We start from the raw sequence: 92,220 nt of genomic DNA on the forward strand, positions 1-92,220 counted from the left end.
TGGGCGAGGCACGCCGTGCCTGCCGCCGCCAGGGTGCGCGCCCGCAGCGCGTGGTCTTCGAACGTGCCCCGTCCCACCCGTCGGAGACGCGCCGCATGGCCGACAACCGGCGCAGCGAATGATGCGCCGGCCTGCATGCCCGTGCCGGACAGGCATCCTCCGGCATGGACTGATTGCCGCCCTGCAGGGCGGCCCTCCACCAACACGAAGGAAGTCCATCATGAACCTGATCTCCACCGCGGCCCACCGCTTCACCGTCCGTCGGCGCCGCTTCGTCCTGCTCATCGCGGCCCTCGCGCCCGGCCTGGCCCAGGCCGACGCCGTCATCGATTGGAACACCACCGCCTGGCAGACCGCGACGGCGGCAGGCGCGCCGCCGATCCAGACGCGCGTCAATGCGATCACCCACCTGGCGATCCATGACGCGCTGAACTCGATCGAGTTGCGTTATGAACCCTATGCGGGCGCACATCCCGCCGCGCGCGGAGCCTCGCCGGCGGCGGCGGTGGCCACCGCCGCCTACATGACGCTGTCGATCACGGTGCCTTCGCAGGCGACCGCACTGGAGACGACATACGACACCTACCTGGCCGGACTCACGTGCCCGTCCGCATTTCCCGATTGCGTGAGCGACGGCATCGCCGTCGGTTCGGCCGCCGCCGCCGCGATCCTCGCGCTACGCGCGAACGATGGCGCGGCAACGCCGCATGCGCCGTACTCGGCACCGCTGCTGCCGGGCGTGTACCAGCCCACGGCGCCCAATTTCGCGCCGCCGCAGTTCGGCAACTGGGGCAAGGTGAAACCGTTCGCGCTGAACCACGTCACCCAGTTCCGCGCGGGCCCGTCACCCCTGCTGAACCTGCGCAGCGGCACCTACCGGCGCGAGTACCAGGAGGTGATGGCGGTCGGCAGCGCCGCGGTGCGCGGCGCGCCGCAGAACGTGGATTCATACGAAAGCCGCGCTGCGCGCTACTGGGCCGGTGGCGGCGCCAACGCCAATGCCATCGCCCAGCAGGTCGTCGCCGGCCGCGGCCTGGACCTGTGGCAGCACGCGCGCCTGTTCGCGCTGATGAACATGGCCCAGGCCGATGCATCCTTCGGTGTGTTCAACGGCAAGTACCACTACAACTTCTGGCGCCCGATCACCGCGATCCATGCGGCCGGCAACACGCAGTGGATGTCGTACCTCGCATCGCCGCCCTATCCGGACTATGCCAGCGGCCTGTCGGCGCTCACCGCGAGCGCGATGGAGGTGCTGCGACGCCTGCTGGGCACGGATGCCTTGCCGTACACGTACACGGCCGCCGGCATCGAACGCCATTTCGACACGCTGTCGCAGGCCGAACACGAGGCGGCGATGTCGCGCGTGTATGCCGGCATCCACTTCCGCACGGCATGCATGGACGGCCTGAAGCAGGGCAACAAGATCGGCAACTACGTGACCCGCCACTACCTGAGGCCACGCCGGCGCTGACGCGGGGATACCCGTCCGGGGCGTCGCCGTCAGGTGGCGTCCCGGCCCGCCGGGGGCAGCCGGAAGAATGCGCGCGCGGTCGCCGTCGTCGCCACAGCCGTGACCTCGATGTCCTCGCCGCGGTCGCGTGCCAGCTCGGCGACAATATGGGCCAGGTACATCGGCTCGTTGCGGCGGTGCGAGGGTTGCGGCTTTACCGTGCGCGGCAGCAGGTAGGGTGCGTCGGTCTCGATCATCAGCCGGTTCGCCGGGATGTTCTTCACCAGTTCGCGCAGGTGCAGGCCGCGGCGTTCGTCGCACAGCCAGCCGGTGATGCCGATATGCCAGTCCTGGTCCAGGCAGTCGAACAGTTCCTTCTTCGTGCCGGTGAAGCAGTGCACCACGGCCGGGCCGAGCCTGCCGTCGAAGTTCTTCATCATCGCCACGAAGTCGTCGTGCGCGTCGCGCTGGTGCAGGAACAGCGGCTTGCCGGTGTCCACGGCGATCTGCAACTGGCGCTCGAATGCCTTGCGCTGGGCCGGGCGCGGCGAGAAATCGCGGAAATAGTCCAGCCCGCATTCGCCCACGGCGACGACCTCGGCGTGCGCCAGCAGCGCGCGCATCTCGGCATCGCATTCGTCGGTGTACTCGGTGGCGTGGTGCGGATGCACGCCGGCGGTGGCGAACAGTTCCCCGGGATGCGCCTGTGCCAGCCGCAATGCCATCGGCGAATGCTCGCGGCTCGCGCCCGTGACGACCTGCTGGACTACCCCGGCTTCGCGCGCGCGCTGCAGCACCGCGTTGCGGTCGTGGTCGAAGCTGTCGTGGGTCAGGTTGGCGCCGATGTCGATGAGATCCATGACGGCCATTTTAGTCGTTGGATCAGGCTGTTGTAGAAGCGACGTGAGTCGCGACCGGAAGAAAAGAGGGTCCGGACGGCCGAGCTCACAAGAACAGGGTCGTTTGGTAGCGTCGTGGCTGACCCCGTTGTGAGTGTGCAGAACCGTGCGGTCGCGACTCACGTCGCTCTTACAGTGGGACCGCATGCGTTTATCCTTTGCGCCGCATGCCGTCGCCCACGTTCCCGATCACGCCGCTGCTGCCGGACATCGTCCGCAGCCTGTCCGACCACCCGCGCCTTGTGCTGGAGGCGCCACCCGGCGCCGGCAAGACCACGCAGGTGCCGTTGGCGTTGCTGGACCAGCCCTGGCTGCAAGGGAAGAAGATCCTGATGCTGGAGCCGCGCCGCGTGGCCGCGCGCGCGGCAGCCGGCTTCATGGCGAAGCAGCGGGGTGAGGCCGTCGGCGACACGGTCGGTTACCGCATCCGGTTCGAGAACAAGGTCGGACTGAAGACCCGCGTTGAAGTCGTCACCGAGGGCATCCTGACCCGGATGATCCAGGATGACCCGATGCTGGAGGAAGTCGGCGCGATCCTCTTCGACGAGTTCCACGAACGCCACCTCGCCGGCGACCTGGGCCTGGCGCTGGCACTGGACGTGCAGGCGCAGCTGCGCGAGGACCTGCGCATCGTGGTCATGTCCGCCACGCTCGATGGCGAGAAGCTCGCGCGGTTCCTCGACGCGCCGCGTCTGAGCAGCGAGGGTCGCGGTCATCCCGTCCAGGTCGCCCACTTCGCTGCCCGCCGGGACGAGACGATCGAGGTACAGGCGCGCCGGGCGATTGAACGGGCCGTGCAGGCGCATCCCGGCGACGTGCTGGTATTCCTGCCGGGCCAGCGCGAGATCGCGCGCGTGGCGGCGATGCTGGCGGGCGTCCTGCCGCAGGACGTCGTCGTCCTCGCCCTGCATGGCGAACTGCCGGTGGAGAAACAATCCGAAGCCCTGCAATCCGATCCGCAGGGCCGCCGTCGCGTGGTGCTGGCCACCAATGTGGCCGAATCATCGGTGACGCTGCCGGGCGTGCGCGTGGTGGTCGACAGCGGACTGGCGCGCGAGCCGTCCTATGATCCGAACAGTGGCTTCTCGCGCCTGGAAGTGACCAGCATTTCGCAGGCGTCCGCGGATCAGCGCGCCGGTCGTGCCGGCCGCGTGGCCGAAGGCTGGGCCTACCGGCTGTGGCCGCCGTCGCAGCGGCTCGATCCGCAGCGCCGTCCGGAGATCGCGTTGGTCGAACTGGGCTCGTTGGCATTGGAACTGGCCGCCTGGGGCAGTGACGACCTGCGCTTCGTCGATGCACCGCCGCCGGGCGCGCTGAACGCCGCGCGGGATCTGTTGGCTCGTCTTGGCGCGCTGAGCGCGTCGCAGGCCATCACCCCGCTGGGCAAGCGCATGCTGGCACTGGGCACCCATCCGCGCTTGGCCGCGATGCTGCTGTCGGCGACGGGAGCCGAGGATCGCGCGCTGGCCGCCGATCTGGCCGCGCTCGTCGAGGCGCGCGATCCCTTGCGCATGGGGGGCGATGCCCTGGCCGCACGCTGGCGGGCGCTGGCGGCGTTCCGCATGGGGCGTGCACCGCACGAAGCGCATCGCACCGGACTGGCTGCCATCGATGCCGCCGCGAAGCAGTGGCGCCGCCGCATCCGCGAAGACGCACCGCCGCCCTCGTCCCTCGAAGCGCACCGTCTCGGCGATGTGCTCATGCATGCCTTTCCCGACCGCATCGGTACCCAGCATCCGCAGGATCCGCGTCGCTACCAACTGGCGAACGGGCGCACGGCGCGCCTGTTCGACGACAGCGCGCTGTTCGGCGAACCCTGGATCGTCGCCAGCGAACTGCGTTACGAAGCACGCGACGCCTTGATCCAGCGCGGCGCGCCCGTGGACGAGAAACGCCTGCGCACCGAGTTCGCCGACCGCTTCGTCACCGAGGACACCGTGCGCTGGGATGCGTCGCGTCGCGCGCTGGTGGCGCAACGCGAATCGCGCTTCGACCAGATCGTCTTTGATGCACGCCCGGCTGGACGCGTCGATCCCGCGCTCGCGGCGGCGGCATTGACGGACGCCGTGCGCGAACTGGGATTGGACGCGCTGCCCTGGCCCGAGTCGCTGCGGCAATGGCGCGAGCGTGTGCGCTGTCTGCGCGAGTGGATGCCGGAGCTGGGTCTTCCCGATGTCGGCGACGACGCGCTGATGGCCACGCTCGACGACTGGCTCAAGCCCGCATTCGCCGGCAAGACGCGGCTCGACGCGCTGGAAGAGGACGCGCTGGCAAATGCGCTGAAGTCAGGCATGGACTGGTCGCTGCGGCAGCGCATCGATCAACTGGCGCCCGTACGCATCATCGTGCCGTCGGGCATGGAGCGCCGTATCGAGTACGCGCACGGTCACCCGCCGGTACTGGCGGTGAAGCTGCAGGAACTGTTCGGCCTCGCCGACACCCCGCGCGTGGCGGATGGTCGCGTGCCGGTGCTGCTGCACCTGTTGTCGCCAGGCGGCAAACCGCTGCAGGTCACCTCGGACCTGCGCAACTTCTGGAACTCCACTTACGCCGAGGTGAAGAAGGAAATGAAAGGGCGGTATCCGAAACATCCATGGCCGGATGATCCGTGGAGTGCGCAGGCGACCCATCGCGCCAAGCCTCGCGGCACCTGATCCGTTCAGCCGGGGGCCAGCCCGGCGGCGTAGTGCTAACGCGCCTTGAACATCCCTCCATGGACACTGATCCCGTTACCCACCTTCAGGGAAGGCATCATGAGCAAATTGACCACCATCACCGACCGCGCACTCGAACTGGCAAGCCAGGCGGGCACCAGCCTCAGGCACGCCGTGCCCAGTGCAGACAGGCTGCTGCAGACGGGAGCCGCGCTGGGCGTCGCCAGGACCGGCGGCAAGCTCGCGGTGAATTTCGTGCGGCGCAATCCTGCCGTCGCGGTGGCCACCGGCATTGGCGTGGGCCTGCTGGCGCTGGTCGCCTACCGCAAGCGCAAGCGCGACCAGGCCAATGCGCCGATCGAGGGCAAGTCGCGCCGCGTCGAAGCGCGCAAGGTCAACGGGGCTGGCAAGACCTCCACGGCGCGCAAGACCGGCACGCCGCGCAAACCCCGGAGCACGGCGTCGCATTCGGCGGAGAGCTGACTGACCCAGCGCGTTCCTGTGTCCGGTCCCGCATCGCTCCCACGGGGCGATGCGGTTCTTCCACGTCCTACACCTCGCGCCACTGGCCGGGCGCCAATCGGTCCAGCCGCACGTCTCCCATCGCCACGCGGACCAACCGCAACGTCGGCACGCCCGCCGCCGCCGTCATGCGGCGAACCTGGCGATTGCGACCTTCGGTGATGGTCACTGCCAGCCATGTGTCCGGTACCGATTTGCGGTAGCGCACGGGCGGATCCCGTGGCCACAAGGCTGGCGCGGGTTCGAGGCGCTCGATCCGCGCGGGCCGCGTGGGGCCATCGTTCAACACCACGCCGTGGCGTAGCGCCTCGAGTTGCCCATCAGTGGGCACCCCTTCCACCTGGACCCAATACGTCTTCGGCTGCTTGTGGCGCGGATCGGTCAGCCGGTTCGCCAGCGTGCCGTCGTCGGTGAGCAGCAGCAGGCCTTCACTGTCGTAGTCCAGTCGCCCTGCGGCATACACGTCGGGCGGCAGGCCGAATTCCGCCAGCGTCCGCCGCGGCGGATCGCTGCGATCGGTGAACTGGCAGAGCACGTTGAACGGTTTGTTGAACGCAATCAGCATGGAAGACCAGGGAACTGCGGCGTCACGCCCATGCGGGACGTGGCGCCGCCAGCGGCGAGATCAGGATTGCGGTTTCACGAACCGCAGCGTCATGCGGTCGCTCTCGCCGATCGCCTGGTACTTCGCGCGGTCCGCTTCCGGATGGTTGTTGGACGGCGGCAGGGTCCACACGCCATTCGGATGGTCCTTGGTGTCCTTCGGGTTCGCGTTCACTTCGCTCTTCGCATCCAGGCGGAAGCCCGCCGCCGCCGCCAGCGCGATGACCTGAGCCTCGCTGACATAGCCGGAGTCGTCGTCCGCCGCCACGTCCTGGTTCGCGCGGTGTTCCACCACGCCCAGCACGCCGCCGGGCTTGAGCACGTCGAAGAAGCCCTTGAACATGCCCTCCGCCTGCTGCGCGCTGCGCCAGTTGTGCACGTTGCGGAAGGTCAGCACGACATCGGCGGAGCCTGCGGTGCCGAATACCGGCGCGGCGGGGTTGTATTTCACCATCGTGGCCTTGTCGAACTGCGCGGGCCCGTCGGTGAACTTCTTCTGCAGGCCGTCCACGCTGCGCTGGTAGTAATTGCGGCTCTTCTCGGCGACCGAGGCAGGATCGACCACGGCGGCGACATACTGGCCTCCCGCCTTCAGGTAGGGGCCGAGGATTTCCGCGTACCAGCCGCCGCCGGGCGTGATCTCGACCACGGTCTGCGTCGGCGTCACGCCGAAGAACGACAGGGTTTCCTTCGGGTGGCGATGGACGTCGCGCGCTGCATTCTTCGGGTCGCGCCATTCGCCTTTCAGCGCGGCGTCCAGCGCAACCGTATCGGCAGCGGACAGCGACTGCGTCGCATCGGCAGGCTTGGCCGGCGATGCAGCGAACAAGGGTTGCGAGGCAGCCAGCGCCGCCACGAGCGCCAGGGACAGCGGAATGCGAGTCGTCATGCGTGAGCCCTCCAGAAAGGTGCGCGGAGACTAGCACGCGGCATGTTCAGCCGGCATGGCGGCCACCGCAGGCCGTGCACGCTTCATCGCATCCGGACGTGCAGCGGCGAGTAGACTGGCGGGCGTCGGCGGCCATGGAGACAGGATGTGGAAACAGAGAATGCGATCCATACCACCCGCGTCGTGCTGGCCGCACGCCCACAAGGTGAACCGACCCTCGAAGACTTCCGCCTGGAACAAGCGGCGATGCCTGCCCCCGCGGAAGGCGAAGTGCTGCTGCGCAACCGCTATCTGTCGCTTGACCCGTACATGCGCGGGCGCATGAACGCAGGCCGGTCGTATGCGAAACCGATCGAGATCGGTGAGGTCATGGATGGCGGCACGGTGTCGGAAGTGATCGTCTCGCGCCACCCCGACCTGCAGCCCGGCGACATGGTGCTGGCGCACGGCGGTTGGCAGACGCATGCCGTGGCCGATGGCGGGACGCTCAAGCGCAAGCTGGATGCGCGCGTCGCACCGCTGACCACCGCGCTGGGCGTGTATGGCATGCCCGGGTTCACCGCCTATGTCGGCCTGCACGAGATCGGCCAGCCGAAGCCAGGCGAAACCGTGGTGGTCGCCGCGGCCAGCGGACCGGTCGGTGCGACCGTGGGCCAGATCGCGAAGCTGCAGGGCGCCCGTACCGTCGGCATCGCCGGCGGCGAACGCAAGTGCGCCTACCTGCGCGACGAACTCGGTTTCGATGTCGCGCTGGACCATCGCGCGCCGGATTTCGCGGCGCGACTGCGCGCGGCATGTCCGGACGGCATCGACGTCTATTTCGAGAATGTCGGTGGTGCGGTGTTCGACGCCGTGTTGCCGCTGCTCAACGACTTCGCCCGCATCCCGGTCTGCGGGCTGGTGGCGCACTACAACGACAAGACGTTGCCGGGCGGCCCCGATCGCATGGCGTTGCTGATGAGCCAGATCCTGACCCGCCACCTGACCGTGCGCGGTTTTATCCAGTACGATTTCATCGCGCTCTATCCGCAGTTCCTGCGCGAGATGGGCAGCTGGCTGGCCGAAGGAAAGATCCGCTGGCGCGAGGATATCGTGGAGGGCCTGGAAAACGCGCCGCGCGCGCTGATCGGCCTGCTGCGCGGGGAGAACTTCGGCAAGGTGGTGGTGAAGCTTTAGCGGGGTGACGGCAAAAACCTACCCGTCTCAGGGCACCGGCAGGCTGACGTTCATCAGCGTCGGATCGTCGGGATCCAGCTTCACCTGGAAGCCGAGGCTCTCGCACATCGCCAGCATGGTGCGGTTCTCGCGCAGCACCTGGCCTTCGATGAGCTTCAGGCCCTGCCACTGCGCGTACTCGATCATGATCTGCATCAGCTTCCAGCCGATGCCATGGCCCTTGAGGTCGGAGCGCACGAGGATGCCGTATTCGCCCTTCTCGTAGTTCGCGTCGGCGTGCAGGCGCACCGCGCCGAGCATCTCGTGCGTGTCCGGATGCACCGCGACCAGCGCGATCGAGCGCGCGTAGTCCAGCTGGGTGAGCCGCGCGATGAACTCATGGCTGAAGTGGCGCACCGACTGGAAGAAACGCAGGCGCAGGTCCTCGTCGGTGACGTGGGTGAAGAATGCGCGGAACATCGCATCGTCTTCGGGCCGCACGGGACGCACCAGCGCCGGCTGGCCATCCGCGAGCAGGATCGTGCGTTCCCACTCCGTGGGATACGGGAAGATCGCGAAGCGCGGATGACCACGGCCCTTGTGCAGCACCCGACCGCGCGCGACCGCGATGCGCGCGTCCACCGCCACCACGCCATCGCGGTCGGCCAGCAGCGGGTTGATGTCCAGTTGCTGGATCTCCGGGATGTCGGCGGCGAGTTGCGCCAGCTTGACCAGCACCAGCGCGACCGCGCGTTCGTCGGCCGCCGGCACGTCGCGGTAGGCCTTCAGCACGCGCGACACGCGGGTGCGCGCGATCAGTTCGTGGGCCAGGCGCAGGTCCAGCGGCGGCAGGGCGACGGCCTGGTCGTTGATCACTTCGACCGCGGTGCCGCCGCGACCGAAGGCGATCACCGGCCCGAACACCGGATCGTCGGCGATGCCGGCGATGAGCTCGCGCGCCTTGGGCCGCAGGACCGTCGGCTGCACCAGCACGCCTTCGATGCGGGCGTCCGGCCGCCGTTCGCGCGCGCGCTGCAGGATGTTGGCGGCCGCTTCGCGCACCGCGTTGGCATGGGGCAGGTTGAGGCGGACGCCATCGACATCGGACTTGTGTGGAATGTCGGGAGAAAGGATCTTCACCGCGACCGTGGTGCCCTCGGCCAGCAACGGCGCGGCGATGCGCGCGGCGTCCTCGGCATCGGCGGCCCGCCACACGGGGGCCATCGGGATGCCATAGGCGGCGAGCAGCCGCGTCGTCGCCAGCGGATCCAGCCAGGTCTGTCCGGCATCGAGTGCAGCATCGACCAGGGCCCGCGCGGTGGCGACGTCCGGACTGAAATCTTCCGGCAGGCTGGGCGGCGTCTCCATCAGCGCGGCCTGCACCTCGCGGTGGCGGACCAGGTGCATGAAGCCGGCGACGGCGTCGGATTCGTTCGGATAGCGCGGCACCTGCGCGGCGTCGAGCACGGCTTCGGCCTGCGGATCGTTGCCCAGCCACACAGTGAAGACCGGCTTGCGCGGCCCCTGCGCCGGGCGTTGCGAAAGCACGCGGGTGACCGCGTCGGCCGCCTCCGAGGACGAGGACAGCACCGTCGGCACGTTGACCGCCAGCAATGCGTCGTTGGCCGGATCGGCGAGCAGGGCTTCGATGGTGGCGGCGTAACGGTCTGCATCGATGTCGGTCAGCAGGTCGACCGGATTGGTGCGCGACCAGCCCACGGGCAGGATGCGATCCAGTGCATCGCGCGTGGCATCGGACAGCGTGGCCAGCGTGCCGCCCTGTTCGTACAGGTGATCGACGGACAGTGCACCGACGCCACCTCCGTTGGTCAGGATGGCGAGCCGCCGGCCCTGGAACGGGCGCACCTGGCCCAGCGTGCGCGCGGCGGCGAACAGTTCGTGCAGGGAGCGCACGCGCAGCAGTCCGGCACGACGGAATGCGGCGCCGTAGACCGCGTTGGGGCGTGCCAGGTTCTGCGTGTGCGTGCTGCCGGCCGGCGTGACCTGCGCGCGCCCGCTGTGGCCGGATTTCACCACCACCACCGGTTTGGTGCGTGCGGCGGCGCGTGCGGCCGACATGAACTTGCGTGCGTCGCGGATGGCTTCCACGTACAGCAGGATGGCGCGCGTGCGGTGGTCGGTGGCGAAGTAATCCAGCAGGTCGGCGAAGTCCACGTCCAGCGCATCGCCCAACGACACCACGGCGGAAAAGCCGACCGGCTGGCTCATGCTCCATTCCACCAGGCCGCCGGAGATGGCACCCGACTGCGAAATCAGCGCGAGGTCACCCGCCTTCGGGAAGCGGCTGGCCAGGCTGGCGTTGAGGCGCGCATGCGGGGCGATCACGCCAAGGCAATTCGGACCCAGGACGCGCAGGCCTTTCTCGCGCGTGAGGGCTTCGAGTTGCGCGGCGGGCGAACCCGGGCCGCTGCCCATCGCCGCGGTCAGCACCACCACCGCGCCGGCACCCTTCTCGGCCGCCTCGGCTGCGAGCTGCGGCACGGTCGCCGCCGGCGTGGCGATCACCACCAGGTCCGGTGTCCACGGCAGGTCGCGCAGATGCCGCACGGTCGCAATGCCGTCCATCGGCGTCGGGTGTTTGTTCACCAGCCCGATCTGGCCCTCGAAGCCACCGGCGCGCAGGTTCTCGATCACCGCACGACCGACCGAACGTGGTCGCGACTGGCTGCCGACCACCGCCACGGCGCGTGGCCTGAAGATCGAATCGAGGCGGTAGGTACTCATGGCGGGAAGCCGTTCTCCACGTGGCGACTAGGGTAGCGCGATGCCCGTTGCGGGGGCATGCGTGCCATCACGCGAGCCTCAACGCATCCGGATACGGCGCAGTATCCGGGTAATCACCGGCACCGAGATGCGACTGGACGTCGCGCCACCATGCCGGGCGGAACAGATCGGCATGCGCCGCCTTCAGTGCCTTCGCCAGCGCATCGGGCAGGCCGAGGAACTGCGGAAACCGCTCGGGGAACACGTCGCCCGCGTCCACGTGGAACCACGGGGCATCCGCCATCTGTTCCTCGTACGTGGTCGGCTGCGGCCAGTCGCGGAACCGGCAGTCCGTGACCAGGCGCAGTTCGTCGTAGTCGTAGAACACCACGCGGCCATGGCGCGACACACCGAAGTTCTTCAGCAACATGTCGCCGGGGAAGATGTTGTTGCGGGCCATGTCCTTGATCGCCTGGCCATAGTCGAGTGCGGCGGCGCGCGCGGCATCGGCTTTCTGCTCGCGCAGGTACAGGTTCAGCGGCCGCAGCCGTCGCTGCACGTAGCACAGGTGGATCACCAGGTCCTCGCCATCCTCGCTGAGGCTCTGGCCGCAGCTTTCGCGCAGCTCGCGCAGCAGCTCCGGTGAAAAGCGCGCGCGCGGAAAGCGCAGGAACCGGAATGCCTGTGTATCCAGCAGACGGCCGACGCGGTCCAGGTGGAAGACCAGGTCGTACTTGTCCTCCACGTCCTGCCGGCTCATCGCCTTGGGATAGGCGAAGCGGTCGCGGATCACCTTGAACACCAGCGGGTAGCTTGGCAGCGTGAACACCGCCATCACCATCCCCGGCGTGCCCTCGGCATGCACCAGCCGCTCGTCGGGATGCGCGGCGAAGTGATGGAAGAAGGTGCGGTAGCGCTCGGTCTTGCCCTGCTTGGCGCGACCCAGCACGGTGTAGATCTCGTCGATCGGCTTGCCCGGCAACAGCGAACGCAGGAACACCACCGCATCGCCCACGGTGGTCAGGTCGGCATGGAAGTAGCTGCGCGAGGTGCCGAACAGGTGTGCCACATCGCCGCGATGGGTCAGCACCGCTTCGGCCTTCAGCTGTCCGCCGTCGTTGATCAGGGCGATGACGCAGGGCGAGAACCGGTGTTCGCCGAAGACGCGGCCGACCAGGTAGGCGCGCCGTTCGCGGTAGAACACGGTGTCGAGCAGCTCGATGCCGCGCACCGGATTCGCGCCCCAGTGCGCAAGATCGTCCTGCAGGCGCACGGCAATGGCGGCGGCACAGCGGGTGCGATGCGCGTAAGGCACCTCGAACCCGTAGTCCGCCAGCACCCGCGCGAACGTGTCCGTGGGACGCTGCTCGGACACGGCATAACTGTGGCGCGCGACGGGATGGGTGATGGCGTCGGTCGGCTCCACGTCCAGCGCCACGAACTCGAGTGCGGGATCCACGCCGCGGGTGCGGAAGAAGCGCCGGCTCAGCGTGTTGTAGAACGTCTTGTAGAGCTCCCGGTCGATCTGTCCGGTGATGAGCTGCTCGAACGCGGTGCGTGCCGCGATCCACGATGCGCGGTCGTGCGCCTGCCCCAGCAGCAAGGACTGCAGCCGCAGCGCACATTCGGCGATGCACTGGTCGTACAGTTCGATGCGCTCCACCGCATCGGTGCGCGCACCGGACCAGTCCGCCGTCTCGAAACGGACCTTCGCCCGCCGCGTGATCTCCGCGAAGCGTGCATGGTAATCCGCGAATGCATCGTGGATCAGGCGGGCGATGGCGTCGGCATGGACCATGACGCGATGTTAGCCGCCGCGCACTGGAGTCATCGCTCCACCGCGACGCCGGCCTGTTCCAGCAACCATCCGCGCACCGTGCGGAAGCCGGGATGCGCCAGGCTGCGCTCGGGATAGACCAGGTAGTGGGCGAAATCGGCCTGCAGGCGCTTCTTCGTCAGCGTCACCAGCCGGCCTGCCTTCACCAGCGGCTCGGCCAGCGTCCAGCGCGCGAGCGCGACGCCGACGCCCTGCGCGGCGGCCTGGTGCAGGGTTTCGGTGTCGTCGAACTGCGCCACGTAGCGCGCGGGCGGCTGCCCGCCGAAGTGTTCGAACCAGTCCTTCCAGCGATTGGCGGGATCACCGAGCAGCGGCAGCTTCGCCATCTGGTCCGGCGCCGGCTTGCCGTGCCGTTTCACCAGCGCCGGGCTGGCCACCGGCGTGATCCATTCGTGGAACAGGAACTCTGCGTGCACGTTCGGCCATCGACCACCGCCCAGGCGCAATGAAAGGTCCACCGGTTCGCGCTCGAAATCGACCACGTGCGTGCTCGACTGCAGGTTGAGGCCCAACTCGGGATGTTCCGCCAGGAACTCCGGCAGGCGTGGCACCAGCCACGCCGTGGCCATCGACGGAATCAGGCTGAGCGTGACCATGTGGTCGTTGCGCAACGTCGCGCGACGCAGTGCGTGCTCGATGGTGTCGAGCGGACCGGAGATGGCGTCGAACAGCCGCTGCCCGTCCGGGGTGAGCTCCACGCCGCGCGGGCCTCGCGCGAGCAGCTTGTGGCCCAGCCGTTGTTCCAGCAGCCGCATGCGATGGCTCAACGCACTGACGGTGAGGTGCATGGCTTCCGCCGCACGCGTCAGGTTGCGCAGGCGGGCAGCGGTGACGAACGCATCCACCTGGTCCAGCGGTAGCCGACTCATCTTGAATCCACCTCAAGTCTGGGTTGCGGAGCTTTCGCTTTTTCAAGGCCGATGATGCCTCTACCTTGGTAGTCCTTCAAGCCGGACGCCGGCGCAACGGAGCAAAGCCATGCAATCCGAAACCAGGCAGCAATGGTGGCAGCAGCTGGGAGGCATGAGTCAGGGCATGCTGTTCCTGCAGGGTCATGTCGTCCATTCCATCGCGCCTCCGCAGGCACAGGAAGACCACCGCCACCACGTGCATGATGCGGCGGGCAAGGTCCGGCACCTGCTTGCGCTGGAACGACTCAGCGCGCGTCGGCTGCGCACGATGACCTCGCTGTCGTTGTTCCGCTGACCAGCGTCAAGGAAAGATCGCCCTGTAGGAGCGACGTGAGTCGCGACCGGAATCCTTCCGTTCTCGCAAACGGTCCGGCGGCCAAGCCGCGCAGTCGCGACTTAGGCCGCTCCTACAACGGGTGGCGGAATGCGCTCTGACTCACGCCTTCACGTACACCCAGGCGTCGCGGCCGGACGCCAGGCGCACTTGCACGCGCCGGTAATCGGCGACCTCGTAGCGGTCGGCGGCCGCGAGTTCTTCGGCACTGATGCGGAAGACGGTGCCGGCGACTGCGTCAGACGGATCGTCGCTGGGGCTGACGATGGGATGGAAGCGTTCGCCGCTGGCGGCCAGCACGTCGGGGTCGGTGATCTCCACCAGCGTCTGCGTGTAGCCGGTCATCGCATCGGATTCGCCCTCGAGCCGGCGGCCGAACGACGACCGCTGCACGCTCTCCAGCTGCAGCGTGCCGTACGAGAACAGCAGGATGTCACGGGTGTCTTCCATCGTGTCGCAACCGGTCTGTAGGAAGGGCTGACCAGCCCTTCGGCTGTTGAAAACCAGCTCCGACGGCCGATCCAACGTTGTTCCTGTCGGGGCTGACGCCCTCCTACAGTGGAGATCGCAGACTGGAAACACAACGCCCGGCAAAAGCCGGGCGTTGGAGGCAGCGGTGACGCCGTGGACTCAGGCCGACAGCGTCGCCAGTGCGTCGTTGAGGGTCTTGCTGGGGCGCATCGCGGCCGCGGTCTTCGCCAGGTTCGGGTGGTAGTAGCCACCGATATCCAGCGCCTTGCCCTGCGCACCGTTCAGTTCGGCAAGGATGGTCGCTTCGTTGTCGGCCAGCAGCGTTGCCAGAGGGGCGAACTTCGCCTTCAGCTCCGCATTCTCGTCCTGGGCGGCCAAGGCCTGCGCCCAGTACAGGGCCAGGTAGAAGTGGCTGCCGCGATTGTCGAGTTCGCCCACCTTGCGTGCCGGCGAGCGGTTCTCGTCGAGGATGCGGCCGTTGGCCACGTCCAGCGCGTTGGCCAGCACCTTGGCCGGCGTGTTGAGGTAGCGCTGGCCCAGGTGTTCCAGCGATGCTGCCAGCGCGAGGAATTCGCCCAGCGAATCCCAGCGCAGGTAATCCTCTTCCAGGAACTGCTGCACGTGCTTCGGCGCGGAGCCGCCAGCGCCGGTCTCGAACAGGCCGCCGCCGGCCATCAGCGGCACGATCGACAGCATCTTCGCGCTGGTGCCCAGCTCCATGATCGGGAACAGGTCGGTCAGGTAGTCGCGCAGCACGTTGCCGGTCACCGAGATGGTGTCCTCGCCGTTGCGGGTACGCTCCAGCGACACCTTCATGGCCTCAACCGGCGGCAGGATGCGGATGTCCAGCGTGTCGATGGTGTAGTCCTTCAGGTACTGCTCCACCTTGGCGATCACCTGCGCGTCGTGCGCGCGGGCCTTGTCCAGCCAGAAGATCGCCGGCGTCTTGCTCAGGCGCGCGCGGCCGACGGCCAGCTTCACCCAGTCCTGGATCGGCGCGTCCTTGGTCTGGCACATGCGCCAGATGTCGCCGGCTTCCACTTTCTGCTCGAACACGACCTTGCCGGCGTCGGCAGTGACGCGCACGGTGCCGTCGGTCGGGATCTGGAAGGTCTTGTCGTGGCTGCCGTATTCCTCGGCCTTCTGCGCCATCAGGCCGACGTTGGGCACGCTGCCCATCGTGGCCGGGTCGAACGCGCCGTTGGCTCGGCAGTCGTCGATCACGGCCTGGTAGATGCCGGCGTAGCAGCGGTCGGGGATGACGGCCTTGGTGTCCTGCAGTTTGCCCTCGGCATTCCACATCTTGCCGGAGTCGCGGATCATCGCCGGCATCGAGGCATCGACGATCACGTCGCTCGGCACGTGCAGGTTGGTGATGCCCTTGTCGGAGTTGACCATCGCCACGGCGGCGCTGTCGGCATAGACGGCCTGCAGGTCGGCCTTGATGGCCCCCTGCTGCTCCGCCGGCAGTGCACCCAGGCGGCCGTACAGGTCGCCGATGCCGTTGTTGGCATCGAAACCGATCTGCTCCAGCACGGTGGCATGCTTGGCCAGCGCGGCCTGGTAGAACTCGTTGACGGCCACGCCGAACATGATGGGGTCGGAGACCTTCATCATCGTGGCCTTCAGGTGCAGCGAGAACAGCACGCCCTTCGCCTTGGCATCCGCGATCTCGGCGGCGATGAACGCAGCCAGCGCCTTGCGGCTCATCGAGGCGGCATCGACGATCTCGCCTGCCTTCACCTTCACCTTGTCCTTCAGCACGGTGACCGTGCCGTCGTTGGCGACCAGTTCGATCTTCAGCGCGCCATCCGCAGCCAGCGTGGCGGACTGTTCGCTGCCGAAGAAGTCACCGGATGCCATGTGGGCGACGTGCGACTTCGAGTCGGCGCTCCACGCGCCCATGCGGTGCGGATGCTTGCGGGCGAAATTCTTCACCGACAGCGGCGCACGGCGGTCGGAATTGCCTTCGCGCAGCACCGGGTTGACGGCACTGCCCTTGACCTTGTCGTAGCGTGCCTTGGCGTCCTTTTCCTTGTCGTCCTTCGGCTCGTCCGGGTAGTCCGGCAGCGGGTAGCCCTGTGCCTGCAGTTCCTTGATCGCGGCCTTCAGCTGCGGCACCGAGGCGCTGATGTTGGGCAGCTTGATGATGTTGGCTTCCGGCTGCGTCGCCAGCTGACCGAGCTCGGCCAGGTCGTCGCTGATCTTCTGCGCGTCGCCCAGGTACTCGGGGAACTGCGACAGCAAGCGGCCGGCCAGCGAGATGTCACGGGTTTCCACGGCGATGCCGGCGGGTTTGGTGAATGCCTCGACGATCGGCAGCAGCGACTGGGTGGCGAGGAACGGGGCTTCGTCGGTGAGGGTGTAGATGATGCGGGGCGTATCCGACATGGGGATCAGGACTCTCGACAAGGGGCGATGGGGAAATCAGCACGCCATTGTCGCGCGCCGCCGCACGCAGGGCAAAACGAGGGGGTATGGATGGTGTGCCCGGCTGTCCCGGGACAGCGGCGGGTGTCCGGAAGGTTGCGACTGGAACCGCCCGTGGTAGGCGCCAGACAAAAAAAGCGGGCGTGGATTCCTCCACGCCCGAGCTTGCCCCACACATGTGGGAGAGAGACTTGCCTTGCGGATTACTTGACTTCGATTTCCTGGGTCATGCCGACCGGCTGGCCATTCAAGGTCACGTCGACCTTGTACTTGCCGGCGGGCCAAGCGTTGGCGTTGGTGAACTCGATGTTGGTCGTATCCACGCCGCCCGCCACCACAGTTGCCGTCTGCTGACCGGCCACCTGACCGTCCTGGAACGTCAACTTTGCGTCGATCGCGGCATTGGCTGGCGTTGCGGCATCGGTCTTCACCGAGACGATAATCTTGTCCTTGACGCCAAACATGCCGACGGCAGCCACGGACTTGTCAGCTGCGGCGGTACTGCCCACCGTGACACTGGTGGCGCTGACCGGTGCCGGGGCGGGCTCAACGGGTGCAGGTGCGGGTGCTGGCTCCACGACGGCTGGCGGCGCGACGACGGGTTCTTCCTTCTTCTTGCAGCCGACCAGGGCGACGGTACCGACCAGCGCGGCGGCCAGTGCGTAGGACATACGATTCTGCTTCATGGGTTCGATCCTTGTGGATGAAGTGGAGTGGCGATCAGGCGTCGGCGGGCTTCGGCGGCAGCTTGATGACCTGCCCGGGGAAGATGCGGTCGGGATCGTCGATGGTGTCGCGGTTGGCTTCGAAGATCTGCTTCCACGCGTTGGCGCTACCGAGATGCTCTTTAGCGATCTTGGAGAGGGTGTCGCCCTTCTCGATGGTGTAGGTCTGCTCTCCGACGATTTCGGCAGTGCTGTCTACGCGAGCCGTTACACCGGAGAAATCAGCTTTCTCAACTTGGGGAGCCGTGCTGTCTACGCTGGCGGTGACGCCAGAGAAGTCGGCCTTCTTTTCTGTGCTCATTGCAACCACCCTTCCTGGCGGGCTGTGGGATGAGCAAGACTTGCACGCGCCCTGTTAAGAATCCATAGCGCGAGTGTGAAAACAGCTCTATTGTTACGTGAGTAACTTTACTGTCGTACGTCGCGCTTCATGAGCGGTGCAGCCACGTCGGGCGTCGCCCGCCATGGATTTATGTCCAAACCGCCGCGCCGCGTGTATCGCGCTTCGACGGACAGCGACGAAGGACGGCAGTGCGCCTGCACGTCGTGGAAGATGCGTTCGACGCACTGCTCGTGGAATTCGGCGTGGTCGCGGAAGCTGACCAGGTAGCGCAGCAGCTCGACACGGTCGATGCGCGGGCCACGGTAGCGGATGACCACGGTCGCCCAATCCGGCTGCCCGGTGACCGGACAGTTCGACTTCAGCAATCCGGACGACAGCACTTCCTCGACCTGTTCTTCCGGATCGGCGGCCAGGAACTCGGCACGCGGCGGGCCGTAATGGTCGATCTCCACGTCCAGCTCATCGATCGATTCACCCTCGGGTGCTTCCGCCATCGGTGGAAGGCCGAGCACCACGCCCACATCCGCGCCGGCCCGCGCCGACAGGTCCGTGGCGATGCGTTCCAGCACGGCGGCATCGCTGTTGAAGCGCGTGCTGTTGAGGGAGTTGAGGTACAGCTTGAGCGACTTCGACTCGATCAGGCATGGCGAGGTGCACGGGACGGTTAGGGTGGCCGTCGCGACACGGGGCTTGCCCCGGGCGTCCAGCCAACTCAGTTCGTACGCATGCCAGCGGTCATGGCCGACGAAGGGCAACGCTTCGGCGGCGATGCCGATCTCGTCGCGCGCGGCCTGGCGCGGGATCGGGAACAGCAGGGTGGGGTCGTAATGCGCGGGATACGCGACCTCGCGACCCAGCGAGGAATCCTGGGGGGTGCTCATGCGGCCATTCTACGGACGGCGCCTAAAGACCGGGTGTATAAGGGCGGCGTCTCCAGGGAGGACGCGACGATGAAGTGGTTGCCGACGCTATGCCTGTGCACGCTGTTGTCCGCCTGCGCCAGCGGGACGGCCATCGGCACCGACCCGCCCACGGATGCGCTGCCCGACGACGGCCTGGTCCGCCCGCAAGGCGACGCGCCGGTGACGATGCGCGTGGGCCAGGTGCTGGAGATCGCCCTGACGGCCAATGCCAGTACGGGTTACCAGTGGGAATTCGCTTCCGATGGTTCCCCTGTGCTGGCGAAGACCACGGGGCCGGCCACGCCACCGCCGATGGATACCCAACCGCCGATGCCGGGTGCGCCATCCATCGCGCGCTGGTGGTTCCGCGCGGAGAAGCCGGGCGAGGCCACGGTGAGGATGGTCTATCGGCGGTCGTGGGAAACAGTGCCGCCGGTGGAAGTGGTCGAGTACCAGGTGGTCGTTCGCTGACGCTTCGATTGCCGCATGCCGGCGGCAACGTAGGTCACGTGCGTCATGAATGACCGGCTTGGCTTCGATGTCTTCGCAAGGCAAAGTGATCGCTCCCCCGAAGGCCAGGGAGGCCGTCATGACCTCGCAAGCATCCGTTCTCTGGCTGGCGTTGATGGTCGCGGCCCCCGTGGCAGCGCAGACACCACCGGCCACTCCACCGGTCACCCCGCCGGTCGCCGCCGACCCGGCATTCACCGCCTGCATGGCCAGCCTGCGCGGCGTTGCCGAGAAGCAGGGCATCACCACGACCACCTTCGACACCCATGCGCAACAGCTGGCTGCCGACTTGAGCGTGCTGGATCTGCTGGATGCGCAGCCGGAGTTCACCACGCCGCTGTGGGACTACCTGGCGGCATTGGTCGATGAGCAGCGCGTGGCGGATGGAACAACGATGCTGGCGACGCACCGCGAACTGCTGGAGCGCGTGGCGACTGCCTACGGGGTCGATGCCGCCACCGTCGTCGCCGTGTGGGGCGTGGAGAGCGACTACGGCCGCGTGTTCGGCAAGCGGCCGCTGCTGGTATCGCTGTCCACGCTGTCGTGCTTCGGGCGGCGCCAGGCATTCTTCCGCGGCGAATTCCTGACCACGTTGAAGCTGTTGCAAGCTGGCGACGTGCGCGCCGATGGATTGACCGGCTCGTGGGCGGGCGCGTTCGGGCATACGCAGTTCATGCCCAGCACCTACGAACGCATTGCCGTGGATTTCGATGCCGACGGCCGCCGCAATCTCATCGACAGCATTCCCGACGCCTTGGCCTCGACAGCGAACTACCTGGTGAAGTCCGGCTGGCGCACGGGCGAACCATGGGGTTACGAAGTGAAGCTGCCCGCCGGCTTCGATCTTGCCCAGGCCGGACGCACGAACCGCAGGCCACTGACCGAGTGGGTGACGCAAGGCATCGCCCGCATCGATGGCCAGCCGTTGCCGGCGGATGATCGCGCCGCGGCCGTGCTGGTGCCGACGGGCATCGGCGGCCCCGCCTTCCTCGTGTTCAAGAACTACGATGCGATCTATTCCTACAACGCGGCGGAGAGCTACGCGCTGGCGATCGCGCTGCTGGCCGACCGCCTGCGTGGCAGCGGGGGGCTGGTCGCCGCGTGGCCGACGGATGATCCCGGCCTCGGACGTCCGGAGCGACGCGCACTGCAGACCTTGTTGCTGGCGCGTGGCCACGCGATCGGAACGGCCGATGGCATGATCGGTACGCAGACCCGACGCGCCATCGTCCTGGAGCAGCAACGTCTCGGTCTGCAGCCTGCAGACGGTCGTGCCGGCGCGAAGATACTCGCCGCCCTGCGCGCGGAAGGGCCGCCCGCAACGCTGCCGGAGTCCGTCATCCCGTGAGTGCACTGCCCGAAGGCGTTACCCGCGAGGTCTGGCAGGGCCTGGATGTGTTGCGGGTGGACACGCCATTCTCCATCGCGCGCCTGAGCCTGCACGGTGGACAGGTCGTGTCGTTCGAGCCGGACGGATTTGACGACCTGCTGTGGGTGTCGCCGATCACCGCGATGCCGCCGAAGGCGATCCGCGGCGGGGTGCCGGTGTGCTGGCCGTACTTCGGTCGGCAGGGGCAGCCGGATGATGCACCCCAGCACGGCCATGCACGCATCTCGCGCTGGCCGCTGACCGACGTGCGGCGCGAAGGCGATGGCAGTGTGGTACTCAAGCTCGCCTTGCCGGTGCGCGATGGCGTGCCGCTGGAACTCCAGATGTCGGTGCATGTCGGCCGTGAGCTGCGGCAGAGCATCGATACCCTGCATCGTGGCGACGCACCGTATCGATTGACGCAGGCGCTGCACACCTATTTCCGCGTGGCGGACGCCACCCGGGTCCAGGTCACCGGTCTCGATGGCCTGCGCTACGCGGACAAGTACGACGGCGACACGCACGTGCAATCCGGCGCCTGGTCGCTGCACGACCCGCGCGATCCCGGCCGCAGCGACCGCATCTACGCCGGCACCGGCCACCGCTTCGATCTCCTCGACCCGGTGGCAAGCAGGCGCATTCGCCTGGACACGTTCGGCAGCCGGTCGCTGGTGGTGTGGAATCCGGGTGAAGCCAGCGCACGCGACATCGCCGATCTGCCCGACGATGGTTGGCGGAACTTTGTCTGCCTGGAACCCGCGAATGCCGGCGAGGACGCCATCGAACTGGAGCCCGGGCAGCGCCACCGGCTGAGCCACGTGATCTCGGCAGGCTCGTTGTAGGAGCGACGTGAGTCGCGACCGCGGACCGTCTGCGGCAACTTCTTCTGACGGCAGGCACGATTCCTGCGGCCCGTCGATCTTCGTTCGCGCAAGGCTCGCGGTCGCGACTCACGTCGCTCCTGCAGGTGCGGCCATGGAGCGTGGCATGGCCTACACTTGCGCACCCTTCCGCCCGTCTCGGTCCCGTGAACGCCGAATCGCACGCACAACCCGGCCGCCGCGCCGCGCTGATCTTCATCTTCATCACCGTGCTGATCGACGTGCTGTCGTTCGGCGTGATCATTCCCGTGCTGCCCGGCCTGGTCCGGCAGTTCACCGGCGGCGACTTCGCACAGGCGGCGTGGTGGGTGGGCGTGTTCGGCATGCTGTTCGCGGCCATCCAGTTCGTCTGCACGCCGATCCAGGGAACGCTCTCCGACCGCTTCGGCCGTCGACCGGTGATCCTGCTTTCGTGCCTGGGGCTGGGCATCGATTTCATCCTGATGGCGCTCGCGCAGTCGCTGCCGTGGTTGCTGGTGGCGCGCATCTTCTCGGGCGTGTTCTCGGCCAGTTTCACTACGGCCAATGCCTACATCGCCGACATCACGCCGCCGGAAGGGCGCGCGAAGGCCTTCGGCATGATCGGCGCCGCGTTCGGTGTCGGTTTCATCATCGGCCCGATCATCGGTGGCGAGCTGGGTGCCATCGACCTGCGCCTGCCGTTCTGGTTCGCGGCAGGACTGGCGCTGCTGAATTTCCTGTACGGCTTCTTCGTGCTGCCGGAATCCTTGCCGAAGGAGAAGCGCACCGCGACATTCGACTGGGCGCACGCCAACCCGGTGGGATCGATGGTGCTGCTGAAGCGCTACCCGCAGGTGTTCGGATTGGCTGCCGTAGTGCTGATCGCCAACCTGGCGCACTACGTCTATCCGAGCGTGTTCGTGCTGTTCGCGGAATACCAATACCGCTGGAGCGAGCGCCAGGTCAGCTGGGTGCTGGCCGCGGTGGGCGTGTTCAGCGTGATCGTGCAGGCCGGCCTGGTGGGGCGCGTGGTGCCGAAGTTCGGTGAGCGCCGTACGTTGCTGTTCGGCCTGGCCTGTGGCGTGGTCGGCTTCTTCATCTACGGGGTCGCGGACGTCGGTTGGATGTTCCTGGTCGGATTGCCGATCAGTGCGCTGTGGGGCCTCGCGGGTCCGGCCACGCAGGCGCTGATTACGCAACAGGTGGGTGCCGACGTGCAGGGTCGCATCCAGGGGGCGTTGATGAGCCTGGTGAGCCTGGCCGGCATCGTCGGCCCGATGATGTTCGCCGGCACGTTCGCGTTGTTCATCGGCAAGCAGGTGCCCGCGCACCTGCCCGGCGCGCCGTGGCTGCTGGCGGCGCTGCTGCTGGCCGTTGGCTGGCTGGTGGGCTGGCGCTTCGCGCGGCCCTCGCGAACGCCCGCAGCCGCCCCGTGACGAAAAAGGAAAGCCGCCCTGGGGCGGCTTTCCTGTAGGGGACGACGCAGACCGGGGGGTCAGTCGTTTTCGACGTGGATGATCTCGCCGGTGTTGGCGGCCAGATGGATCTCCACATCGTTGCCGTCGGCGCGTTCGGCCTCGGCCTTCCACACGCCGTCATCGAAATCCACATCGTCGATCTTGGAGTAGCCGGCGGCTGTCAGCTTCGCCTTCACGTCGTTCTCGCTGAGGTTGGATACCAGTTTCTCGGCGACCACGTCGCCACTGGCGGGGTTCACGCGTACATCCACGCGGTCACCGTTGGCGCTGGTGGCGTCGGTCTCCCACTGGCCGTCTTCGAAATCGAGATCGTCGATGTTGGTGTAGCCCTTCTCGGTCAGCAGCGCGCGCACCTGCGGCTCCTTCAACGCATCCTTGCCGGCGGTGGGGGCCGGCGCCTGCGCAAAGGCGGCACCGGAAAGGGCGGCGAGCGTGGCCAGGGTCAACAGGCGGTGGCGGGTGGTCTGCATGGGATTCTCCTGCAAGGGTGTAGCGGCGATGCTGCCCACGTCCGCATCACCCAGAGGTGAATTCCACGGCTTCAAACTGAACGCTCCACGCCGCTTTCACCTGCATGAGTGGCGTGCGAACGCAGCCGGACCGCTATGCGCGCCGCCACACCAGCAACGTGACCACGCCCGCGACCAGCCCCCAGAAGGCGGATCCGATGCCGGCCAGCGACAGTCCGGAGGCGGTCACCAGGAAGGTGACCAGTGCGGGTTCGCGATCGGACTCCTCGCGCAGCGCGGCGGCAAGACTGTTGCCGATGGTGCCCAGCAGCGCGATGCCGGCGATGGCCAGGATCAGTTCCTTCGGGAACGCGGCGAACAGCGCCGCCACCGTGGCACCGAACAGGCCGACGATGACGTAGAACACGCCCGCCGCGATGGCGGCCACGTAGCGTCGCGACGCATCCTCATGTGCTTCGCGGCCCATGCAGATCGCGGCGGTGATCGCCGCCAGGTTCAACGCGAACGCGCCGAACGGTGCCAGCAGCAGGTTGGCGACGCCGGTCCAGCCGACGACGGGCGAGATCGGGATCGGATACCCCGACGCGCGGATCACCGCCACGCCCGGCACGTTCTGGGAGGCCATCGTCACGATGAACAACGGGAGCGCGATGCCGACAACCGCAGCCAGGGAGAAGGTGGGTGCGAGGAAGATCGGCTTCGCCAGTTCCAGCGTAAGCCCGTTCACGCGCAGCAATCCGAGCCCGGCGGCGAAGGCGATGCCGACCAGCAGGGTCAGGATCACCGCATAGCGCGGCAGCATGCGACGCGCGAGCAGGTAGACGACGAACATCGTCAGCACCATGCCCAGCTGCGTCTTCATCGCGCCGAACGCCTCCAGGCCGAAGCGCAGCAGAACGCCGGCCAGCATGCCGGATGCGAGCGACACCGGGATGCGGCTGATCATCCGTTCGAAGAAGCCGGAGAAGCCCGCCAGGCAGATCAACAACGCCGACAGCATGAAGGCGCCCACGGCATCGGACAGCGGCAGCCCCGCGGCGCTGCTGATCAGCATGGCGGCCCCCGGCGTGGACCATGCGGTCACCACCGGCATGCGGTAGCGCAACGACAGGCCGATGCAGGTCAGGCCCATGCCCAGGCCGAGCGCCCACATCCAGGAGCTGATCTGCGCCGGCGACGCGCCCAGCGATTGGGCCGCCTGGAACACGATGACGGCAGAGCTGGCGAAGCCGACCAGCACGGTGACGAAACCGGCGGCGATGGCGGAGAGGGAGAGGTCTTTGAGCAGGTGGCGTGGAGAGGCCGTCATACGCGATTGCTATCCCTGTAGGAGCGACGTGAGTCGCGGCCATGAAAATGAAACTACCACCATTCTGCCGGTGCGCTCGATAGCGGGAGCCGTGCGACGCCACGGCATGCAGTCGCGACTTACGTCGCTCCTGCAAGAGCCAGGCGCTTGTTCACCGCCTCACACCATCGTCGCGCCACGGCCAGCGACGTGGTGCAGACCGCCTCGTCGGTGACGGTGGTGACGGCGCGCTCCAGCAGCTGGATGTCGGCCTCGTGCTGGCGCGCGACGTGCGGATTCTCGAAGAAGATCACGCGCTGGCAGCGGTGTTCCAGCACGCGGTCGGCGATCTGCGCGTCGCCGCCGAGCGGGCCGCTCTGGAAGCGCTCCACCCACGGCGTGTCCGTCGGCCAGCCGCGGCTCCATGCCAGCTCGTTGAGCTGCTGGCCGGTGGTGCCGGTGGCCATGCGGTGGGCGAAACGCGACAGCACGTCGAAATGGTCGTCGGCGAACGCGACCATCTGCGGTTTCATCGCATCGTGCGCGATCAGGGCCAACGTTTGCGTTTCCAGTGCATGGAAACGGTCCGCCCCGCGGTCCGGTGCAAAACCGGCGTGGATGCGTTCCATCTCGACCCAGTCGCGTGCCGAGGCCACGGTGGAGAGGAACGGTTTGCCGTGGATGACGCACTGCCGCTTCAGCGCGGTGGCCTCGGGGAAGATCGAGGACGGATCGACCGGATCGATGAAATAGATCGCACCATCCAGACTGCGTTCCGCACCTTCCAATCCGACGACTTCCGCCACCAGCTTCATCAGTCCGCCATCGCGGCCGTACGGATAGCGCTTGAGGCCGTCGTAGCCCCGCAGCATGCCGGCGGCGGCGATCGCATCATGCGTGCGACCCACCGCATGCAGAGCCAGCCGCAGTTCGCGGATGCCGGCTTCGCTGGCGCGCAGCCAGCGGAACAGCGCGGCATCTTCGGTGTGGTGATGCAGGCGGTTGGCAGCCAGGCCCAGGCGCATGGTCGGATCGTGTGGGAGGTGAGCCGCGAGTCTAGCGTAGGGCGGGCTCAAGCCCGCCATCGCAATCACCCTGCACGGCAAGGTTTACCAAGTGGCGAGGTGGGCCCGCGCCACCCGCGCGCTATGCCAGCAACAACGTCGCGATGCTTGCTGCGGCATCGCGGCCCTCGGCCACGGCCGTGACCACCAGGTCCGCGCCACGCACCGCATCACCGCCAGCGAACAGCTTCGGATTCGTCGTCTGGAAGGGAAGGCGCTCGCCGCCGCCGACCACGATGCGCCCGTTCGGCGTGCCTTCCACACCCTGTTCGGCCAGCCATGCCGGCACGCTGGGCGAGAAGCCGAACGCGATGATCACCACGTCGGCCTCCAGCACCGATTCGCTGCCTTCGATCGGCACGGCGCTCTGGCGCCCGCGTTCGTCCGGCTCGCCCAGTTTGGTCTCCACCACCTGCACGCCGGCCACCTTGCCGTCGTCGCCGGCCATGACGCCCAGCGGCTGGCGGTTGAACAGGAAGCGCACGCCTTCCTCGCGCGCATTCGCCACTTCGCGCGCGGAGCCGGGCATGTTCGCTTCATCGCGGCGATAGGCGCAGGTGACCTTGGCTGCGCCCAGGCGGATGGCACTGCGCACGCAGTCCATGCCGGTGTCGCCGCCACCCAGCACTACCACGCGCTTGCCGTGCAGGTCGGGCAACGCCAGCTTGTCTTCCCAGCCCGCGATCGGGCGACCCCACGGATCGCTGCCACCGACGATGCGGCCGTTCTGCACCAGGAAGGGCAGGGCAGGCAGCACGCCTTCCAGGTCCTGTCCCGGCAACCCGCCATCGGTGTAGCGATAGGCGCCGGTGCCGAGGAAGACGGCGTCGTACTCAACCAGCAATTGTTCCAGCGTCACGTCGCGGCCCACGTCAACGCCCAGCCGGAATTCGACGCCCATGCCCTCCAGCACTTCGCGGCGCTGCGCGATGACGCTCTTGTCCAGTTTGAAGCTGGGGATGCCGAACTGCAGCAGACCGCCGATCTGTTCGTAGCGGTCGTACACCACGGCTTGGATGCCGGCGCGTGCGAGACGGTCGGCGCACCCCAGCCCCGCAGGCCCGGCGCCGATCACGGCCACGCGCCTGCCGGTCGGCTTCACGTCGCTCAGGTCCGGGCGCCAGCCATTCGCCAGTGCGGTATCGACGATGTACTTCTCCGCCGCACCGATGGTGACCGCGCCGAATTCCTCCAGCGTGCAGCTGCCTTCGCAAAGACGGTCCTGTGGACACACGCGGCCACAGACTTCAGGCAGGGGATTGGTGGAATGGCACAGCTCGGCCGCTTCCTCGATGCGGTTCTCCTGCAGCAGCTGCAGCCATTGCGGGATGGCGTTGTGCACCGGGCACTTCCAGCTGCAATACGGATTGCCGCAGTCCAGGCAACGGCCCGCCTGGTACTGGGCTTCCTCCTTGCCGAACTTGCCGTACAGCTCGCCCCAGTCGCCGCCCGTGCGCAGTTCCAGCGGAATCCGCTGCGGCATCGTGCGCGGCAGGTCGAGGAACTGGAATACCTGCTTCTTGCTCATGGGGTGCGGCTCTTCATCAATAGGTTTCTGCCGTCATCCCAGCGAACGCTGGGATCCAGCTTGCCTCGCGCGGCCATCTTCGGAGGCAAGATCAAAATGGATTCCGGCGTTCGCCGGAATGACGGTCCGGGGCGCATCACGCAGCCCTCCGCAAGGTCTCGTTCAACGAGTCGATGCTCGCCGCCTTCGGCTTCACCAGCCAGAACTTGCCCACGTAGTCGCGGAACTCGTCGAGGATCTGCTGCGCCCAGATGCTGCCGGTCAGTTCGCGGTGGCGGCTGATCAGCGTGTGCAGGTGCTGGCGATGACTTTCGAAGCCTTCCGGACTGATGCGGTGGATGTCGATCAGCTCATGGTTGTAGCGGTCGACGAAATCGCGGTCCAGGTCCAGCACGTAGGCCAGGCCCCCGGTGAAGCCCGCGCCGAAGTTCAGGCCCACCTTGCCCAGCACCAGCACGATGCCGTCGGTCATGTACTCGCAGCAGTGGTCGCCGGCGCCTTCGATCACCGCCAGCGCGCCGGAGTTGCGTACGCCGAAGCGCTCGCCTGCGCGTCCGGCCGCGAACAGTTCGCCGCCCGTGGCGCCATACAGGCAGGTGTTGCCGATGATCGGCGTGTTGCGTGCCTCGAAGCGCGCGCCACGCGGCGGACGCACGACCAGCCGCCCGCCCGCCATGCCCTTGCCGACGTAGTCGTTGGCTTCGCCTTCCAGTTCCATCAGCAGGCCACCGGCGTTGAAGGCGCCGAAACTCTGCCCCGCGGTGCCGCGGAAGCGCAGGTTCAACGGCGCGTCGGCCATGCCGTGATTGCCGTGCACGCGGGCGATGGTGCCGGATAGCCGGGTGCCGATGCTGCGGTCGGTGTTGTGGATCAGGAAGCGGTGGTCGCCCCCGGTCTTCTTCCGGATCGGTTCGGCCAGCAGGCCATCCAGCTGCGTGGCCAGGCTGTCGGGCGATTCGTACAGGCGCTGCGCCGCACAGCTGTTGCTGTCGAACTGCGCATGCTTGAGCAGGCGTGACAGGTCGATGTTGACACCCTGGCGCGGCGACACGTCGATCTGCTGCAGCAGGTCGGTGCGGCCGACGATTTCGTCCAGCGAGCGCGCGCCCAGGTACGACAGCCACTGCCGCACTTCTTCGGACAGCAGGCGGAAGAAGTTCTCCACGCGCTCGGGCAGGCCGGTGAAGTACTGCGAGCGCAGGCGCTCGTCCTGCGTGGCCACGCCGGTGGCGCAGTTGTTGAGGTGGCAGATGCGCAGGTACTTGCAGCCCAGCACGATCATCGGGCCGGTGCCGAAGCCGAAGCTGTCGGCACCCAGCAGCGCGGCCTTGACCACGTCCAGACCGGTCTTCAGGCCACCATCGGTCTGCAGCACGGTGCGGTCGCGCAGCTGGTTGACCACCAGCGCGTGGTGCGCCTCGGCCACGCCGAGCTCCCACGGCACGCCGGCGTAGCGGATGGAACTGACCGGACTGGCGCCCGTACCGCCGTCATGGCCGGAAATCGTGATGAGGTCCGCGCCGGCCTTCACCACGCCGGCGGCAATCGTACCCACGCCTGCGTGCGACACCAGCTTCACCGACACCAGCGCGGTCGGGTTGACCTGCTTGAGGTCGAAGATCAGCTGGGCGAGATCTTCGATGGAATAGATGTCGTGGTGCGGGGGCGGCGAGATCAGGCCGATGCCCGGCTTCGCGTAGCGCAACCGCGCGATCAGTTCGTTGACCTTGTGGCCGGGCAGCTGGCCGCCTTCGCCGGGTTTGGCGCCCTGCGCCACCTTGATCTGCAGGACTTCGGCGTTGACCAGGTACTCCGGCGTCACGCCGAAGCGGCCGGAAGCGACCTGCTTGATCTTGCTGCGCTTCTCGGTGCCGTAGCGCACCGGGTCTTCGCCGCCTTCACCCGAGTTGCTGCGTCCGCCCAGGCGGTTCATCGCGATGGCGAGCGCCTCGTGCGCCTCCGGCGACAGCGCGCCCAGCGAGATTGCCGCGGTGTCGAAACGGCGCAGCAGGTCGGTGGCATCGGCGACCTCGTCGAGGGGCGTCGGCGTGTCGGCCTTCTTCAACTGCAGCAGGTCGCGCAGCGCGGACGGCGGGCGCGAGTTCACCACGTCGGCGTAGGCCTGCCAGTCGCGGGCGTCGCCGGTGCGCGCCGCGCGCTGCAGCGTCATCACCACGTCGGGGTTGTACATGTGGTACTCGCCACCGTGCACGTACTTCAGCAGGCCCCCGATTTCCGGCGATTCGCGGTCGTTCCAGGCGCGTGCTTCCAGTTGGCGGGCCTCGATGTCGAGCCGCTCGAAGCCGACGCCGCCGATGCGCGCGGGCGTTTCGGCGAAGCACAGGTCCACGACGTCGGCATCCAGCCCGACGATCTCGAACAGCTGCGCGCCGCGATAGCTGCTGATGGTGCAGATGCCCATCTTCGAGATGATCTTCGACAGGCCCTTGTAGATGCCCTTGCGGTAGCTGCGGCCGATCTGCGCCTGCTCGCCGCCTTTCTTGATCTGCAGGATGCCGCGCCGGCCCAGGTCGAACAGGGTCTGGTAGGCGAGGTAGGGATACACGGCGGTGGCGCCGACGCCGATCAGGCAGGCGATGTGGTGCGGATCGCGCGCGGTGCCGGTCTCGACGATCAGGTTGACGTCGCAGCGCAGGCCTTCGCGGCACAGGTGGTGGTGCACCGCGCCCGTGGCCAGCAGCGCGTGCACCATCGGCCGGCCCTGCTGCGGACGGCGATCGCTCAGCACCACCATCACCATGCCTTCGCGCGCGGCCTGCGCCACTTCCGTGCTGATGCGTTCGATGGCGGCCTTGACGCCTTCCGCCGGGTCGTACGACAGGTCGATGTAGCGATGCTTCTGGTCGTACGGCGCCATCTTCACGATCTGGCGCAGCTTGCGCTGCGACAGTACCGGCGAATTGAGGATGATGTGGTGCACCGTCTCCGGGCCGGCATGGAAGATGTTGGTCTCCTTGCCGAGCTGGGTGGTCAGCGACATCACGCAGTCTTCGCGCAGCGGATCGATCGGCGGGTTGGTCACCTGCGCGAACGCCTGGCGGAAATAGTCGTACAGCGGTCGCGTCTGCCGGCTCAGCACCGCCATCGGGGTGTCGTCGCCCATCGAGCCGGTGGCTTCCTGCTCGGTCTCCGCGAGCGGGCGCAGTACCTGTTCCACTTCTTCGTCGGTGAGCTGGAACAGCTTGTGGTAGCCGCGCAGCGTCTTTTCGTCGAACGGTGCGTCGGTCAGCGACGGATCGATCAGCTCGGTCTGCAGGTAGGTGACGCCCTGGTGCAGCCACTGCTTGTACGGGGCGCGGCCGCGATTGATGCGGTCCACCGCTTCGCTGTCCAGCAGGTCGCCGCGTTTGAGGTCGATGGCCATCATCTCGCCCGGGCCGAGCTTGCCCTTGCGGGTCACGCGTTCGGCGGGCACTTCCCACACGCCCGCTTCGCTGGCGACGATGAAGTGGCGGTCGCTGGTCAGCATCCAGCGCGCGGGGCGCAGGCCGTTGCGGTCGAGCGTGCAGGCCGCGTAGCGCGCGTCCATCGAGACGATGCCGGCCGGGCCGTCCCACGGCTCGGTATTGAGGCCGTAGAACTCGTAGAACGCAGCGAGGTCGGCGTCCTTGAATTCCAGCGACTGGGTGGCCGGCGGCACCAGGATGCGCAGCGCCTGGATCAACTCCATGCCACCGGCGACCAGCAGTTCCAGCATGTTGTCCAGGCTCTGTGAATCGGAGCCGTGCATCGAGATGACGGGGTCGAACTCGCCGATGTCGAAGCGCGGCGTCTTCCACACCTTGCTGCGCGCCTGCGCCCAGCGGCGATTGCCCTCGATGGTGTTGATCTCGCCGTTGTGCGCCAGCAGGCGGAACGGATGCGCCAGCGGCCAGCGCGGCAGCGTGTTGGTGGAGAAGCGCTGGTGGAAGACCACCGCGCTGCTGGCCAGTTCGGTACGCTGCAGGTCCGGATAGAACACCGCCAGCTTGTCCGGCAGCACCATGCCCTTGTAGCCGATGGCGTGCGGCGACAGCGTCACCACGTAGAAATCCGGCACGCTCTTGCGCAGCTGCTGTTCGCTGCGGCGACGGGCGAGGAACAGGGCCAGCGAGAAGGCGTCGTCGTTCTGGTCGGCGCCCGCTTCGACATACAGCTGTTCGATGCGGGGCAGGGTGTCCTTGGCCAGTTGTCCGCAGACGGCATCGTTGGTCGGCGGCACGCGCCAGCCTTTCACGGCGACGCCGGTACGGAACAGCTCGGCTTCCAGGGTGGCGCGGCACTGTGCGGCCTGCGCCTCGTCGTGGGGCAGGAACACCAGGCCCGCAGCGAAGCGCGCGCCCAGGGCGATGCTGGCTTCGGCGGCGAGCGCACGGAGGAACGCGTCCGGTTTGCGGATCAGCAGGCCGCAGCCGTCGCCGGTCAGCCCGTCGGCGGCGACGCCGCCACGATGGGTCATGCGCGACAGCGCGGCGATGGCGGTATCGACCAGGGCCCGCGAGGGCTGGTCGTCGAGTTGCGCGATCATGCCGAAGCCGCAGGCATCGCGCTCGTCGTTGGGGTCGTACAGACCGGGGTCAAAGCCGCCTTGGCGATTGCGAGGGGCCATGTGTTGCCTCAAACCGGAGTGACGGCGACACCGTGCCCTGCCCGCGCAGCGGCACTTCGAAATGTCACCGGAAACCCGACTAAAACACAGTTGTTGCGATGCCGCAACAACACCTATTGCACGCCACTCGTTGGTTGCAAAGGCAACTTTTCCGGGCGTCGCGCCGCGCCTCGCGGACAAGAAAAAACCGCCTGCGCGAAGCAGGCGGTCCGGGGGCACTGCAGTATGGCCGGGCGTGGGTCAGCCGCAGTTGACCGAGGTCGCGACGCCCTTGTCGTCGAGGATGATGTTGAGGCGGTCGGGATTGAAGTCCATCGTCGCCGCGTCACCCGGTTTCAGGCTGCGCACGGCGCTGGACTTGCTGTCGGTGCGCGCCTGTTCGATGTCCTTTTCGGCCGGCGTCTTGCCGATGATCCATTGCGCCTGGGTGTCGTCGCAGCTGCCGGCGAGTTCGGCCGGTGCAGGCGTGGCGGCGGGAGGCGTGGCGGCTTCGCTGGCCGCGGCCTGCGACTGTTCCGCGGCCGCCGTCTGTTCATCGGTATCGGGTGCGGAACAGGCCGCCAGCGAGAGGGTCAGCAGCAGGGCGGGGATGGCGGCTCGGATCATGCGGAACTCCGGACAATGGGACTGAAGGAAGGATTACGCACCTGACATTCGATACTCGTTAACCGGCCGCCGGGCGACGCCGTTCCAGCCACCACAGCAGGCCCGCTGTCGCCAGCCAACCCAGGAACCACGGCCAGGCCGGACCGCGCGGACCCTGCGCCGCAGGCGCACGCGTCGGGTGGCGCGCGCGTGGCACCGCAGCGAGGTGTTCGGTACGCGTGCGCAGGTCCATGGCGTGCAGGTGCGGCGCGTCGTCCGCGGCGCGGACGTGGAAGGGCGTGCTGTCTTCGCCCACGTTCAACTGGTGCCATCCGGCAAGGCGTGGCCAGAAGCCGGCGCAGCGCGCATCGCCGGTGGCCGGGTCGCGCTGCAGTCGGGTGACGGTGCCGTCCGGGGCGGTGATGCGCGCACCATCGGCGAGGTGGCAGAACGCGGCGCGCTGCGGGGCGCGGATCTGTGAAGGGATCTGAGGTGCTGTGCGCGTGCCGGCGCGGGCGAGCGTGCCGAATGCCTGCGACCACAGGGAGGCGTGCAGGTCGGGATGTCCCGCCAGCACCAGCGCGTACGTGTCGACCGGCATCCACAGCCCGATGCGACCCCGTCCTTCGCTGCGCCACCATGCGATTGCCGCGTCGTTGGCATCACGCACCAACGGAATCGCGTCCGTCGACACCACGCGCACATCGCGTCGTGTCAGCACGGGCAGGCCACCGGTGATCGCCTCGCTGTCGACAGGCGTGTCCGCGGTGCCCACGCCGCGTCGGGCGCGCCAGGCGTCGTCATCCGGCGCGGCCCGCGGCAGGTGGAACTCGGCTTCATCGTCGCCCGTCAGGGACACGCCCAGCGTCCGTTGCGTCGCCGGTGGCACCGTTCCGTCGATGCGCAGCAACACGCCCAGGCCATCGCGTACCGCAGCGGCCAACGCCGCGCGGTGGCCGTCGCCCAGTGCCGCTGCGCTGCGCGCATCCAGCACGACCAGGTCGAAGCGGCGCAGCGTATCGGCCGTCATCGGCAATGGCGCATCACCCAGTTGAAGGCCGCCGCCCAGGCTGACCTGCAGGTGCAGGTCGATCCCCGCATCGGTGGCCCAGCGACGCAGGTACTTCCATTCGGCATTGGGCGCCCCGGCGAGTGCCCACACGCGAGGGGGCGCCGCCGCCTGCGTCCACACCGGCAAGCCCACGGCATCGATCACCGCGTGGCGCGCATCTAGCATCTCCACCCGGAACAACGCGGGGCCGGGCAGCCGCGCCAGTCCCGTCAGATGGAAGTTGCCGCGCGCATCGACGGCGGTCGCGTCGATACGCTGGCCTGCGGGGTCGCGCAGCACCACGGTCGCCGGTGACGCGCCGTTCACCCGCCCGCTGACGGCGAAGGGCGCGCCTGGCGTGGCGATGGCGACGGGCGACAGCGCCAGGATGCCGCGTGGTAACGGTGCGGGCGAAAAGGTGATCGTCCGGCCACCGACCGCATCGCGATCACGCGCTTCCAGTCCGGCACCGACGATGTGCAGCGTCTGCGCATCCGGATGCCGGCGAAGGGCCGTGCCAAGGTCTGGCGCACGCTCCGCATCGGCCATCGCCGGCGCTTCCGGGAGCGCGATGCGCGGCTGGCCCTGCCATGGGGCGGGCAGGGCGACGCGGTCGGCCTGCGCCGTCATCACCACCAGCATGCCGGGGGTTGCGGTCTGGCGGGGTGGCAGGAGCGTGAAGAAGAGCAGCGCCGCGAAGACCGGTTGCAACGCGCACAGCATCGCAAAGCGCAGCGACGTGCCATGCCGGTCGGCGGCAGCGCGCCGCCAGTGCGTCAGGCGCACCCACGCGATCACGACAGCGAGCGCCAGCAGCGTGGCCAGCAGCAGCGGCAGCGAGGTGTCCAGGCTCATCGCACCGGCTCCGGTTGCAGGGCGTCGAGATAGCGGCGGCCCGCGTCATCCAGCGCATCACGCCGCGGCACCTGCGCGGGCGGTTGCGCCGACGCCGACCACAGCAGCGCACGCAGCCGGGCCCGGCACGCGGCACAGCCCGGCTCGCCCCGCACCTCGTCGATGGCGGCGAACAGATCGAGCGCGTCGGGCATGCGTGCCTCGTTCGCACGCAACCAGGCCTGCAGTGCATCCAGGTCGGCCGCATCGGCGGGAACGCCATCGTGGGCGAGCGACCGCCATGCGCGTGCCGGCGCCGACTCCGCGCCCTCGGGCGCGCGTTCGAGGCTTCCCAGCGGGCGCGGCGCGAGGCCCGTGCGATCACCGCCCATGCGGCGCGTCTCGTCGATCGGCGGCAGTTCCGGCCCCACGCGCGCCAGGTAGATGCGCGTGGCCTGCTGCACCTGCTTGATGTACTCGAGTGCCTTGTAGGCAAAGGGCAACGCCCTGTCGGGCTGGCCCTGGCGCAGGTGCAGTTCCGACTGCCACATCTGGTCCAGCGCCTTCTTCAGCGTCGCGCGGGTTTCCGGATCCAGCAGAGTCGCCGCTTCGGCGTGGTCGTGCGTGTGGCCATAGGCCTCCAGCACGTCGGCTTCGCGGCCGAACGAAGCCCCGGTCGCGCTGGTGGCCTGCTCATGGCCGTGTCCGTCGTCCGTCCCGCCCGCTTCGCTGGCGTGATCGTGCCCGTCGTCGTCCGTGTGGGTTTCGCCGTCATTCGTGGGTGGCGGTTGCGGCTCGCCCTCGGCCTCTTCGCCGAGGAACTGGCCATAGCGCAGGCGCAGGATGCGCTGGTCCACCCCGATCGCGTCTGAGCGGGTGACGAATTTCTCCGACGGCATCGTGCGCTTCTGCTTCTGCAACGCCTCGGCGTCGATGATGATCTGGCGCTGGCTGCGGAAGTAGGCGGGCATCACCTTCTTCACCATGCCCTCCAGGCCCGTGCTTTCGGCGCCCAGGTCGGCCGGCCAGCGCAGGATCAAACCGGGACTCTGCGCGGCCTGCGGCGACGGTGTGCGGTTGTCGTGCACGGTCAGTTGCGCGATCAGGTCGTCACCCACCGCCATGCCGAGTGCTTTCAGGTCCAGAGAGGCGCCGAAGCGCCGTGCGTTCGCCGGGCCCGTGCCACGCACCGTCATCACCTGCTCCTTGAAGGCGATGTTCTCGCCGCTGCCTTGGGCCAGCGTCAGCTTGAGCGTGGCGGCAGGCGCGACGCCGTAGTCGTCGCGCGCCTCGAAGGCCAGCGCCCAGCGTGTCTGTCCCACGCTGACGAGACTCAGGCCGCGATCCGGGGCCAGCACCCGCACCTCCGGCGCGCGATCGGGGATGGCATCCAGCCGGCGCAGCTTCGATGGCGGCTGCGCCTCGGTGCCGGCGGCGACCACGCGGTACAGCGTGGACTTGGCCAGCACGTGCGTCGCGCGCCAGGTGTCGCCGTCGCGGTCCAGCGCGATGCGCTGGCCATCGTGGAAGACAAGATGCGCCTGCGTCGGTTGCGGGTCGAAGCGCAGCGTCCACGTGAGCCGCGAGCCTGCGGGCGCCTTCGCGTCCAGCGTGGCCTCGTCGCGGGGCGATTGGCCGGTGTACTGCGGCGGCGCCACGTGCAACCGCTGCGCGACCAGGCGCGGGACACCGGGGATCACCGGCGTGACATCGTCCGCGGGTGCGAGCGCGCCGGCGCCCGGCGTGCGCGCGGGCCAGAGCGCCGCCGCGACGATCACGATCGCCGCGACGCACCACATCGCGACGATGCGGGCCCATGGCCACGGTGCGCGCAGGTCCGGCGCCGGCTGCATGCGCAAGCGTTCGCGCACGCGGGCCTGCTGCAACTGCTGCAACGGCGTCAGCGGTGCCTGCGGTGCAAGCAGCAGGTCGCTGCTGTCGTCGAGGTCCCTGCGCCGCGCATCCAGCTGGCGCACCAGCCAGGCGTTGTCGAAGGCGCGCGTCCGGCGCCATGCGAGCAGCGCCAGCACTGCGATTCCCGCCACGGTGACCGCGATCGCCAGCGCGGGCGATGCGACGCGCCACAGCACGCCGCCCAGCGCAACGGGCATGGCCGCGCCCAGCAGCAGCTGGCCCGCGCTCACGTGGCGGCGGACCTGGGCGAGGCGGTCGAAGGCCGACAGCGTCATGGCGCCGCGCTCCGCGTGCGTCGCGTCGCCATCCAGCGCTCCACCAGCACGAGCAGCGCGACCAGCAGCGCCAGCCAGGGCTGCAGGTCGCGCGGCGCGACGGGGTAGGCCGCACCGCCGCCGTCGGGCGCGTAGTCACCGGCGGGCACGCGCGTCGGCGGCACGACGGGCGCATCGAACAACGCGCGCAAGCGGCGCGGGAAATCCCCTTCGACGAGAGCCGGCATCGCGTCGGGCCGCAGTGACCGGGTGAAGCGCAGCACGCGACCCTGGCCGTGCACCGCCGCTTCGACCAGCGGTGCGCCATCGGCATCGCGCCAGGCCACTGACGTCATCGCGACGCCATCCAGCGTGCTCTCCCGGGCCAGCAACGCAGTGCCGCCGGCCGAGATCCATTGCACGACCGGCGCCGGCACCGGCCCGGGCGCCAGCCAGACCAGCGGATGTGACGGCGCGGGCAACGGCGCGCCGGTCGTGCCGATCTGCATGGCCGCTGTTCCCGTTGCGTTGGTCGGTTGCCATGCGCGCGCGGCGGCACGCAGGTAGCGCAGCCCGCGGTCGTCGTCGGCTTCGTGGCGAACGACCAGCGCAAGCGGTGCCGCGGCGGCGGCGGGTGTCGCCTGCATCGCGCCCTCGACGATCTTCCAGGTCACCGTGCGCGACAACGCGGGTCGCTCGGCATCCGCCCCCTGCAGCGTCGCTGGAACGAGGACCGTCAACGCGACGCCGGGCGCCAGTTCCGCGTCCAGCTGCCGCAGCAGGCTGCCGACGGCGGGCGTGCCGGACGGCGCCGGTTCTTCCAGCGCCGGGAAGCCCGGCGCCAGCCAGTGCAGCCGCGTGCGGGGTTCCTTCGCCTGCGCTTGCGCCACGGCGGCCTCCACGCCCGGCACGACGACGATCCACGGGCGCGTATCGTCCAGGCCCGACAGCACGGGCCGCGCCAGCCAGAGTGCGAGCAGCGCAAGCAGCAACAGGCGCAGCAACAGCAACGGCCATTCGTCGAAGCGGATGCGGTGGCGCGGCTTCGGTTTCTGCCGCAACCAGCGCAGTGCGGCGAAGTCGGTCGGCTTCTGCTCGTGCCTGCGCGCCAGGTGCAGCAGCAGGGGAAGCGCCAACGCGGCGAGTGCGGCAAAGCCGGCCGGCAGCAGGAACGCCAGGCTCATGCGTACTCCGCGGCATCGCGTGCGCCGAACAGCCGTCGCAGCGGCAGGTCCAGCGGCTGGTCCATCACGTAACGGGCATGGCGGATACCGCTGGCGTCCAGCCGCGCATCCAGTGCGCGTTGTGCGTCGGCGAAGCGTTGCAGGTAGTCGCCGCGCAGAGCCACCGCATCGCCCAGCAGCTCCTCGCCGGATTCCGGATCGCGGAAGCGATGGCCGCCATTGAACGGGAAGTCGCGTTCCTCGGTCGTCAGCAGCTGGATCGCCAGCACCTCGCGCCTTGCGGACGCCAGGCGTTCGGCCAGCGCCAGCATCGCATCGTCGAACCAGTCGCTGAGTGCCAGCACCAGGTCGCCCGCGCCGATGCGCTCGAACACCGGCGCCAACGTGTCGACGGCGGGAAACATGCCGCTGGCATGCAATCCATGCAGCGCGAGGAGCAGCTGGTCGCGCTGGCGCGCCCCGTTGCCCGGCGCCACCAGGCGCACGCCGCCGCCATGCAGCACCAGGAGACCGAAGCGGTCGCCCTGGCGCAGCGCCAGTTCGGCGATGCAGGCGACCAGTGCACGCGCGGCATCGAAGCGTGTACCGCGCGTGCCGTCGCCCTGTGCCATCGAGGCGGTGGCGTCGAGCATGATCCATACCGTCAGCGGACTCTCCCGCTCCGCCTCGCGCACGAAGAAGCGGTCCGAGCGCGCATACAGTTTCCAGTCGATCTGGCGCAGCTCGTCGCCGGGTTCGTATGCGCGGTATTGGGCGAACTCCAGGCCCGCGCCGCGGCTGCGGCTGTGGTGCAGCCCGATGCCTTGCGTGCCGATGGCGCGACGTGCGGTCAGCCGCAGGTCCTTCAACCGGCTGCGGACGTCGGCGGGGATCAGGTCGTGCGCCACGATGCCGTCGGGATCAGGCGGCAAGCGGCACGCCGCGCAGCAGCGCGGCGATCACGTCGTCGGCGCCCACCTGCTCGGCTTCGGCGGCGAACGACAGCAGCAGGCGGTGGCGCATCACCGGCTTGGCCAAGGTGGCGATATCCTCGCGCGTCGCCGCCAGGCGGCCGTGCAGCAGCGCGCGGGCCTTGGCCGCCAGCACCAGCGACTGGCCGGCGCGCGGACCGGCGCCCCAGCGCACGTACTTGCGTACCTCGTCGGGCACGCCGTCGCCGGGGCGGCTGGCGCGCACGAGCCTGGTGATCCAGCGCAGCAGGTCCTCGCTGACATGCACGTCGCGCACGTGCTGCTGCAGGGCCAGCACCTCGGTGCCGTCCATCACCCGTGGCACGTCGCCACCGGCGCGACCGGTCGTCTGCGCCAGGATGTCGTGCTCCTCCTGTTCGGTCGGATACTCGACCCGGATGTGCAGCAGGAAACGGTCCAGCTGCGCTTCCGGCAGCGGATACGTGCCGGCCTGTTCCAGCGGATTCTGCGTGGCCAGCACGAAGAACGGCGAAGGCAGTGCGTGCGTGGTGCCGGCATAGCTGACGGTACGTTCCTGCATCGCCTCCAGCAGTGCGGCCTGCGTCTTCGGCGGCGTGCGGTTCAACTCGTCGGCCAGCAGCAGGTTGGTGAAGATGGGGCCGGGCTGGAAACGGAAATGGCGGTGGCCGGTGCCGTGGTCCTCTTCCAGCAGCTCGGTGCCGAGGATGTCGCTGGGCATCAGGTCGGGCGTGAACTGCACGCGGCGGAACTGCAGGTGCAGCGCCTGGCCCAGCGAACGCACCAGCAGCGTCTTGCCCAGTCCCGGCACGCCTTCCAGCAGGCAGTGGCCACCGGCCAGCAGGCCGATCAGCAACTGCTCCACCACGTCCTGCTGGCCGACGATGGCCTGGCCGATGGCGGCACGGAGTTCGCCCAGTTTGGCGAGCTGTTGCTGGAGGTCGGATTCGGTGATGGGGGGCATTGGCGTGTTCGTCGGAAGGAGGGATGTAGGAGGGGCTTCAGCCCCGATGCTCTTCTGCGGGTTCACGGTCGGGGCTGGAAGCCCCTCCTACAGAGGTGGTTTGGTGATCATGTCGTCAACGCATAGATCACGAGATTGACGCCGAACTTCGTGTTGTCCTCGGCCAGGAAGCGCTTGTTGCGCCAGTCGTAGTCCCACTCGCAGCCGTAGTCCTTGTTGCTGTAGAGCACGCCGAGGCGACCGTTGATCTCGATGCCCTGCAGGTACTCGTGCACCAGGTCGTCGCCCCAGCCATTGAGCTCGAAGCCCGTGGCCGGCGGCCCGTCGAACTTGAAGAAGCTGCGATAGATCGCATGCGTGTTCGGCAGCTTCTTCATCGCCTTCGCGCCGAAGATCGATGCCATCTGCGCTTCGAACGACTTGGCGAACAGGCCGTCGATATCGTGGTTGCAGTCATCCACGAACACGAAGCCGCCGTTGCGCACGTAACGCTCGAAGTTGCGCCGCTCGGCCGGGTTGAACTCCACCAGCTTGTGACCGGCCAGGTAGCAGAACGGCGCGGCCAGCATGCGTGGGTCGGACAGGGCCAGCACGTGTTCCTTCGGGTCCACGCGCAGGGTGGTGTAGTCGATCAGCGAGGTGATGAGGTTGGACGGCATGCGCGCGTCCACGTCCCAGTCGCCGGAGTCGTACTTCAGGCGGGTGAACCAGAAGTCATAACGCCCGGTCGCGTGTGCGCTGCGGGCCGGTGCGGCCAGCAGCGCGCCGGCCAGCCCGCCGGCCATGAGTCGCAGGAACCCGGCGCGTGTCATCGTCACGGGAAACCACCCCTTCCCCCGCGTGCGGGGGAAGGTTGGGATGGGGGCGAGGGCAAGAGCACGAGGGGTTTCATCGAAGGATGCGGAGCACAAAGGAGAGAGCTTTGGTGCGCTCCGTAGTGCGGAACGCGTGCGATTTCGTCGGGCCCCCACCCCAGCCCTCCCCCGCGGGCGGGGGAGGGAGCAGATCGCGCTCGCGTTTACACCGCGTCCGACAGCGACGTGAACGTGAAGTCGCGCAGCTTCATCGGCGGGATCATCATCACGAAGCTGGACTCGTCGCCAGCCACGCGCACCGGCTTGCCGAGCTCTTCGATGTTGTTGAGCATGATCACCGGCGATTCGTTGAAGCGGAAGTTCTTCACCGGGTGCTTGATCTGCCCGTTCTCGATGTAGAACGTGCCGTCGCGGGTCAGGCCGGTCAGCAGCACGGTCTGCGGGTCGACCATGCGGATGTACCACGTGCGCGTGACCAGGATGCCCTTCTGCGTACCGGCGACCAGCTCGGCGGTGGACTTGGTGCCGCCAGCCACCAGCAGGTTGCCCGGCGAACCGATCGCACGCTTGCCCTGTTTCTGGGCCCAGAAGCGCGAGTACTCCAGGTTGACCACCTTGCCATTTTCGACGATGGCCATCTTCTCGCGCGGCAGGCCTTCGCTGTCCCACGGCATCACTTCCGCACCGGGGTGCCACGGGTCGGCGCTGATGTTCACGCGCGGGTCGTAGACCTGCTCGCCCAGCTTGTTGCCGCCGCCCTTCTTGGACAGGAAGCTGCGGCCTTCGTCGGCCTGGCGCGCATCGAAGAAGTTCATCATGAAGGAGATCAGGCCGGCCGCCGCCGCGGGCTCCAGGATGACCGTGTACTTGCCCGGTTCCAGCGCCTTCGCTTCGGCCGATTCACTGGCCTTGCGCATCGCAGTGCGGATGTCGCTGTCGGCCTTGAAGGTGTTCGCATCCTTCAGGTTGCGGCCCACCCAGCCGGAACCCCGGCCGTCTTCGGTGCGTACCGTGCAGGTGTAGTTGAACGCGGTGGCCTTCTGGTAGCCGAAGTTGCCCTTGCTGTTGGCGAAGGCGACGAAGCTCTGGCCGTCTTCCAGGAAGCCGGCGGCGATCAGCTTCTCCGCCTTGCACGGACCGATCGAGTCGGCGGCTACCTGCGCGCGGAACTCCGGCGTGATGGCGGCGGTGGATTCGCTGAACGTGGGGCTGGGCTTGTAGGTCTGCTTCTCGACGGCCGGCATGAATTCCGGGTTCTCCGGCGCCAGGCGGGCGAGGTCTTCCGCCCGACGGACCACGCGCTCCAGCGAGGCGTCGTCGAACTCGTTGATCGTCGCCACGCCGGTGCGCTTGCCGAACGCCACCTGCACGGCCAGGTCGGTATTGCTGACGATGCCGCTGGTGGACACATTGTTGAGGGCGAAGCGGATGTTGCCTTCGATCGAGCCGGTGAGGGACGCGGTGCACTCATCGGCCTTGGACAGCGCGATGACCTTGTCCAGGATGGCCTTGGCCTGCGCTTCGGTGAGGATGCTCATGTTCTGGTGATCTCCTTAAAGCGCCGGTCAGCCGAGCGAGCGGGCGGTGTTGATGACGTTGATGCCGTTGAAACGCGCGGTGGACGAACCGTGCGAGACGGCGGACACCTGGCCGGGCTGGCCCTTGCCGTCGAAGAACGAACCGCCCAGGCGGTAGTCGCTTTCGTCGCAGACGGCGGCGCAGGCGTTCCAGAACTCCGGCGTGCGGATCTGGTAGGCCACGTCTTCGATCTGCTGGGTGATCTTGCCGTTCTTGATCTCGTAGAACAGCTGGCCGCCGAACTGCGCGTTGTAGCGCTGCTGGTCGATGGAGAACGAACCGTCGCCGATGATGTAGATGCCGTTCTCGACATCCTTGACCATGTCGGCGACCGAGAGCTTCTGCTTGCCTGCCGCCAGCGACACGTTGGCCATGCGCTGGAACTGCACGCTGCTCCACGAGTCGGCGTAGCAGCAGCCGTCGGATTCGGTCTTGCCCAGGATGTGCGCCTGGTCGCGGATGGTCTGGTAGTCCACCAGCTTGCCGGCGCTGACCAGGTCCCAGCGCTTGGTCTTGACGCCTTCGTCGTCGTAGCCGACCGCGCCCAGGCTGCCGGGCTGGGTCTTGTCGGCGAACAGGTTGACCAGCTCGCTGCCGTACTGGAAGCGCTGCTCGCGCTTGTCCAGGGTGGCGAAGCTGGTGCCGGCGTAGTTGGCCTCGTAGCCCAGCACGCGATCCAGTTCCAGCGGATGGCCGACCGATTCGTGGATGGTCAGCCAGGTGTGCGACGGGTCCAGCACCAGGTCGTACTTGCCCGGTTTCACCGAAGGCGCGGTCAGCTTGGCGCGCGCCTGCTTGGCCGAGGCGATGGCGTCTTCCTTCATGTCGTAGGAGAGGCCGTAGTTGATCACCCCGTTGGGCGTGGTGAACTTCTGCGACGCGTCGCCGTCCAGGTACTCGTAGCCCAGGCCCATCGGCGAGGACAGGCCGTCGCGGGTACGGAACTTGCCGCTGGCCTTGTCGATGGCGGTCACGGTCATCGGCACCCAGATGCGGTGCACGTCCTGGTCGATGTACGAGCCGTCGGTGCTGGCGAAATACTTCTGCTCGTTGACCAGGAACATCATCGAGTTGACGAAGTCCGCGCCTGCGTTGATCGCGGCGGCGTTCACGCCCAGCAGCAGGTCGACCTTGTCCTTGATCGGCACCTCCATCGCGTTCTTCTTGATCGGCGTCTTCCACGCCACTTCACCGAAGCCCGGCGCCTTCGCCAGTTGCACCGGCGCGGTCTGGGTCTTGCTGTTGGCCTTGGCGATGGCGGCCGCCTGGCGCGCGGCGCTGGCCACGCCTTCGGCGGTGAGCGTGTTGGTGGCGGCGAAGCCCCAGGCGCCGTTGGCGATCACGCGGATGCCGGCACCGGTGGACTCGGTGTTCACCACGTTCTGCACCTTGTCCTCGCGGGTGATCACGAACTGGCGCAGGTAGCGGCCGATGCGGACGTCGCAGTAGGTCGCGCCGGCCTGCTTGGCCGCCGCCAGTGCGGCATCGGCAAGGCGCTTCTTGAAGGCGACGTCCAGGGTGGACTGCAGTTGCTCGGCGGCGATCGCCTTGCCGAAGAAGGACGGCACCATCAGGCCGCCTACGCTGAGGCCGGTCAGGGCCAGAAAGTCACGACGTTGCAAGGCTGTTCTCCACCGGTTGGGCCTGCATGGGCAGGCGGGGACTGCGACGGACGCGTTGTGGCCCGCGCCATCCCCGCGCAGGTCGTCCCCGATTCTTGCCTTGCGTGCCGACAGCGTCAAATGACTTTCGGCATAGATGCGACCTTCGTCGGACTCGACGGCGCAGGAAGATGCGAAGCAGCGCGCCCCAGGGTGGGGGGCACCTGCCGTCATCCCAGCGCACGCTGGGATCCACCTTGATCTTCACGTCGTGCCCGGCAGAGCCTCAAAAGCCAATGGATCCCAGCGTGCGCTGGGATGACGGTAGCCCACTACCCGAGTGACCGCGCCGTATTGATGATGTTGATGCCGCTGAAGTGCGTGGTCGCCGATCCATGCGACACCGCCGACACCTGGCTGGGCTGGCCCTTGCCGTCGAAGAACGAACCGCCGAGGCGGAAGTCGCGTGCATCGCAGATCGCCGTGCAGGCATTCCAGAACTCCGGCGTGCGGATCTGGTAGGCGGCGTCCTCGATCTGCCGCGTCACCTCGCCGTTCTTTATCTCGAAGTACAGCTGTCCGCCGAACTGCGCGTTGTAACGCTGCTGGTCGATGGAGTAGGAGCCACGACCGTGGATATAGAGGCCGTTCTCCACATCCTTGACCATGTCGGCGACGGTCAGCGGCACCTTGCCTGGTGCCAGCGACACATTGGCCATGCGCTGGAACTGCACGCTGCTCCACGAATCGGCGTAGCTGCAGCCGTGCGAGGCGTCCTCGCCGAGGATGTGCACTTCGTCGCGGGTCGCCTGGTAGTTCACCAGCACGCCGTCCTTGACCAGGTCCCAGCGGCGGGTCTTCACGCCTTCGTCGTCGTAGCCGACCGCGCCGAGGCTGCGCGGCTCGGTCTTGTCGGCGGTGAAGTTGACGATCGGGCTGCCCCACTGGAACTTCTGTTCGCGCTTGTCCAGCGTGGCGAAGCTGGTGCCGGCGTAGTTGGCCTCATAGCCGAGCACGCGGTCCAGCTCCAGCGGGTGGCCGACGTTCTCGTGGATGGTCAGGAACAGGTTGGACGGATCCAGCACAAGGTCGTACTTGCCCGGCTTCACCGACGGCGCAGTCAGCTTGGCACGCGCCTGCTTCGCCGCCGCTACGATGTCCTCGCGCAGGTCGTACGACGCGCCGTAGGCCACCACGCCGCCGGGCAACGCGATCTTGTCGGCGGGATTGGCGTCCAGGTATTCGTAGCCCATGCCCATCGGCGCGGACAGCCCGTCGCGCGTCTTGAACCGACCGGTCGCCTTGTCCACCACCGTCACCGTGAACGGTACCCAGATGCGGTGCACGTCCTGGTCGATCCAGGAGCCATCGGTGCTGGCGAAGTACTTCTGTTCGTTGATCACGAACATGCGCGACGCCGCGAAGCTGGCCCCGGCGGCGAGTGCGGTGGCGTTGGCACCCAGCAGCAGGTCCACCTTCTCCTTCACCGGCACCGCCATCGCGTTCTTCACGATCGGGGTGCGCCACGCTACCTCGCCCACGCCCTTCAAGGGCGCCAGCTGCACCGGCTTGCCCTGGATGCGGGCGTTCGCATGCGCGATGGCCACCGCCTGCCGTGCCGCCGTCGCGACGCCGTCGGGTGTCTGGTCGTGCGTCGCGGCGAAACCCCATGCACCCTGCGCAATCACGCGCACGCCGATGCCGGAGGATTCGGTGTTCACCACATTCTGCACCTTGTCCTCGCGGGTGATCAGCGACTGTCGCAGGTAGCGGCCGATACGGACATCGCAATAGCTCGCGCCCGCTGCCGTGGCGGCCGCCAGCGCGATATCGGCCAGGCGCTTCTTCTTCGCCGCGTCACCGGGTTCCAGCAACGCCTCCGCGGCGATCACGCGCGTGCCGGGCAGGGCCAGTCCGGCGAAGGTCAGTCCGCCCAGGGCGAGGAAGTCGCGTCGTTGCATGTCGGGGTCCGGAAGCGAAAGCCCCCGGACTGTCGTCGGCATGCAGCGCAGCGTCAAGTGACGCCGGTCATGCCGTGCACACGTGGTGCACAATGCGCCTCATCCCGCACAGGAATCGCCCCGCATGAAATCCCGCCCGGTCGCCCGGTCAGAGAACGACGAAGAGCAGCCGCGGCTGGCGGTGCTGATCGATGCCGACAATGCCCAGCCTTCGGTCATCGAAGGGTTGCTCGCGGAAGTGGCCAAGTACGGAGTGGCCAGCGTGAAGCGCATCTACGGCGACTTCACCAGCACGCGCATGACCCAGTGGAAGCAGGCGCTGCTGAAGCATTCGATCAACCCGGTGCAGCAGTTCGCCTACACCAGCGGCAAGAACGCCACCGACAGTTCGCTGATCATCGACGCGATGGACCTGATGTACACGCGGCGCTTCGATGGCGTGTGCCTGGTCTCCAGCGACAGCGACTTCACCCGCCTGGCGCAACGGCTGCGCGAAGAAGGCCTGACCGTGTACGGCTTCGGCGAACGCAAGACGCCGGACGCGTTCGTGCAGGCCTGCGACAAGTTCATCTATGTCGAGGTGCTGCGCAGTGAAGTGTCCGCACCACCGCCGCCACCGGCCAAGCCCGCGAAGAAGGCCGTCAGGCCGGCCGCGAAGAAGCCCGTCGCCCAGGCCGAGCCGACCGCCGCACCCGCAGTGGAGCAGGGCCGGCATGAGTCGTTGCCGCTGCGGCTGATCCGCCAGGCCATCGAAGAGGCCAGCGACGACCAGGGCTGGGCCTTCCTCGGCAGTGTCGGCAGCTACCTCAGCAAGGTACGCCCGGATTTCGACACCCGCCTTTACGGCCACAAGAAGCTCAGCGATCTGATGAAAGCGCATCCGCGCCATTTCACGGTCGAGGAGCGCGCGGGCGAAGGCGGCGCGAAGCGCTTCTACGTGCGCGCAGCGGGCGGATGATGGCGGAAAAGCCCTTCGCACCTTCCTGCGAACGCAACCAGGGGCCGATCCTCGAGGTACTCCTGCGTCACTTTGCAGGCACCCGCCGTGTGCTGGAAATCGGCAGCGGCACCGGCCAGCATGCGGTCCACTTCGCCGCGGCGATGCCGTGGCTGTCGTGGCAGGCCAGCGATCGCGCCGACAACCTGCCGGGCATCGCGCTGTGGCGCGACGATGCTGGCCTGCCCAATACGCCGCCTGCGATTGAGCTGGATGTCGACGGCCCTTGGCCCGACGCGACGTTCGATGCCGTCTTCACCGCCAACAGCCTGCACATCATGGGCTGGGTACAGGTGCAGGCGTTCTTCGCCGGCATCGCCGCCGTGCTGGAGGACGGTGGGCTGCTGGTCGTCTACGGCCCGTTCAACTACGGCGGCGAGTTCACCAGCGACAGCAACCGCGCGTTCGAGCAGTGGCTGAAGGACCGCAATCCCGCCTCCGGCATCCGCGACTTCGAGGCCGTCGATGCGCTGGCGCGCGGCATCGGACTGCTGCGGGTGGAGGACAACGCCATGCCGGCGAACAACCGCTGCCTGGTGTGGCGACGGAGCGCGTGACCGACCAGTAGAGAAAACCCCGCCGGAGCGGGGTTTTCATCGTCAGGCCGCGCCATTTGGTAGCAGACGCCCCATGTCAATCAGGGGCTCTGCTTCTAGAGTTGTCCTATGACATGGAAAACTCCTTCTGCGCTTAAGTGGCTGATAGTTAAGCATTCCCGTTTGCAGGGGGCACTCGCCACGCTTGAGCGAGAGGCACAGGAACTCCAAGAGAAGCTGGATGCTCAACGGGTAAAGATCGCCGGCGTGAAGAGTAAGCTGGCAGCGGTTGAGCAGACGCTGGAACTCCACGAGATCAAAGTGGACGTCAACGACATTGCTCCCGTCGTTCCTCATGCCAATGCGGCGGCGTACAAGTACGGAGAGATGACGCGAAGAATCTACGGAGCGCTAAGGACCGGCGACGACTGGATGCAGACCGCTCGCGTAATTGAGTTGGCTACCGGAGTCACCCTGGAGAACACTGAGGCGGATTCCTACATCCAGATACGCAGGATGTTCAGGAGCCGACTCCGAGGCCTGTATGCCAATGGCAAGGTAGAGCGGAAACTTCAATGCGGTAGTAGGGACGGCTCACAGAATCAGAGCCTCTGGCGGCTGCCGCGGACATAGCTCACTGAAGCTGCGGCGACCGGCCGATGAAGTAGTCCAGGCCCAGTTCGCCTTTCCGGTGCCGGCCTTGCCAGTATCCCGTCCACCAAACTGAGCGCGAGGCTCGCATCATTCCCTGAATAAGGTGGTGCATACGTTCCTTCTGGCTTGCCCGCCTGAAGTTCTCCCTCCAGACAAACTCGCACGCAAAGTCCTGGAGGTACTTCGGGCGGAACCCATGCGAGACGCCGTACTCGTTGCGCCGCATGCGGCTGTTCCATGTCTCCGCCATGTTGTTGTTGACGCCCTCACTCGTGGAGTACTCCTTAGAGTGCTGGACGGTATGGTGTTCAGCGATCGTACTCATGCGGTTGTACGCCGGGCTCTCATCCGTCATCACAATCGAGTTTCTTCCGACGAATCGAGTGGCCATTGCCATCACGCTCGCGTCATCTTCGTACGGGCAAACGAACGCCATCACTCGCTTAGAGCCTTGGCCGATCTCACCTGCCTGGCAGAGGGAGATCACTACGCGCTTGTTAGCCCGCTTGAGCCAATTGCGATGTGTCGTTCCTGCGGAGATCCAAGGCTTATCCGGGTCGCTGGGCGCCTTCTTGCCGTACCTGACCTTCAATGCGTCTTTCGGCATCTTCGACCGACGATTCGGCCTACGAGGTTTGCCGCACAGGTAGATGCCGTCCATGTGGATGATGCCGCTGAGCGGCGTGAGATCCATGCCATTGGCTAGCATCTCCCGAATCTTGCCAAAGTTCGCTTGAACGGTCTTGGGCGTACAGCCCGTCGCCCGAGATGCTTCCAACAAGGACTTCCCCTTGGCCGAGGCCTCGAAGTTCAGCAGCATGTCCAAGATCTGCCGGTAGGAGAGCTTGCTCGCATGGAAAGCGGTGCCACTGGTGACGCTGAATTCATGCGTGCAGTCGGAGCACCGCCATCGGCGCCGGGCCTTGCGCCGGCCGTGCTGGCGGAACACGCCGCACGCAGGACATGCTTGCTTGGTCTCGTTGCCCCAACGAAGCGAGGCGAGCAAAGCCTCTGCTTGATCGTCAGTGAGATTTCGACACTCGCGCACGTAGTTGCGAGAGGCTTTGGAATGAAGCTGGTGTTGCGCCATGCATCTGCCCGGAAAAGCTGTTTCCAGGCCTCGCCGCACGCGCGGACGAGGCCACTGGACCGGTTTCCCGATCCACCGGGCGCACGACCCCGAACCCCTTCAAATAAGGGGTTGCAGGTGTCGGACGTTGATGCATAATGGCGAGGCAGGCGTTCGAATCTGCATCCCACAAAGGCCTAGGTCACCCCTGCAAGGGTCCTAGGCCTTTGTGCATCTTGGTACCCGGATTTCTCTGGGGATCCGTTAGCTCAAAGTGGCGCTCTCCGTCGTTGATTGAGATGGCTCGGGTTAGCCGTCAGACGTCATCCGCTGCGAGATCCTGATCCCGTCCGTTGCCCCCAGATCCATTGCGCGATATCCGTGGCTGCAGCGAATCGGCCACGTCTGCCGGTCACCTCAAAGGTCCGGATGGGAAGGCGCCCGCGCTGTGAGGCTTTCCGGAACGCATCCTGGGAGGGGTAGCCCAACGCCTTGGTCAGCGCCTGGCCGCCGACAGTAGCCCCGAGCGCTGTGATCATTCGGCACTCGAAGTCTTCGTATGTACTCGGTGTCTGAACTTGAACGGCATTCATTGGGTTGTTCTGCGCCATGAAGGGACCTTCGCGGACTAGAAGGGACATGCGGATCGTATGAATGCGCGCGCGCACTGATCAAAGTGGATCGGTATTCCAGAATCGATACACCCGGACTAGGCGTGACAAAACCGGACACCCCCGCCACCATGTGGCATGCCAATTGAGTTTCGCGTCCCACCTGAAGATGGTTGGGTTTCCCACATCAAAGAAGTTAAGCAGGCCCGCGGTACGGCTTGCTATGGCGCGTTGGCCGCGCATTTCGGGACGGAGTCCCCCAAGACCTTGGAGTGGCGTGCCGATCGGCGAGAGCTCTACGGCCAGGGCGACGATGATGCTGATCCCTCAGCGTCAAACAAGTATCGGCGCTGGCGACAAGGCAAAGCGCTTCCCAGCTCGGACTCCATTGAGTTCATCCGCGGCCGCACTGGTGGGTCCGTAAGGCTGGAGTACTGGAAGGACCTACCCCTCTGGGAGCTACTCGCTCCCGTCGCGCCGCCTATCTCGCGCCTGCATCGCCTCCTGGAGCAGATGCCGCTGAGTATCCGACTGCAGCTGTTCGACGACGGAGAGCCCAATCTGCGGGGACGGTTCGAGCATGTGTGGCCCGAGGGCGACAGGATTCGCGCAATTCGGAATCAAGCTTCTGTGGAAGCACTGATCGCTTTGCTATGCCTTGCCCGCAAGGGAGAGGAGATGGAGGACGATGCCCGGCACTACCTGCCTTCCGCATGCGCATACGACCTGCTGCCTCGCGTGCTCTACGGCAATCCTGCACTGCGCTATAGATGGGAGGGTCTGTTCGCCTGCATTGAGCGGCTGTTCTGGAACCGAATCTACTACTCAGGCCGATTTTCCGTGTTCCCAATCGAGGCCGTTCGCGTGGGGCTGCAGGCCCTGGATGCTGATCCCCGTGCCGTTCTGCCTGTCGTGTCGGGGCCCACAGATCGGCAGCTCCAGCAGGCCAGGATTCGCGACGCCTTACTCGAGCAGGCATGAGCGGACGTGCCCACTGCCTCCGGTAAAGGAGCGGGAGACCCCGGGCAGGACTGGATGGCCAGCAATCCAAGAATAGTCATACATATCAATGCTGCTGGCTTTTAACGCACAAGGCGTTAATTTAACGCCCTGACCAAAAATGCACGTTAAAACCGCCGGCTAGCGCCATTCGCACGCGTCACACAACTGAAGTAGAGAGGCTAAGGCGCTGCCGCGCGTGGATGAGCTCGGTGGCGTACCACTTCAAAGGCCGCTGGGGGTCTATGAACTTCACGTCGGGGAATGCCTCCTCGAAGTCCCTGATCTGCTCGTGAGGGCATAAACCGACGAAAACATCCTCGGCGGCGAAGGTGACTCCTCCCCGATAGAACGGCTGACGCCATTCACGCTCCCAGCGAAAGTCCACCGTTCCTATCGGCGCGGCCGCAGCTGCGGGGCTGCGAAGCTTCTGTCCGAAGACGCAGAAGAGAGGCAGTAGCTTCTCGGCCACGTCCGGGTTCGTATGCGCTAACTGATAGAGCACCTGCGCCAGTGCATCCTTGTCAGCTCGCTCGTTATTCAAGTAGAAGACGGGCGAGACCTCCTGTGCGAGCAGATTCTGCTTGAGAAGTACCAGGCCATACGACTCGAGGTTCACCGTTCGATAGCTGATGTCGAACAGGCAATGCACCTCACTCAGTGGCGTCTCGGTGAAACAAGTTGCACCAAAGTACCGCGGCCTCTCGCTTGCTGGGATATCGATACCCCCGAACCGAAGATCGCTGACCAGGGCGGCGCCGGGCGCTATTCGCTTGTCGTCGATGATCTTGCGCAGTATCTCTGCCGCCGTCATCTCTTCAGTCCGCCGGGTCAGGTGGACCAGGAAAGGGGATATGTCCCCTCTGAACTTCAGGATGTCATCGATTGATCGCATACCCCCTCCCTGAGTCTGCCAGCGCCTAAATGCTTACGATAAGAGGCCCGCTCTTGAAGCAGCAAGGGCATTCTGGCTTGAGCCATGGGCCAGCGAGAGGTAACGTGAATACCAGTGGCCACCTAGCAAACCACCATGCCCCCTCAGCCCAGCCAAAGCCCGCTAAACGAACTGCAGTGCTCACCGGTTGAAGTCGCGTCCACATTGGGCTTGTCGCTAGTGGAACTGGCGGAATTGCTGCGCGTGCACCGCAACACGCTCCGGCTCCATCCTGAGTCTGCCAGTGTGCAGCAAGGGATGGCGGAAGTTCTGCCGATCGTAGCCCGGCTTAAAGAGCTATTCGACGATCCATTGAAGGCAGGATTTCATTTCAAGAACACGCCGGTTCGCGTGCTGGGTGGAAAGACAATGCTAGGCGCCCTACGGACAGGGGAACATCAGAAAGTGGCCAGGTATCTTCAACTCATGGGCGCCGGACAGAATGGGTAGACCTCCTGCAGGCGAGCTTGACCAGAAGGGCGCACGAAGCCGCCTTGCCAACTGGGATGAGGACAGCATCGTCGAGTCTGCTTCCGGCCCGATGTGCTATGTGGGCTATATCTCCCCCAGTCTTCCGCCTGATCTCGCATATTTCGCTCCCTGCGTGGCAGCTAAAGAGGGTGCAGCTGACTCCCATCAGTTCATCCGCTTGAAGTCTGGCGCACTGATCTACTCGTTCTTCCTTTCAGAGGAGGAGCCATATCGCACAATCAAAGGGGCATCTCTTCGCCTTCCACGTGGTTCGGAAGACTATTTTGGTGTAGTGGATCACTCGCGCCAGTCCGAGATTGAGGATCTCACGCGCGTCATGTTTGGTGGCACCAGGGAAGAGATCGAGCAGCTGGCGATTGCCTACGCGCGTGCCGTGGGCCGTGACATCGGAAGCGCACCCCGTCTGACCTTCTCAAGGTCGCGATCAAACGCCTGCGACCTGACTGGCGTACTGATTCCCAGGCAGTTCCCCTACCTGGCATTTGCGCCATCGGATATGGATTGGGGGCACGTCTCGCTCTATGGGTTCTTCAGGCTGTTAGTACTGCAAGCCAGCAGTGGACGTAGTCCGTTACGTTCTTTCATCTTGGATCAAGGGGTGGATGAGTCAGTACTCAACGGCGTTGTGGGGCGGACCGAACATCTGATCAACGAGCGCATCCTGCACTACATGCGCCCTTACTAGCCCCAGTCGTGGAATTGGGTTGCAGTGAGCCCTGAATTAATCATGTCCAAGTCAAAGACTGATTTGGCGACGCTAGCGGCCGCCAGCCGCCTGCCTCGTGACGCCTTCCGCAAAGCCAGTCCTAGGAGTAGACGAGACAGCTGCGAAGGCTTGGCGCAAAGAGAAGCGGCCACTCTTGCATTGGTTTACACCAAAGCGAGAGCGGCCCTATCCCGATTTCCAGTCTAACGAGTCCGGACTCATCGATCAGACGCCAAGCTGCACGAAGTCTTTGACCGGCACTAAGGCCACGTCTAGCGCAATACATGGCGCATCGTGGAGTTGTTCATGGCGCGCACCTGCTTCTGGGCGATGCTCGCCCCATGGAAGTCATTACGTCCAGACCATTGCGCGTACTTAGGGTGACGCCTATGGAATTGATACGAGACCCAGCTACGCCGCGGTAGTTGATCCAGTGCCGACCTCGTCGCGCGCTCACTTTACTACCGACCGAGCGTTGGATAGAGCGCCTTTACTGCCAAGACGTCTCCATTGCTTATGCCGCTACCCCCAATCGGGACACCACTGTTCGATGTGATAGTAGGTTCGCCGGTAGTGGTAAACGCTAATGAAGGGTAATGCATCACGGACATCAGATCATAGGGTCCGAGAAGCTTTGAGCTCGAGTGCACGGGTTGATCGAACTCTGGCGAGTTAGCGGGATCAAAATTTCCTCGATGTATCGTGATGTAGCTGTCCCTATCAGAGCGACTGTGCTCATGCCAAAGGCCTATAACGTGGCCGAGCTCATGTATTGCCGTGCCCAGCGTAGCTCCGGGATGCAACGAAACTGACTGGTCTCCTCCAATACGACCAACATTTGATGCGCTGTGATCACCAAGCTCGAACACAACGTAGTCATCCTCCCCACGAAACGGCACGATCTTCAGTGGCGTTCTTTGCATCCAGTGAGCAGCCGCAGCCGCAACAAGTTCCTTGATGCTCGCATCACAGATGTAGGGAATGACCCCGGCCGGCCACGTGTACTTGCGGTCGCCGACGCCGTGGCCGAATGTCCTACTTGAGAAGTACAAAGCGCGATCCTTGAGCGAGGCGGGGGAGACAATAATGTCTCCCTCAAAGTGAAGCTCATCTCCATGCTGGCGGCAGTCGAGCTGTCTGACAAAGGAGCCAGCGGATGCCAATGAGAGGCGAGCCACGATCGTCGTGACGGGCGCCAGGCTGCGAGAGAACAGCTGCTCATCAAGCCGAAGATCGCCGATGGGATCGTTACACATGACCTACTCCGTCGGACAGTTGTAACCACCTGCGTCTATCACTGCCTTGCAGTTTCTAAGCTTATTCAGAGTCAGTTGCATCTGAAGCTCGTCAGCCTCTGCCTTCATGCTCTTCAGATCGGCCGACTCACGCGATGCTCTGAGGGCGGCTGCAGACTCGACGACGCCCAGCGCCCCGCCGGTTATACCCTCCATTTGCGCGTTGGAAGTCCAGCCGAATGTCGAACGCCTGCCAAACTCGTCCAGGCTCAAGCTCAAGTTTCTGGCCTGACCAAACCCCACGGTCAGGGGCAGGTACGTAACCTCGCCCCACTGCGCCATCGCCATTGGGGCCTTCGCTAGTGGTGTGAGGTCACTCTTCAGACTGGAATCCAATGATATTACAGTCAGCTTCGCTGCTACAGGCTCTCTGAACACAAGAGTAGTCGGACACTTCGCATCGGCAATGTCGCAAGAGATCTTCGCTGCCGTCCGGACCTCAGGCACGGAATTGTCAAAGATCTGATCGAATTGGATAGCGCTGCACGCAGCATTGCCGGGGACATCGTCGCCCCTTAGGCACCAGCCTATCGAGAACCAGTCTGCTGTCATCGTATCTGAACCAGGAACGGTGAACCACTTCTTCAGATCCTGGCGAGACCAGCGAATTCGCTCACCACCAACATTCTTCGGCCTATCGGATGCGGTGTCTGTCCGTGCGGGCGTCCCCGCAGGTGGAACATAGACCGTTCGGTAAAGTTCAATCTGCCTTGTAAGAGTCAGACTAAGAAGCTCGGTGCGGATGAGCGCGGCCTCGGCTGCAAATGCGTCAATCTTCTTCTGAGTTGCTGCGGGGTCCTTGGCGCCAACCATAGACTTTCTAAGATCACTTATGTCGGACGTCAGGGAGCCATACCTCACAAGTGCTTCCTTCGTGGTGTCATTGCAGGCTTGAGCCGTCGGCTTTGACCCTGCGGCCCCCACTATGGGGGCCACAATCTTTAGTACGTTACCTACTATCGCCGCAGTACGATCCTCGGTGCTGCTGTTGATCGATTTGATGGATCCAACCGGATGCAGCTCAATCTTTAGATCCTGCTTCTTGGTGTATGAGCGAAGATCCTCGCCATTCACTCTGAATCGGTGTTCCGCAAAGGGCGTAGGTGTAACCATGGGTATGATCGACACCTCAGCTTTCGCTTCCACCGGATTGCAACTGGTTAAGACCAAGTTCAACGCTATCTGCGCGTTCGTTACTGGTAATTGGTAATCGATGTAGCTCGCTGTGTTCTTTGGTTGCTCAGGTCTTGCCGTAGCGCAACCGCATAGGGCGAGAATTCCCGCACACAGGAGTTTGGTCTTGAGTGCTGTGCGAACCATGGCAATGCTCCTTTGTCACGAAATGTTGCGCGGTCAAAGTGAACTTGAGGGCTTTGTAGATGTCGCAACGGCAAGGAGCATGAGCACCGGACAAGCGAATGCAGAGAAGAAGAATCTCTCGGCTCGACGGTTAGTCACGCTGACTGTTAGTAAGTGTATTTACTGATCTCAGCGGAGGCGTAGCCGACTCAAGATCGGCAGACATTTGCACAACCTCAGGCGCCTCCGGGGCAATGAAACTATGGCGTACTACTCAATGACCACGTAGAAGGGCTCGCTAAAGCCGACTAAGCGCGAGTCTGCTTCACGCACAATGAAGGCTTCCACCATGTGTACGCCGCGAAACTCAAGCCACTCTTTGCGCATGTGCGGACTGTCGGAATCGTTGAACTCTCCACGCAAGGCACCTTTGAGTTTGGCGACAGTGCCGGTGTTGGTTACGCGCCAGTGAGTTCGATAGCCCGCCGGAGGCGTGAGCCCGCCTAGCTTCGAGAAGAAGTGAATTGATTGATTGGGCTCCAAGCTCATGCCGCTCTTGACCCCCATCAGACGCCCTTCAACCTTGCCAATCTTTGCCCCTACTGTGACCTTGGCGGCAATGAGATCAGACACCCAAGTCGGTGTCCGCCGCCAGTTCGGTCGAAGAATGTCCAAAGCCAGCGCGCCAAGCCCGCGCACGCGCACTGTATCTACTTCATCACGAGTTACTGCATCGAGTGCAGGCAAGCGCGCCTCTGTTGCAACAAGCGCCTTACGCACTGGAGTGGTGCCGAACTCATCACCGAAGACCTTGCGCCACTTCTTCAAGCTCTCTTCGGCATCGGTCTCAGCATAGGCTTGATCGATCCAGCCGCGGTAAAGGTTGATCTTACTCCGAAAATTTCCATACGAGACCGCTGTCCAAGAACTGGCTTGATTCTCGCTCGGAAGAACGGGATTGCTCACAACGGGGACGAAGGGGCGAGCTTGCAGCCAGTCATCCAGTCGACCGACGATGGTGCACAGTGCGGTCGGGAGATCAGGGAAGCTGCCAGAATCCTTATCGCCATCGTTAATCTGTAGTCCAAGCAGCGTTGTCAGAAGAAACGATGGACACGAGAAGTTGGTCTTGATGTCACGAAGGTACTTGAGGAGCCGGGTTGCTTTGCGAACGTGGTTTCCGCCAGCGGCGGCATTCCGGCCAGTGAGCCAGTCTGTGTACTTTTCCGGCTCCGTACGCTGAAAGACATTACTATTGCGGTCACAGACCTCGCGATCATCCTCTCTCACACGCCCGCAAACGCAGGGCGCGATGTCCATCTTTCGCTCGCCGGCGTACTCGATGGTCACACAGTGCGAGAAGACGCGGATCTTGTCCTTGTAGATCGGGTTCTCGCGAAACACACGAGCCAGGTCATTCACGTACTGGGAAGCCTGCCAATCGGCCTCTGGCTCTACGAATACGATGACATCGGCATCGAAAGGGTTACCTTCTACTGGGCGAATAATGGTCTTGTGTGCCCAGGATCCATGCCTGAAGAAGGAGAGTATCGTAGGTGAATAGTCGGAGCCGCGAATGACTTTCTTGATCGCTTCGAAGGAGTTGTCTAGAAGGTCGATTCTCGTGTCGTTGAGATTGACGGTATCGGCCATGAAATCATTGAAAGCAGCGATCTGCTTCATTTCAATTCCTTATGGCTTTATTCACGCGCGTGACAAAGGCATCCGCACCCGCCTTCATCTTCACCTCGAGCTTAGGTCGCTTGATCTTGTAGATCAGATCGCTCACCAGCGGACTACTTGCACGGTGGGAGAAGATGGCGTCTTGAAGTTCCCGTGCCCTCGCATCGGCCTTGCCAGTACGCTTGGCCTCCACGAAGGTGTCTAAAGACTTATCGATCTCACCTAGTAGGCGATCCACAAGCTTTATCGTGTCAGCTTGGCGCTGATTTTCGCGTGCGACCCAAGTGAAGAAGGGTCCGAATGGAATCAAGAGGCCAAGCAGAACTTCGATCAGTGTAGTGTGGAGAAAGAACATTAAAAGCACCAGGAAATAGGCCCCCGCTATGGACCAAAGCACCGCGCGGTAGGTGCTGCGCACCTTGGAGTCGTACCACAAGTTGGTGCGCTGGCAAACTAGTCGTGCCACATGTAATGGCATGGCGCAGGCTTGGGCTGGATACCAGTCCACCAGCTTTGTCCGAGACTCCGCGTCGAGCGGCGGATGCGCGTACTCCTCGATGTCTTGAGGTGAAATCTGCGTCCCGGCAGTGAATGCGTTCCACTTCATGCCCAACACGTAGCAGTCGAACTGTTCCTGCAAGCGCGCAGCGATCTTGATCATCTTCTTACGCCATACATCGAAGGCAAGAGCGTCAATGGCGCCGACTGTGAGGGCGAGAAGACTTACCCATGGCTTGAGAGGGGCGAAGTACAACGACACAAGCAAGGAGGCGGTGGGCAATGCAAAGGTAAAGCCGAAATACCAGGCTTGAACATGCTTGATGCGAGCGAAGACCCGATTGCGGGCCCACAGGATTTTGAGCATTTCCGGCGTGTTCTGCCGGGCGCTGATCTCGTTCTTTGGCTCATCCGTGATGGCGTTTATGTCCCTCGTCCCGGTCTCCCAAGGTCCTTGGTCGTATGGCTTGTCTTGGCTGTTTCCGATCAGATTTTGCGCAGCGCACAAATCCGACGGGAACTCGGCCCCCTGCGCATATATTCGTGACTGACCTGGCACCTTTCAATGCCCGACCGTGCGATGCCGTCAGCACTGAGACTCGCCGTTACGGTCTGCAGCCTACCGTGCACCGTGGCAGGGTAACGCTTACCCACGAATGGGGGACGGGCGTGCTAGCCAGGGTACTTCCTCCCTCCCAGCTCTCTTTCTCCATGAGAAAGAAGCCCGGAGATGAGCGCGGATAGGTGCCCCGCCGCTAGGGCATCAGTAGTGCTCACCCTTCCACCTTGCCGTTTCCATCCAAGACTGGCCCGCCGCCATCGTGCGTTGTTTGATCAGTGCTATCGCCTTTCTTTCGATCCGCGATTTTGCCCACACTCTTGACTGGAGCTGCGCTTCCCTTGTGAATCCTCTCAGTGAATTCACGAAGGTCTCTCAGTGACGAAGAGTTGAGTTCTACATTGGTGAGCACACTGGTCACGAACTTAGGTCCATGCCCTCCCTGCGTGGGGCAGAAGCTCTCGATTTCTCCGCTGGGTACCAGATAAATACCCGACTTCTGAAGAACGTCGATCAGCGACTCACATTCCTGACGTGCTTGTCCATTCGGCACTCCGTTCAAGCCATATTTCTTGACGCCGGACCATGGCGACTTACTTTTGTAGGCATCATCTACGTCCTGCTTCTTCGGCAGTTTGTCGGCAGGGACACCATCTAATAGGCCCCGAATCTGGACTTTGATCGTCGCCTCAGTGGGGGGCGTGCCCTCTCGAACCGCAGAAGAAACGCGATGCCAGTGCTCTTTGGCAGCAGGCCAGTCTCCTCCTACCGCCTTGACGAGCTTCTCAAGGAAAGCACCATCTGAGATCGCATCGAAGTCCAGGACAACTTTCACCGGAACACCAACGGCACGCAAGATCTCGGCCGCAAGTGGCATACCAGCCTTCCCTCCCGTTGGAACATAGGCGGTGTCAGGCCATGTCTGTTGCTGAGTCTCCTGCATGTAGTCCGCAACGGAGCTGAACAAGCGACAGTCGCTGTCGTCTTCGCAGAGGATGGCTTGATCGTGAAACATTGCGTCCAAAGCGCCGGAGAAACGAAGGACCGGCGTCTCCCAGAGCTTCTTGATAGCGTCTGGGCTTGCCTCGTAGACCCAGTTGACGCTTCCCTCTCTACGGATTCTCAGAATTCGTACTTTTCCCTTCTGCCCTTCGAGAAATCCGCGAAGTATGTCGCTGTCATGGGTTGCGACGAACAACTGGCCCTGTGCTTCAGTCGACAAGGTCTGACCAAGCTTTCGTGCCTGAGGAGGGTGAAGGAAAGCTTCTGGTTCATCTATGCAGATTACATCGCGGGCTGAGACCACAGCTTGAAACAGAATTCCTGCATAGCTCCTCATTCCATCACCCTGCAGATGAAGAGCGGGGTACTTCTTTATTTCGTTCGTATAGGCCTTTGTTGCCCTGTCAGGAAACTTCGACCGATCCGGGCTATCGCCAACATGAATTGGAATGTGCTGCCCGCCAAGATAGTTGATGACCAAGCCTTGGCCGAACGCGCGTTCAAACAATCCTGAAATCTTTGCCATCAGCGCGTCATCGCGATAGAGCAAGTGTTGGGGCATGCTTGGCGCGTCTTCGTCCCCAATCTGCATCTGCAGATTGCATATCAGCAGCCGGCTCGCTGCGTCTAAGTTCCTTACGAATCCATCGCTCAGTCCAGCAATGAGGTATGAACGATTCCAGTATTGAATGGCATTCCTATTGACCTGCCAGTCTCCAACAACGAACCCAGCTTCTGTCTTATGGCCAAATCGTTGCACGTAGGAGTAGAGATCCTCTTGCGTCCCCTTCTTCTCCAGAACCAACTCCCTGAGCACGACGAGGTCATTGTATTCATCGCCGCCCTGAATCTTGGAAACGATCTCGCGGATGGTGCGGGACTTCCCGCTATTGTTAGCACCGACCAACATGACCTTGTCCACGGCCTCCAACTCGATCTCATCTCCGCTGGAGAACTCCAGCCTCGAAAGCCAAGCACGAGGGATCACGTGGGCCTTGGCTTCATCCTTGAGAACTGCCGACATTATCTTGCTCCTTACAGTGTTGGGTTCTATGGTCAGTCGGGAAGTGTTTTAGAAGACAGATTGATCCTGATCTCGCCTCATCTTGCGACAAGCGTGATTCTCGGGAGGCCTGTGCGTAGGCTAAGAATCGTCGTTCATTGTGGCAACCCAATTCTGTTTCAGACGAGCCAAGTATGTTGCGTAGTCTTCTTCCTCAACATGTTGTCCGTTGAACGTTCCTTTGGTGAAGAACTTGCCTATCTCCTTGCGCGATCTCTCGATGTGCCCGTCTTCTACCTTCATGAGATCGCATAGGTGGACGATGCAGATCTCGCCAGTAACGGCTAACACATACATTGCTATCTCTGCATTGCGCTGTGAACTGAGGTGAGCGTCGGTTGGGATATTGGCCGTGTGAACTACGCGATTGCGCGTTCCATTAAGAAGCTTGACCCTCGCTACTTCTTCAGCGCCTGGTGAGACAGACATGTATTCCTTTTCCTTAAGGAAGTTCATCATCTTGAGCATTGCGGATGGCGAGAACAGACCACCCAGACGCGCGATGGCATCTTTAGCAGTGTCGCTGGTGCCTAGCTCTGAGCCTATCGTGGACTCAAGTGCCGCACGAACCTCCTTGAACTTTTTCTTAAGTTCAGGCGTTGTGGAGTCCGGTTGTGCTTTCTGCCAATTGGTCACGACCAGATCGAGCGCGGCACTCGCATAACACATTCGACCAATAAGATCGTTTACGGAATTCCCATTGACCAGAGCCCAGACTGCGGGGCCTAGACCCGCAGCCTGGACAGCCTGAAGATCCGGCCAACGCTCGCCGACGGTCAGAAAGTAGTTTCTGCCTACAACCCTTTCACCATAGTAGGTTCCTTCCTGGCCTGTGATGTCCTTCTGCGTTAGTACCTCCCGACCTGTTAGGAAGCTGAGCAAGGTACATAGTTCGCCGATCCCGTCTGGATCGTGAGGGCCGCCTAAGAATGGGTGCCCGGTTTCCAACTCGCCAACCAGTCGAACTGATGCGGTCTCAACTATCTCACCCGCCTTAGCGTCGGCTTCCTGAACAATGGGATGCCCAGAATGGTCCCATGTCTGATGCACCACGGCGTGCTGTGGCATTCGCAGAGCTGATGCTATGTGTTCTGCGGTTACGGTGAACTCATACGGTCCGAACCGGAACTTGCTCGGCGCGTCGATCCCATGGTCGAAATTGAAGGCTGCGAATACTTCAGGTGCATTCATAAGGAATGTTCGCTCCAGCACAGATGTGGTCGGAATATGTAGTCGTTTCGATAGCTGCGTTCGCAAGCGGGCCATGACCGCGCGTTTGATCGTGACCGCGACCCATGCCTTGCCGAAGATCTAACCGAACCAAGTTGAACTTGTAGCCTCACTCGCGACGGTCACTGAGAGTTCGATATAAGGACGCCAACCGCCAAGCCGAATCCCAGGACGCCGATCATCAAGACCAGATAGCCCACATTGGCAATTAGCCGCTGCATCACCCGCTTCCTCTCGTGGGCCTTGGAGGCTTCAAAGCTCGCGAACTCGACAACGCCTCCCGCAGAGGTGTTGTGGAACTCGTAACGATTGAGCGAGTTTCCTGTTTGTCGCGCAAGAGCGAGCAGTCCGACCCCGATGCCCAGTGGAATCAGCGAGAGTCCGCCGAGAATGAGTGGCAGCTTCTTCCGGAATTCGCGCCCGCGCTCGGCACGTCCGGCTTCGTGACGTTCGCTCTGGTAGTCGGCAAAGCGCTGACGGCTGCCGCCCACGCCGGTCAGGTCCACGAATCGATCCTGATACTCGGGCGGAAAGTACCGCTGGGCTACTTCCTGCGCGGCTTGCGGGCTCGCCTTGAAGTAGCCCATCTCCCTTACAAAGCGCTGGCGACGGCAGGTATCAAACAGATTGCCGAAGTAGCCGCACTTGTCGCGCCAGCCTGGCTCCGCCTCCATTCTCTTGTTGATGGCCCGATATGCCTGGCTGTAGGCATCTAGCAGCTCACGGGCAGATGGTGGAGCCTGAGACACGTTGCCGCTACTACTCCATGTATGGGCAAGAGCACTGTGGAGCATCATCAGGCGCCCAGCCTGACGCCCTGCAACCTCCTCGGGCTCAGCATCCCCAGCATCTGCCAAGATGTCGGACTGAACCTGCTCTGGCGAAGGGTACCTCTTCAAGGCGGTACTATCGCCGTCTGCGGCCCACACCGACCCTACACACGCGCCCAGCAGCGCGATCGCCAGCGTTGCAATCATTTTCATACTGTTCCCCTGATTGATGCCGATTCAACAATCTTCTGAGCGAAAACGTGTCAACGTAAATCGAGCGTTGCGTTGCGGGTGAACCTGGTTAACGGATTGGGCGACATCCAGATGCATTGGCCCAAAAGCAGCGCTGGAGCCTCAATTTCCCGCGCTGGCCGAGCTATGCAAGAGACGCTTCCATTCGAGGATGTTGTCTTCTTCGGACGCGCCGACTTGATCCAGTGCAGCCACCGCAGCAGCGAGCAACGGGCGACCCTCTTGCACGCGACCTGACTGCATGAGGATCTGGCCGCGTAGTGCCTGCAGCCGGTGTTCCCAGCCAGGCGTTGAGTCGCCCGCCGTCAGCGCCGGCACGCTGAGCCCATCGACCATCTCCAGTGCCTCCGTGTACTGGCCCTCGCTGGCCAGATGGCCAGCCAGGGCGTAGCGGAAGCTATGTGCGGCGACGTTATCTTCGCCGAAGTGCCGGCGCAGGCCACTCTCGGCCTGGCGCAGGTAGGCCAGGCCCGCCGGACGATCACCGCAGTCGTACTCCTTGAAGCCGAGGTTGCCTGTTTCGATCAGCGTGGCCTGGCGCTCTTCGCCGTAACGCTTGGCCATGCGTTCGCGCACGGTGCGCGCGATCGGGAGCGCCTTCGGACACTCGTCTGCATAGTCGTGGATGCTGGCCACCAGCGAGAGCTGCACCAGCGTGGTGTAGTCGTCGGGGCCGAGGATACGCTCGGTGGTGGCGGCCGCGGTCTGCGCGATCGGCAGCGCCTCGGCGTAACGGCCCATGTTGCGCAGTGCCCGCGCCAGCATCACGCGGTAACCGGCGACGGTGGATTCGCCGATCCGGTCTGCGTCCAGCAGCGGGTCGGCCAGCAACTGCTGCAGCAGCGGCACCGCTTCTTCGGCCTTGTCGGAGCGCAGCAGGGCATCAGCGATGTTGGAGCGGATTAGCGCGGCCATTGAGGCGTCGTCGGGACGCAACGCACGCTGCAACGTATCCGCACGCCGGTGCGCGGCCAGCGAGGGCTCGATCTGCAGTTGCTGGAAATGAAGTTGGCCGCGTGCGATGGCGGCGTACAGGGCCACGTTGTTCTGGCCGTCCAGCCGGGCGCGGCCGGCGAGGCGGTCGGCCTCCTGCAACTGCCGCTCGGCCTCGGCGAAGGATTCGCGCGTGCCAGCATAGGCCAACGTGCGCACCAGTCCGTAGCGCGTAACCAGCGTCTGCTCATCGTCTACGCCGAAGGCGCGGCCGTAGTCCTGCACCGCCTGCCGCAGATGATCAGCGGCGCGCTCACGGTCGCCAAGCGTGCGCCAGGCATCTCCCAGCGCCGCGTGAATACCGCCGCGCACGGCGGGATCGCGATCGAAGCGTGCAGCCAGCGGCGTGCCGGCCTGTTCGAGCATCTGTCGCACGGTCGGATCGCGCTCGAACCCGGCGCCACCCGGGCTTAGCGCGCCGATCAGGTCGTCGCTGAGGAAGCGCGTCACCGCCTCTGCGCGGGCGGCCTGCATCGCGGCGCTCTGGCGCTGCTGCTCGCTGCGGTACCAGAACAACGAACTCGCCAGTAGTCCCGTGCCGAGCAGTACGAAACTGGCGATGATCCAAGGCCGCCTTGCGTGAGTTCGTTCCAAGGCCCGTTGAACCCGTTGGGCTTCATACGCGGCTGCTTGGTGTTCGTGCGCGCTTGCCCGCCGTTGCGGCAAGGAAGAAAGCCTCTCGATGAGTTCTGCCACGCTGCCGAGTCGCCGTGCCGGGTCACCGTCGGTGGCGCGGCCGATATCATCGACCAGCAGCGGATCGTCGATCTCGCGCTCCCAACCCGGCGCCATGGGACGGCGCAGGTCGCCCACCAGCCACTGGTACAGCAGCACGCCCAGCGCGTAGACATCGCTGCGCACCGTGGCCGGTTGCCCGGCGATCAGCTCCGGCGCCAGGTAGAGCGGAGTGCCCGAGCTGTCGCTGCCGGCGGTGGTCACCGTCATGCCCATCCCGGTGATGCCGAGTTCGGCCAGTCGTTCGGGTTGCAGCAGTCGGCTGTTGCCGAAATCGGTGAGGCAGGGCTGCCATCGCTCGTCCTGGCGAGCGCGCACCAGCACGTTGTCCGGCTTGATGTCCTTGTGCAGTGCGCCCACACCATGCGCGGCATCGACCGCCGCCGCGATCTGCAGGAAGAACGCCAGCTTGCGGTCGCAATCCCATCCGCCGAGCGCATCGTGCTCCATCGCCCAGTCGGGCAACGCCTGGCCGCCGTACTCGCATTCCAGGAAGTAGGGTTCGGTCTCGAAGTTCCAGTCCAGCACGCGCACGAAGTCGTCGCGCTCGCCCAGCGTGTCGCGCAGCACGCGCATCAGCGTGGCTTCGCGCTTGATCGCAACCAGGCGCTCGCCGCCGACGCTGAACTTGAACACGCGCGCGTCGCGGCTGCGCGGTTGCCTCGCCAGCCAGACTTCGCTGCCCAGGGTGCGGCCAAGCGGGCGTTCGAGCAGGAAGTGTTCGCGGCCGGGCACCGGTTGGCCGGCGACGAAGCTCAGCGCGGTACCCAGCCGCTGCCCCTGGGCGACACGCTCGACGGGGCCGTCGAGGCGGTAACCCACGCGCGGCACGGTGGCGATACGGTCTTCGCCGGCGGCATCGAGTGCCTTGCGCAGCTTGCCGATGGCGGTGGCCAGGACATGGTCGACGGTGATGCGGCCGGTCCACACCTGGTCGAACAGTTCCTCCTTGGTCACCACCTCGCCGACATGGCGCAGCAACACCGACAGCACCTGCAGCGGCTTGTGCTCGATGTCGACGGCCAGGCCGGCGACACGCAGCTCGTGGCGGGCTTCGTCGAACTCGACGGTGCCGAAGCGCCAGCGGTAGAGACGGGCGTCGGGAGGCGGGATGGTTGGCATGCGATCGATGATAACGCCGGTTACAGGGGCAATTGCACGGACCAGAACGCCGTCCCGGCGGGCTTGAAGGTTCCTTGAAAACTCCATGAGGACGCCATTGGTGCTGAAAGGCCACGGTGTGCACCTCCAGCCGATCTACCTACGGCAGTAACCCGAGGGCACGCCGAGATTGGAGTACTGGACCGTGCAGTTTTGCCGTCCAGCTCGAGCGAGCCACGGCATCCCTCCCTCTTACAAGGAAACGCCGATGACGAAGACTTTGCCCTGGCTGGCCCTTTCCGTCCTGCTGCTGTCCGCCTGTGGCGGCGACAACGACCTCGCCGAAGGCCAGCAGGAAATGGGGGTACCCGTCGACGAGCTGGAGGAAGCTGCCGCAGCCGCACCCGAGGGTGCCGCGCCGCTGCGTTGCCCGCCCAAGGTGCGCAAGGACCTGGTCGGTCCGGACATCACTGGCTTGCGCCCGGGCATGACAAGGGAGGAGGCGCTGTCCACCGCGCGTTGCACGCTGGGCGAGGACGCGGTGGTGACCGAGGAAAAGCGCTGGCTCGATCGGCTGGATACCTACGGCGTCGAGCTGGGCACGCAGTTCTTCACCGTCGAGAAGGGCAGCTACCGCCCCTGCAACTTTGCCCGTGAATGGCAGGAGTGCCGCGGCAAGTTCAAGTGGGAGCACACCGACGAAATCGTCAGCGTCGCCACGCCGGGCGTGCCGGGCAAGGAGAAGGCGGTGGCGATCTGGCGGACGCAAAAGTTCCGCGACGGCCAGATGCCGTCGGTGGAGGCCACGCTGGAAGCACTGACCAGCAAGTACGGACAGCCGCAGGTACGCGAGGAGTCGAACTCGCCGCGCGGCTATGCGGCCGGCACCCGTGACCTGCAGTGGATCTACGACCGTGCTGGCAATCCGCTGACTGAGGCCAATCCGCTGTTTGGCCGATGCCGCAACGGCGTCTATGCAGCCAGCGACAACACTAGCGCCAGTTGGACCGACGGCTGCGGCCTGAACATCAGCGCACGCGTTGCGCTGAGCGGTAAGAACCCGGGGCTGGTGATGGAGTTCTACACCGCGATGATCCAGCAGAGCGACACTTATGCACTGGTGGAAGGCATGGGTGCCGAGTTGCAGCAGATCGGTCAGGCGCGTCGCGATGCCGAGGTCAAGGAGGCTGGTGATGCCAATGATGTCAGCCTCTGAGGCTCGGAACTTCGCACTTGCCGCAATCGTCCTGGTCCTGTCCGCATGCGGCAGTGACGAAGGCGCACCCGCTGGGAATCAAGCAGCAGAAGCGGCAACGGCGCCCCCTGCATCGTCCAGCGCTTCGCCAAAGCAAGGCGCGGCATCGACATCGTCCTCAACCACGCCCGCAGCTGCGGATGCGCGCTACGGCGAACGCCAGCTGGACCATCCGGATGATCTGCAGATCCTGCTGTTGTCATACCGTCTGGAAGGGCGCGAACCACCCATCGCAACGTGGGCGGGCCAGCAATCGCGGGTGGTCTACGCCGACGAGTTCCAACGCCCGGCGCTGTTGCAGGACGAACAGGGCCGCTTGCAGTCGATCTACGACGGCACGGCCGATGTGGGACGCCTGCGTATGAATGTCACCGCGCGCTTCGGCGAGTACGACGGCGCACGCGGAGGCTACTACCTGGATGCCTTCATGCCTGGCAGCGTCTTTCATTTCAACGCGCAGCCATCACCTTCCGAGCGGCAGCAGCGGGTAAGCCTGCAAATCGACAACCCGGAAGAACTTAACTTCTGGCCGCTCGATGCTGCCGCCGCACAGGACGTGCTGGCGCGCAACGGTGGACGGCGAGACGTCACGCTGGACAGCCGCTTGCGCATTACCGGCATCAATCGCCGCAGCGATGGCCCGGTAATCACGGCTCGTCTGGAAGGATATGCCATCGGTAGCGAGCAATACGGACGACCGGTGTCGTTGGGCGAACGGCAGTTCGCGCCGGTGCGAGGGCCATGAAATGAAGATCGCACGAGTGATTCTGCTGGCGTGCCTGGTATGGGTACTAGCTGCCTGCGGCAGCGGCATGCACGGTACGTATGAGGATGCGATGGGTCTAAGCCAGCTGCGGTTTGAGCGAGATGGCACGGTCGTGCAGTCCGCAACGCTGGGTGGCGTGGAGGTTCGACTGCGCTACGAGGTGGATAAGGACCGCGTACGCCTGTCTCACCCAGACGTGGACGGCGCAGCGCTGGTGCTCACGCGCGTGGACGAGAACACCCTGTCTGGCCCGCTGGGCGTCACCTACAAGCGCCTGGCGGACTGAACCTCGACAGCAGAATCGGAACCTCGCCAAGCGCAATTCTCCCGCCTGTCTCGATTGCTCTGCCGTATCTGAAGCAGAAGCGGCAAGACCAATATGAGCAGGCTGAGGGGTGAACGACGCACCGAGCAACAAACCAGTTCTCCCAAACAACCGAGTTCAACCAAACAAACAGGGGTTCATCATGGGTGCGTGGATTTTTCTGACCTTTTGCATCGTGCTTATCGCCATTGGATTCCGCCTCGTCGTTCAGGCATCCAAGGCAAAGCGCGACCTAATGAAGTATGAGTTCGACAACAGGACCGATGGCGGGGTGGTGAGGTTTGCTGACCATGAAGCCAGCCTTGCACACGGAAGACGGCACTTTTTCATGGGGTGGCTGCTCAAAGTGGGCGCCTTCATGGTTGGCATTGGCGCCGTCCTGATCCCGTTCGCGCTGATAGGGATCTTCTCCAACTGACGAATTCCCGCTTTTGACCTACAGATCGCGATGCACTGAGGCCAACTCACAGTGTCAGGCGAAGGAAAGTCGAAAGCGCTTCGTGAAAAAAAAGATCGTCGGAAGGAGGGAAAGTATCGACCTCCTTCCGACATCGGCTGTCATCACGACAGTCGGACCATCGCAAACGTACGATGTGGACTGATCTCGTCGGAGAGTCGCGAGTGTCCTTCTTCTTGTACGGCGGTAGCTCGTCGAACCGCGGGGGACTGGCTCGACGTCACTTCCTGCAGGGATGACAGGAAGCTAAGGGGTTGTGCCGTTGCCGGCAGTTGCTCAGTCGAAGAGCTTGCCAGCTGATCCGTCGGCCTTGCTCGTAGGGCCGTTGGACGGAGTACAACCCACTCACTTGGCAGCGCAGACTTAGCAGCGCCGTCGCTTACGGAACAAGTTGTCAGTCACCCGATCGCTATGAAGTAGCGCTCAGAGACCTCTTTCCAGTTGATGATGTTGAAGAACGCGCCGATGTAGTCCGGCCGACGGTTCTGGTAATTCAAGTAGTAGGCGTGCCCCCAGACATCCAGCCCGAGAATCGGTGTTCCACCGGAGAGCCCCGCGACTTTTCCCATGAGCGGATTGTCCTGGTTCGCACTGCTCTCGATCAGCAGCGAGCCATCCACACCGACGGTGAGCCAGGCCCAGCCGCTTCCGAAACGTGTCTGCGCTGCTTGGGTGAAGGCGTCCTTGAAGGCGTCGTAGCCGCCAAGGTCATCCTCGATTGCTGCATCCAGCGCCGGAGAGCGGGACGTATTCTCCGGGCTCAAAATCGACCAGAAGAGCGAGTGGTTCGATGCACAGCAACGCTATTTGCTGGTCACCGACACGCTTGAGGCGCGCAAGGATTCGTTGGATCTGATTGACAAGCGGCGCTCTTTTGGCGCGGCCAACGAGCTGGAGTACAAGGGGGCATGGGCGCTGGTCCAGCAAGCCAGTGCAGAGCTGGTCAGGACGGAACGGCAGTTTCTCCAAGCCGACAATGCCCTGACGCTGCTCGTGGGAACGAACCAGTTGGAGCCACTGGCGCCAGAAGCGGTCGAGCACGCTGTGATCATCCAGGACATCGCCGCCGGCGCACCGTCGGAGATGCTGGAGAACCGGCCGGATATCAGGTCTGCGGAACTAAAGTTGCGTGCCCGCTACGCCGATATCGGGGCAGCACGGGCTGCATTCTTCCCGCGCGTATCGCTGACCGGCTTCTTGGGGTCTGCTAGCGATGAACTGTCCGGACTCTTCGAGTCCGGGCAGAAGGCATGGTCGTTCGTTCCCCAGATCAACATCCCGATTTTCTCTGGGGGTCGGAATCGAGCCAACCTGGATCTGGCTCACGTACGCAAGGACATGGCGATTGCTGAGTATGAGGGGGTGATTCAGACCGTCTTCCGTGAGGTGTCCGATGCCTTGGCGGCTACGGAAACCCTGCGCAAGGAAGAGCGCACAAGTGCAGAGCTTGCCGCTAACAGTGCCAGTGTCCTGTCGCTTGCCGAGGCGCGCTACACCGCGGGCCTGGATGATCACCTGCGCTATCTGGACGCGCAAAGGAGTGATCTGGAGGCTCAGATTGCGTTGATCGAGGTAAGGACCCAGCGAGAAATGGCGTTGGTTGGCCTATTCCGTGCACTGGGTGGAAGCTGGAGCAAGCCATCGGAGATCTCGGCATCGAGTGCGGAGCACCGACCCCAGCAGTGACGTAGGACAGTATTTCTCGATGCGTGGAGGCATGATGTGCCCCCACGCCTTTAAGCCAATGATGATGTCGGCCAGTCGTATCCTGCGACGTGGCACCAATGAAAGGAACTCATGTGCGCACTTTTCTTCTCTCGATCCTGTTGATCCCTGCCGCGGCCTCTGCGGGACAGGTGGATTCATCGAAATACTCCTCGCTGGCCTTTGAAGTGTTACTCAACGATCAGGTGCTGAAGGGGGCCACGTTAACGGCCTCGGATCAGCCGCAACTCTACCGATCAGGCACCGACAGAGGCACGTTGCGTATGTCGTGTGCCGACCGGCGCCAGACGCTTTCCAGCGTGTCGCTCTTTGAGGGCGCCCTGGTCCAGTTCGCACGACAGGGTGATCAGATCACCATGCAGGTCAGGGAGAGCAAGATCGAAAGTAGAGACGATCAGATCCTTAGGGTTCCGTCCGGCCAGTGCCAGGACCTGGCAGCCACGGAGCGGGTTCTGGTTGATCGAAGCTTCACCATTCCGGCCGATACCGCTGGCAAGTGGGTGTCTGTCGAGATCGGAAATGGATATAGCGTGCGCGCAGTGACGCAGCACATGAAACACGCAAGTTCACCCTGACGCAGGCTGCAGTGTCGGCATGGTGCGTCGCAGCGTGGCGGCCATGTGGTGGTGCGGTCAAATGTCCCCACAGGGGCTAACCAAGGAGGTGTTAGATGTCCGGATCAGGTGGTGGTGGTTATGGCGGTGGTGGCTTCCCGCCCGAGGAAGTGTCTTGCGATCGCTTGGCCTTCGATACCCAGCTCAGCTCGCCCAAGGCAGACGTGGTCGCACGTATCGATGTGGATGATGTCCTGTCCGTCGGATTGGACGTGCAAGGTGCAGCCCAGGTCGTGGTGATCAAGCTGGGCAATGAGATCGCCGGCGGTATCACGTCGCCGAAGATGGCACGCCTGCTGGAGTGCATTCGTCAGGGGACCCGGTACACGGCAACAGTAACTGCCAAGTCCGGCGGCCAGGTGAGCGTACGCATCTCGCCAGTGCGCTGATGCTTTAAGGATACAAAAGGGGAAACAGGATGTTGACGATCGTCGGTGGCATTTACCGCGAGGTATGCCTGCGCCCGCAATGGGACGAGGTGTATGGGTCGGCGGGGCGCGCAGCCTCTGCCGTCGTGAAACTGGGTGGAGAAGTCGAGCTTACGGGCTATCTGGACGCGGGCCTGCTGCCCATCGTGCAGGCACGTGCGGCAGAGGAAGGCTTTGGCTTGAGTGCTACGGAACTGCCACGTTCGGCAGCCTTCTTCTACACCCATGGGTTGTCGGTACCGAACATCCGCTGGCCCGAGAGGCAGCCGGATCTGCATGTGAAGGCAGAGAAGGTGCTCCGCTTCGGCATGCTGGAAGGCACAGCGGTGATTGACGCCGAGTACGCAGTGTTTGATCCGCAGAACGTGATGGGCCCTGAAGCGTTCGCCAAGAACGGATCCAAGGCAAAGCATTTGGCGCTGGTGCTCAATCTTTATGAGGCCGTACAACTGCTGGATGGCGTGAGGCAGGAACCGGCCGAGATCGCCAAGCGCTTGGCCCAGGAACAAGGCGCCGAGGTGGTCGTGCTGAAGATGGGGCCCAAAGGCGCCTTGGTGTACCACCAGGACAAGCATCATCTGGTGCCAGCGTACTCAACCTCGCGCGTGTGGAAGATTGGCAGCGGCGATCAGTTCGCTGCCAACTTCGCCTACGCATGGATGGAGGAAGGCCGTGAGCCGGTGGTGGCGGCTGAGCGCGCATCGCGCGCCACGGCGTTCTACGCCCAGCACCGTCGCTACCCCTCGCCAGAGGAACTGGACGCCTTCGCGCCGGCGCCCCTGCAGGTGTCCGATAAGTACAAGGACGGTTACGTGCCCACGGTCTATCTGGCTGGACCGTTCTTCACCCTGGGCCAGCTCTGGGTGATCGAGCAGGCACGCAACTGCTTGCGAGATATGGGACTGAATGTCTTTTCTCCCTATCACGATGTCGGGCACGGGCCGGCCGATCGGGTGGTCAGGCAGGATGTGGACGGCATCCACAAGAGTGATGTAATCCTGGCCGTTGGCGATGGTCTGGACTCGGGCACGATCTTTGAGGTCGGTTATGCGCGAGCCCGCGGTATACCGGTCGTCTTCTATGCAGAGAACGAGTCGCAAGAGGACCTGAAGATGATGGAAGGCACGGACTGCTTCCTGCGCGATGACTTCGTCAGCGCCATCTATCAGACGGTGTGGGCGGCCGTGAGCGCATGAACAGTGCGCTTCTGCTTTCTGGAGGCATGGATTCCATCGCCTTGGCTTGGTGGAAGCGGCCGGCGCTGGCCTTCACGGTGGACTATGGCCAGTTGGCTGCGCCGGCCGAAGTAGCGGCTGCGGCCGCCGTCTGCCAGCGAATGCAGATCCCTCACCATGTCCTTCGGTTCGACGGGCGTGAGTTCGGCTCAGGCGACATGGCCGGCACGACACCGGATGTCCATGCCCCGGCAAGCGACTGGTGGCCCTATCGCAACCAGTTCCTGTTGACGCTGGTCGGCATGAAGGCCATCACGCTGGGCGTCCAGCGTTTGTGGGTAGGCACCGTGGCCTCTGATGGCAGCCATCGCGATGGCACACCCGAGTTCGTGGCGCAGATCAGCCAGCTCATGCAGGGGCAGGAAGGCGGCATGGTGGTGGAAGCGCCAGCCATCGGCATGAGTACCAGCGAACTGGTGCGTACATCAGGCGTACCAATGGAGGTATTGTCCTGGTCGCACAGCTGCCACAAGGCGCAGGTTGCATGCGGGAATTGCCGCGGGTGTAACAAGTACTTTCAGGTCTGGCACGAGCTCGACACGCATGTGGAATTGGCTGGGTAATCCCGTTCCGCGTCAGCAACCCGGCGCCTACACCCCTTGGCGCTGGCCAGTCGTGCGCTCGATTGCACTACCACCTGCCGCGGATGTTTCGAGTCCATGCGCGAGCGTGCTGTCAGAACGGCGCAGTCGTCGAACATTCGCTGCCCCTGGGCTGGAGGATGTGAGCACGTTGCTTTGGCACACCCTGTACTGCCAGCGCACCGCCGAGTCTCCGCTGGGGTTTTCCCTGCAGCAGCGCTCAACACCTTCAGCAGGTGCCATCCATCCGGTGCATTTGGTCATGCAACTGCCCGGCGACGCCGCGCAATGGGCGCGATATAACCCGAACACACATGCCCTGGATGTGATTGGCCCCTCGGCGGACATCCTAAATGCCTTGCGTGCCGAGGCTGACCAGGTAGTGGATGCCCAGTCCGGTTCGTTGCTGCTCTTCGTGGCAGAGCCCGCCATGACGGCGGCCAAGTATGAGAACGCCGACAGCCTGGTTTGGCGTGATGCGGGCATCATGCAGGGCGCCTTGGCGATCGTGGCCCAAGCACTGGCGCTGAACTACTGCTTGCTCGGGATCACCGGGGATCCCTGGGTGGGTCGACTATCCGAGCAGTGCCAGCTGGTGGGTGTCGGTATCGCGGCGTTGGGAGCGCGCCCGTGACGGAGCGTGCTTTGCCTTGAACTTGCTCTCTGGCAGGGCGTTGAGCGTTGCGCCTACCGTCAGAGGTGAGGCCATCATGTCCAGCCAGATCACAGCATCCAGTTCTGAGGCGCGCACGCCCAAGCCTTGGCTGAACTGCAAGAACTGCGCTTCCAGCGCGAGGTAGTTGCGCTCCACGGTGAGCTCCTGATCCAGGAAGCCCGCCAGTACGCCGGCGCGCAGGATGTGGATATCCAGAATCGCCACATCGTCAGCATCGAGCCAGTTACGCGCCACCCACGATGCGGTCTTGTAGCCGATGCCCGGGATGGCGGTGAGCCAGTCACGCAGGGCGCGGCCGGACTGCTCGGGGGAAGGTTCCTGGGCCAACTTGCGCATGGCCGCAGCAAGATAGCGCGCCTTCTGACTGGCAAAGCGATAGCGCACCAATCGACCTTCGTGATGCATGGGCTCGGAGAGCCACTGGAAGAGTGTCTGCTCCTCGGGTGCCTCGGCCTCGAATGCGCCCTTGGCCTTGAGGTGGTGATAGGCCAGCAAGCCGATGCTGGCAGGGATGCCGTGACCGCCCAGCAGGCAAGCGCCGACTTCCTCGCGCAGCGTCTTCCCTAATTTGTACTGAATGGATCGCGCCTCGATCCGTCGCGCCATGACCTGGTAGGCCCAATACGCAGGCGTGGGGAAGGCCTCGACCGCACCCCACGGCACGCCAGGAACGACCTCCGCCTCAGCGGGAGGTAGCTCCACATTGATCGTCATCGACTCGAGCATCACGCAAGCGCGTTGCATGCGGGGGCCTCCGTATTGGGTCGCCAAACCGGAAACACGCCAGGGCCATCACCGTCACAGCGGTCAGGCGTGGTCATACACCCGGGCAGGTACGCAGGGTGTGTAGATCACGCCCGGGAAGGCGGATTTCCATTCAGACGGATTATACCATAAAGTATGCTGATATGCCTAATAGAAAGCACAATGTGCACCCCGTCATGCGCGCGCTCCCTGCGGCTTTGCGCGCGCGCATGGACAGCCTTGGGCATCATCAAAGCGACGTTTCAGCGCGCACAGGTGTTCCGCAGCCCCAGATCAGCCGGGCTCTGAATGGGGAGCGAAAACGGCTGACGCCCGCCATGCGAGAACTATGCCGATATGCTGATTTAGGAGAAGGCCTGCCCCTATCGGCAGGCGAGACGACCGAAGAGGTCGCTGCGCTGCTGCAGCATCTGATCAGGGACAGCGCGCCGGCGGCGGCGCACATGAAGTCGGTGCTTCGCAGCCTGGCGCCATTGATGGCCGACTATCGCCGGCACGCGACACGATAGCCTAGGCATGCTCAGTCGGCGGACCGCCTATGAAGCCTCTGCACGGACAAATCGTCAGCCTTCTCAAATCAATCCACCTTCGTGCTCCTGAGCCCGGCCGCAGAGCCCAAATGCAGTTTGCTGCCGGGAAGCGGAGCCCTGGCTTCTTGTCTGGCCTCTACCTGAGTTGGTGGAGGGGCGAGGGAGCCAAGTACGCGGTCGATAGCACGACGCTATTGCTCTTGAAGAGTGACAAGGCATTGGCAGGGTGCGACTTCAGCACGGCCAAGGGCGTGGTGTGGGATACCCTGCAGGAGCGCTGCATCGATGCCTCGCTGTTCGACGGCGACGATGTGGTCTTTGCCAGAAAGGCCACACTGTTCGATTGTTTGGTCACTTCGGTGCCCGATGCGGCTCAGCGCCTGTGCGCTGCAATGCAGGACGGGGTGCGGGCATTGCTCGGTCGCCGTTGCCTGGTCCATGTGGTGCCACGTCTCAAGTGTGAGAGCTTCGGGGTGTCCGAGGTGGAGATCCACGTGGTGGCCCGTGATGACGCGGTAGCGTGGTCGCGCGTAAACGCCGATGGCTTCAGCTGCGGCGGATGGACGCCCAACAACCCAATACTTAACGGTCGGCAGGACAATGTATTCGCGCCGCACACAGCCTTTGATACCGTGCTGGTGGCTGCGAACGTGGGCACTCTGAACAGCATCAGGCAGGAAAGCACGTTGCGCCTGCAGACCCTGCTTGCCGTCATCTTCGCTGTCGCATCTGATCGTGCGCCCTACCCATACCTGAAGTCCGGAGGAACTCCATCGACCTTTGGGGTCCTCTTCCCGCACAGCTCGTGTCAGGACAGGTCATGCCTGCAGAGCGGCGTGCCCGTCATACTCCCGTACTACATCAGTGACGTGGCCCTGGACGCTGAAGGCATCGCCACCGTCAAAGCGTGGTACGCCAATCTCTGGGCCCAGCAGCCCGATCGGCGTACCAGGGCAGAGCGCTCTGCGCATTTCTTGAACCTGGGGATGAACTCCAAAGGCACGGAGTCGTTTGTGAACTGCTACATCGCCTTGGATGCCCTGCTTGGACAGCGCGGTTCGGTGGAAGCCTCAATCCTGGCGGGCTTGGCGAAGCTGCAGTTGGATCCGAAGCAGGTCGAAAAGGCAAAGTGGCTGTTCGAGCTCAGAAACGAACTGGTACATGGTGGCAGCCGCTTCGTTGAGGAGTGGCCGCGCTACCCAGCCTACGTGCGCCATTTCGATGGTGACCCGATGATCGATGTGCTCAAGATTGCCCAGACGGCCCTTCTGCGTGCTCCGAGCATGCTCTAGCTTTGCGAGCGTAGGCCTAGCGGTATCGCACGGCTGCACCCACAACGGTAGTCCAAAGCGCAAACCAAACTGATCTGGTCACGTGTCAGGGAGAGCCTGACGCCTTCTTCTTAGCGAAGGACTGGTAGATAGGACCGGGAAAGCGCGTCCACTTTGTACGCCGCGCTTTCCCGGACAGGGGGCAATTCAATGCCCAATGGGTAAGTCGTTGTTCTCTCTAGCGCTTCTTGTTGCGCCTCAGGTCGACATGCTTTGGGGGCATTTGCTACCAAATGGCGTCAGGCCGCCTGCACGATATGCAGCGCCTTCGGGTTGCGCCAGATGCCGAGCAGCTCGGCCTCGCGCGCCTTGGCGGCGTGCAGGTGCTTTTCCTTGACGTGGCCGTAGCCGCGGATGTGCTCGGGGATGCTGGCGATCTCGACCGCCAGTTCCAGGCGGTCGGCGTCCAATGCCGCCAGCAGGTCGCTGATCGTGTTCTCGTAGTCGGCGATCAGCTGGCGCTCGCCCTTGCGCTCGTCGGTATAACCGAACACGTCGAACGTGCCACCGCGCAGGAAACGCAGCTTCGCCAGCAGGCCGAAGGCCTTGAACATCCACGGGCCGTATTCCTTCTTCATCAGGCGGCCCTGCGCGTCCTTCCTGGCGAACAGCGGCGGCGCGAGGTGGAAGTGCACCTCGTAGTCGCCGTCGAACTGCTGCTGCAGGCGGCGCTGGAAATCGCCGCTGGTGTACAGGCGCGCCACTTCGTACTCGTCCTTGTACGCCATCAGCTTGAAGAAGTAGCGGGCCACGGCCTCGGTCAATGCCGTCGAACCCGGCGCCTTGATGTTCTCGGCCGAGCGCACCTTGGCCACCAGGTCGGTGTAGCGGCGCGCGTACGCGGCATCCTGGTACTCGATGAGGAAGGCCGAGCGCCGTGCGACCAGTTCATCCAGCGAGCGTGACAGGCGCAGGTCGTCCAGTGGCAGGAAGGCGACGTTGTCGCCACCGCCGGCGCCGCTGTCCGGCAAACCGCGCAATTCGCTTTCGTTGCCTGGATTGCGCGGGGCGGCATTCGCGCCCCACTCGGTGCTTTCCCACTCGCCCGGCGGCAGGATCTGCAGCGTGCCCGGCGTGCGCTCGCTCTCGGTCTGCGTGTTGTGGATCAGGCCGGCGGCTTCCTGCACCGCCTGCGGGTTCACTACGGCCAGCCGGCCCCACGCGAAGGCCGTCTTGTTCATCTCGATCGCGGCGCCATTGAGCTCGACGGCGCGCATGATGGCGTCGAACGAGATCGGCACCAGGCCCTGCTGCCAGGCGTAGCCCAGCATGAAGAGGTTGCTGGCGATCGCATCGCCCATCAGCGCGGTCGCCACCTGCGTGGCATCGACCAGCATCGGCTCGCGGCCACCCAGCGCGACCTTCACGCCGGCGATGATGTCGGTGGCGGGGAACTCCATGTCCGGGTGCGTGGTGAACGTGCCGGGCATGGCTTCGTAGGTGTTCAGCACTACCTGCGAGCGCTCGCCACGGACCTTCGACAGCACCCAGTAGTCGTTGACCACCACCATGTCGCAGCCCAGCACCAGGTCGGCTTCGCCGGCGGCGATGCGCACGGCGTGGATGTCCTCCGGCGTGCGCGCAATGCGGATGTGCGTGGTCACCGCGCCGCCTTTCTGCGCCAGGCCGGTCTGGTCGAGCACGCTGGCGCCCTTGCCTTCCAGGTGGCCGGCCATGCCGAGCAGTGCGCCGATGGTCACCACGCCGGTGCCGCCGACGCCGGTGATGAGGATGTTCCAGGGCTGGTCGAGGTCGGACTTGAACGCCGGTGCCGGCAGTGCGGCGAGAAGATCCGCCGCATTGGCCTTCTTGCCCTTGCGGGGCGTGCCGCCGTGCACGGTGACGAAGCTGGGGCAGAAGCCGTCGACGCAGCGGAAGTCCTTGTTGCAGTTCGACTGGTCGATCTCGCGCTTGCGGCCGAACTCGGTTTCCTTCGGCAGCACCGATACGCAGAAGCTCTTCACGCCGCAGTCGCCGCAGCCTTCGCAGACCAGCGTGTTGACCATCGTGCGCTTGGCTGGATCCGGCAGCTTGCCGCGCTTGCGGCGGCGGCGCTTCTCGGTGGCGCAGACCTGATCGTAGATCAGGATGGAGACGCCCTTCACCCCGCGCAGGCGGCGCTGCACGTCGTCCAGTTCCTTGCGGTCGAAGAATTCCACGCCCGAGGGGAACAGCTCGCGCTTGCTCCACTTGCCGATCTCGTCGCTGACCACGACGATCGTGTCCACGCCCTCGGCGCGCATCATGTGCGCGATCTGCGGCACCGACAGCGTGCCGTCCACCGGCTGGCCGCCGGTCATCGCCACCGCGTCGTTGTAGAGGATCTTGTAGGTGATGTTCACCCCGGTGGCCACCGACTGCCGTACCGCCAGCGAGCCGGAGTGGAAGAACGTGCCGTCGCCCAGGTTCTGGAACACGTGCTCGGTCTCGGTGAACGGCGCTTGCCCGGACCACGTCACGCCTTCGCCGCCCATGTGGGTGAAAGTGTCGGTGTTGCGGTCCATCCACGTGACCATGTAGTGGCAGCCGATGCCGCCGAGCGCGCGTGAACCTTCCGGCACCACCGTCGAGGTGTTGTGCGGGCAGCCGGAGCAGTAGTGCGGCACGCGCGGGAAGTTGGCGCGCGGCAGCGCCATCTCGGCTTCCTTCTCCTCCATCCAGCGCAGGCGCTGTTCGATGGATTCCGTGAAAGTGCTTGATGGAAGCGGGAAGCGCAGGATGCGGCGACCGATCACGCCGGCGATGGTGGCCGGGGTCAGTTCGCCGGTGGACGGCAGGATCCACTCGCCGGCCTCGTCGTACTTGCCGACGATGGACGGGCGCGTGCCCGCATTCGCCGGCCAGTTGTAGAAGTACTCCTTCATCTGCCGCTCGATGAAGGCACGCTTCTCCTCCACCACCACGATGTCTTCCAGTCCCTTGGCGAACTCGGTGATGCCCACCGGCTCCAGCGGCCAGGTCATGCCGACCTTGTAGACCCGGATGCCGATGTCGGCGCAGGCCTGCTCGTCCAGGCCCAGGTACTCCAGCGCCTGCAGTACGTCCAGGTAGCTCTTGCCGGTGGTGACAATGCCCAGCCGCGCGCGCGGCGAGTCCAGCACGATCCGGTCCACCTGGTTGGCCCGCGCGAATGCCTGCGCCGCGGCGACTGCGTACTTGTGCAGGCGCATTTCCTGGTCGAGCGGCGGATTCGGCCAGCGGATGTTGAGGCCCCCAGCCGGCATGGCGAAGTCCTCCGGCATCACGATCTGCCGCGCGAACGGATCCACCTGCACCGAGGCCGACGATTCCACCGTCTCGGCGATCGTCTTGAAGCCGATCCAGCGGCCGGTGTAGCGGCTCATCGCCCAGCCCACCAGGCCCAGGTCGAGGATGTCCTGCACGCCGGCGGGATTCAGCACTGGCATCATCGCGCTGACGAATTCGTCTTCCGAGCCGTGCGGCAGCGTCGAGCTGCGGCAGTTGTGGTCGTCGGCCGCCAGCGCCAGCACGCCACCGAACTTCGACGTACCCGCGGCATTGCCGTGCTTGAACACGTCGCCGCAGCGATCCACGCCGGGGCCCTTGCCGTACCACATCGAATACACGCCATCGACCTTGGCGCCCGGGAACAGGTTGGTCTGCTGCGTGCCCCACACCATGGTCGCGCCCAGGTCTTCGTTGAGGCCCGGGATGAACTTCACCGCCGCCGCCTCCAGGTGCTTGCGCGCGCGCCACAGCTCCAGGTCGAAGCCGCCCAGCGGCGAGCCGCGGTAGCCACTGATGAAGCCGGCGGTGTTCAGCCCCGCCGCCTGATCGCGCAGCCGCTGCATCAGCGGCAGGCGCACCAGCGCCTGCACGCCACTCAGGTAGATGCGCCCGTCGGTGCGGGTGTACTTGTGTTCCAGCGTGTAATCGCTGTCGATCACCCCGATCTGCGGCGTGTTGGCGGACGAGGGCGAGGTGAGTTCGGCGGTGCTGGTCATGGCGGGCCCAAAGCGGCTGGCGTGGCCCGAAAACCCCTCGGGCATGAAGGCGCGCATTGTAACAGCGGCTTTTTCTGTGACGCGCGTCACTCCGCCGTTGTGCGTTGCAGCGGTTAGGATGACGGCCGGGGGAACACTGTTGTCTGGGGGATGTCGTGAAATCCGGTAAGTATTTGCTGCTGGCCACCGTGCTGGCATTGAGCGTTTTTTCGGCGCAAGCGCAGAACGTGCCCAAGCCGAAGGAATTCTATTTCGACGAAGACCGCGCGGCGGCGCCCGTGGTGGCGATCACCGGCGTGGAAGGCGACGCGTTGATCGACCAGCTGATGAAGGCGCGCGAACGCGGTCGCAAGACGCTGGAAGCTACCGCGCAGCTGGCGCATGTCGCCAGCGCGGGCGGGCGCGCCGATCTGGGTGCGCAGCTCTACCAGCAGGCCCTGGCTGGCGCACAGTCCGGCAGTCATACGTGGCGGTCCATCCGCTGGAACTATGGCTGGGACCTCTATCGGCAGGGCCAATACCAGGAGGCATTGGACCAGTGGAGCCCGCTGGTGGGCGCCGTGGGCGGGGCCTCGTGGGTGCCGCCCACCTTCGCGCTGGCCCTGTGGAAACTGGGCCGCAAGGACGAAGCCGTGCAGTGGTTCGGGGCTGCCGTGCGGACCGAGCCCACGCAGTGGACCGATGCGCGCAACTTCGCCGCGCAGCTGCCTGACTGGCGGCAGGAAGACCGCGACACGCTGGCCGAAGTGCTGGGGGCGTGGCAGGTCAATCCGCCCACCTGGCCGTAATGCGTAATATCGGCGGCTGAAGGCGCGCGCGGTGCGCGCCATCGCCCGACGATGATGCGTACTCTCCTGATGTCCTGCCTGGCGACGGCGCTTGCCGCCGCCGCCGCGCTGCCCGCTTCCTCCGCCGACCGCATTGCCGGTCGCGCGTTCGCCACGCGTTCGGACGTCATCGCGCCGCATGCGATGGCCGCCACCTCGCATCCGCTGGCCACGCAGATCGCACTGGATGTGATGAAGCGGGGCGGCACGGCGATGGACGCCGCCATCGCCGCCAACGCTGCGCTCGGCCTGATGGAGCCCACCGGCAATGGCATCGGCGGCGACCTGTTCGCCATCGTCTGGGATCCGAAGACGAAGAAGCTGCACGGTTACAACGGCTCGGGACGTTCGCCGAAGTCGCTGACGCTGGACTACTTCAAGCAACAGGGCATCACCGACATCCCGCCGCATGGACCGTTGCCGGTCAGCGTGCCGGGCACCGTGGATGCCTGGTTCGCGCTGCACGGGCGCTTCGGCAAGCTGCCGGTGAAGGAGCTGCTCGCGCCCACCATCCGCTATGCGCGCGAAGGCCACCCGGTGCACCAGACGATCGCCTACTACTGGGAGCGCTCGGTGCCGAGGCTGTCGAAGTTCCCCGGGTTCACCGAGCAGCTCACCATCGGCGGGCGAGCACCGCGCACCGGCGAGATGTGGAAGAACCCCTACCTGGCCGACACGCTGCAGAAGATCGCCGACGGTGGCCGCGATGCGTTCTACAAGGGCGACATCGCCCGCACCATCGATGCGTACTTCAAGGCCAACGGCGGTTTCCTGTCGTACGAGGACATGGCGACGCACACGGGCGAGTGGGTCGAACCCGTCAGCACCAACTACCGCGGCTACGACGTCTGGGAGCTGCCGCCGAACGGACAGGGCATCGCCGCCCTGCAGATGCTCAACGTGCTGGAAGGCTACGACTTCAGCAGGATTCCCTTCGGCAGCCCCGAGCACGTCCACCTGCTGGTGGAAGCCAAGAAGCTGGCCTTCGCCGACCGCGCGCGCTGGTATGCCGATCCTGCCTTCCAGCCCGCACCGGTCGCGCGCCTGATTTCCAAGCCGTATGCACGCGAGCGCGCGAAACTGATCTCGCCCGAAAAGGCGCTGCGCGAAGTGCAGCCCGGCACGCCGAAGGAACTCGACGAAGGCGACACCATCTACATGACCGTCGCCGATAAGGACGGGATGATGGTCTCGCTGATCCAGTCCAATTACCGCGGCATGGGCAGCGGCATGACGCCGACCGGCCTGGGTTTCATCCTGCAGGACCGTGGCGAGATGTTCGTGCTGCAGGGCTGTGAAGGCGCCGCCCCGCATCCCAACTGCTACGCGCCGGGCAAGCGCCCTTTCCACACCATCATCCCCGCCTTCATCACCAAGGACGGGCAGCCGTGGGTCAGCTTCGGCGTGATGGGCGGCGCGATGCAGCCGCAGGGCCATGTGCAGGTGGTGATGAACCTGGTCGACTTCGGCATGACCCTGCAGGAAGCCGGCGACGCCCCGCGCGTGCAGCACGACGGTTCCACCGAACCCGTCGGCAGCGCCACCGCGATGAGCGACGGTGGCGTGGTGCAGCTGGAATCCGGCTTCCCCTACGAAACCGTGCGCGCGCTGATGGACAAGGGCCACCACGTCGAATGGGCCCTCGGCCCGTATGGCGGCTACCAGGCGATCAAGCGCGACCCGGAGACCGGCGTTTACTACGGCGCCAGCGAGAGCCGCAAGGACGGGCAGGCGGCGGGGTACTGAGGGGTTCGTGCAACTGTTCTCATGGTCCTCATGGGAGGGATGGACGGAGTGAACCCCAACATCGCGGCAGCGAGAGGTCTTCGTGTTGGGGTTCGCAAGCTCACCCCAACCTATGGAACTTCAGTCCGCCACAGTCTCGGCCTGCTTGGCATCAGGCTTCATTACAGGGAGTGGACGTTTGATGCGGACTACATTGATCGCGTTGGCGTTGTCAGCGCTGGGGGTGTCTCCGGCACTCGGAAGCGAGCCCATCCCCGAGCGTTGGAACAGGATGTGGAATACACAGGACTTACTCTCCGAGACGCCCGAGGGCGTGGTCTACCAAAGACAAATGCTTGTTTTGCACAACCGCTTCTGGCGCGACGTGTACAAGAAGTGCGCAGGCGTTGCCTGGAGCGCGGGGATCAAGCAGTTCAGGGCAGTAGCCGTCGTCGACGCGGGGGGTACGATCACTGAATTTGCGATCTTTCCGGAGCGCGAGGCGCTCGGCTGTTTCAGCAAGGAAATAGTCGGCAAGACGTACCCATCACCTCCGGCAGTGCCGTATTACGCAGGATTCGTTGTCAAGCTGAGCAAACCGGATCGGAGCATGAGAAAGCAATCGCAACAGGTTGGCACGGAGTAGTCGCGTGGCACGCAGGATGTGTTGAGCGAAGCGATACCCGTCATCTCCATCTCGACCGGTGGAAAATGGATATCGCCTGTGGCTCACCCCGCCTGCGCACGTGTTCGTAGACAATGATCGGCCTAGTGGCTCAGCGCCCACCCTACGCATTTACGAGATCGCCCCCAATGGCTGCACTGCCCACACTCCCTGAACTCACTCCCGGCCTCTACCGCCACTACAAGGGCAATGACTACGAGGTCGTCGCGGTGGCGCGGCACAGCGAGACGCTGGAGCCGGTGGTGGTGTATCGCGCGCTGTACGGCGAAGGCGGGTTGTGGGTGCGGCCTCATGCGATGTTCTGCGAAGAGCTCGTAGTGGACGGACGCAGCGTGCGGCGCTTCGCACCGATCGGATGAGGCGCGCATGACGACCTACATCGCCCTGCTCCGCGGCATCAACGTGGGCAAGGCCAAGCGCATCGCCATGATGGACCTGCGCGCCTTGCTGGACGGGCTGGGCCATACCGGTGTTGCCACGCTGCTCAACAGCGGCAACGTGGTGTTCCAGTCCCGCCAGAAGACGCCCACGAAGCTTGCCGTGGAGATCTCCGCCGCCATCGCCGCAGAACTCAAGATCGACGTACCCGTCATCGTTAAGTCGGCGAACGAGCTGATCACGATCCTCGCCGAGAACACGCTGGCCGAGGCGGCGGATGATCCCTCACGCCTGCTGGTCGCGTTCGTGCAGGACGCCGGCGTCCTGCCTGCGTTGTCCGCCATCGCACCGCTGGTGGTGCCGCCGGAGCAGTTCCGGGTCGGACGGGAGGCGGCCTATCTGCACTGCGCCGGCGGCATCCTGGAAAGCAGGGCGGCGGAGGCGTTGCTCGGCAAGGCGGGCAAGGCCGCCACCACCCGCAACTGGGCCACCGTGCTGAAACTGCAGGCGCTGGTGGAGAAGCTCGGAAGCTGACGCCTCCCGTCCTGTGGGAGCGACGTTAGTCGCGATGATCTACCGCAGAGGTGTACATCGCGACTGACGTCGCTCTCACAGGCGAGTCAGCCGGCTTCCGTCCTGCCTAAAGATCGAACCCCAGCAGCAGCGGGTCATGGTCGGAGCTGCGGAACGGCACACTGGCGTCGCCGTCGACGTAGCCCTGCGCGTCCTGCTCGTCGGCGTTGATGTGCCATTCGGCTGCGCCGCGCAGCTGCTTCGCCAGCGAGGGGCTGAGCAGTGCGTGGTCGAGGCGGCCGGTCAGGCCGTTGTAGACGTAGCTGTAGGGCTGTTCGACGCTCGCCTGCTTGAACGCATCCACCCAGCCGGCGTCATCACGCAGCCAGCGCACCGGTGCTTCCATCGCGTAGGCGTTGAAGTCGCCGAGCATGACGATGCGGTCGCTGCGCGTGCGGGTGGGGTCGGTCTTCAGCCACGCGTCGAGGCGTTGCGCCGAATCCAGGCGCAGCGCATTCCAGCAGCCGGCGCCGTCCTTCTGGTCGGTGTCCGGGCCGATGGCTTCCGAGCAGCCCTTGGACTTCAGGTGGTTGGCGACCACGACGAAGGGCTTGCCGGTGCCGCGCACGAAGGCCTGCGCCAGCGGGCTGCGGCTGCGTTCGCCGAAAGGACCTTCCAGCAGCGTGGCGGGTTTGCCGGTGGGCTTAACCTTGTCGCTGCGGTAGATGATGCCGACGCGGATGGTGTCCGGACCCGGACCCTGCTTCGCATCGATGAAGCGCCACGTGCCACCGCCGGTGTTCAGTGCGGCGACCAGCTGTGCGAGGCTGGAGTCGGCGCCGTAGCCGTCGTTCTCCAGTTCCATCAATGCGGCGATGTCGGGGTCGAGGCCGCGGATGGTGGCGACCAGCTTCGACATCTGCGCCTTCAGCTGCTCCGATGTCTTCGCGCCGCGCTCGGTGGGGAAGCCACCGCCGTTGCCGTCGCCGTTGAAGAGGTTTTCCAGGTTGAACGCGGCCACGCGCACGTTGCCTGCCACCTGCGGCGCAGCCGGGCGTTGCGGCGCGGCGATCGTCGGCGTGGTGGTGAGTTGCAGGCGCCAGCTGCCCAGGCGCTGTTCGACGATGCCCTGCACGCCGGTCAGCACGGTGCCGGTGCGCAGCGGCTGACCATGCTTGACGTACCAGACGGCGACGGGGTCGCGCGCGGCGCTGCCGTCGTCCAATACCAGGGTGCGGCGTGCATTGTCGGCGGCGAGGCGCTTGGCTTCCGGGCTGCCGGGCGCGGCGCGCTCGCTCGGTTGCCACAGGCGGCCATCGAAACTGGTGATCAGTTCGCCGAAACGTTCGAGCGTATGCGTGCCACTGAGCGTGAGTGGCGCGTCGATGCGCACGAGCATGCTCTCCAGCGCTTCCCAGTCGGCGGGCTGCGCACTGAGCACGGTCGGTGCGACGCTGCCCTTGCCGCGCGGCTGGATGACCGGTGCATGCAGCGCGGTCTGCGTGGCGTCGCCGCCGGCCTTGCGTTCGCCGACGATGCCGCTTACGCGGACACGGTCGCCAGCACTGAGCGACGGCGGTGGCACGCCTTCATCGAGCGCGACGAACAGCGCATCGGAGGTCTTCGGATTGCCGTCACCGGCGTCCTGCAGGAAGAAGCCGCCGAGGCCCTCGAGGAACGCGCCGCTGACGACGCCTTCGACAGTGACGGTCTGGCCATCGAGCCCGCTGCGCGCGCTTTCACCCTGCACCTGGCCGATGGGCATGACGCGCTCCTTCGGTGTGGCCGCGCAGGCCGGCAGGGCGAGGGTGGCGAGCAGGGCGAGGGTGAGCAGCGAGCGGGGGGACGTCATCGGGGGCGACCACTGAAGCGAGGCGGCAAGGGTAAACGGAATGGGTGACGGGCAGGTTTTCCCTCTCCTCCGCTCGTGGGAAGAGAGGGCGCGGAAAGCCTGCCCCGGACCTGATCCGGGGTGGGCGAGGGGCGCTGGTGCCGTGGAGCGTGCGTTACCCCCGTGCGTCGAGCGGTCGGGGTGACGCCGGACAGCAGGAAATGGACCTCGCTCGCCCCTCATCCGCTTTCGGCACCTTCTCCCCGCAAACGGGGAGAAGGAATGTCCCCTACGGTTCTTGTCGTCCCAAACAAAAACGCCGCCCGGAGGCGGCGTTTCGTGGAAGGCGCGGGGCCTTACTTGCTGTTGGCCAGCATCCAGTCGACCGTGGCGTGCACCTGCTCGTCGGTCAGGGCCGGGTTGCCGCCCTTGGGGGGCATGATGCCGCCGTCCGGACCGGTGAAGCCCTCGATGGCGTGCTTGTACAGCGTATCCACGCCCTTGGCGGCGCGCGCGCCCATGCCGGCGGCGGTCAGCATGGGAGCCTTGCCCACGCCGTTGGTGTGGCAGGCGCCGCAGAGGTTCTTGTAGATCTCGCCGCCATCGAGCGTGCCGCCATAGGCGACCTGCGAAGCGGCGGCGGCCTGGGCGGCGGCTGCAGCGGCAGCCTGGGCGGCGGCACCGGTTTCACCGGCATAGACGGCGCCGGCCGGGGCGATGCGCGCCTCGGTGATCTGCACGGCCTTGGGGTTCACTTCCGGCGGCAGCGTGTCGTGCAGGAAGTACGCGCCGACGATCAGACCGCCGGTGACCAGCACCAGGAAGCCGATCACCATCGAGAAATGCTTGAGGAATTCGAGGTCGTAGTTACGCACTTTCCACCTTTGGCAGCACGGCCTCAAGGCCGCGCATGGCTACGAAAACGGGGGCCGACGGAGTGCGCGATGCGCGATCCAGGCGGGACCGGGCGCCGGAGCGCCGCGGGCAGGGGGGCATTATAAGCAGTGCGGCCCGCTTTGCCTCAACACCGGCACGTGCCGATCACTGCGCCAGATAGACCTGCAGTGGCGCGCGCAGGGCCTGCATCAGCGTGCGGATCGGGTAGCCGGCGCCCGCGCCCTGGCCTGACAGGGCCTGCTGGAGCACCTGGCGCTTCTCGCCGCCTTCGATGTGCAGATACAGATGGCCGGCATCGCGCAGCACGGGAAGCGTCAGGGTGATGCGGGGCTCCCCGGCACCGGGCGCGCGCATCGGCAGTACGGTGGTCGTGGTGGCGGGGTCAGTGGCCTGGGCGAGCAGGTCGCCACCGGGGAAGAACGATGCCGTGTGCCCATCGCCGCCCATGCCGAGCACGGCCACGTCCAGCGGTGTCGGCAGCGTGGCGGCAATGGCCGGGAGCGCTTCCTCGGGCGTGGCGGTGGGCCGGTGCAGCGGAAGGAAGCGGGCACCGGCAGCTGCGTTCTGCAGCAGGTGTTCCTTCACCAGTCGGGCATTGGAGCGGTCGTTGTCGTCGGGCACCCAGCGTTCGTCCACGAGGGTGACGGTGACGTTCGCCCAGTCCAGCGGTTGTCGGGACAGCGCCTGCAGGAAGCGGCGCGGGGTGGTGCCACCGGACAGGGCGACGCTGGCGGTGCCCCGCTGCGCCAGCGCAGCGCGCAGGTCGTCGGCAACGGACAGTGCGAGGGCATCGGCGACTGCTTCGCCGTCGGGGAAGGGGTGCAGCTGGACCTGCAGCGAGAGATCGGTGGGGGGCATGGCGCGACTCGGGAGTGGGGGCTTCCCGGGGGAAGGCAGGCCGGCAGGTGGCCGGGGGGAGGCCCCGCGCAGGCGGGGCCGGGCGTCAGACGGTGTCTTCGTGCCAGGTGCGGCCGTCGCGTTCGACCAGGGCCACGGCGGCGCTGGGGCCCCACGAGCCGGCGGTGTAGGGCTTGGGGGCTTCGCGCAGGTTTTCCCACGCGGCCAGGATCGGGTCGACCCACTTCCAGGCGGCTTCCACTTCGTCGCGGCGCATGAAGAGCGTCTGGTTGCCGCGCACCACGTCCATCAGCAGGCGCTCGTAGGCTTCCGGCTGATGCACGCCGAAGGCTTCGGCGAAGCTCATGTCCAGCGGCACGTGCTGCAGCCGCAGGCCACCGGGGCCCGGGTCCTTGATCATCAGCCACAGCTTGACGCCTTCGTCCGGCTGCAGGCGCAGCACCAGCTTGTTGCCCATCACCGGGCCGGCGCTGTCGTCGAAGATGGAATGCGGCACGTGCTTGAAGGCGATGACGATCTCGGACACGCGCTCGGACAGCCGCTTGCCGGTGCGCAGGTAGAACGGCACGCCGGCCCAGCGCCAGTTGTCCACTTCGGCCTTGATGGCCACGAAGGTCTCGGTGCGCGAATCGTCGCGGCCCAGTTCGTCCAGGTAGCCGGGCACGGCCGCGCCATTGCTGGCGCCGGCGCGGTACTGGCCACGCACGGTCAGCTGGCCGGCGTCCTCGGCGGTGATCGGGCGCAGCGAACGCAGCACCTTCAGTTTCTCGTCGCGCACGGCGTCGGCCTGCAGCGCGGCGGGTGGTTCCATGGCCACCATGCACAGCAGTTGCAGCAGGTGGTTCTGCACCATGTCGCGCAGCGCGCCGGAGGTGTCGTAGTAGCCGGCCCGCTTCTCCAGGCCGACAGTCTCGGCCACGGTGATCTGCACGTGGTCGATGCGGCTGGCATTCCACAGCGGTTCGAACAGGATGTTGGCGAAGCGCAGCGCCAGCAGGTTCTGGACGGTTTCCTTGCCCAGGTAATGGTCGATGCGGAAGATCTGGCTTTCCGCGAACGCGCTGCCGACGGCGTCGTTGATGATTGCGGCACTGGCCGAGTCATGGCCGATCGGCTTCTCGATCACCACGCGGGCGTTGCCGGTGTTCAGGCCATGCGTGCGCAGGCGGTCGCAGATGTTCACGAACAGCGTGGGGCTGGTGGACAGGTAGAACACGCGGATGCGGTCGCCGGTGGTCTGCAGGCGGGCGGCGAAGTCATCCCAGCCCTCGTCCTTGGTGGCATCCAGGGCCAGATAGCCCAGCTTCTCGAGGAACGCCGGCAGCTTGGACTTCAGCGATTCGTCGTTGCCGCAGGCGCGGGCCAGTGCGTCACCGACCTTCGCCCGATACTCGGCATCGCCCTGCTTGTCGCGGGCCACGCCGATGATGCGGCTGTCTTCCGGGATCTGGCCGTCGGCATAGCGCCGCAGCAGGCCCGGCAGCAGCTTGCGCAGCGCCAGGTCGCCGGTGCCGCCGAAGATGACGAGATCGAAGGTATCGACGGGCAGGGTCTTCGCGGTCACGGGCGTCTCGGTGAAGCGGGAATGAGCGGCAACAATACCACCGGGGTACCACGGCGCGCCAACAGGTCCGGCCCTGTAACGCAATTGTTGCAGCATTGGTACTCCACTGGTATCTTGATTCGTATGCAAAAGAACCTGCTCGAGGAATACCAGCGATTGCAGACCGGCGAGTCCACGCGTGCGGTGGCCTATCTGCGCTTGCGTCGCGCGCTGCAGAACCTGATGGATGCCGGCGTGCTGCGGCCCGGGCAGGCCCTGCCGAGCGAACGGGACCTGGCCCAACTGCTGGACCTGTCGCGGGTGACCATCCGCAAGGCGCTGGCGGGTCTGATCGAAAGTGGTCTGCTGGTGCAGCGGCAGGGAGCGGGCACTTTCGTGGCCGAGCGCATCCTGCGCCAGTTCTCCCGCCTGACCAGCTTCACCGACGACCTGCGCGAGCGCGGGCTCAACCCGCAAGTGAAGTTCCTCGAGCGCTCGGTGGGCGAGGTGACCCCGGAAGAATCCATGGCCCTGAACCTGTCACCGGGCAGCGGCGTGGTACGCATGTACCGCCTGCGCCACGTGGACGGGGCGCCGATCGCCATCGAACGGACCCTGGTGCCGTACCTCCTGCTGCCGGACCCGGACAGCGTGACCACATCCTTGTATGAGGCACTGGATGCCTATGGCCATCGGCCGCGGCGCGCCCTCCAGCGCCTGCGCGCCGTCGCCCTGGACGAAGAGGCGGCCCGGCACCTCGAACTGCCGGTCGGGGCGCCGGGCTTGCTGGTCGAGCGCCGCGCCTTCCTTGAGGATGGTCGGGTCGTCGAATCCACCCGGTCCTTCTACCGTGGCGACGCTTACGACTTCGTCGCCGAACTCCAGAGCGACTGACCCGCCCCGGCCCGTTTGACCGGCCGGACTGCAAGGTCCGCTTTTCCCCATCGCGTCCCCGCATCCCTTTGCCTGCAGGCCGTCAGTGTCTGCGGGCACGCGCTGCGTGGTCCTTTCCCGGCCGCCGCCTGTCTGTCGGCGGGGGCCATTGGTCGGTCATGCCGGTTTTCGGGCGCTTGGCACATCTCGTTATGTGATGAAGTTCACACGTTTACCTATTGACGCCAACTTGTTGACGTTAAGAAATGGTGAATGTGTAATGTATGTCTCATTTGGTTGTGACAAATGTCCTCTTTCGGGGATGCAATGCGATTTGTGACGTAATCCCGCTCCGACAGGGCTGTCCTGGCCCAGGTCGAGGGGAGTTGCGACTTTCAAGACAGCCTTGGGGGAGGCAGTCCCTGGCTGGCTTTTCTCCCGATCCAGCGTAAGGGACCACCCGTGTACGTCTCGACTCAATTCCGCCATATGGCCCAGAAGAGCCGCTCCCTCCTCGTTCTGGGGGTGCTGGCCATGTGTGGCGCGCTCACGGCACCGGTGCTTGCCCAAACGCAGGTCGCCAACACGGCGACAGTCGCTCCTCCTTCTGGCGTGACGGATCCCACACCGGGCAACAACACGTCAACGGCGACGGTCAACGTACTGGCGCTGCCCCGCCTCACGCTGGTCAAGAACGTCCTCAACAACGATGGCGGTACCGCCGTAGCCACTGCCTGGACCCTGACGGCAACGGGATCCGCCCAGACAGTGAGCGGAACCAGCGGCAGCGCTGCGGTCACCAATGTCGCGGTGCCGGTCGGTACCTATGCATTGAGCGAAGCGGGTGGCCCCGCTGGCTACACCGCCGGGACCTACAGCTGCGTCGTCAACGGTGGGACGGCCATCGTTTCCGATTCGATCGCCCTGGCTGGCGGGGATATCGCGACCTGCACGATCACCAACGACGACCAGGCGGCAACACTGACGCTGGTCAAGACGGTGGTCAACGACAATGGCGGCACGGCGACGGTCAGCGACTTCCCGCTGACAGCAACCGGGCCCACCACGATTACGGGCATCAGCGGCACGGCTGCGGTGACCAACGCCCCGGTGAATGCCGGCGTTTACACACTGTCCGAACCGGTGGTCGCGGGCTACACGGCAGGCGCGTGGAGCTGTACCGCTGGCGCCTTGTCGGGCAATCAGCTGACCTTGGCCAATGGGGATTCCGCGACGTGCAGCATCGTCAACGATGACCAGGCGGCGACGTTGACGCTGGTCAAGACGGTGAGCGGTGGTTCTGCGGTCGCGACCGACTGGACGCTTTCCGCTGCAGGCCCCACGCCGGTCAGCGGGGCGGGAGGCGTAAGTGCTGCTCCGGTGGGCGCGGGCGTCTACACGTTGTCCGAAACCGGTGGAGTAAGCAATGTCACCTATACGGCCAGCGCCTGGAGTTGCACTGGCGGCGCGCTGTCGGGCGATCAGCTGACCCTGGCGAACGGTGAGAGTGCCACCTGCTCGATCACTAATACCTATGTGTCGCCTGCGGTGACCTACGCCAAGACGGCGATCCCGACCGGCCCGGTGGCGGTGGGTGACACGATCACCTACACGCTGACGGCGACGGTGAGCAGCTCGCAGCTGACCAGCGCGCTGGTGCTGACCGACACGCTGGGCACGGGCCTGACCTTCGGGTCGGTGACCAATGCCGGCGCGTACACGGCGAACACGGCGGGTGCGCCGGTGCTGACGTTCACGCTGCCTGCGGGCACGGTGCCGGGCACCTACACGGTGAGCTACACGGCGACGGTGAATGCCGCGGCCACGGGCACGGTGAACAACGCGGTGGTGGGCGACCAGGGCACCTGCTCGGCCGACTGCGACGTGGAGGTGCCGGTGACGGCGCCTGCGGTGACCTACGCCAAGACGGCGATCCCGACCGGCCCGGTGGCGGTGGGTGACACGATCACCTACACGCTGACGGCGACGGTGAGCAGCTCGCAGCTGACCAGCGCGCTGGTGCTGACCGACACGCTGGGCACGGGCCTGACCTTCGGGTCGGTGACCAATGCCGGCGCGTACACGGCGAACACGGCGGGTGCGCCGGTGCTGACGTTCACGCTGCCTGCGGGCACGGTGCCGGGCACCTACACGGTGAGCTACACGGCGACGGTGAATGCCGCGGCCACGGGCACGGTGAACAACGCGGTGGTGGGCGACCAGGGCACCTGCTCGGCCGACTGCGACGTGGAGGTGCCGGTGACGGCGCCTGCGGTGAC

At 65.2% G+C, this 92,220-nt stretch carries 75 protein-coding genes and 1 pseudogene (1 of these 76 only partly in view); 33 read left to right on the plus strand and 43 right to left on the minus strand.

Annotated elements, in window-relative coordinates:
* Together ACIPRS_RS14585 and ACIPRS_RS14590 are read left to right on the plus strand one after the other, a co-directional pair.
* A protein-coding gene (locus tag ACIPRS_RS14585; protein ID WP_446539036.1) for a hypothetical protein crosses the window boundary here: on the plus strand, positions 1-122 show its end. It extends 205 nt beyond the left edge of the window; 122 of the gene's 327 nt are visible here — the last part of the coding sequence; its start codon lies beyond the left edge, outside the window; the stop codon is at positions 120-122.
* Between the two features lie 98 nt (positions 123-220).
* Positions 221-1,474 carry a vanadium-dependent haloperoxidase gene (locus ACIPRS_RS14590; RefSeq protein ID WP_446539037.1) on the plus strand — a complete coding sequence of 418 codons (1,254 nt, stop codon included), beginning with the start codon at positions 221-223 and terminating at the stop codon, positions 1,472-1,474.
* Positions 1,475-1,503: 29 nt separating this feature from the next.
* Here ACIPRS_RS14590 and ACIPRS_RS14595 read toward each other — a convergent pair whose 3' ends face one another.
* Positions 1,504-2,313, minus strand: a complete 810-nt coding sequence (locus ACIPRS_RS14595; RefSeq protein WP_192203055.1) for a TatD family hydrolase — start codon at positions 2,311-2,313, stop codon at positions 1,504-1,506.
* A gap of 206 nt (positions 2,314-2,519) precedes the next feature.
* On the opposite strand from ACIPRS_RS14595, the gene hrpB reads away from it, so the two are divergent.
* Positions 2,520-5,006, plus strand: a complete 2,487-nt coding sequence (gene hrpB, locus ACIPRS_RS14600; protein ID WP_446539038.1) for an ATP-dependent helicase HrpB — start codon at positions 2,520-2,522, stop codon at positions 5,004-5,006.
* 99 nt (positions 5,007-5,105) lie between these two features.
* A complete protein-coding gene (locus tag ACIPRS_RS14605) occupies positions 5,106-5,489 on the plus strand; it encodes a hypothetical protein (protein WP_225591191.1) in 384 nt (127 codons plus the stop codon).
* A gap of 67 nt (positions 5,490-5,556) precedes the next feature.
* Here the strand turns inward: ACIPRS_RS14605 and ACIPRS_RS14610 are convergent, their stop codons facing one another.
* Together ACIPRS_RS14610 and ACIPRS_RS14615 are read right to left on the minus strand one after the other, a co-directional pair.
* Positions 5,557-6,093: a pseudouridine synthase gene (locus ACIPRS_RS14610; protein ID WP_446539039.1), complete on the minus strand. Its 537-nt coding sequence runs from the start codon at positions 6,091-6,093 to the stop codon at positions 5,557-5,559.
* Positions 6,094-6,153: 60 nt separating this feature from the next.
* The gene (locus ACIPRS_RS14615) at positions 6,154-7,020 is read right to left on the minus strand and encodes a class I SAM-dependent methyltransferase (RefSeq protein ID WP_446539040.1); all 867 of its coding nucleotides are present in this window, start codon (positions 7,018-7,020) and stop codon (positions 6,154-6,156) included.
* Positions 7,021-7,167: 147 nt separating this feature from the next.
* On the opposite strand from ACIPRS_RS14615, the gene ACIPRS_RS14620 reads away from it, so the two are divergent.
* Positions 7,168-8,196, plus strand: coding sequence for an NADP-dependent oxidoreductase (locus ACIPRS_RS14620; RefSeq protein ID WP_446539041.1), 1,029 nt, complete (start codon positions 7,168-7,170; stop codon positions 8,194-8,196).
* 27 nt (positions 8,197-8,223) lie between these two features.
* Here ACIPRS_RS14620 and ACIPRS_RS14625 read toward each other — a convergent pair whose 3' ends face one another.
* The 3 genes from ACIPRS_RS14625 to ACIPRS_RS14635 all read right to left on the minus strand — a co-directional run bounded on the left by ACIPRS_RS14625 (position 8,224) and on the right by ACIPRS_RS14635 (position 13,605).
* Entirely contained in the window at positions 8,224-10,920 is a 2,697-nt protein-coding gene (locus ACIPRS_RS14625) for a bifunctional acetate--CoA ligase family protein/GNAT family N-acetyltransferase (protein WP_446539042.1), read from the minus strand.
* A gap of 67 nt (positions 10,921-10,987) precedes the next feature.
* A complete protein-coding gene (aceK, locus tag ACIPRS_RS14630) occupies positions 10,988-12,697 on the minus strand; it encodes a bifunctional isocitrate dehydrogenase kinase/phosphatase (RefSeq protein WP_446539043.1) in 1,710 nt (569 codons plus the stop codon).
* A gap of 29 nt (positions 12,698-12,726) precedes the next feature.
* Entirely contained in the window at positions 12,727-13,605 is an 879-nt protein-coding gene (locus tag ACIPRS_RS14635) for a LysR substrate-binding domain-containing protein (RefSeq protein ID WP_446539044.1), read from the minus strand.
* A gap of 109 nt (positions 13,606-13,714) precedes the next feature.
* On the opposite strand from ACIPRS_RS14635, the gene ACIPRS_RS14640 reads away from it, so the two are divergent.
* On the plus strand, positions 13,715-13,942 hold the full coding sequence (locus tag ACIPRS_RS14640; protein WP_446539045.1) for a hypothetical protein: 228 nt from the start codon (positions 13,715-13,717) through the stop codon (positions 13,940-13,942).
* 141 nt (positions 13,943-14,083) lie between these two features.
* Here the strand turns inward: ACIPRS_RS14640 and ACIPRS_RS14645 are convergent, their stop codons facing one another.
* The 5 genes from ACIPRS_RS14645 to queF form a co-directional block, all read right to left on the minus strand.
* Positions 14,084-14,431 (minus strand): gamma-glutamylcyclotransferase family protein, encoded by a 348-nt coding sequence (locus tag ACIPRS_RS14645; RefSeq protein WP_446539046.1) that lies wholly within the window; start codon positions 14,429-14,431, stop codon positions 14,084-14,086.
* A 180-nt stretch (positions 14,432-14,611) separates the two neighbouring features.
* Positions 14,612-16,843, minus strand: coding sequence for an NADP-dependent isocitrate dehydrogenase (locus tag ACIPRS_RS14650; RefSeq protein WP_446539047.1), 2,232 nt, complete (start codon positions 16,841-16,843; stop codon positions 14,612-14,614).
* A 242-nt stretch (positions 16,844-17,085) separates the two neighbouring features.
* Positions 17,086-17,568: a hypothetical protein gene (locus ACIPRS_RS14655; protein ID WP_337732807.1), complete on the minus strand. Its 483-nt coding sequence runs from the start codon at positions 17,566-17,568 to the stop codon at positions 17,086-17,088.
* 34 nt (positions 17,569-17,602) lie between these two features.
* Positions 17,603-17,908, minus strand: a complete 306-nt coding sequence (locus ACIPRS_RS14660) for a LysM peptidoglycan-binding domain-containing protein (RefSeq protein WP_142122826.1) — start codon at positions 17,906-17,908, stop codon at positions 17,603-17,605.
* A 107-nt stretch (positions 17,909-18,015) separates the two neighbouring features.
* On the minus strand, positions 18,016-18,831 hold the full coding sequence (gene queF, locus ACIPRS_RS14665; RefSeq protein ID WP_446539048.1) for an NADPH-dependent 7-cyano-7-deazaguanine reductase QueF: 816 nt from the start codon (positions 18,829-18,831) through the stop codon (positions 18,016-18,018).
* Positions 18,832-18,900: 69 nt separating this feature from the next.
* Here queF and ACIPRS_RS14670 point away from each other — a divergent pair, with 69 nt between their 5' ends.
* The 4 genes from ACIPRS_RS14670 (at position 18,901) to ACIPRS_RS14685 (ending at position 23,009) form a co-directional block, all read left to right on the plus strand.
* The gene (locus ACIPRS_RS14670; RefSeq protein WP_446539049.1) at positions 18,901-19,323 is read left to right on the plus strand and encodes a protease inhibitor I42 family protein; all 423 of its coding nucleotides are present in this window, start codon (positions 18,901-18,903) and stop codon (positions 19,321-19,323) included.
* 118 nt (positions 19,324-19,441) lie between these two features.
* A complete protein-coding gene (locus ACIPRS_RS14675; protein WP_446539050.1) occupies positions 19,442-20,710 on the plus strand; it encodes a lytic murein transglycosylase in 1,269 nt (422 codons plus the stop codon).
* A complete protein-coding gene (locus tag ACIPRS_RS14680) occupies positions 20,707-21,573 on the plus strand; it encodes a D-hexose-6-phosphate mutarotase (RefSeq protein WP_446539051.1) in 867 nt (288 codons plus the stop codon). The genes ACIPRS_RS14675 and ACIPRS_RS14680 overlap by 4 nt, the downstream gene beginning before the upstream one ends.
* A 185-nt stretch (positions 21,574-21,758) precedes the next feature.
* Positions 21,759-23,009 (plus strand): TCR/Tet family MFS transporter, encoded by a 1,251-nt coding sequence (locus ACIPRS_RS14685; RefSeq protein ID WP_446539052.1) that lies wholly within the window; start codon positions 21,759-21,761, stop codon positions 23,007-23,009.
* A 59-nt stretch (positions 23,010-23,068) separates the two neighbouring features.
* On the opposite strand, the gene ACIPRS_RS14690 is transcribed toward ACIPRS_RS14685, so the two are convergent.
* From ACIPRS_RS14690 to ACIPRS_RS14760, 15 genes are all read right to left on the minus strand, one after another.
* Positions 23,069-23,521, minus strand: a complete 453-nt coding sequence (locus tag ACIPRS_RS14690; protein ID WP_446539053.1) for a PepSY domain-containing protein — start codon at positions 23,519-23,521, stop codon at positions 23,069-23,071.
* Positions 23,522-23,654: 133 nt separating this feature from the next.
* Positions 23,655-24,830 (minus strand): benzoate/H(+) symporter BenE family transporter, encoded by a 1,176-nt coding sequence (locus ACIPRS_RS14695; protein WP_446539054.1) that lies wholly within the window; start codon positions 24,828-24,830, stop codon positions 23,655-23,657.
* A gap of 119 nt (positions 24,831-24,949) precedes the next feature.
* Complete coding sequence (locus tag ACIPRS_RS14700; protein WP_337732801.1) at positions 24,950-25,834, minus strand: methylglyoxal synthase; 885 nt, start codon at positions 25,832-25,834, stop codon at positions 24,950-24,952.
* Positions 25,835-25,955: 121 nt separating this feature from the next.
* Positions 25,956-27,401 (minus strand): FAD-dependent oxidoreductase, encoded by a 1,446-nt coding sequence (locus tag ACIPRS_RS14705; protein ID WP_446539055.1) that lies wholly within the window; start codon positions 27,399-27,401, stop codon positions 25,956-25,958.
* 136 nt (positions 27,402-27,537) lie between these two features.
* Positions 27,538-32,010 carry a glutamate synthase large subunit gene (gene gltB, locus ACIPRS_RS14710; protein WP_446539056.1) on the minus strand — a complete coding sequence of 1,491 codons (4,473 nt, stop codon included), beginning with the start codon at positions 32,008-32,010 and terminating at the stop codon, positions 27,538-27,540.
* 240 nt (positions 32,011-32,250) lie between these two features.
* Positions 32,251-32,616, minus strand: a complete 366-nt coding sequence (locus ACIPRS_RS14715; RefSeq protein WP_337732798.1) for an I78 family peptidase inhibitor — start codon at positions 32,614-32,616, stop codon at positions 32,251-32,253.
* Between the two features lie 58 nt (positions 32,617-32,674).
* A complete protein-coding gene (locus ACIPRS_RS14720; RefSeq protein ID WP_446539057.1) occupies positions 32,675-34,501 on the minus strand; it encodes a carboxypeptidase regulatory-like domain-containing protein in 1,827 nt (608 codons plus the stop codon).
* Complete coding sequence (locus ACIPRS_RS14725; protein ID WP_446539058.1) at positions 34,498-36,669, minus strand: hypothetical protein; 2,172 nt, start codon at positions 36,667-36,669, stop codon at positions 34,498-34,500. The genes ACIPRS_RS14720 and ACIPRS_RS14725 overlap by 4 nt, the downstream gene beginning before the upstream one ends.
* A complete protein-coding gene (locus ACIPRS_RS14730) occupies positions 36,666-37,832 on the minus strand; it encodes a BatA domain-containing protein (RefSeq protein ID WP_446539059.1) in 1,167 nt (388 codons plus the stop codon). The genes ACIPRS_RS14725 and ACIPRS_RS14730 overlap by 4 nt, the downstream gene beginning before the upstream one ends.
* Positions 37,829-38,743, minus strand: coding sequence for a DUF58 domain-containing protein (locus tag ACIPRS_RS14735; RefSeq protein ID WP_337732794.1), 915 nt, complete (start codon positions 38,741-38,743; stop codon positions 37,829-37,831). Before ACIPRS_RS14735 ends, ACIPRS_RS14730 begins: the two co-directional genes overlap by 4 nt.
* A complete protein-coding gene (locus tag ACIPRS_RS14740) occupies positions 38,733-39,725 on the minus strand; it encodes an AAA family ATPase (RefSeq protein WP_446539060.1) in 993 nt (330 codons plus the stop codon). The genes ACIPRS_RS14735 and ACIPRS_RS14740 overlap by 11 nt, the downstream gene beginning before the upstream one ends.
* Before the next feature lie 107 nt (positions 39,726-39,832).
* Positions 39,833-40,537: a DUF4159 domain-containing protein gene (locus tag ACIPRS_RS14745; RefSeq protein ID WP_192203226.1), complete on the minus strand. Its 705-nt coding sequence runs from the start codon at positions 40,535-40,537 to the stop codon at positions 39,833-39,835.
* Positions 40,538-40,743: 206 nt separating this feature from the next.
* Positions 40,744-42,078 (minus strand): TldD/PmbA family protein, encoded by a 1,335-nt coding sequence (locus ACIPRS_RS14750; RefSeq protein ID WP_192203021.1) that lies wholly within the window; start codon positions 42,076-42,078, stop codon positions 40,744-40,746.
* A gap of 27 nt (positions 42,079-42,105) precedes the next feature.
* Positions 42,106-43,740, minus strand: coding sequence for a TldD/PmbA family protein (locus ACIPRS_RS14755; RefSeq protein WP_337732793.1), 1,635 nt, complete (start codon positions 43,738-43,740; stop codon positions 42,106-42,108).
* A gap of 311 nt (positions 43,741-44,051) precedes the next feature.
* Positions 44,052-45,680, minus strand: coding sequence for a TldD/PmbA family protein (locus tag ACIPRS_RS14760; protein WP_446539061.1), 1,629 nt, complete (start codon positions 45,678-45,680; stop codon positions 44,052-44,054).
* Between the two features lie 124 nt (positions 45,681-45,804).
* On the opposite strand from ACIPRS_RS14760, the gene ACIPRS_RS14765 reads away from it, so the two are divergent.
* The 3 genes from ACIPRS_RS14765 to ACIPRS_RS14775 all read left to right on the plus strand — a co-directional run bounded on the left by ACIPRS_RS14765 (position 45,805) and on the right by ACIPRS_RS14775 (position 47,846).
* Positions 45,805-46,638: an NYN domain-containing protein gene (locus tag ACIPRS_RS14765; RefSeq protein WP_446539062.1), complete on the plus strand. Its 834-nt coding sequence runs from the start codon at positions 45,805-45,807 to the stop codon at positions 46,636-46,638.
* Positions 46,638-47,234, plus strand: a complete 597-nt coding sequence (locus tag ACIPRS_RS14770; protein ID WP_446539112.1) for a DUF938 domain-containing protein — start codon at positions 46,638-46,640, stop codon at positions 47,232-47,234. The genes ACIPRS_RS14765 and ACIPRS_RS14770 overlap by 1 nt, the downstream gene beginning before the upstream one ends.
* A gap of 108 nt (positions 47,235-47,342) precedes the next feature.
* A complete protein-coding gene (locus ACIPRS_RS14775) occupies positions 47,343-47,846 on the plus strand; it encodes a hypothetical protein (RefSeq protein WP_446539063.1) in 504 nt (167 codons plus the stop codon).
* A gap of 1 nt (position 47,847) precedes the next feature.
* Here ACIPRS_RS14775 and ACIPRS_RS14780 read toward each other — a convergent pair whose 3' ends face one another.
* The gene (locus ACIPRS_RS14780; protein ID WP_446539064.1) at positions 47,848-48,957 is read right to left on the minus strand and encodes an IS1595 family transposase; all 1,110 of its coding nucleotides are present in this window, start codon (positions 48,955-48,957) and stop codon (positions 47,848-47,850) included.
* A 728-nt stretch (positions 48,958-49,685) separates the two neighbouring features.
* Here ACIPRS_RS14780 and ACIPRS_RS14785 point away from each other — a divergent pair.
* The gene (locus tag ACIPRS_RS14785; RefSeq protein WP_446539065.1) at positions 49,686-50,528 is read left to right on the plus strand and encodes a hypothetical protein; all 843 of its coding nucleotides are present in this window, start codon (positions 49,686-49,688) and stop codon (positions 50,526-50,528) included.
* A gap of 178 nt (positions 50,529-50,706) precedes the next feature.
* Here the strand turns inward: ACIPRS_RS14785 and ACIPRS_RS14790 are convergent, their stop codons facing one another.
* Entirely contained in the window at positions 50,707-51,441 is a 735-nt protein-coding gene (locus ACIPRS_RS14790) for a hypothetical protein (RefSeq protein ID WP_446539066.1), read from the minus strand.
* A gap of 481 nt (positions 51,442-51,922) precedes the next feature.
* On the opposite strand from ACIPRS_RS14790, the gene ACIPRS_RS14795 reads away from it, so the two are divergent.
* Positions 51,923-52,657 carry a hypothetical protein gene (locus tag ACIPRS_RS14795; RefSeq protein WP_446539067.1) on the plus strand — a complete coding sequence of 245 codons (735 nt, stop codon included), beginning with the start codon at positions 51,923-51,925 and terminating at the stop codon, positions 52,655-52,657.
* 482 nt (positions 52,658-53,139) lie between these two features.
* Here the strand turns inward: ACIPRS_RS14795 and ACIPRS_RS14800 are convergent, their stop codons facing one another.
* The 8 genes from ACIPRS_RS14800 to ACIPRS_RS14835 form a co-directional block, all read right to left on the minus strand.
* On the minus strand, positions 53,140-53,934 hold the full coding sequence (locus tag ACIPRS_RS14800) for a M12 family metallopeptidase (protein ID WP_446539068.1): 795 nt from the start codon (positions 53,932-53,934) through the stop codon (positions 53,140-53,142).
* 3 nt (positions 53,935-53,937) lie between these two features.
* Positions 53,938-55,293, minus strand: coding sequence for a hypothetical protein (locus tag ACIPRS_RS14805; protein WP_446539069.1), 1,356 nt, complete (start codon positions 55,291-55,293; stop codon positions 53,938-53,940).
* 249 nt (positions 55,294-55,542) lie between these two features.
* Positions 55,543-56,955, minus strand: coding sequence for an SMODS domain-containing nucleotidyltransferase (locus ACIPRS_RS14810; protein WP_446539070.1), 1,413 nt, complete (start codon positions 56,953-56,955; stop codon positions 55,543-55,545).
* Position 56,956: 1 nt separating this feature from the next.
* On the minus strand, positions 56,957-58,012 hold the full coding sequence (locus tag ACIPRS_RS14815) for an S-4TM family putative pore-forming effector (protein WP_446539071.1): 1,056 nt from the start codon (positions 58,010-58,012) through the stop codon (positions 56,957-56,959).
* 214 nt (positions 58,013-58,226) lie between these two features.
* The gene (locus tag ACIPRS_RS14820; RefSeq protein WP_446539072.1) at positions 58,227-60,038 is read right to left on the minus strand and encodes an ATP-dependent nuclease; all 1,812 of its coding nucleotides are present in this window, start codon (positions 60,036-60,038) and stop codon (positions 58,227-58,229) included.
* 120 nt (positions 60,039-60,158) lie between these two features.
* A complete protein-coding gene (locus ACIPRS_RS14825) occupies positions 60,159-61,268 on the minus strand; it encodes a hypothetical protein (RefSeq protein ID WP_446539073.1) in 1,110 nt (369 codons plus the stop codon).
* A gap of 161 nt (positions 61,269-61,429) precedes the next feature.
* Positions 61,430-62,290, minus strand: a complete 861-nt coding sequence (locus ACIPRS_RS14830; RefSeq protein ID WP_446539074.1) for a hypothetical protein — start codon at positions 62,288-62,290, stop codon at positions 61,430-61,432.
* A gap of 141 nt (positions 62,291-62,431) precedes the next feature.
* Positions 62,432-65,179, minus strand: coding sequence for a protein kinase domain-containing protein (locus ACIPRS_RS14835; protein WP_446539075.1), 2,748 nt, complete (start codon positions 65,177-65,179; stop codon positions 62,432-62,434).
* A gap of 247 nt (positions 65,180-65,426) precedes the next feature.
* Here ACIPRS_RS14835 and ACIPRS_RS14840 point away from each other — a divergent pair, with 247 nt between their 5' ends.
* The 4 genes from ACIPRS_RS14840 (at position 65,427) to ACIPRS_RS14855 (ending at position 67,922) form a co-directional block, all read left to right on the plus strand.
* A complete protein-coding gene (locus tag ACIPRS_RS14840; RefSeq protein WP_446539076.1) occupies positions 65,427-66,374 on the plus strand; it encodes a hypothetical protein in 948 nt (315 codons plus the stop codon).
* Positions 66,349-67,158, plus strand: a complete 810-nt coding sequence (locus tag ACIPRS_RS14845; protein WP_446539077.1) for a hypothetical protein — start codon at positions 66,349-66,351, stop codon at positions 67,156-67,158. Before ACIPRS_RS14840 ends, ACIPRS_RS14845 begins: the two co-directional genes overlap by 26 nt.
* Position 67,159: 1 nt before the next feature.
* Positions 67,160-67,465 (plus strand): hypothetical protein, encoded by a 306-nt coding sequence (locus ACIPRS_RS14850; RefSeq protein ID WP_446539078.1) that lies wholly within the window; start codon positions 67,160-67,162, stop codon positions 67,463-67,465.
* Positions 67,466-67,646: 181 nt separating this feature from the next.
* Positions 67,647-67,922 carry a hypothetical protein gene (locus tag ACIPRS_RS14855; RefSeq protein WP_446539079.1) on the plus strand — a complete coding sequence of 92 codons (276 nt, stop codon included), beginning with the start codon at positions 67,647-67,649 and terminating at the stop codon, positions 67,920-67,922.
* Positions 67,923-68,359: 437 nt separating this feature from the next.
* Here ACIPRS_RS14855 and ACIPRS_RS14860 read toward each other — a convergent pair.
* Positions 68,360-68,752 (minus strand): annotated as a pseudogene (locus tag ACIPRS_RS14860) (superoxide dismutase); the annotation flags it as partial.
* A 16-nt stretch (positions 68,753-68,768) separates the two neighbouring features.
* Here ACIPRS_RS14860 and ACIPRS_RS14865 point away from each other — a divergent pair.
* The 6 genes from ACIPRS_RS14865 (at position 68,769) to ACIPRS_RS14890 (ending at position 73,178) form a co-directional block, all read left to right on the plus strand.
* The gene (locus ACIPRS_RS14865) at positions 68,769-69,647 is read left to right on the plus strand and encodes an efflux transporter outer membrane subunit (protein ID WP_446539080.1); all 879 of its coding nucleotides are present in this window, start codon (positions 68,769-68,771) and stop codon (positions 69,645-69,647) included.
* Positions 69,648-69,760: 113 nt separating this feature from the next.
* Entirely contained in the window at positions 69,761-70,261 is a 501-nt protein-coding gene (locus tag ACIPRS_RS14870; protein WP_446539081.1) for a hypothetical protein, read from the plus strand.
* A 95-nt stretch (positions 70,262-70,356) separates the two neighbouring features.
* Positions 70,357-70,689 carry a hypothetical protein gene (locus ACIPRS_RS14875; RefSeq protein WP_446539082.1) on the plus strand — a complete coding sequence of 111 codons (333 nt, stop codon included), beginning with the start codon at positions 70,357-70,359 and terminating at the stop codon, positions 70,687-70,689.
* Between the two features lie 29 nt (positions 70,690-70,718).
* A complete protein-coding gene (locus tag ACIPRS_RS14880) occupies positions 70,719-71,924 on the plus strand; it encodes a PfkB family carbohydrate kinase (protein ID WP_446539083.1) in 1,206 nt (401 codons plus the stop codon).
* Positions 71,921-72,526, plus strand: a complete 606-nt coding sequence (locus tag ACIPRS_RS14885) for a 7-cyano-7-deazaguanine synthase (RefSeq protein WP_446539084.1) — start codon at positions 71,921-71,923, stop codon at positions 72,524-72,526. Before ACIPRS_RS14880 ends, ACIPRS_RS14885 begins: the two co-directional genes overlap by 4 nt.
* A 160-nt stretch (positions 72,527-72,686) precedes the next feature.
* Positions 72,687-73,178 carry a hypothetical protein gene (locus tag ACIPRS_RS14890; RefSeq protein WP_446539085.1) on the plus strand — a complete coding sequence of 164 codons (492 nt, stop codon included), beginning with the start codon at positions 72,687-72,689 and terminating at the stop codon, positions 73,176-73,178.
* On the opposite strand, the gene ACIPRS_RS14895 is transcribed toward ACIPRS_RS14890, so the two are convergent.
* Positions 73,119-73,964 carry an 8-oxoguanine DNA glycosylase gene (locus ACIPRS_RS14895; protein WP_446539086.1) on the minus strand — a complete coding sequence of 282 codons (846 nt, stop codon included), beginning with the start codon at positions 73,962-73,964 and terminating at the stop codon, positions 73,119-73,121. The two genes, ACIPRS_RS14890 and ACIPRS_RS14895, sit on opposite strands and share 60 nt — an antisense overlap.
* 559 nt (positions 73,965-74,523) lie before the next feature.
* Between ACIPRS_RS14895 and ACIPRS_RS14900 the strand changes: the two genes are divergently transcribed.
* Positions 74,524-75,807, plus strand: coding sequence for a hypothetical protein (locus ACIPRS_RS14900; protein WP_446539087.1), 1,284 nt, complete (start codon positions 74,524-74,526; stop codon positions 75,805-75,807).
* Positions 75,808-76,085: 278 nt separating this feature from the next.
* Here ACIPRS_RS14900 and ACIPRS_RS14905 read toward each other — a convergent pair whose 3' ends face one another.
* The gene (locus tag ACIPRS_RS14905) at positions 76,086-79,811 is read right to left on the minus strand and encodes an indolepyruvate ferredoxin oxidoreductase family protein (RefSeq protein ID WP_446539088.1); all 3,726 of its coding nucleotides are present in this window, start codon (positions 79,809-79,811) and stop codon (positions 76,086-76,088) included.
* Between the two features lie 155 nt (positions 79,812-79,966).
* On the opposite strand from ACIPRS_RS14905, the gene ACIPRS_RS14910 reads away from it, so the two are divergent.
* The 5 genes from ACIPRS_RS14910 (at position 79,967) to ACIPRS_RS14930 (ending at position 83,960) form a co-directional block, all read left to right on the plus strand.
* Positions 79,967-80,599 carry a tetratricopeptide repeat protein gene (locus tag ACIPRS_RS14910; RefSeq protein WP_337732788.1) on the plus strand — a complete coding sequence of 211 codons (633 nt, stop codon included), beginning with the start codon at positions 79,967-79,969 and terminating at the stop codon, positions 80,597-80,599.
* A gap of 69 nt (positions 80,600-80,668) precedes the next feature.
* Entirely contained in the window at positions 80,669-82,384 is a 1,716-nt protein-coding gene (gene ggt, locus ACIPRS_RS14915; RefSeq protein WP_446539113.1) for a gamma-glutamyltransferase, read from the plus strand.
* Between the two features lie 181 nt (positions 82,385-82,565).
* Entirely contained in the window at positions 82,566-83,009 is a 444-nt protein-coding gene (locus ACIPRS_RS14920; RefSeq protein WP_446539089.1) for a hypothetical protein, read from the plus strand.
* A gap of 167 nt (positions 83,010-83,176) precedes the next feature.
* Entirely contained in the window at positions 83,177-83,407 is a 231-nt protein-coding gene (locus ACIPRS_RS14925; RefSeq protein ID WP_446539090.1) for a DUF1653 domain-containing protein, read from the plus strand.
* Between the two features lie 7 nt (positions 83,408-83,414).
* A complete protein-coding gene (locus ACIPRS_RS14930; protein WP_446539091.1) occupies positions 83,415-83,960 on the plus strand; it encodes a DUF1697 domain-containing protein in 546 nt (181 codons plus the stop codon).
* 106 nt (positions 83,961-84,066) lie between these two features.
* Here ACIPRS_RS14930 and ACIPRS_RS14935 read toward each other — a convergent pair whose 3' ends face one another.
* From ACIPRS_RS14935 to zwf, 4 genes are all read right to left on the minus strand, one after another.
* The gene (locus ACIPRS_RS14935) at positions 84,067-85,791 is read right to left on the minus strand and encodes an ExeM/NucH family extracellular endonuclease (protein ID WP_446539092.1); all 1,725 of its coding nucleotides are present in this window, start codon (positions 85,789-85,791) and stop codon (positions 84,067-84,069) included.
* A 335-nt stretch (positions 85,792-86,126) separates the two neighbouring features.
* The gene (locus ACIPRS_RS14940; RefSeq protein ID WP_192203006.1) at positions 86,127-86,645 is read right to left on the minus strand and encodes a c-type cytochrome; all 519 of its coding nucleotides are present in this window, start codon (positions 86,643-86,645) and stop codon (positions 86,127-86,129) included.
* A 166-nt stretch (positions 86,646-86,811) separates the two neighbouring features.
* The gene (pgl, locus tag ACIPRS_RS14945; RefSeq protein ID WP_446539093.1) at positions 86,812-87,525 is read right to left on the minus strand and encodes a 6-phosphogluconolactonase; all 714 of its coding nucleotides are present in this window, start codon (positions 87,523-87,525) and stop codon (positions 86,812-86,814) included.
* Between the two features lie 85 nt (positions 87,526-87,610).
* The gene (zwf, locus tag ACIPRS_RS14950; protein ID WP_446539094.1) at positions 87,611-89,089 is read right to left on the minus strand and encodes a glucose-6-phosphate dehydrogenase; all 1,479 of its coding nucleotides are present in this window, start codon (positions 89,087-89,089) and stop codon (positions 87,611-87,613) included.
* Positions 89,090-89,212: 123 nt separating this feature from the next.
* On the opposite strand from zwf, the gene ACIPRS_RS14955 reads away from it, so the two are divergent.
* Positions 89,213-89,962: a GntR family transcriptional regulator gene (locus tag ACIPRS_RS14955; RefSeq protein WP_192203003.1), complete on the plus strand. Its 750-nt coding sequence runs from the start codon at positions 89,213-89,215 to the stop codon at positions 89,960-89,962.
* A 591-nt stretch (positions 89,963-90,553) separates the two neighbouring features.
* Positions 90,554-92,220, plus strand: a 1,667-nt coding sequence (locus ACIPRS_RS14960) for an isopeptide-forming domain-containing fimbrial protein (RefSeq protein ID WP_446539095.1), incomplete at its 3' end; no start/stop codon positions are given.

It is taken from the genome of Pseudoxanthomonas sp. LARHCG66, from assembly GCF_052871755.1.

What these genes read in the sequence shown, in the direction of transcription:
- ACIPRS_RS14610 (WP_446539039.1), bottom strand. Translation starts at nt 6,093, where the DNA reads ATGCTGATTGCGTTCAACAAACCGTTCAACGTGCTCTGCCAGTTCACC.
- ACIPRS_RS14765 (WP_446539062.1), top strand. Translation starts at nt 45,805, where the DNA reads ATGAAATCCCGCCCGGTCGCCCGGTCAGAGAACGACGAAGAGCAGCCG.
- ACIPRS_RS14810 (WP_446539070.1), bottom strand. Translation starts at nt 56,955, where the DNA reads ATGAAGCAGATCGCTGCTTTCAATGATTTCATGGCCGATACCGTCAAT.
- ACIPRS_RS14640 (WP_446539045.1), top strand. Translation starts at nt 13,715, where the DNA reads ATGCAATCCGAAACCAGGCAGCAATGGTGGCAGCAGCTGGGAGGCATG.
- ACIPRS_RS14895 (WP_446539086.1), bottom strand. Translation starts at nt 73,964, where the DNA reads ATGCAACGCGCTTGCGTGATGCTCGAGTCGATGACGATCAATGTGGAG.
- ACIPRS_RS14730 (WP_446539059.1), bottom strand. Translation starts at nt 37,832, where the DNA reads ATGAGCCTGGCGTTCCTGCTGCCGGCCGGCTTTGCCGCACTCGCCGCG.
- ACIPRS_RS14780 (WP_446539064.1), bottom strand. Translation starts at nt 48,957, where the DNA reads ATGGCGCAACACCAGCTTCATTCCAAAGCCTCTCGCAACTACGTGCGC.
- ACIPRS_RS14705 (WP_446539055.1), bottom strand. Translation starts at nt 27,401, where the DNA reads ATGAGCAAGAAGCAGGTATTCCAGTTCCTCGACCTGCCGCGCACGATG.
- ACIPRS_RS14920 (WP_446539089.1), top strand. Translation starts at nt 82,566, where the DNA reads ATGCGGACTACATTGATCGCGTTGGCGTTGTCAGCGCTGGGGGTGTCT.
- pgl (WP_446539093.1), bottom strand. Translation starts at nt 87,525, where the DNA reads ATGCCCCCCACCGATCTCTCGCTGCAGGTCCAGCTGCACCCCTTCCCC.
- ACIPRS_RS14935 (WP_446539092.1), bottom strand. Translation starts at nt 85,791, where the DNA reads ATGACGTCCCCCCGCTCGCTGCTCACCCTCGCCCTGCTCGCCACCCTC.
- ACIPRS_RS14955 (WP_192203003.1), top strand. Translation starts at nt 89,213, where the DNA reads ATGCAAAAGAACCTGCTCGAGGAATACCAGCGATTGCAGACCGGCGAG.
- ACIPRS_RS14800 (WP_446539068.1), bottom strand. Translation starts at nt 53,934, where the DNA reads ATGTGTAACGATCCCATCGGCGATCTTCGGCTTGATGAGCAGCTGTTC.
- aceK (WP_446539043.1), bottom strand. Translation starts at nt 12,697, where the DNA reads ATGGTCCATGCCGACGCCATCGCCCGCCTGATCCACGATGCATTCGCG.
- ACIPRS_RS14660 (WP_142122826.1), bottom strand. Translation starts at nt 17,908, where the DNA reads ATGAGCACAGAAAAGAAGGCCGACTTCTCTGGCGTCACCGCCAGCGTA.
- ACIPRS_RS14650 (WP_446539047.1), bottom strand. Translation starts at nt 16,843, where the DNA reads ATGTCGGATACGCCCCGCATCATCTACACCCTCACCGACGAAGCCCCG.
- ACIPRS_RS14900 (WP_446539087.1), top strand. Translation starts at nt 74,524, where the DNA reads ATGAAGCCTCTGCACGGACAAATCGTCAGCCTTCTCAAATCAATCCAC.
- ACIPRS_RS14835 (WP_446539075.1), bottom strand. Translation starts at nt 65,179, where the DNA reads ATGCCAACCATCCCGCCTCCCGACGCCCGTCTCTACCGCTGGCGCTTC.
- ACIPRS_RS14925 (WP_446539090.1), top strand. Translation starts at nt 83,177, where the DNA reads ATGGCTGCACTGCCCACACTCCCTGAACTCACTCCCGGCCTCTACCGC.
- hrpB (WP_446539038.1), top strand. Translation starts at nt 2,520, where the DNA reads ATGCCGTCGCCCACGTTCCCGATCACGCCGCTGCTGCCGGACATCGTC.
- ACIPRS_RS14615 (WP_446539040.1), bottom strand. Translation starts at nt 7,020, where the DNA reads ATGACGACTCGCATTCCGCTGTCCCTGGCGCTCGTGGCGGCGCTGGCT.
- ACIPRS_RS14830 (WP_446539074.1), bottom strand. Translation starts at nt 62,290, where the DNA reads ATGAAAATGATTGCAACGCTGGCGATCGCGCTGCTGGGCGCGTGTGTA.
- ACIPRS_RS14590 (WP_446539037.1), top strand. Translation starts at nt 221, where the DNA reads ATGAACCTGATCTCCACCGCGGCCCACCGCTTCACCGTCCGTCGGCGC.
- gltB (WP_446539056.1), bottom strand. Translation starts at nt 32,010, where the DNA reads ATGGCCCCTCGCAATCGCCAAGGCGGCTTTGACCCCGGTCTGTACGAC.
- ACIPRS_RS14840 (WP_446539076.1), top strand. Translation starts at nt 65,427, where the DNA reads ATGACGAAGACTTTGCCCTGGCTGGCCCTTTCCGTCCTGCTGCTGTCC.
- ACIPRS_RS14625 (WP_446539042.1), bottom strand. Translation starts at nt 10,920, where the DNA reads ATGAGTACCTACCGCCTCGATTCGATCTTCAGGCCACGCGCCGTGGCG.
- ACIPRS_RS14760 (WP_446539061.1), bottom strand. Translation starts at nt 45,680, where the DNA reads ATGCAACGACGCGACTTCCTCGCCCTGGGCGGACTGACCTTCGCCGGA.
- ACIPRS_RS14700 (WP_337732801.1), bottom strand. Translation starts at nt 25,834, where the DNA reads ATGCGCCTGGGCCTGGCTGCCAACCGCCTGCATCACCACACCGAAGAT.
- ACIPRS_RS14645 (WP_446539046.1), bottom strand. Translation starts at nt 14,431, where the DNA reads ATGGAAGACACCCGTGACATCCTGCTGTTCTCGTACGGCACGCTGCAG.
- ACIPRS_RS14875 (WP_446539082.1), top strand. Translation starts at nt 70,357, where the DNA reads ATGTCCGGATCAGGTGGTGGTGGTTATGGCGGTGGTGGCTTCCCGCCC.
- ACIPRS_RS14635 (WP_446539044.1), bottom strand. Translation starts at nt 13,605, where the DNA reads ATGAGTCGGCTACCGCTGGACCAGGTGGATGCGTTCGTCACCGCTGCC.
- ACIPRS_RS14595 (WP_192203055.1), bottom strand. Translation starts at nt 2,313, where the DNA reads ATGGATCTCATCGACATCGGCGCCAACCTGACCCACGACAGCTTCGAC.
- ACIPRS_RS14655 (WP_337732807.1), bottom strand. Translation starts at nt 17,568, where the DNA reads ATGAAGCAGAATCGTATGTCCTACGCACTGGCCGCCGCGCTGGTCGGT.
- ACIPRS_RS14790 (WP_446539066.1), bottom strand. Translation starts at nt 51,441, where the DNA reads ATGCGATCAATCGATGACATCCTGAAGTTCAGAGGGGACATATCCCCT.
- ACIPRS_RS14740 (WP_446539060.1), bottom strand. Translation starts at nt 39,725, where the DNA reads ATGCCCCCCATCACCGAATCCGACCTCCAGCAACAGCTCGCCAAACTG.
- ACIPRS_RS14905 (WP_446539088.1), bottom strand. Translation starts at nt 79,811, where the DNA reads ATGACCAGCACCGCCGAACTCACCTCGCCCTCGTCCGCCAACACGCCG.
- ACIPRS_RS14850 (WP_446539078.1), top strand. Translation starts at nt 67,160, where the DNA reads ATGAAGATCGCACGAGTGATTCTGCTGGCGTGCCTGGTATGGGTACTA.
- ACIPRS_RS14715 (WP_337732798.1), bottom strand. Translation starts at nt 32,616, where the DNA reads ATGATCCGAGCCGCCATCCCCGCCCTGCTGCTGACCCTCTCGCTGGCG.
- ACIPRS_RS14775 (WP_446539063.1), top strand. Translation starts at nt 47,343, where the DNA reads ATGACATGGAAAACTCCTTCTGCGCTTAAGTGGCTGATAGTTAAGCAT.
- ACIPRS_RS14675 (WP_446539050.1), top strand. Translation starts at nt 19,442, where the DNA reads ATGACCTCGCAAGCATCCGTTCTCTGGCTGGCGTTGATGGTCGCGGCC.
- queF (WP_446539048.1), bottom strand. Translation starts at nt 18,831, where the DNA reads ATGAGCACCCCCCAGGATTCCTCGCTGGGTCGCGAGGTCGCGTATCCC.
- ACIPRS_RS14745 (WP_192203226.1), bottom strand. Translation starts at nt 40,537, where the DNA reads ATGACACGCGCCGGGTTCCTGCGACTCATGGCCGGCGGGCTGGCCGGC.
- ACIPRS_RS14885 (WP_446539084.1), top strand. Translation starts at nt 71,921, where the DNA reads ATGAACAGTGCGCTTCTGCTTTCTGGAGGCATGGATTCCATCGCCTTG.
- ACIPRS_RS14725 (WP_446539058.1), bottom strand. Translation starts at nt 36,669, where the DNA reads ATGACGCTGTCGGCCTTCGACCGCCTCGCCCAGGTCCGCCGCCACGTG.
- ggt (WP_446539113.1), top strand. Translation starts at nt 80,669, where the DNA reads ATGTCCTGCCTGGCGACGGCGCTTGCCGCCGCCGCCGCGCTGCCCGCT.
- ACIPRS_RS14750 (WP_192203021.1), bottom strand. Translation starts at nt 42,078, where the DNA reads ATGAGCATCCTCACCGAAGCGCAGGCCAAGGCCATCCTGGACAAGGTC.
- ACIPRS_RS14795 (WP_446539067.1), top strand. Translation starts at nt 51,923, where the DNA reads ATGGGTAGACCTCCTGCAGGCGAGCTTGACCAGAAGGGCGCACGAAGC.
- ACIPRS_RS14825 (WP_446539073.1), bottom strand. Translation starts at nt 61,268, where the DNA reads ATGAATGCACCTGAAGTATTCGCAGCCTTCAATTTCGACCATGGGATC.
- ACIPRS_RS14720 (WP_446539057.1), bottom strand. Translation starts at nt 34,501, where the DNA reads ATGAGCCTGGACACCTCGCTGCCGCTGCTGCTGGCCACGCTGCTGGCG.
- ACIPRS_RS14770 (WP_446539112.1), top strand. Translation starts at nt 46,638, where the DNA reads ATGGCGGAAAAGCCCTTCGCACCTTCCTGCGAACGCAACCAGGGGCCG.
- ACIPRS_RS14880 (WP_446539083.1), top strand. Translation starts at nt 70,719, where the DNA reads ATGTTGACGATCGTCGGTGGCATTTACCGCGAGGTATGCCTGCGCCCG.
- ACIPRS_RS14805 (WP_446539069.1), bottom strand. Translation starts at nt 55,293, where the DNA reads ATGGTTCGCACAGCACTCAAGACCAAACTCCTGTGTGCGGGAATTCTC.
- ACIPRS_RS14785 (WP_446539065.1), top strand. Translation starts at nt 49,686, where the DNA reads ATGCCAATTGAGTTTCGCGTCCCACCTGAAGATGGTTGGGTTTCCCAC.
- ACIPRS_RS14690 (WP_446539053.1), bottom strand. Translation starts at nt 23,521, where the DNA reads ATGCAGACCACCCGCCACCGCCTGTTGACCCTGGCCACGCTCGCCGCC.
- ACIPRS_RS14820 (WP_446539072.1), bottom strand. Translation starts at nt 60,038, where the DNA reads ATGTCGGCAGTTCTCAAGGATGAAGCCAAGGCCCACGTGATCCCTCGT.
- ACIPRS_RS14930 (WP_446539091.1), top strand. Translation starts at nt 83,415, where the DNA reads ATGACGACCTACATCGCCCTGCTCCGCGGCATCAACGTGGGCAAGGCC.
- ACIPRS_RS14695 (WP_446539054.1), bottom strand. Translation starts at nt 24,830, where the DNA reads ATGACGGCCTCTCCACGCCACCTGCTCAAAGACCTCTCCCTCTCCGCC.
- ACIPRS_RS14605 (WP_225591191.1), top strand. Translation starts at nt 5,106, where the DNA reads ATGAGCAAATTGACCACCATCACCGACCGCGCACTCGAACTGGCAAGC.
- ACIPRS_RS14855 (WP_446539079.1), top strand. Translation starts at nt 67,647, where the DNA reads ATGGGTGCGTGGATTTTTCTGACCTTTTGCATCGTGCTTATCGCCATT.
- ACIPRS_RS14670 (WP_446539049.1), top strand. Translation starts at nt 18,901, where the DNA reads ATGAAGTGGTTGCCGACGCTATGCCTGTGCACGCTGTTGTCCGCCTGC.